Annotated in this window: 92 protein-coding genes and 3 pseudogenes; 48 read left to right on the forward strand and 47 right to left on the reverse strand. The window is 68.8% G+C overall.

Going from position 1 to position 103,583, the window contains the following annotated elements:
* Positions 1-122: 122 nt before the first annotated feature.
* The 3 genes from FHP25_RS25950 to FHP25_RS25960 all read right to left on the reverse strand — a co-directional run bounded on the left by FHP25_RS25950 (position 123) and on the right by FHP25_RS25960 (position 3,740).
* Positions 123-1,358: an ABC transporter permease gene (locus FHP25_RS25950; protein WP_147849888.1), complete on the reverse strand. Its 1,236-nt coding sequence runs from the start codon at positions 1,356-1,358 to the stop codon at positions 123-125.
* Between the two features lie 82 nt (positions 1,359-1,440).
* Positions 1,441-2,490, reverse strand: coding sequence for an ABC transporter substrate-binding protein (locus tag FHP25_RS25955; RefSeq protein ID WP_147849889.1), 1,050 nt, complete (start codon positions 2,488-2,490; stop codon positions 1,441-1,443).
* 107 nt (positions 2,491-2,597) lie between these two features.
* Positions 2,598-3,740, reverse strand: a complete 1,143-nt coding sequence (locus FHP25_RS25960) for an ABC transporter ATP-binding protein (RefSeq protein WP_218578601.1) — start codon at positions 3,738-3,740, stop codon at positions 2,598-2,600.
* Positions 3,741-4,404: 664 nt separating this feature from the next.
* Between FHP25_RS25960 and FHP25_RS25965 the strand changes: the two genes are divergently transcribed.
* Positions 4,405-5,217, forward strand: a complete 813-nt coding sequence (locus tag FHP25_RS25965; protein WP_147849891.1) for an alpha/beta fold hydrolase — start codon at positions 4,405-4,407, stop codon at positions 5,215-5,217.
* A 41-nt stretch (positions 5,218-5,258) separates the two neighbouring features.
* Here FHP25_RS25965 and FHP25_RS25970 read toward each other — a convergent pair whose 3' ends face one another.
* Positions 5,259-6,029 carry a class I SAM-dependent methyltransferase gene (locus FHP25_RS25970; protein ID WP_147849892.1) on the reverse strand — a complete coding sequence of 257 codons (771 nt, stop codon included), beginning with the start codon at positions 6,027-6,029 and terminating at the stop codon, positions 5,259-5,261.
* A 198-nt stretch (positions 6,030-6,227) separates the two neighbouring features.
* On the opposite strand from FHP25_RS25970, the gene FHP25_RS25975 reads away from it, so the two are divergent.
* A complete protein-coding gene (locus tag FHP25_RS25975; protein WP_218578602.1) occupies positions 6,228-6,548 on the forward strand; it encodes an antitoxin VbhA family protein in 321 nt (106 codons plus the stop codon).
* Between the two features lie 596 nt (positions 6,549-7,144).
* Here FHP25_RS25975 and FHP25_RS40925 read toward each other — a convergent pair.
* The 4 genes and pseudogenes from FHP25_RS40925 to FHP25_RS25995 form a co-directional block, all read right to left on the reverse strand.
* Entirely contained in the window at positions 7,145-7,318 is a 174-nt protein-coding gene (locus FHP25_RS40925) for a hypothetical protein (RefSeq protein ID WP_178133788.1), read from the reverse strand.
* 2 nt (positions 7,319-7,320) lie between these two features.
* Entirely contained in the window at positions 7,321-8,097 is a 777-nt protein-coding gene (locus FHP25_RS25985) for a DUF1828 domain-containing protein (RefSeq protein WP_147849894.1), read from the reverse strand.
* Positions 8,094-8,411, reverse strand: coding sequence for a hypothetical protein (locus FHP25_RS25990; RefSeq protein ID WP_147849895.1), 318 nt, complete (start codon positions 8,409-8,411; stop codon positions 8,094-8,096). The genes FHP25_RS25985 and FHP25_RS25990 overlap by 4 nt, the downstream gene beginning before the upstream one ends.
* A 114-nt stretch (positions 8,412-8,525) precedes the next feature.
* Positions 8,526-8,762 (reverse strand): annotated as a pseudogene (locus tag FHP25_RS25995) (transposase); the annotation flags it as partial.
* A 927-nt stretch (positions 8,763-9,689) separates the two neighbouring features.
* On the opposite strand from FHP25_RS25995, the pseudogene FHP25_RS41995 reads away from it, so the two are divergent.
* Positions 9,690-10,991 (forward strand): annotated as a pseudogene (locus FHP25_RS41995) (DUF3987 domain-containing protein); the annotation flags it as partial.
* Between the two features lie 441 nt (positions 10,992-11,432).
* On the opposite strand, the gene pip reads toward FHP25_RS41995, so the two are convergent.
* Positions 11,433-12,584 (reverse strand): prolyl aminopeptidase, encoded by a 1,152-nt coding sequence (gene pip / locus FHP25_RS40930; protein WP_331461705.1) that lies wholly within the window; start codon positions 12,582-12,584, stop codon positions 11,433-11,435.
* A gap of 122 nt (positions 12,585-12,706) precedes the next feature.
* On the opposite strand from pip, the gene FHP25_RS26005 reads away from it, so the two are divergent.
* From FHP25_RS26005 to FHP25_RS26050, 10 genes are all read left to right on the forward strand, one after another.
* Positions 12,707-13,519, forward strand: a complete 813-nt coding sequence (locus FHP25_RS26005) for a thermonuclease family protein (protein ID WP_147849897.1) — start codon at positions 12,707-12,709, stop codon at positions 13,517-13,519.
* Positions 13,516-15,000 carry a M48 family metalloprotease gene (locus FHP25_RS26010; RefSeq protein WP_147849898.1) on the forward strand — a complete coding sequence of 495 codons (1,485 nt, stop codon included), beginning with the start codon at positions 13,516-13,518 and terminating at the stop codon, positions 14,998-15,000. Before FHP25_RS26005 ends, FHP25_RS26010 begins: the two co-directional genes overlap by 4 nt.
* Positions 14,997-15,575: a L,D-transpeptidase family protein gene (locus FHP25_RS26015; protein ID WP_147849899.1), complete on the forward strand. Its 579-nt coding sequence runs from the start codon at positions 14,997-14,999 to the stop codon at positions 15,573-15,575. The genes FHP25_RS26010 and FHP25_RS26015 overlap by 4 nt, the downstream gene beginning before the upstream one ends.
* Before the next feature lie 106 nt (positions 15,576-15,681).
* Entirely contained in the window at positions 15,682-16,656 is a 975-nt protein-coding gene (locus FHP25_RS26020) for an adenosine kinase (protein ID WP_147849900.1), read from the forward strand.
* Between the two features lie 134 nt (positions 16,657-16,790).
* Entirely contained in the window at positions 16,791-18,266 is a 1,476-nt protein-coding gene (locus FHP25_RS26025) for an AmpG family muropeptide MFS transporter (RefSeq protein WP_218578605.1), read from the forward strand.
* The gene (locus FHP25_RS26030) at positions 18,263-20,695 is read left to right on the forward strand and encodes a bifunctional acetate--CoA ligase family protein/GNAT family N-acetyltransferase (protein WP_147849901.1); all 2,433 of its coding nucleotides are present in this window, start codon (positions 18,263-18,265) and stop codon (positions 20,693-20,695) included. Before FHP25_RS26025 ends, FHP25_RS26030 begins: the two co-directional genes overlap by 4 nt.
* Positions 20,695-22,335, forward strand: coding sequence for an apolipoprotein N-acyltransferase (gene lnt, locus FHP25_RS26035; protein WP_147849902.1), 1,641 nt, complete (start codon positions 20,695-20,697; stop codon positions 22,333-22,335). Before FHP25_RS26030 ends, lnt begins: the two co-directional genes overlap by 1 nt.
* A gap of 302 nt (positions 22,336-22,637) precedes the next feature.
* Positions 22,638-23,093 (forward strand): helix-turn-helix domain-containing protein, encoded by a 456-nt coding sequence (locus FHP25_RS26040; protein ID WP_147849903.1) that lies wholly within the window; start codon positions 22,638-22,640, stop codon positions 23,091-23,093.
* A 286-nt stretch (positions 23,094-23,379) separates the two neighbouring features.
* A complete protein-coding gene (locus FHP25_RS26045) occupies positions 23,380-24,378 on the forward strand; it encodes a TauD/TfdA family dioxygenase (protein ID WP_231712481.1) in 999 nt (332 codons plus the stop codon).
* Complete coding sequence (locus tag FHP25_RS26050; RefSeq protein WP_147849905.1) at positions 24,375-24,965, forward strand: nucleotidyltransferase family protein; 591 nt, start codon at positions 24,375-24,377, stop codon at positions 24,963-24,965. The genes FHP25_RS26045 and FHP25_RS26050 overlap by 4 nt, the downstream gene beginning before the upstream one ends.
* On the opposite strand, the gene FHP25_RS26055 is transcribed toward FHP25_RS26050, so the two are convergent.
* Both FHP25_RS26055 and FHP25_RS26060 read right to left on the reverse strand, forming a co-directional pair.
* Positions 24,938-25,699: an SDR family NAD(P)-dependent oxidoreductase gene (locus tag FHP25_RS26055; protein WP_147849906.1), complete on the reverse strand. Its 762-nt coding sequence runs from the start codon at positions 25,697-25,699 to the stop codon at positions 24,938-24,940. The genes FHP25_RS26050 and FHP25_RS26055 overlap by 28 nt on opposite strands.
* Before the next feature lie 30 nt (positions 25,700-25,729).
* On the reverse strand, positions 25,730-26,926 hold the full coding sequence (locus FHP25_RS26060) for an FAD-dependent monooxygenase (protein ID WP_147849907.1): 1,197 nt from the start codon (positions 26,924-26,926) through the stop codon (positions 25,730-25,732).
* Positions 26,927-26,999: 73 nt separating this feature from the next.
* On the opposite strand from FHP25_RS26060, the gene FHP25_RS26065 reads away from it, so the two are divergent.
* The gene (locus FHP25_RS26065; RefSeq protein ID WP_147849908.1) at positions 27,000-28,664 is read left to right on the forward strand and encodes a thiamine pyrophosphate-binding protein; all 1,665 of its coding nucleotides are present in this window, start codon (positions 27,000-27,002) and stop codon (positions 28,662-28,664) included.
* Between the two features lie 60 nt (positions 28,665-28,724).
* Here FHP25_RS26065 and FHP25_RS26070 read toward each other — a convergent pair whose 3' ends face one another.
* On the reverse strand, positions 28,725-29,972 hold the full coding sequence (locus FHP25_RS26070; RefSeq protein WP_147849909.1) for an LLM class flavin-dependent oxidoreductase: 1,248 nt from the start codon (positions 29,970-29,972) through the stop codon (positions 28,725-28,727).
* A 165-nt stretch (positions 29,973-30,137) separates the two neighbouring features.
* Between FHP25_RS26070 and FHP25_RS26075 the strand changes: the two genes are divergently transcribed.
* From FHP25_RS26075 to FHP25_RS26100, 6 genes are all read left to right on the forward strand, one after another.
* Positions 30,138-31,115 (forward strand): glycosyltransferase, encoded by a 978-nt coding sequence (locus tag FHP25_RS26075; protein WP_147849910.1) that lies wholly within the window; start codon positions 30,138-30,140, stop codon positions 31,113-31,115.
* A gap of 19 nt (positions 31,116-31,134) precedes the next feature.
* A complete protein-coding gene (locus tag FHP25_RS26080) occupies positions 31,135-32,103 on the forward strand; it encodes a glycosyltransferase (protein WP_178133789.1) in 969 nt (322 codons plus the stop codon).
* Between the two features lie 111 nt (positions 32,104-32,214).
* Positions 32,215-32,916: a fumarylacetoacetate hydrolase family protein gene (locus tag FHP25_RS26085; RefSeq protein ID WP_147849912.1), complete on the forward strand. Its 702-nt coding sequence runs from the start codon at positions 32,215-32,217 to the stop codon at positions 32,914-32,916.
* A 254-nt stretch (positions 32,917-33,170) separates the two neighbouring features.
* A complete protein-coding gene (locus FHP25_RS26090) occupies positions 33,171-34,409 on the forward strand; it encodes an LLM class flavin-dependent oxidoreductase (protein ID WP_147849913.1) in 1,239 nt (412 codons plus the stop codon).
* Between the two features lie 236 nt (positions 34,410-34,645).
* Complete coding sequence (locus tag FHP25_RS26095; RefSeq protein ID WP_147849914.1) at positions 34,646-35,455, forward strand: aldo/keto reductase; 810 nt, start codon at positions 34,646-34,648, stop codon at positions 35,453-35,455.
* Positions 35,456-35,488: 33 nt separating this feature from the next.
* On the forward strand, positions 35,489-37,057 hold the full coding sequence (locus FHP25_RS26100) for a GMC oxidoreductase (RefSeq protein WP_147849915.1): 1,569 nt from the start codon (positions 35,489-35,491) through the stop codon (positions 37,055-37,057).
* 9 nt (positions 37,058-37,066) lie between these two features.
* Here FHP25_RS26100 and FHP25_RS26105 read toward each other — a convergent pair whose 3' ends face one another.
* Together FHP25_RS26105 and ypfJ are read right to left on the reverse strand one after the other, a co-directional pair.
* On the reverse strand, positions 37,067-37,558 hold the full coding sequence (locus tag FHP25_RS26105; RefSeq protein WP_147849916.1) for a nucleoside deaminase: 492 nt from the start codon (positions 37,556-37,558) through the stop codon (positions 37,067-37,069).
* A complete protein-coding gene (gene ypfJ / locus FHP25_RS26110) occupies positions 37,558-38,520 on the reverse strand; it encodes a KPN_02809 family neutral zinc metallopeptidase (protein WP_147849917.1) in 963 nt (320 codons plus the stop codon). Before ypfJ ends, FHP25_RS26105 begins: the two co-directional genes overlap by 1 nt.
* A gap of 156 nt (positions 38,521-38,676) precedes the next feature.
* On the opposite strand from ypfJ, the gene FHP25_RS26115 reads away from it, so the two are divergent.
* The gene (locus FHP25_RS26115) at positions 38,677-39,480 is read left to right on the forward strand and encodes an LOG family protein (protein ID WP_331461704.1); all 804 of its coding nucleotides are present in this window, start codon (positions 38,677-38,679) and stop codon (positions 39,478-39,480) included.
* A gap of 24 nt (positions 39,481-39,504) precedes the next feature.
* Here the strand turns inward: FHP25_RS26115 and FHP25_RS26120 are convergent, their stop codons facing one another.
* The 6 genes from FHP25_RS26120 to irrA form a co-directional block, all read right to left on the reverse strand.
* Entirely contained in the window at positions 39,505-40,062 is a 558-nt protein-coding gene (locus tag FHP25_RS26120) for an ActR/PrrA/RegA family redox response regulator transcription factor (protein WP_147849919.1), read from the reverse strand.
* 73 nt (positions 40,063-40,135) lie between these two features.
* Positions 40,136-41,524, reverse strand: coding sequence for an ActS/PrrB/RegB family redox-sensitive histidine kinase (locus tag FHP25_RS26125; RefSeq protein ID WP_178133790.1), 1,389 nt, complete (start codon positions 41,522-41,524; stop codon positions 40,136-40,138).
* Positions 41,525-41,753: 229 nt separating this feature from the next.
* The gene (locus FHP25_RS26130) at positions 41,754-42,338 is read right to left on the reverse strand and encodes a DUF3501 family protein (protein WP_147849921.1); all 585 of its coding nucleotides are present in this window, start codon (positions 42,336-42,338) and stop codon (positions 41,754-41,756) included.
* 8 nt (positions 42,339-42,346) lie between these two features.
* Positions 42,347-43,699, reverse strand: coding sequence for a heterodisulfide reductase-related iron-sulfur binding cluster (locus tag FHP25_RS26135; protein WP_147849922.1), 1,353 nt, complete (start codon positions 43,697-43,699; stop codon positions 42,347-42,349).
* Positions 43,700-43,830: 131 nt separating this feature from the next.
* A complete protein-coding gene (locus tag FHP25_RS26140; RefSeq protein ID WP_147849923.1) occupies positions 43,831-44,247 on the reverse strand; it encodes a rubrerythrin family protein in 417 nt (138 codons plus the stop codon).
* 191 nt (positions 44,248-44,438) lie between these two features.
* Positions 44,439-44,846, reverse strand: coding sequence for an iron response transcriptional regulator IrrA (irrA, locus tag FHP25_RS26145; RefSeq protein ID WP_147849924.1), 408 nt, complete (start codon positions 44,844-44,846; stop codon positions 44,439-44,441).
* Positions 44,847-45,045: 199 nt separating this feature from the next.
* On the opposite strand from irrA, the gene fabA reads away from it, so the two are divergent.
* The 4 genes from fabA (at position 45,046) to pcaB (ending at position 49,139) form a co-directional block, all read left to right on the forward strand.
* Positions 45,046-45,558 (forward strand): 3-hydroxyacyl-[acyl-carrier-protein] dehydratase FabA, encoded by a 513-nt coding sequence (fabA, locus tag FHP25_RS26150; RefSeq protein ID WP_147849925.1) that lies wholly within the window; start codon positions 45,046-45,048, stop codon positions 45,556-45,558.
* Position 45,559: 1 nt separating this feature from the next.
* Positions 45,560-46,792 carry a beta-ketoacyl-ACP synthase I gene (gene fabB / locus FHP25_RS26155; RefSeq protein WP_147849926.1) on the forward strand — a complete coding sequence of 411 codons (1,233 nt, stop codon included), beginning with the start codon at positions 45,560-45,562 and terminating at the stop codon, positions 46,790-46,792.
* Positions 46,793-46,899: 107 nt separating this feature from the next.
* A complete protein-coding gene (locus FHP25_RS26160; RefSeq protein ID WP_147849975.1) occupies positions 46,900-47,691 on the forward strand; it encodes an enoyl-ACP reductase FabI in 792 nt (263 codons plus the stop codon).
* Positions 47,692-47,795: 104 nt separating this feature from the next.
* The gene (gene pcaB / locus FHP25_RS26165) at positions 47,796-49,139 is read left to right on the forward strand and encodes a 3-carboxy-cis,cis-muconate cycloisomerase (protein ID WP_147849927.1); all 1,344 of its coding nucleotides are present in this window, start codon (positions 47,796-47,798) and stop codon (positions 49,137-49,139) included.
* 13 nt (positions 49,140-49,152) lie between these two features.
* Here the strand turns inward: pcaB and FHP25_RS26170 are convergent, their stop codons facing one another.
* Genes FHP25_RS26170 through FHP25_RS26180 form a run of 3 tightly spaced genes read right to left on the reverse strand, consistent with a single transcriptional unit; the run spans position 49,153 to position 53,264 of the window.
* A complete protein-coding gene (locus tag FHP25_RS26170) occupies positions 49,153-50,220 on the reverse strand; it encodes an amidohydrolase family protein (RefSeq protein ID WP_147849928.1) in 1,068 nt (355 codons plus the stop codon).
* A 45-nt stretch (positions 50,221-50,265) separates the two neighbouring features.
* The gene (locus tag FHP25_RS26175; RefSeq protein ID WP_218578607.1) at positions 50,266-51,549 is read right to left on the reverse strand and encodes a CaiB/BaiF CoA transferase family protein; all 1,284 of its coding nucleotides are present in this window, start codon (positions 51,547-51,549) and stop codon (positions 50,266-50,268) included.
* Positions 51,549-53,264 carry an N-acyl-D-amino-acid deacylase family protein gene (locus FHP25_RS26180; protein WP_147849976.1) on the reverse strand — a complete coding sequence of 572 codons (1,716 nt, stop codon included), beginning with the start codon at positions 53,262-53,264 and terminating at the stop codon, positions 51,549-51,551. The genes FHP25_RS26175 and FHP25_RS26180 overlap by 1 nt, the downstream gene beginning before the upstream one ends.
* A gap of 412 nt (positions 53,265-53,676) precedes the next feature.
* Here FHP25_RS26180 and FHP25_RS26185 point away from each other — a divergent pair, with 412 nt between their 5' ends.
* Genes FHP25_RS26185 through FHP25_RS26195 form a run of 3 tightly spaced genes read left to right on the forward strand, consistent with a single transcriptional unit; the run spans position 53,677 to position 56,420 of the window.
* Positions 53,677-54,600: a TRAP transporter substrate-binding protein gene (locus FHP25_RS26185; RefSeq protein ID WP_178133792.1), complete on the forward strand. Its 924-nt coding sequence runs from the start codon at positions 53,677-53,679 to the stop codon at positions 54,598-54,600.
* Positions 54,597-55,139 carry a TRAP transporter small permease subunit gene (locus FHP25_RS26190; protein WP_147849931.1) on the forward strand — a complete coding sequence of 181 codons (543 nt, stop codon included), beginning with the start codon at positions 54,597-54,599 and terminating at the stop codon, positions 55,137-55,139. Before FHP25_RS26185 ends, FHP25_RS26190 begins: the two co-directional genes overlap by 4 nt.
* A gap of 6 nt (positions 55,140-55,145) precedes the next feature.
* Positions 55,146-56,420 carry a TRAP transporter large permease gene (locus FHP25_RS26195; RefSeq protein WP_147849932.1) on the forward strand — a complete coding sequence of 425 codons (1,275 nt, stop codon included), beginning with the start codon at positions 55,146-55,148 and terminating at the stop codon, positions 56,418-56,420.
* 25 nt (positions 56,421-56,445) lie between these two features.
* Here FHP25_RS26195 and FHP25_RS26200 read toward each other — a convergent pair whose 3' ends face one another.
* From FHP25_RS26200 to FHP25_RS26210, 3 genes are all read right to left on the reverse strand, one after another.
* Positions 56,446-57,222: an IclR family transcriptional regulator gene (locus FHP25_RS26200; protein WP_147849933.1), complete on the reverse strand. Its 777-nt coding sequence runs from the start codon at positions 57,220-57,222 to the stop codon at positions 56,446-56,448.
* A gap of 111 nt (positions 57,223-57,333) precedes the next feature.
* A complete protein-coding gene (locus FHP25_RS26205; protein WP_147849934.1) occupies positions 57,334-58,422 on the reverse strand; it encodes a mandelate racemase/muconate lactonizing enzyme family protein in 1,089 nt (362 codons plus the stop codon).
* A 59-nt stretch (positions 58,423-58,481) separates the two neighbouring features.
* Positions 58,482-60,374 carry an O-antigen ligase family protein gene (locus FHP25_RS26210; protein WP_178133793.1) on the reverse strand — a complete coding sequence of 631 codons (1,893 nt, stop codon included), beginning with the start codon at positions 60,372-60,374 and terminating at the stop codon, positions 58,482-58,484.
* Positions 60,375-60,512: 138 nt separating this feature from the next.
* On the opposite strand from FHP25_RS26210, the gene FHP25_RS26215 reads away from it, so the two are divergent.
* Positions 60,513-61,637: a nucleotidyltransferase family protein gene (locus tag FHP25_RS26215; protein WP_147849936.1), complete on the forward strand. Its 1,125-nt coding sequence runs from the start codon at positions 60,513-60,515 to the stop codon at positions 61,635-61,637.
* 144 nt (positions 61,638-61,781) lie between these two features.
* Here FHP25_RS26215 and FHP25_RS26220 read toward each other — a convergent pair whose 3' ends face one another.
* On the reverse strand, positions 61,782-62,573 hold the full coding sequence (locus FHP25_RS26220) for an APH(3')-II family aminoglycoside O-phosphotransferase (RefSeq protein WP_147849977.1): 792 nt from the start codon (positions 62,571-62,573) through the stop codon (positions 61,782-61,784).
* A 409-nt stretch (positions 62,574-62,982) separates the two neighbouring features.
* On the opposite strand from FHP25_RS26220, the gene FHP25_RS26225 reads away from it, so the two are divergent.
* Genes FHP25_RS26225 through FHP25_RS26250 form a run of 6 tightly spaced genes read left to right on the forward strand, consistent with a single transcriptional unit; the run spans position 62,983 to position 68,964 of the window.
* Positions 62,983-63,924: a sulfonate ABC transporter substrate-binding protein gene (locus FHP25_RS26225; RefSeq protein WP_147849937.1), complete on the forward strand. Its 942-nt coding sequence runs from the start codon at positions 62,983-62,985 to the stop codon at positions 63,922-63,924.
* 35 nt (positions 63,925-63,959) lie between these two features.
* The gene (ssuD, locus tag FHP25_RS26230) at positions 63,960-65,120 is read left to right on the forward strand and encodes an FMNH2-dependent alkanesulfonate monooxygenase (protein ID WP_147849938.1); all 1,161 of its coding nucleotides are present in this window, start codon (positions 63,960-63,962) and stop codon (positions 65,118-65,120) included.
* On the forward strand, positions 65,117-65,896 hold the full coding sequence (locus tag FHP25_RS26235; protein WP_147849939.1) for an ABC transporter permease subunit: 780 nt from the start codon (positions 65,117-65,119) through the stop codon (positions 65,894-65,896). Before ssuD ends, FHP25_RS26235 begins: the two co-directional genes overlap by 4 nt.
* Before the next feature lie 8 nt (positions 65,897-65,904).
* A complete protein-coding gene (locus FHP25_RS26240) occupies positions 65,905-66,684 on the forward strand; it encodes an ATP-binding cassette domain-containing protein (protein ID WP_218578611.1) in 780 nt (259 codons plus the stop codon).
* 24 nt (positions 66,685-66,708) lie between these two features.
* Positions 66,709-67,857 (forward strand): acyl-CoA dehydrogenase family protein, encoded by a 1,149-nt coding sequence (locus tag FHP25_RS26245; protein WP_147849941.1) that lies wholly within the window; start codon positions 66,709-66,711, stop codon positions 67,855-67,857.
* Between the two features lie 15 nt (positions 67,858-67,872).
* Complete coding sequence (locus tag FHP25_RS26250; protein ID WP_147849942.1) at positions 67,873-68,964, forward strand: LLM class flavin-dependent oxidoreductase; 1,092 nt, start codon at positions 67,873-67,875, stop codon at positions 68,962-68,964.
* 213 nt (positions 68,965-69,177) lie between these two features.
* Here the strand turns inward: FHP25_RS26250 and FHP25_RS26255 are convergent, their stop codons facing one another.
* The 4 genes from FHP25_RS26255 to FHP25_RS26270 form a co-directional block, all read right to left on the reverse strand.
* Positions 69,178-69,474, reverse strand: coding sequence for a PqqD family protein (locus tag FHP25_RS26255; protein ID WP_147849943.1), 297 nt, complete (start codon positions 69,472-69,474; stop codon positions 69,178-69,180).
* Positions 69,475-69,486: 12 nt separating this feature from the next.
* Complete coding sequence (locus FHP25_RS26260) at positions 69,487-70,386, reverse strand: hypothetical protein (protein ID WP_147849944.1); 900 nt, start codon at positions 70,384-70,386, stop codon at positions 69,487-69,489.
* Between the two features lie 109 nt (positions 70,387-70,495).
* Positions 70,496-71,533 carry a hypothetical protein gene (locus tag FHP25_RS26265; RefSeq protein ID WP_147849945.1) on the reverse strand — a complete coding sequence of 346 codons (1,038 nt, stop codon included), beginning with the start codon at positions 71,531-71,533 and terminating at the stop codon, positions 70,496-70,498.
* 195 nt (positions 71,534-71,728) lie between these two features.
* On the reverse strand, positions 71,729-73,687 hold the full coding sequence (locus FHP25_RS26270) for a PhoX family protein (protein ID WP_147849946.1): 1,959 nt from the start codon (positions 73,685-73,687) through the stop codon (positions 71,729-71,731).
* Positions 73,688-73,906: 219 nt separating this feature from the next.
* Between FHP25_RS26270 and FHP25_RS26275 the strand changes: the two genes are divergently transcribed.
* Positions 73,907-74,734, forward strand: a complete 828-nt coding sequence (locus tag FHP25_RS26275; protein WP_147849947.1) for a nitroreductase family protein — start codon at positions 73,907-73,909, stop codon at positions 74,732-74,734.
* 312 nt (positions 74,735-75,046) lie between these two features.
* Here FHP25_RS26275 and phoB read toward each other — a convergent pair whose 3' ends face one another.
* The 13 genes from phoB to FHP25_RS26340 form a co-directional block, all read right to left on the reverse strand.
* The gene (gene phoB / locus FHP25_RS26280; protein WP_147849948.1) at positions 75,047-75,748 is read right to left on the reverse strand and encodes a phosphate regulon transcriptional regulator PhoB; all 702 of its coding nucleotides are present in this window, start codon (positions 75,746-75,748) and stop codon (positions 75,047-75,049) included.
* A gap of 37 nt (positions 75,749-75,785) precedes the next feature.
* On the reverse strand, positions 75,786-76,472 hold the full coding sequence (gene phoU, locus FHP25_RS26285; RefSeq protein WP_147849949.1) for a phosphate signaling complex protein PhoU: 687 nt from the start codon (positions 76,470-76,472) through the stop codon (positions 75,786-75,788).
* A 22-nt stretch (positions 76,473-76,494) separates the two neighbouring features.
* Positions 76,495-77,310, reverse strand: coding sequence for a phosphate ABC transporter ATP-binding protein PstB (pstB, locus tag FHP25_RS26290; protein ID WP_147849950.1), 816 nt, complete (start codon positions 77,308-77,310; stop codon positions 76,495-76,497).
* A gap of 43 nt (positions 77,311-77,353) precedes the next feature.
* Positions 77,354-78,676 carry a phosphate ABC transporter permease PstA gene (gene pstA, locus FHP25_RS26295; protein ID WP_147849951.1) on the reverse strand — a complete coding sequence of 441 codons (1,323 nt, stop codon included), beginning with the start codon at positions 78,674-78,676 and terminating at the stop codon, positions 77,354-77,356.
* A 28-nt stretch (positions 78,677-78,704) separates the two neighbouring features.
* Positions 78,705-80,084, reverse strand: a complete 1,380-nt coding sequence (gene pstC, locus FHP25_RS26300; RefSeq protein ID WP_147849952.1) for a phosphate ABC transporter permease subunit PstC — start codon at positions 80,082-80,084, stop codon at positions 78,705-78,707.
* A 152-nt stretch (positions 80,085-80,236) separates the two neighbouring features.
* On the reverse strand, positions 80,237-81,271 hold the full coding sequence (locus FHP25_RS26305) for a substrate-binding domain-containing protein (RefSeq protein WP_147849953.1): 1,035 nt from the start codon (positions 81,269-81,271) through the stop codon (positions 80,237-80,239).
* A 184-nt stretch (positions 81,272-81,455) separates the two neighbouring features.
* A complete protein-coding gene (gene phoR / locus FHP25_RS26310) occupies positions 81,456-82,865 on the reverse strand; it encodes a phosphate regulon sensor histidine kinase PhoR (protein ID WP_147849954.1) in 1,410 nt (469 codons plus the stop codon).
* 103 nt (positions 82,866-82,968) lie between these two features.
* Positions 82,969-83,739: an enoyl-CoA hydratase/isomerase family protein gene (locus FHP25_RS26315; protein ID WP_147849955.1), complete on the reverse strand. Its 771-nt coding sequence runs from the start codon at positions 83,737-83,739 to the stop codon at positions 82,969-82,971.
* Positions 83,739-85,007: an acetyl-CoA hydrolase/transferase family protein gene (locus FHP25_RS26320; protein WP_147849956.1), complete on the reverse strand. Its 1,269-nt coding sequence runs from the start codon at positions 85,005-85,007 to the stop codon at positions 83,739-83,741. The genes FHP25_RS26315 and FHP25_RS26320 overlap by 1 nt, the downstream gene beginning before the upstream one ends.
* A gap of 70 nt (positions 85,008-85,077) precedes the next feature.
* Positions 85,078-85,869 carry a CoA-transferase gene (locus tag FHP25_RS26325; RefSeq protein WP_147849957.1) on the reverse strand — a complete coding sequence of 264 codons (792 nt, stop codon included), beginning with the start codon at positions 85,867-85,869 and terminating at the stop codon, positions 85,078-85,080.
* Complete coding sequence (locus FHP25_RS26330; RefSeq protein ID WP_147849958.1) at positions 85,856-86,770, reverse strand: CoA transferase subunit A; 915 nt, start codon at positions 86,768-86,770, stop codon at positions 85,856-85,858. The genes FHP25_RS26325 and FHP25_RS26330 overlap by 14 nt, the downstream gene beginning before the upstream one ends.
* Positions 86,767-87,729, reverse strand: a complete 963-nt coding sequence (locus tag FHP25_RS26335; protein WP_178133794.1) for a Bug family tripartite tricarboxylate transporter substrate binding protein — start codon at positions 87,727-87,729, stop codon at positions 86,767-86,769. The genes FHP25_RS26330 and FHP25_RS26335 overlap by 4 nt, the downstream gene beginning before the upstream one ends.
* 62 nt (positions 87,730-87,791) lie before the next feature.
* Positions 87,792-88,748, reverse strand: coding sequence for a Bug family tripartite tricarboxylate transporter substrate binding protein (locus FHP25_RS26340; protein ID WP_147849960.1), 957 nt, complete (start codon positions 88,746-88,748; stop codon positions 87,792-87,794).
* 93 nt (positions 88,749-88,841) lie between these two features.
* On the opposite strand from FHP25_RS26340, the gene FHP25_RS26345 reads away from it, so the two are divergent.
* Positions 88,842-89,630 (forward strand): IclR family transcriptional regulator, encoded by a 789-nt coding sequence (locus FHP25_RS26345; RefSeq protein ID WP_147849961.1) that lies wholly within the window; start codon positions 88,842-88,844, stop codon positions 89,628-89,630.
* A 30-nt stretch (positions 89,631-89,660) separates the two neighbouring features.
* Here FHP25_RS26345 and FHP25_RS26350 read toward each other — a convergent pair whose 3' ends face one another.
* A complete protein-coding gene (locus FHP25_RS26350; RefSeq protein ID WP_147849962.1) occupies positions 89,661-91,598 on the reverse strand; it encodes a primary-amine oxidase in 1,938 nt (645 codons plus the stop codon).
* Positions 91,599-91,731: 133 nt separating this feature from the next.
* Here FHP25_RS26350 and FHP25_RS26355 point away from each other — a divergent pair, with 133 nt between their 5' ends.
* The gene (locus FHP25_RS26355; RefSeq protein ID WP_147849963.1) at positions 91,732-92,451 is read left to right on the forward strand and encodes a class I SAM-dependent methyltransferase; all 720 of its coding nucleotides are present in this window, start codon (positions 91,732-91,734) and stop codon (positions 92,449-92,451) included.
* 13 nt (positions 92,452-92,464) lie between these two features.
* Here the strand turns inward: FHP25_RS26355 and FHP25_RS42680 are convergent.
* Positions 92,465-92,626, reverse strand: a pseudogene (locus FHP25_RS42680) (DUF2147 domain-containing protein); the annotation flags it as partial.
* 51 nt (positions 92,627-92,677) lie between these two features.
* Here FHP25_RS42680 and FHP25_RS26365 point away from each other — a divergent pair.
* The gene (locus FHP25_RS26365) at positions 92,678-93,112 is read left to right on the forward strand and encodes a GFA family protein (protein ID WP_147849964.1); all 435 of its coding nucleotides are present in this window, start codon (positions 92,678-92,680) and stop codon (positions 93,110-93,112) included.
* 103 nt (positions 93,113-93,215) lie between these two features.
* Here FHP25_RS26365 and FHP25_RS26370 read toward each other — a convergent pair whose 3' ends face one another.
* Positions 93,216-95,513, reverse strand: a complete 2,298-nt coding sequence (locus FHP25_RS26370) for an NADP-dependent malic enzyme (RefSeq protein WP_408068550.1) — start codon at positions 95,511-95,513, stop codon at positions 93,216-93,218.
* A 244-nt stretch (positions 95,514-95,757) separates the two neighbouring features.
* Between FHP25_RS26370 and mutS the strand changes: the two genes are divergently transcribed.
* The 9 genes from mutS to FHP25_RS26415 form a co-directional block, all read left to right on the forward strand.
* Complete coding sequence (gene mutS, locus FHP25_RS26375; protein ID WP_218578614.1) at positions 95,758-98,409, forward strand: DNA mismatch repair protein MutS; 2,652 nt, start codon at positions 95,758-95,760, stop codon at positions 98,407-98,409.
* Positions 98,410-98,449: 40 nt separating this feature from the next.
* Positions 98,450-98,833 carry a hypothetical protein gene (locus tag FHP25_RS26380; protein ID WP_147849966.1) on the forward strand — a complete coding sequence of 128 codons (384 nt, stop codon included), beginning with the start codon at positions 98,450-98,452 and terminating at the stop codon, positions 98,831-98,833.
* A gap of 12 nt (positions 98,834-98,845) precedes the next feature.
* Entirely contained in the window at positions 98,846-99,574 is a 729-nt protein-coding gene (gene trmB, locus FHP25_RS26385; RefSeq protein WP_147849967.1) for a tRNA (guanine(46)-N(7))-methyltransferase TrmB, read from the forward strand.
* 40 nt (positions 99,575-99,614) lie between these two features.
* Positions 99,615-99,857: a type II toxin-antitoxin system Phd/YefM family antitoxin gene (locus FHP25_RS26390; RefSeq protein WP_147849968.1), complete on the forward strand. Its 243-nt coding sequence runs from the start codon at positions 99,615-99,617 to the stop codon at positions 99,855-99,857.
* Positions 99,858-99,870: 13 nt separating this feature from the next.
* The gene (locus FHP25_RS26395) at positions 99,871-100,254 is read left to right on the forward strand and encodes a type II toxin-antitoxin system VapC family toxin (RefSeq protein ID WP_147849969.1); all 384 of its coding nucleotides are present in this window, start codon (positions 99,871-99,873) and stop codon (positions 100,252-100,254) included.
* A 186-nt stretch (positions 100,255-100,440) separates the two neighbouring features.
* Positions 100,441-100,965, forward strand: a complete 525-nt coding sequence (gene rimP, locus FHP25_RS26400) for a ribosome maturation factor RimP (RefSeq protein ID WP_147849970.1) — start codon at positions 100,441-100,443, stop codon at positions 100,963-100,965.
* A gap of 45 nt (positions 100,966-101,010) precedes the next feature.
* On the forward strand, positions 101,011-102,555 hold the full coding sequence (gene nusA, locus FHP25_RS26405; RefSeq protein WP_147849971.1) for a transcription termination factor NusA: 1,545 nt from the start codon (positions 101,011-101,013) through the stop codon (positions 102,553-102,555).
* Between the two features lie 24 nt (positions 102,556-102,579).
* Positions 102,580-103,224 carry an RNA-binding protein gene (locus tag FHP25_RS26410; protein WP_147849972.1) on the forward strand — a complete coding sequence of 215 codons (645 nt, stop codon included), beginning with the start codon at positions 102,580-102,582 and terminating at the stop codon, positions 103,222-103,224.
* A gap of 32 nt (positions 103,225-103,256) precedes the next feature.
* Positions 103,257-103,583: translation initiation factor IF-2 associated domain-containing protein (locus FHP25_RS26415; protein WP_178133795.1), on the forward strand; the 327-nt coding region annotated here is incomplete at its 3' end.

The following is a 103,583-nucleotide window of genomic DNA, read 5'->3' on the forward strand; positions in this document are numbered from 1 at the left end:
TCACTGCCGCCGGTGCCCTCGACCGCCAGCCCGAGCCCGCCATGTAGTGAAGACCTTTCACGAGCCGCCGTTGATTCGATTACACTTTCTGCCTTCGCTACTCGCCAGTAGGGAAAGTTGGGCTAGCCGAACGCCACGCCGCGCGCGCCCGACAGGCGCTGGTAGGCGGTGTAGAGCACGCCCGTCGCCACCAGCAGCACCAGGCCCAGGGCGGCGGCCAGCCCCCAGTTGGCCGTGTCCGTGGTGTAGAAGGCGATGAACCAGCTGATCATCTGGTCGTTGGCGCCGCCGACCAGCGCCGGCGTGATGTAGTAGCCGACCGACATGATGAACACGAGCAGGACACCGGCGAAGATCCCCGGCTTGGTCTGCGGGAGATAGACGCGCAGGAACGAGGTGGTGGGCGGCGCGCCCAGCGACAGGCTGGCCCGGTAGAGCTGCGGCGGCACCGTCTTCATCACGCCGTAGAGCGGCATGATCATGAACGGCAGCAGCACATGCACCATCGCGATGATGACGCCGGTGCGGTTGTAGATGAGGCGCAGGGGCTTCTCGACCACGCCCAGCGTCACCAGGGCCTCGTTGACGAGGCCCTGGTCCTGCAGCAGCACGAACCAGGCCGCGATGCGCACCAGCAGCGACGTCCAGAACGGCACCAGGACCAGGATCATGAGCAGGTTGCCGACGCGCGCCGGCGCGTTGGCCAGGAGATAGGCCACCGGGAAGCCGAGCACGGCGCAGATGACGGTGACCAGCCCCGCGATCGACAGGGTGCGCAGCAGGATGTCGACGAATATCGCCTCGCCGGCCGGTGCCGCGACGATGCTGCCATCGGCATCGCGGCGCAGATCCAGGGCATAGAGCGTGTAGAAGCTGGTCAGGGGGCCGCTCGCCTGCTGCAGCATGGCCCAGGTGCGCCGCTCGCCCCAGGCCGGGTCGATGGCGATGAAGGCCTCGCGCCAGCTGGGTGGCGGCGCGTCCAGGCCGGCCACCTTGCGGCCGGTCGTCATGATCAGCGTGCGCGCGCCAGTGTCGGCATAGTTGAGGCGGCGCGCCACCATCGCCGCCGTGCGGGCGGCGACGCTTTGCTTCATGTCCTGGCCCAGCGCCGCGAAGGCCGCTTCCGGCGGCAGGTCCTTGCCGTCCCAATCGGCCAGCGCCGCGGCGGTGCGCGGCCAGGCGCTGCGCAGGTCCGTATCGACCACCGACCGGCGCAGCATCTCCATGATCGGCGCGATGAAGGTCAGCAGCAGGAACACCGCCAGCGGCGCGACCAGCAGGACCGCCAGCCGACGGCGCCGCCGCTCCGCGCGCCGCACCTGGCGGCGGACGTCGGCGGGTTCGGCTACCGTGACCATCCCTGCTCTCTGGTCGCCTTCATGGTGAGCACAGGTAAATGCGCAGCATTTACCTGTGCTCACCATGAAGCACTTTTTCGCATCAGTTCGATGCCGCCCACTTGTTGAAGCGCTCGGTCAGCTTGTCGATGTTCTCGATCCAGAACTTGTCCGAGATCTGCACGGCGTTCTTCATGTTGGCGGGGTCGGTCGGCAGGTCCGCCAGCCGCTTCGGGTCGATGAGCCTGGTGGCGCCGACATTGGTGACGCCGTAGGCGATCAGCGGCGGCAGCTTGGCCTGGTTCTCGGCCTTGCCCACGAAGTCGAGGAATTTATAAGCGGCATCGACATGCGGCGAGCCCTTCACGATCACCAGCGAATCGATCGTGTAGAGCGAGCCGTCCCACACGATCCCGAAATTGCGCTTGTCGCTGCGGTTGGCGGCGTCGATGCGCCCGTTGTAGACCGAGGTCATCGCCACCTCGCCCGAGGCCAGGAGCTGCGGCGGCTGCGCGCCAGCTTTCCACCACACCAGGTCTTTCTTGATCGTGTCGAGCTTCTTGAAGGCGCGGTCGACGCCGCCGGGCGCCGCCAGCACCTTGTAGACCTCGGCCGGCGCCACGCCGTCGGCGATCAGCGCGATCTCGAGCGAGGTCTTGGGCCCCTGGCGCAGCCCGCGCTTGCCGGGGAACTTCGCCGTGTCGAAGAAGTCGGCCCAGCTCGTGGGCGCCGTCTTCAGCTTGTCCTTGTCGTAGCCGAGCACGAAATTGTAGACGATGGCGCCGACGCCGCAGGCATGCACGGCCGCCTTCAGGTAGGCGTCCTTGCCGCCGATCTTGCCGTAGTCGAGCTCGTGATAGAGGCCCTCGTCGCAGCCCAGCTCCAGCTCCTCGGACTCGACCTGCACCACGTCCCACGGCACGTTGCCGCCCTGCACCTTGGCGCGCAGCACGCCGATGCCGCCGTCCCAGGATTCATCGATCATCTTGATGCCGGTGGCCTTCTTGAAAGGCTCGAAATAGACCTCGCGCTGGGCCGCCTGATAGGCGCCGCCCCAGGACACCACGGTGAGCGGCCGCGACTGGGCGTAGGCGGTGCCAGCCGTGACGCCAAGCGCAAGGGCGGCCCAGAGGCCAAGCAGTTTCCCTGACATCTTGATCTCCTTCAAAGAACCCCTTTGTCTCCCCGGCGCCGGGGACGGCGCCTGGCTCTGCGCTGCGCCCAGGAAGAAGACAGGCCAGCCGTGTGCGGTGCGACGGGTCAGTTTGCCGCCGCCCTCAGGGCCACGCAATCCCGCACGTCGAAGCCGATGGTGACCTGCGCATCGGCGCCGTGCGGCAGCGGGGCGCCGGTGTTGGCGGCCTTGACGACGAACGCGTCGTTGCCGGCCACCGACAGCACGATGCGGGTGTGGTCCCCCAGATAGATGAGCTCGCGCACCCGTCCGCTCAGCTTGTTGTCCGCAGGCTCGTCCGGCTGCAGGATCCGCACGCGCTCGGGGCGCAGGGATATGAGAGCGCGGGTCCCGGCCGTGTCGGCATCGGCAGCGCGCCCGATCACCTCGCCGCCGCCGTCCAGGGTGATCCGCGCCTCGCCGTCGCGGACGCTGCCGACCGTCCCCGCCAGGCGATTGCTCTCGCCGATGAAGCCGGCCACGAACGCATTGCACGGCCGCTCGTACAGTCCCTCGGCCGTGTCGAGCTGCTGCACGACGCCGTCATGGAACACGGCGATCCGGTCCGACATGGCCAGGGCCTCGGCCTGATCGTGCGTGACATAGACGAAGGTGATCCCGAGCGCCTCATGCAGCGTGCGGATCTCGAACTGCATGCGCTCGCGCAGCTGCTTGTCCAGCGCCCCCAGCGGCTCGTCCATCAGCACCAGCGACGGCTCGAACACCAGCGCGCGCGCCAGCGCCACGCGCTGCTGCTGGCCGCCCGAGAGCTGGGCCGGCCGGCGGTCGTCGAAACCGGCCAAGCGTACCATGTCGAGCGCCCGGCGCACTTTCTCGGCGATATCGGCCCGGGCCACCTTCCGCACCGTCAGCGGATAGGCGAGGTTCTGCGCCACGGTCATATGCGGGAAGAGGGCGTAGTTCTGGAACACCACGCCGATGCCGCGCTTGTGCGGCGGCAGCCGGGTGACGGGACGGTCCTCGAGCAGGATCTCGCCGGTCGTGGCCGTCTCGAAGCCGGCCAGCATCATGAGGGTGGTGGTCTTGCCCGAGCCTGACGGGCCCAGCAGCGTCAGGAACTCGCCGCGCATGACGTCGAGGTCGAGGCGGCGGACGACGAGGCTCCTGCCGTCATAGCTCTTGGTAACGCCGCGCATGCTGACAATGGCGCGCGTGTCGCGTCCGATCTCCACCGTTTCGAGCTCCCCAGGCGGGTAGGGCAATCGCATATGGCGCCATGAAAGCTGACCACAGAGACACAGCGCAGCCTTTGGCCGCAACCAAATGGCGGAAGGACCGCTTCATGGTGAGCTTGTCGAACCATGAGGCGCCGCACCACTGCTCGTGCGACGCCTTCATGGTTCGACAGGCTCACCATGAAGGCTACCCAAATCACCGCAGCTCGCGGAGATTTTTGAGGTTAGTAGTACAGAGGCACAGAGGCAACACAGAGAACGAAGGGTTGCGCGCCTTCGGCGCGCGGTGGCGTCTTCCTCTGTGTGACCTCTGTGTCTCTGCGCCTGAAAGGGAATTGGCCCAGGCGCCTGGATCAGACGCTGGGGGCGCGCCACTCCGTGGCGCGTCATGCGCCGTCCCGGACGAAGACGCGCCACGGAGTGGCGCGCTCCCAGCGTATGGCCCCACCACCGTGCGCCGTTCCAACCCTTGTGGTCGGCGTAGCCGGTGTGGAACTCTGTGGTTCGTCTTCTGACGATTCGGCCGATAGTGCCATATGCGATAGCCCTCCCCAAGCGGGCCGGGCCTCATTGCTTGTACCGCGCGGCGCGCGCGTGCGCGGGGGGCTACGGCGTGGCTGCCGCCCTTGCCGATGGTGTACGGTGCCTGTGACCCGCACGGCCGCAGCCTTGCCGTGGCGCATGCTGGAGGGATGCAATGGAGCCTATGACCTTCGAGGGCCCGCGCGGCGCCGTCGCCTACCGGGAGTCGCAAGGCACGGGACGCGCGGTCGTCCTGGTCCATGGCAACTCCTCGTCGATGCGCGCGTTCGAGCGCCAGATATCGGCGCCGCTGGCACGCGAGCTGCGGCTGGTCGCGATCGACCTGCCGGGTCATGGCCACTCGGCCGACATGCAGGACGCCGGGTATGGCCTGCCGGCCTATGCCGACGCCCTGGTGGCGCTTGCGTCGGACCGTGGCCTGCAGGACGCGGTCTTCGTGGGCTGGAGCCTCGGCGGCCACATCATCCTGGAAGCGGCCCCGGCGCTGCCGCGTGCGCGCGGCTTCATGATCTTCGGCACGCCGCCGCTGGGTTTCCCGCCGGCCATGGACCAGGCTTTCCTGCCCAACCCGGCGATGGGCGTCGGGTTCACCGCGGAGATCACGCGCGCCCAGGCCGAGCAGTATGTCGAGTCCTTCTTCAGGCCGGGTTGGTCCGACATTCCTGCGTCGTTCGTCGACGATGTGATGCGCACCGACGGACGCGCCCGTGCGCAGCTTGCGGCCAGCATCGCGCCGGGTGGGTATCGCGATGAGATCGAGATTGTTGCCCATCTGGACCGCCCGCTGGCCGTCCTGCATGGCGCGCGCGAGCAGCTCGTGAACGGCGCCTATTTCGAGACGCTCCAGCTGCCGACGTTGTGGCGACAAACCGTGCAGGTGCTGCCCGACGCCGGCCACGCGCCGCAATGGGAGGATGCTGCCGCCTTCAACGCGCTGCTGGCGGCTTTCGTTGCTGACGTGGGGTGAGGCGGGCGCTGGATGGATCGGCCACGCGGCAGGGCTGCTTCCTAGCTGACCTTGCGGTACGCAAACATGGCGGTGTCGTAGGGAAAGGTCACTTCCCCGGCGGACGCCAGCGACGGCGTCGCGGCGATCACCGATCGCAGCTGCCGGGCGACGGCCGCGTGCTGCTCGGGCGGCAGCGATGCGATGAAGCTGGTCGACAGCATCCGGTCGACGATGACGTGCTCGGACTTTCCGACATGGCCGTTGCGCGCGTGCCGCTCGCCGAGCGCTGAGAAGCCTTCAGCGGGAAAGACGCGGCGCCAGTCGCCGCTGCGATAGCGTGGCGCACCGCCCTGGAAGGGATCGACGATCGCCGTCAGCGCCGCCACCCACGGCACGCTTTCGTCGCGCACGTTCCAGATCAGCCCGAGAACCCCGTTGGGGATGAGCACACGGCGGATTTCCGCGATTGCCGCCGGCGTGGCGAACCAATGGAACGACTGCGCGCAGACGACAGCGTCGACCGAGGCGTCGGCGAGAGGAATGGCGGTCGCCGTGCCGTTCATGACGCGCACGGAGTCATGATCGCGCTCGATCTGGGCGCGCATCTCGGCGACGGGCTCGACGGCCAGAAGGCGGGCGCCCGTCCGCCGCAGATACGGCAGGAATTTCCCCGTCCCGGCGCCCAGGTCGACGACGGTCGTGCCCGGGCCCAGGCCGACCACCTCGCGCAGCCACGTGTCGCTTTCGGGCGGATAGCCGGGCCGGCCGCTCACATACGCCCGGGCGGCCGTTGCGTACCCTTTCGCGGCAGCATCATGAATCGCGCACATGGATTGAATTCCTGCTGATCATTGAGGGCGATCGCATATGCAGCCGTTCACCCCTCGCCCCGCGGCAGCGGAGCGAGGAGACAGCACCGATGCTCCCATAGGCGATCGCCCTGCCTGCGGAGGGGACCGTCGCCTCTGACGTTGCCATATTCCCTTGCGCCCCAGCACCTGGGAGCAGCAAGGAATGTACGGCACCACGTGGCGTTGAACCAGGGCGGCAATGCGGGCAAGAGTGCGTGCGCCCGCCGCATCTGCTGCACTGCCGGCTCATCCGGCAGCATGGCATTGTCCAGGTCAACCGTGCGGAACAAGACGCCGGACGCGGCGACGATCAGCGATGCCGAACGCGGGCGGCGGGAAGCCGCGGCGCGCAGCGCACGCCATAGCTTGCGGCTGGAAGGACTCACGTTGTCGGCCGAGGCCCAGGCGCTGACGGAACGATGGGTGGCGGGCGAGATCACTGACGCCGAAGCACACGCAATCCTTCTTGAAAGAGCCCACGCGCGCGGCCGTGACTGATCCTTACGTTTGGCGATTATGTCTTTCCCATACCCAGCCGCAATAGGCTGATATTGCCCTCGTCAGCCCTGCTGGAAAGGGCTGCACTCTGATGGGTTCCGAGTGGTTGACGTCGGAAAGTCCCCAAGCAATTGTTGTGTAGTGCGCATCCCGCTGCTCTATGGGGAGAACTCAACTGAGGACGGCATTCTTTGCGGCCGTCGTGGCGACGTTCGCCATGGCGACCACTGCACCTGCGCAGCCCCCTGACCTCGCCTCGATGGTTGGTGTTTGGAAGGGCACTATGGCCAGCGGCAATCTGATCACGCTCACTGTGAACTCAGTTGGCCCGAAAGCCAGCGGTTCCCTGAACCAGGGCACCTATGGGGGGCAGCGATATTGTCGAGGCGGTCACCCTGAAGGGTGACAAGGTCTTCGTGAAGTTCGCCAGCGGCGACATGACACTGACGGTAGGTGGTGGCAAGGCCAGTGGTCATGCGTCCTTCTTCGGCAGGAGTGGGCAGTACGGGGGTAGCGGCACAGTCTCGCTTACCAAGCAATGACAGCGCTACTCCCTTTGGCCTGACCGCCCAGAATAGGTGTCTTGGGCATGGCGCCTAGGCGCGCTTCCGTTTCGCCTTGGGCTTCGCTGGTGCCGCCTTGACAGTCGGCGCCTTCACAATCGCCTTCAGCCGCCGGTCCCATGCGGCCGGATCTTCGTCGCACTCGGCCGCGCGAGCGGCGTCGAGGAACTTCTGGCTTTGGCTGGTTTGGGGATTTGTCTTGGTCATGGTTAGTTCAGTAGGTTGAATTCCATCTTCCGACGGATGGCGATCTCTTCGCCATCCATTGAAGCAAGGAGTATGTCGCTGTTCATCACGCGTGACAGTGTGCGATCCTTGATGTCCCGAGGCTTGGCTTCTTCCAGCACTAGCATTGACCGAACGTGCTGGACCTTCTGCTCGCGGCTTTCGCGCCAGAACAGAAGCGCCTCTAGGGCCTTCATTTCGGAAGTGCCCGCGTAGATCGCTAACACACGATTGCCGGGAGAGCGCACAAGGATATCGATCACGTAGTCTTTCATCGACTCCTGCAACGGGACATTCAGATCGATCCGACAGCTTGCGCCAAATTGGCTTTCTACCATCGCTATGAGATCGTCGCGGAACGTGCTGCGCACCCTATTTCGAGCCAACAGCAGCAAGTCGTAGACGCGCAGGAGGAAGGCGCTGAACTTGACTGCCAGGGCTGGCAGGTTGGCTTCGTGAACATAGCCAGTGTGAAGCAAGACGCCGCGTTCGTCGTAATGCACCGCATACTCGCGCATCAGGTCGGTGAGCGCCTCAAAGCGTGAGTCTGCGTCCAGATCAACACCGGCGGCTTCCAGATAGCCAATCGTCTGCCCATCGTCTTCCAAGCGAAAAGCGTCCAATTCGTGGTGTCGACGAATGTAGATGGCGATCGCGTCCCCATCGTCCCGACGGAATGGCGTCTTGAGCACGTACCCAAGAGGAACTTCTCGTAAAGCGACTTCGTCGCAGAACGCCTTGCAGAATTGTCGATCGTTCATAGGCTAAGATGGCAATGCCAGCCGGGCTCTGATGCATGGTATTCATGCTGGCAGACGACGCGCAGGTCGCCACCCACTTCCACCGCCAGTGTAGTTCGGAAAATTTCGCGTGGCGCGCATAGCAGAAGCAACACGCGCCACTCGTGGCCGAGACATCGGAAGCGGACAACCCTCCAGCGATAGTCTGGACCGAACTTGTAGTTTTTGTTTTTCGCCTGCGAGAGCGGAAATTGGGAGCGAGTGATGTGCCCCGTCTCCCACTTCCCGATCTCCACATCGACCTTGGTGGCCCTTATGACCTCGACCAGTTTCATGGTCGCCTCCCCCAGCGGGGATTTAACTAGGGTCTACGCTTTTGCACAAGACCACCGATAGGTCAGGCGCTTGCTGACGACACCGCGCAGCGCTTCGGCCGTGCGTTCAGTGTCCTCTACGCCAAGGGCAGAGCGGTTGCCGCTCGCCATCGCTTCGCCGATGCGATGGAACAGAAACCACGCGGCCTTGTAGGTAATCTCTAGCGTGCGCTCCAGTTACTTCGCGCTGAAGCCCTTCTTGGAAGAGGACAGCAGGTAGACTGCCTGCAGCATCTTGTGCAGCGGGATATGGGCGGACTCGAACACCGTGCCGACCTAGACCGTGAATGGCTTGCGGCACGCATAGCACTGGTCTGGGCCTTGAAAGACCGGACATCAGGGATGACAGCGGGGGGGGGCGGGCAACGGCGTGCGTCCATTTCGGCGGAACGCGCTCTAGATTCGGGTGGGGTCAGATTTCACTTGTTCTTTGATCAAGAATTCGATATATAGCTCGCATGCCCGCCGCCGGGGCGTGTCTTGAGGGGTTCCGAAGGACCAACGGGCGCCCCGTCGCAAGGGGCGAGGCCGCCGCCGGGCCGAGCGCGGGCGTTCCGCCGGTTGCCGGCCGACAGGCAACGCCGTCTCCACCAACACCAGGTCCATTTCCATGGCCATCCCAACCCTTGCGTGCCGGCGCGTTGCGCCTGCCGAGCCGGCTGCGCCACCCCGTTCCGAGCAGCGGTGGCGGCCATGAGCGCGCGCGATCTTGCGGACCTCACCCACACCGAGCACGGCAAGCCGCTGCGCTGGTGGCGCTACAGCGACACCTTCGCCGTCGCCCGCTTCGTGACCCGGGCGGGGCGCACGATCGCCGTGCCGGCGGTCGGCAACGGCACTGCCTGGTACTGGCACGTGCCGCCGGGATCGCTGCCGATCTACGGCGCCGCGGCGCTGCCGTTGCGGCCCGACGCGCCCGTGCTGGTGGTGCAGGGCGAGGAGGCCGCCGACGCGGCGCGCGATCTCCTTCCGGATCATGTCTGCGTCACCTGGGCAGGCGGTCCCAACGCGGTCAACAAAGCCGATGTCGTGGCGCTCAGCGGCCGCGACATCATCCTGTGGCCTGACAAGGACATGCCCAGCCTCACGGCGATGGCCCGCTTCAGCAATCGGTTGCGCGGCGTGGCCCGCAGCGTTGTGCAGGCCCAGGTGCCGTCATCATGGCCGGCGGGATGGCACTTCGCTCGTCCGCTGCCCGCTGGCGTCACGCCGGACGGGCTGCGGCAGATGGTGCGCGGCATGACGGCGGAGGCGGCGGCGCCGAACGGGGCAGGCCCGCCTTGCCATGATGCGCTCGCGGATGGTCGCTTGCATGAGCCGGCTTGTCCTGGGGCCCGGCCGGAGCCGGCGCCGGCCAGTGGCGCCGCCGCCGCGTCCGCGCCGCTGCCGGACGACGACTGGCCCGCGCCTGATCTCTCCTTCCTGGATGCCCGGCATGGCGATCTCCCGGCCTTCCCCGTCGACGTCCTGCCGCCGTTCTGGCGTGCCTGGACCGGGCATGCCGCCGGCGCTGTCGCCGCGCCGGTCGACTACGTGGCGCTGTCGCTGCTGGCCGTGGCCGCCGGCCTGATCGGCGATGCCCGCGGCATCTGCCCGGTGCCCGGATGGCGCGAGCCGTGCGTGCTGTGGGCGGCGCTGGCGGGGGCGCCGTCGTCGGGCCGCACGCGCGGCATGGACGCGATGCTGCGGCTGGCGCGTGCGCTGGAGCATGGCCTGGGCACGACGGGCGAGGCCGCGTGCCGCCGCCATGCGGCGGCCCGGGAGGCGGCGCGGGCCATCGCCCGTTTGTGGCGCGCCGATGTACGCAACATGGTGATGAACGGGGCGGAACCCGATGATCTGCCGCAGGATGCGATGGAGCCGCCGCTGCCGCGCCGGCTCGTCCTCGATGACCCGTGCATCGGCACCGTGGCCGACGCCTTGCGCGGCAACGCGCGCAGCATCCTGCTGGCGCCCGACGCCCTGGGCGGCTGGCTCGGCCACGTGGCGCGCCAGCGGGCCGGCGCGGATCGGCGCCACTGGCTGAAGGCGTGGTCGGCCCGGCCGTGGACCTTCGCCCGCGCGCGTCCGCTGCCGCTCGACATCCCGCATGCCGCTGTTTCGATCCTGGGCACCCTGAACCCCGGAGCGTCGGCGCCCGACGACGATCTGGCCGCGCGGTTCCTGTTCGTGTCGCCGCGCCGCGCCGAGCTCCGGCCCTGGTCGCCGGCATCGGACGAGGGCGACGCCGCCGCGCTCGATGCGCTGGCGCGCCTGCGCGACATGCCGGCGGCGGCACGTGACGTCACGCTGACGCCCGACGCGCGTCTGTCGCTCGATGCCTTCAGGCGCGCCCACGACGAGGCGCTGGACGGGCTGGAGGGACGCCAGGCCGCGTGGTGGGACAAGGGACCGGGCACCGTGCTGCGCCTGGCGGGGGTGCTGGCGTTCCTCGACTGGGCGGCGCGGCCGGCCGGCACGGCGGAGCCGGCGCAGATACCGGGCTGGGCCATGCGGGCCGCGGCCGGACTCTGGTGGGACTATCTGTGGCCGCACGCCTGCGCGGTGCTGGATACTTCAGGCGACGACGGCCGGCGTCATGTCGGCAAGGTGCTCACGTGGCTGGCGGTGCAGCGCCTGCGCGAGGTCTCGCGCGAGCAGATCCGACGCGATGCCTTGTCCCAGGCGGTGGACGCAGCCGGCGCCGACGCCATCATCGCCGCGCTGGTGGCGGCCGGCTGCCTGCGCGCCGTCGCGCCTCAGTCCAAAGGTCCCGGCCGCCGCCGCCGCCGCTGGCAGGTGAACCCAAGGCTGTGGGATGCTCGCTGTCGTCCTGAGCGCAGCGAAGGACCTTGTGGTGGTTGTCCAGGGAACGGCCGCGTTGGTGATTCGCCCGAAGTATTGGCGCTGTCGTCACCATCGCAGGGTCCTTCGCTGCGCTCAGGACCCGGGGGAAGGGATCCGCGCAATTTGCGCAACCCCATTGCGGGCGACGGTGATGCGTCACTCCTGCCAGGGGAAGCGCGGCGCGAAGAGGTCGACGCTGTAGTGCGACAGCCGGAACGACTCGGTGGCGCTCACCAGCGCGGCGCGGATGCCGGGCTCGAGCGCCGAATGCCCGGCATCGGGCACGATCACGCAATTGGCCTCGGGCCAGGCGCGGCACAGCTCGTCGGCCGTGACGGGTGGGCAGACGATATCGTAGCGCCCCTGCACGATGGTGCACGGCAGATGGCGGATGCGATCGAGCGCCTTCCACGGCCAGCCTTCGGGCAGGAACACCCGGTTGACGAAGTAGTGGGCCTCGATGCGCGACAGTGCCAGCGCGAAGCCGCCGGCCTCGGCCTCCAGCGGGCCCTTGGCGGCCGGATACAACGTCGAGCAGGCGGCCTCGTAGCGGCTCCAGGCGCGGGCGGCCGGCTGGTGCCGGGCGGGGTCGGGGTCGACCAGCCGCCGGTAGTAGTGGCCCAGAACGTCGCCACGCTCGGCGGCCGGCAGGTGCCCGACGAAATCGCGCCACGGCTCGGGGAACACGGTGCGCATGCCCTGGAGGAACCACTGCACCTCCTCGTCGCGCCCCAGGAAGATGCCGCGCAGGATGAAGCCGAGGCAGCGGTCGGGATAGTGCTGGCCATAGGCAAGCGCCAGCGTCGAGCCCCAGGAGCCGCCGAACACCAGCCATTGCCGCACGCCCAGGTGCTGGCGCAGCTTCTCGAGGTCGTCGATCAGGTGCGGCGTCGTGTTGTCGGTGACGTCGCCCAGCGGCAAGGAGCGCCCGGCGCCGCGCTGGTCGAAGATGATGATGCGATAGAAGGATGGATCGAAGAAGCGGCGATGCACCGGCGCCGAGCCGGCGCCGGGGCCGCCGTGCAGGAACACGACGGGCACGCCGTCGGGATTGCCGCTCTGTTCCCAGTAGAGCGTATGGCGGCTGTCGACCGCCAGCATGCCGCTGGCGTAGGGGACGATGTCCGCGAACAGTTCCGACCGTAGCGGGTTCTCCGACCTCGGCATGCGCCTCGTGCTCTCCCGGCAGACGCGCGGCGCCCAGCCGAGGCTGGCATCCGTCGCATTCATGATCGATGCTGATCTTATGCGAATGCCCGGTCGGGTCAAATGCTCCGCACTTCCGTTTGTGCCTGCACCTTCTGTCATCCCGAGCGCAGCGAGGGATCTCCCGCGAATTGCCCACTGTGCGTCTTGCCGCAGGAGATCCCTCGCTGACAGAAGGTGCGATAGATGTGTGAGCACGACGGCCACCTTCGCGAGGAGAAGCAATGTGGCGCATTGTCAGGATCGTCGCGTGCCTGTTTTTCCTGGCGCTCGGACTGGACACCGCCGCGGCTGCGGGCTGCGACGATGCCGCCATCGCCGTGACCGGTGCGCGCGCGCTGGACGGCGACACGTTTCGGACCGACGACGGCCAGGAGTGGCGGCTGGCCGGCGTGCTGGCGCCCAAGCGTGGCGACGGCGCCCGTGCGCCGCTCGATGCCGGCGACGGCAGGCGTTCTCGCGCCTCTCCCGCCGACGACGCGCAGGCGGCGCTGGATGCGCTGGTCCTGCGCCGGGCCCTGCGGCTGATCCCGGTCGGGGCTGCCGCCGATCGCCATGCGCGCCGCCTCGCGATCGCGCGCGACGCGTCCTGCCGGTCGCTGGCCGAGCGCCTCCTCGCCGACGGCCATGCCCGCGTCTATCCCACTTTTGTTACAAGAAGCCTGGTGCCGCCGCTGTATGCTGCGGAGGCCATGGCGCGCGCAGCAACGCGCGGCCTGTGGGCCGACAGCCGATATCGCCTGCTGCATCCGTCCGAGATCGGCGCCCGGTTCGACTCGTACGTCGTCGTCGAGGAGCGACCGCAGTCGGTGATCACCGGCCGTGCCGGCACGACATTGTCGTTCGGCGACGATCGGCGGCGCGATTTCGGCGTGACGATCGAGCCCAAGGTCCGCAAACTGCTGGCTGCGGCAGGCCTTGAGCCTGCCGTTCTTGTCGGGCGGCGCATCCGGGTGCGCGGCTGGTTGCGCAATCGTGGCGGCGTGCCGGTGATCGAGCTAGCGGTGCCGGAGCAGTTGGAGGTGGTCGAGCGATGATTGTGCCAAACCTGGAGCAGCGCCTGCGTCGGGTGCTCTCCTTGCTGCTGGCGGTGCTCGGACTGGCTCTCGTGACCGCCTGCGCGCCCTCGAACGATACGACGGCAACGACGACGGCGCCGGCTGCGGCCCGCGAGGGGCAGCCGGTGCTCGCCGATGCGCAGCGCGCGGCGGCGTTGCGGCGCTATGGCGGTCCCTACACCGAAGGGTCGGTCGCGGGCTACGTCGAGCGCGTCGGCCAGCAGCTCGTGGCGGCCAACGGCCTGGGCACCGGCATCTGGCGGTTCACGGTGCTGAGCTCGCCGCAGGTGAATGCGTTCGCGACCGAGCAGGGCGATGTGTTCGTCACGCGCGGCCTGCTCGCGGTGCTGCAGGACGAAGCCGAGCTGGCAGCGGTGATGGGCCATGAGATGGGGCATGTGCTGGCCCGGCACGCCGCCCAGCGCCGGGCCCAGGAAGCACGGATCTACCAGACGGTGATCGAGGTGGCGCGCAGCACGCGCGATCCGCAATTGGCACTGGCCTTCGCCGAGATGGAACTGGTGCAGGCGCGCGCCTATTCGCGCGACCAGGAATTCGAGGCCGACCGCATCGCCGTCCAGCTCCTGACCAAGGCCGGCTATGATTCGACCGCCGCGGCGCGGTCGTTGCAGCGGCTGCTGGACTACAACGTGCTGCAGGCCCGCGTGCTGGGCCTGCCGCCGGATGTCTTCGATCGGCAGAGCCGCTTCGCCACGCATCCGCGCACGGTCGATCGCGTCGAGGCGGCGCGCATCGCGGCCGGCGGCGGCAATGTCAGCGGCCGCCGCGACAGCGACGCCTACCTCGATGCGCTGAACGGCATGCTGTACGGCGATCCGCCGCAGGAGGGCTTCGCACGCGGCCGGCGCTTCCTGCATCCGCAGCTCGGCTTCGCGTTCGAGGCGCCGATGGGCTACACGCTGCTGAACAGCCCGCAATCGGTGCAGGCGCGAGGACCGGACAACGCCTACATGGTGTTCGGCTGCACCGCGCGCCGTCCTGACGGCAACATGATCGATTCGATGCGTCGCCTGTTTCCGTCGGTGCCGTTGAGCGACGCGCGCACGCTGGTGATCAACGGCTTCGAGGCCGCCACCGGCGTCACGCCCCGCTCCTCGACCAGCGGCGATGTCGATGGCCGGGTCGTGGCCATCAATTTCCCGCCCGGCCTGTGCACGTTCCTGCTGGTGTCGCGCGCCGTCGGGCCGGCGGTGCGCGCCGAGGAGCTGTTCCATGCCGCCCGGACGTTTCGCCGCCTGAGCGCGAGCGAGGTGGCGCAGGCGCGGCCGCGGCGGCTGGTGGTGGTGACGGTGAAGCCGGGCGACACGCCCGAGCGCCTGGCGGCGCGCAGCCCGGCCGATGACGGCTATCGCCTGGCGCGTTTCCTGATGATGAACGGGCTGCAGCCGGGTGATCAGCTGTCGCCGGGACAGCGCGTCAGGATCGTGGTGAGCGAGTGACGGTCTTCGCGGTCGCAGCCGATGCTGCCGATGCCACGCGTGGCCGGGTCGTCATCCCCGGCGCCGGCGACCGGCCCTGCGCCCTGGGCCGCGGCGGTGCGCGCATCGACAAGCGCGAGGGCGACGGCGCGACACCGATCGGCACCTGGGCGCTGCGCCGCGTCTGGTACCGGGCCGACCGGCTGAGCGCGCCGCCGGCGAGCGTGCTGCCGCTGCGGGCGATCGTCGCCAGCGACGGCTGGTGCGACGATGCGTCCTCGCCCGACTACAACCGGCCGGTGACGCTGCCGCACCCGGCGCGCCACGAGCGGCTGTGGCGGGACGACGCGGTCTACGATGTCGTCGTCGAGCTGGGCTACAACGACGATCCACCGGTGGCGGGGCGCGGCAGCGCCATCTTCCTGCATGTGGCGCGTCCGCACTTCACGCCGACCGAGGGCTGCGTCGCCCTGGCGCGCGACGACCTGCTGGCCCTGCTGCGGGCGTGCGACGGCAACGACGCCTTGCGCGTGACGGCTTCGTCGGTCGGGCCGCGCCGCTCCAGCGGCGCCTCTTCGTCTTCCCCACCAGGATAAAGAGCGCCGCTGGAGCGGCGCGACCTGACCGAATGAGCGTCTCGCCGCCACCCGCGGCGGCCGATATACTGCGCCCGTAACCAATGAGAACAGCGAGTCCCCCCTCATGAAGGCTTCCTACGACGTGCTCGGCATCGGCAATGCCATCGTCGACGTCCTGGCGCGCACCGACGACGAGTTCCTGCGGTTCAACCGGCTGGCCAAGGGGGCGATGTCGCTGATCGACGCCGAGCGTGCCGAGGCGCTGTACCAGGCGATGCGCGGCGCCGTGGAATGCTCGGGTGGATCGTGCGCCAACACCATGGCCGGCATCGCCTCGCTGGGCGGCCGGGCGGCCTATATCGGCAAGGTGCGCGCCGACGGCCTGGGCTGGACGTTCCGCCACGACATCCGCAGCGTGGGCGTGGCGTTCGACACGCCGGCCGCGACGTCCGGGCCGTCGACCGCACGCTGCCTCATCTTTGTCACACCCGACGCCCAGCGCACGATGAACACTTATCTCGGCGCGTGCGTCACCCTGACGGCGGCCGACATCGACCCCGTGCTCGTCGGCTCGGCCGCGGTCACATATATCGAGGGCTACCTGTGGGATCCACCGGATGCCAAGGCCGCGGTGGTGAAGGCGATGGACGCCGCGCATGCCGCCGGGCGCCAGGTCGCGCTGACCTTGAGCGATTCCTTCTGCGTCGACCGCTGGCGCGCCGAGTTCCTCGACCTGGTGCGCACCCGGGTCGACATCCTGTTCGCCAACGAAAGCGAGCTGCTGTCGCTCTACCAGGTGAGCACGTTCGACGAGGCCCTGCAGGCGGTGCGCAGCGAGGGCAAGGTCGCGGCGCTGACACGCAGCGCCAAGGGCTCGGTGGTGGTGCGCGGCGAGGAGGTCCATGTCGTGGACGCGGCGCGCGTCGGCCAGGTCGTCGATACGACCGGCGCCGGCGATCTCTATGCCGCGGGCTTCCTGTATGGCTTCACGCGCGGCCTGCCGCTGGCCGAGTGCGCGCGGATCGGCGGCGTGGCGGCGGCCGAGATCATCTCGCATTTCGGCGCCCGACCCGAGACGCCGCTGAAGACGCTGATCTAGGCATGTCGATTTCGGACCGCGCGCGTCCACGCGCGCATCCGCTTGTAGCAAGGCGTAGAGCGGAGACTGTCGCGGCGATCGCGTCGGTGCGCGCGTGGACGCGCGCGGTCCGAAAGAAGAGCTGAGGATTTGCAGTGCGCGATCCTGCGACTCCGGACAAGAAGCAGGGCTGGGTCGACGCGGCCCTGGCCTATCGCCACGGCAGCGTGCGCGCGGCGCTGTTCCTGGGCTTCTCCAGCGGGCTGCCGCTGCTGCTGGTGTTCGGCACGCTGTCGGCGCGGCTGCGCGAGACGGGCGTCGACCGCACGACGATCGGATTCATCAGCTGGGTGGCGCTGACCTACGCCTGGAAGTTCGCGTGGGCGCCCCTCGTGGATCGCCTGCCGCTGCCGCCGCTCACCACCTGGCTCGGCCGGCGGCGCGGCTGGATGCTGGTGGCCCAGTCGGCGATCGTGGGCGGCCTGCTGCTGATGGCCGGCTTCGATCCGCGCAGCGACCTGCAGCCGCTGGTGATCGCCGCCGTCGTGGTCGCGTTCGCCTCGGCGACACAGGACATCGCCGTCGACGCGTGGCGCATCGAGGCGACCGGGCCGGAGCTGCAAGGCCCGACCGCGGGCGCCTATCAGCTCGGCTACCGTATCGCCGTGCTCGCCGCCGGCGCCGGCGCGCTCTACCTGGCCGAGCTCTACAGCTGGCGCACGGCCTATCTCGTCATGGCGGCCCTGGGCCTGGTCGGCGTCATGGCGACACTGCTGATCCGCGAGCCGGCGCCGGCGGCGCCGGCCGGCGATGCGCCGCTGCTTGCCGGGAAAAGCGACTCCATGACGGCGCGGATCGCGGCGTGGTTCACCGCCGCGGTGGTCGGGCCGTTCGCCGATTATTTCCAGCGCATGGGCTGGTTGGGCGTGGCGATCCTGGCCTTCATCGGCCTGTTCCGCATCAGCGATATAACGCTGGGCGTGATGGCCAACCCGTTCTACATCGACATGGGCTTCTCGAAGGCCGACATCGCCACCGTGACCAAGGTCTACGGCTTCTGGATGTCGATCGGCGGCGCGCTGGCCGGCGGCGCCATCGTGGTGCGCTACGGCATCCGCGGGCCGCTGATCTGGATGGCGATGCTGCTGCCGCTCACGAACCTGCTGTTCGCCCTGCTCGCTGCGCGCGGCCGCCCCGACCTGTGGCTGCTGGCCATGACCATCTCGGCCGACAATTTCGTCACCGGCATCTCGGGCTCGGTGTTCATCGCCTACCTGTCGAGCCTGACCAACACGGCTTACACGGCCACGCAATATGCGTTGTTCAGCTCGCTGATGCTGCTGCCGGGCAAGTTCCTCGGGGGCTGGTCGGGCGCCATCGTCGACTGGGCGCAGCTCCATGGCTGGAGCCTGCCGGTGCTGGGCGACCTGCTGGCCTTCGTGGCGCGGGCGCCGGAGCAGCAGGGCTACGTGCTGTTCTTCCTCTACACCACCGCCATCGGCCTGCCGACGGTGCTGCTCGCCATCTGGCTCACCCGGCGCGATCTCTCGCCGGGGAACCCGGACGCCGTGCCCGCTTCATCCGATCAGCAGGCGCCGGGCGCGCGCTCCCAGGGGAGCGCCGCGTCATGAGCCTGCGCCATCTCGACGCGTTGCTGAAGCCGCGCTCCATCGCCCTGATCGGCGCCAGCGCCCGGCCGGGCTCCGTCGGCGCGTTGCTCATGGACAAGCTCGGCGATGGCCGCTTCACGGGCGAGGTGTGGCCCGTCAACCCGAAAGGCCACCTCGAGGCCGGCCGCGCGGCCTTCCGCGATCTGTGCGACCTGCCGGCGACGCCCGACCTGGCGGTGATCGCCACGCCCGGCCGGGTGGTGCCGGGGATCCTCCATCGCCTCGCGCGCCGCGGCGGCAAGGCGGCGATCGTGCTCGCCGACGACCTCGGCGGCGGCGATGAGGCACGTCGCGCCAAGGCCGAGCGCGTGCTGGCCCGCATCGCGCGCCGGCGCGGGCTGCGGGTGCTGGGGCCGGCGTCGGTCGGCTTGCAATCACCCGGCATCGGCCTCGACGCGAGCCTGTCGCCCACGCGGGCGCCGACCGGCGATCTGGCCTTCGTCACCCAGTCGGCCGCGGTGGCCAGCGCCGCGGTCGATTGGGCGGCCGCACGCCGCATCGGCTTCAGCCATGCCGTCACCCTGGGGGACATGGTCGACCTCGATTTCGGCGTGCTGCTCGACTGGCTGGCGCTGGATGAAGGCACCCGTGCCATCCTGCTGCACATCGAGTCGGTCAAGGATGCGCGCTACTTCATGTCGGCGGCGCGTGCGGCGGCACGCGCCAAGCCGGTGATCGTGCTGAAGACCGGCCGCAGCCTCGCCGCCGCCCGGGTCGTGCATGCGCGGGCCGGCGCGATCGGCGGCGATGACGTTTATGATGCGGCCTTCCGGCGCGCCGGCATGCTGCGGGTCGCCGATCTCGATGAGCTGTTCGAGGCGACGGCGACGCTGGCGGCCAATCGGCAGCCGCTCGGCAGCCGGCTGGCCATCCTCGCCAATGGCGGCGGGCTGGGGGTCGTGGCCGTCGACACGCTGCTGGATCTCGGCGGGCGGCTGGCGGTGATCGAGGCCGGTGCGCTGGGGCGGCCGACCTGGGCGCATGGCAATCCGCTCGACGTGACCAGCGATGCCCCGGCCGAGCGTTATGCGGAAGCGGCGCGGGCGCTGCTGGCGGCGCCGTCGGTCGATGCCGTTCTGGCGATCCACGCGCCGTCGCCGTTCGTGCCGGCCGCGGCGCCGGCGCAGGCCCTGATCGACGCGGCGGCCTCCAACCGCAAGCCGGTGTTCGCGAGCTGGGTCGGGGGCGCCAGCCAGGAGGCGGCGCGCCGCCTGTTCGTCGACGCCGGCATCCCCAGCCACGAGACGCCGCGCCAGGCGGTGCGCGGGTTCATGCAGCTGGTGAACTTCCGCCGCAACCGCGAGACCTTGATGGAGACGCCGGCGTCGCAGCCGGAAACCTTTGTCGTCGATACCGTCCGGGCGCGCCAGGTCATCGCGGCCGCGCGCGCCGAGGACCGCCTGGAGCTGACGCCGGAAGAGTCGCTGCGGATGCTGCAGGCGGCGGCGATCGCGACGGCGCCGACCTTCCGCCCGATCGAAGGGTCGGCCTACGACCTTGCCGCCGCGTTGCGCAGCGATCCGATGTTCGGGCCGGTGCTGGTGTTCGGACGTGGCGGCCGCGTCGGCCGGCGCCTCGATGACCGGGCGCTGGCGCTGCCGCCGCTGAACATGGCGCTGGCGCACGACGTGATGATGCGCACGCGCGTCTGGCGGCTGCTGCAGGGCGGCGAGGGCCAGCGTGCGGCGGCGCTCGATGCGCTGGCGCTGACGCTGATCAAGGTGGCGCAGATCGCCGTCGACCTGCCGGAGGTCGAATCCCTGCGCATCGAGCCGCTGCGGGTCGATGCCCGCGCCGCGGTGGCGATGTCGGCGCACATCGTGCTGATGCCGCCGGAACGGACCGGGTCGCGGCTGGTGATCCGCCCCTACCCCAAGGAGCTGGAAAGCACCGAGCGGCTGCGTGACGGCCGCGCCTTCCTGCTGCGCCCGGTGCGGCCGGAGGACGAGCCGCTGCTGATCGACATGTCCGCCCGCATGACACGCGAGGACGTGCGCCTGCGCTTCTTCGCGCCGCTGCCGCGGCTGTCGCACGAGATGGCGGCACGGCTCACGCAGCTCGACTACGACCGCCAGATGGCGCTGGTCGCGCTCGGCGCCGACGCCGACAGTGCACGCCATGCCTGGGGTGTGGTACGCATCGCCGCCGATCCGGACAACGAAACGGCCGAGTTCGCTATCACCGTGCGCAGCGACATGAAAGGGCAAGGCCTGGGATCCCTGCTGATGGAACGCATCACCACCTATGCCCGCGACCGTGGCCTCAAGACGCTCATGGGGTTTGTGCTGTCCGAGAACGAGCCGATGCTGTCGCTGAGCCGGCGGTTGGGCTTCAAGCCCACGCGCGTGCCCGACGAGCCGACCGTTCAGAAAATCGTGCTGCGTCTCTGATGGCCATGCGGCTGCTGCGCTCGCAGGATGCGGTCGCGCCGCGCGATTCACGCCTCTTGCGCCTCGCATCCACCGTTGCTGCCCTGCGTGGCTGGCGACGCTGGCTCCTGGTGGCGCTGCTGGGCACCGGCGCGGGCTTCGCGATGCCGCCCTGGCACGTCTTTCCGCTGATGGTGGTCGGACTGGTCGGCCTGGTCTGGCTCATCGACGGCACGGCATCGGCAGCCGAATCCGGACCACGGCGCCCGCATCGGCAGAGCTTCCTCGACGGGCTGCTCTGGGGACTCGGCTATTTCACCGTCGGCAGCCTCTGGATCATCGAGGCCTTCAGCGTGCCGCCGGCGGATTTCGTGGCCCTGGGCCCGCCGATCGTCGGCGGGCTCGCGGTCGTGCTGGCCATCTTCGTCGGCCTGGCGTGCCTCGCCTGGACCGGGATCGTGCGCCGTGTTCCCGCGCTGGGCCGGGGATGGGCGCGGGTGCTGCTGTTCGCGGCGCTGGCCGCCGTCTTCGAGTGGCTGCGCGGCCATGTGTTCACCGGCTATCCGTGGAACCCGTTCGGGCATGTCTGGGCCTTTGCCGTGGTCCTGCTGCAGCCGGCGTCATGGATCGGTGTCTACGGGCTGAGTGCGATCACGGTGGCGCTGCTGGCGTTGCCGGCCGCCTTGTCCGACGGACGCCATCGGGCGACGGCGATTCTTGCAGTGCTGCTGCTGCTGCCGTTCGCCGCCGCCGCGCCGCGGCTGCTGCTCGCGACGCCGGAACCGGGCGGACCGATGCTGCGCCTGGTGCAGCCCAACATCCCGCAGGGCGAGAAATGGTTGGCGGCCAGGCGCGGCGAGCACATGGCCAGGCTCCTGCAGCTGAGCCTGGCCCAGCGGCCGGAGGCGGTGCGCCATGTGATCTGGCCCGAAACGGCCGTGCCGTTCCTGCTCAACGAGTCACCGGACTACCTGCGTGCCATCGCGGCCGTGGTGCCGGATGGCGGCTACCTGCTGGTGGGCGCGCCGCGCGGGGCGATGACGCCGGCGGAAGCGGCGATCGTCTCGCCCGGCAACCAGGAGCCGGCATGGAACAGCCTGCATGCCGTCGACGCCACCGGCGCGATCCGCGCCACCTACGACAAGGTGCATCTGGTGCCGCTGGGCGAGTACCTGCCGCTGCGCCGCTACTTCCCGATCCTGGCCGACACGATCGGCCGCGGCTCCTTCGAGGCCGGCACGCAGCGCCGCACTATCCGCCTGCCGGGGCTGCCGCCGGTCGGCGTCATCATCTGCTACGAGGCGATCTTCCCGGCCGCCGTGGTCGATCCCGTCGACCGGCCGGCCTGGATCCTCAATGTCACCAACGATTCGTGGTTCGGGGCCTCGAGCGGCCCATACCAGCATTTTGTCAGCGCCCGCCTGCGGGCCATCGAGGAAGGACTACCATTGGTGCGCGTCGCCAACACCGGCATTTCGGCCGTCGTCGACCGGTTCGGCCGGGTGGAGGCACAACTGGGCATGGAAAAAACCGGGGTGATCGATCACAACCTGCCGCCGGCGGGGCCGGCGACGCCGTTTGCACGCTTCGGCGATTGGGCCTTCGCCGCCACCCTGCTGCTGATGGCCTTGCCGCTGGCATGGTCCGCCAGCCGGAACTGAAACCTGCATCGGTCTCATCCGGCCCAATTTGGGGTTTCACGCCTCGCAAGGCGCGAGGGTGATCACAAGAAAGCAACCAAACATATTAAAAAAGGTATTAACAATAGGACAATTTCACGTCACAATAACGATCGTGCGCCTGTTGGCTTAACGCTGAAAAGGCGCACCTGCGATGTACAGTGGGTCGATGCGAAACAAGCTGCACTGACCCCGCACACAGAAGGCGAGCTCGGGACTTTGATCCCGGCGGCGTCACGCCATCTGCCGGGTGGCCGACGACCGGAAGTAAGGGAGTTAAAAAAATGGCAGGTCATCCGGTCGACGTTCACGTGGGGACACGGGTGCGGCAACGCCGAACGCTTCTCGGCATGAGTCAGGAAAAGCTGGGCGAAGCCGTCGGGTTGACGTTCCAGCAGATCCAGAAATACGAACGAGGCGCCAACCGTATCGGTTCCAGCCGCCTCTATGAGTTCAGCAAGGTGCTGGACGTTCCGGTGTCCTATTTCTTCGAGGAGATGCCGGTCAACGTCCTGGTCGGCCCGCGGCGTGGGCGCGGCCGCAAGGGCGGCTTCGCCGAGGAGGGCACGCCGTTCGAGGACGAGAAGGATCCGCTTGCCAAGCGCGAGACGCTGGAGCTGGTGCGAGCCTACTACAAGATCGACGAAGCCAAGGTGCGCAAGCGCATCTTCGAGATGGTGAAAGCGGTCGGCTCCGCCTCGCGTGCCCACAAGCTGGCAGGCTCGGGCAAGCGCAAGTGATGGCAAGCCGCCGCTGCGCACCCTGCGATGGTGGCTGACGATGGTCCCTGACCTGCCGGAGCATGACCGTCGCATGCATGAGCCCCGCTGTCTCTCGCCCCGGTAGAGCGCCATCGGCGCCGCCGTCAGGGCGCTTGCACGTTTCAGGGTGAGGCGGCGTCTTCCATTCGGGCTGCGGCGCGGCTAGACCTGCCGGTCTGCCACGTCGGGGAACGCCATGTCCGCAAGCCCGCTCGCCGCGTTACCGCCGCAACAAGTTGGACCGGCCGTCTGGTATGGACCTGACATGGCACGCCGGACCGACTGGGTTGTGCCGCTGTCGGATGCTGATATCGCAGAGGTCGAGGCGGCGATGGCGCCGCTGGTGGCGCGCGCGGCGGACATTGCGCGCATCACGCGCGCCGACTTCCCCCTGCCGAGCCTGGGGCCGCGGCTGGCGGCGGCGCTCGCGGCGCTGCTGCACGGCCGCGGCTTCGTCGTGCTGCGCGGCCTGCCGGTCGGACGCTACAGTCCGCGCGAGGCGGCGACGGCCTTCTTCGGCATCGGCGCCCATCTCGGCAACGCCCGATCGCAGAATGCCAAGGGCCACGTGCTGGGCCATGTCCGGGACCTGGGCCTGTCCAGCCGCGACCCCAACGTCCGCATCTACCAGACCAACGAGCGCCAGACCTATCACACCGACTCCTGCGACGTGGTCGGCCTGCTGTGCCTGAAGACGGCCAAATCCGGCGGACTCTCGACCCTGGTCAGCTCAAGCGCGATCTTCAACGAGATGCGCCTGAAGCGGCCCGATCTGCTCGAGCTGCTGTTCCAGCCGGTCGCCACCGACCGGCGTGGCGAGGTGCCGGCGGGGATGAAGCCCTATTTCGAGATCCCGGTCTTCAGCTGGCACGAAGGCCACCTGAGCGCGATCTATCAGCGCCAGTACATCGACAGCGCCCAGCGGCTGGATGGCGCGCCGCGGCTGACGCCGCAGCTCATCGCCGCCCTCGACCTGTTCGATACGCTGGCCAACGATCCGGCGCTGAACCTGCACATGGAGTTCAGGCCCGGCGACATGCAGTTCGTGCACAACCACACCCTGCTGCACGACCGCACCGGCTTCGAGGATTGGGAGGAGCCGGAGCGTCGCCGCCATCTGCTGCGCCTGTGGCTGGCCTGCCCGGGCGCGCGGCCATTGCCGGCGGTCTTCGCCCAGCGCTACGGCTCGGTCATGGTCGGCGACCGCGGCGGCATCATCATACCCGGCACCACGGCGCTGAACGCGCCGCTGGAGGCGGTGTGAGCGATGCGCGCCTGCAGGCGATCGTGCGCGCGCACCCGCTGCTGTCCGCCGTCCTCGACCGCTTTGCCGCCGTCGGCTTGCCGGATGCCTGGCTGGTCGCCGGCGCGGTCGCCCAGGGCGTGTGGAATGCGGCGACCGGCCGCGCGCCGACCTACGGCCTGAAGGACATCGACATCGTCTATTTCGACGGCGCCGATCTGTCGGCCGAGACCGAGGCGATGCACGAGGCCCGCCTGCGGGCCCTGTTCGCCGACCTGGCGGTGAAGCTCGACGTCAAGAACGAGGCGCGCGTTCATCTGTGGTATGCCGACGCCTTCGGCAACGGGCTCGAGCCCTACCGGTCGAGCGAGGATGCCATCGGCACGTTCCCGACCACGGCGACCAGCATCGGCATCCGGCCGCAGGGCGATGCGCTGGGCCTGTGCGCGCCGTTCGGTGTCGACGATCTCCTGGCCGGCGTGGTGCGGCCCAACAAGCGGCAGGTCACGCAGGCGGTCTACGAGAAGAAGGTCGCGCGCTGGCGGGCGCTGTGGCCGGAGCTGACCTACATTCCCTGGGATCAGACCCAGCCGCCATCGACGACGTAGTGCTGGCTGGTGCAGGCGGCGGCTTCGTCGGAGGCGAGGAACACGACGAAGCGGGCGACGTCGTCGGGGACCAGCCAGCGCTTGAGGCACTGCGCCTGCAGCATGCGCTGCTCGCCCTCAGGCGTGATCCACAGGCGCTGCTGGCGCTCGGTGCGGATCCAGCCCGGCGCGACGGCGTTCACACGGATGTTGAACGGGCCGTAGTCCCGCGCCAGCGATCGCGTCAGGCCCAGCACGGCCGATTTGGCAGCGGTGTAGACCGCCATGCCGCCCATGCCGGCCATCCATGAGATCGAGGCGAAGTTGACGATGGCGCCGCGCTGCGCCGCCTTCATCGCGGGCAGCACGGCCTGGGCCGCGAAGAACTGATGCCGCAGGTTGACGGCGATCAGCGCGTCCCATTGCTCGGGCGTCACATCCTCGGTGGTGTGGCGCTGGTCGAGCGCAGCGTTGTTGACCAGCACCTCGATCGGGCCGATGCGCGCGCGCAGCGCGTCGATGGCCGCCCGCAACGCCGCGATGTCGGTGAGGTCGGCGTGCTCGAAATGCACCTCGCCGCCCTGCTCGCGCAGCGCCTGCACCAGCGCCGTCGCCGGCTCCTGCTGGATGTCGATGAAGCCGACACGGCTCTTCTGGCGCGCGAAGGCGCGCACGATCGCCTCGCCGATGCCGGTGGCGCCGCCGGTCACCAGCACGGCGCGGCCAGCGAGGTCGGGATAGATGGCTCCAGCCATGAGCACTGCTCCGTTTCCTGTTGCGCGGGGTCAGGCCGCCGCGCCGGGAAGCACATCGGCGTCATGCCCGTAGAGCCAGCCGACTGCGGCGATGGACCGGTCGCCCGCGACGGCTGCCTGGGCGTCGCGTTTCTGCTGATCGACACCGTCGGGCAGGTGGAAGCGCGTCTTGTTGTGGCGCGACATTTCCTGCAGGCGCGTCGTGCGTGGCTTGCGCAACGTCTCATAGCGCGCGAGGGCAGCCGATAGATCGCCAGCGGCCTGGACAAGGCAGGCCGTCAGTGTGGCCCCGTCCTCGATCGACTGCACGGCGCCCTGGCCCATGAAAGGCAGCATGGCATGACAGGAATCGCCCAGCAGCGTCATACGGCCGACTGACCATCGCGGCAGAGGCTCGCGGTCGAACAGCGCCCATTTGAAGGTCTCGTCGACGGCACCGATGATCGCGCGCACGCAAGGATGCCAGCCCTCGAACAGGCGCAGCGCATCGGCGACGTCGCCGCGATCGATCCATGATTCGTGGGTCCAGGAATCTTCTTCGCGTACCGCCACGAAATTCATCAGCCGGCCGCCGGCAACATAGTAGTGCACGAAGTGACCGCCGGGACCCATCCAGCTGTTGGACGTGACTTCCAGGTTCAGCGTCGCCAGCCGCTCGGCGGGCACCAGGCCGCGATAGGCCACACAGCCCGTGAAACGGGGCCTGTCCTCGCCAAACAGGATCTGCCGCACTCTGGAGTGAATGCCATCGGCACCGATGAGGATGTCGCGGCTGATCCGCGTGCCGTTCTCGAAGCGAGCCTCGACGCGATCACCATGGTCGACGGCATCGACAAGCCGGTGGCCGACATGCACCCGTCGGGCCGGAAGCGCGCCGGCGATGGCGGCCAGAAGGTCGGCCCGATGGAAATGGTAGTAGGGCGCGCCAAACGTCCGCTCGACCGTCTCGCCCAGGGGCGCGCGTTGCAACGTGCGGCCGTCATCCCAGCGGCGCTGATGAACGGCGACGGGCCGTACGCCGCGTTGCGCCAGCGCTTCTGCCAGGCCAAGGCGCTGCAGGATGCGCGTGCCGTTCGGGCTGATCTGGATGCCGGCACCAACTTCGCTCAGCGCGCTGGCCTGTTCGTAGACCTCCACGTCGAAGCCGGCATGCAGCAGCGACACCGCCGCCGCCAGGCCGCCGATGCCGCCGCCGATCACTGCAACGGAGAGTCCCGCCCGTGTCATGGATGCTTCTTAGCAACATTCATCGCCGGCGCCTATGATCGCGTCGAAGGATCGAACGAGCGGAGAGATGTGGATGCGCGGACGACATGTATTCATGCAGAGCCTGGAGAAGCACGCCGTGCGCCATATCTTCGGCAATCCCGGCACCACCGAAAGTCCGCTGATCGACAGCCTGCCCGAGTACCCCGGCATCGACTACATCGTGGCCCTGCACGAGGGCGTGGCGCTGGGCGCCGCCAGCTTCTACGCCCAGGCCACCGGCCGCACCGGTGTGGTGAACCTGCATGTCGCGCCCGGCCTGGGCAATGCGCTGGGCATGCTCTACAGCGCGCTCAAGGCCGGCTCGCCGATGGTGGTGACCGCCGGCCAGCAGGATACGCGCATGCGCCTGCGCGACCCGCTGCTGGGGCACGACCTCGTGGCGATGGCCGCACCGGTCACCAAGTGGAGCGTGCAGGCCGAGCGCGCCGACGAGCTGGGGCCGCTGCTGCGCCGCGCCTTCAAGATCGCGAACGACCCCCCGGCCGGCCCCGTGTTCGTGGCCCTGCCCATCGACGTGATGGAGCAGGAGACCAGCGTCGCCGCGATCGGACCCGGCACCTTGTACCGCGCGACACGGCCCGATCCCGAAGGTGTCGCCGATGTGGCGCGCCTGCTGCTGGCCAGCCGCAACCCGGTCATCGTCGCCGGCGATGACGTGGCGCGGGCCGCCGCCACCGACCGGCTGGTGGCGCTGGCCGAGCGTGTCGGCGCGCCGGTATGGGTCGAGGGTCTGCGTGCGCACCTGGCGTTCCCGGCCGCACATGCGCATGCACGCGGCGCCGTGCCGTTCGACGCGGCCACCATCCGCAAGGCGCTCGACGGCGCCGACCTCGTGCTACTGGCCGGCGGTCCGTTCTTCGAGGAGGTCTGGTACGCCGCTGGCGATCCGTTCCCCGACGGCGCCGCCGTGATCCAGCTGGAAGAGTCGCACACGCGCCTGGCGTTCAACTTCGCGCCGCAGGCGGGCCTGGTGGGGCGGATGGACCATCTGCTGCAGGCGGTGGACGATGCCGTCGCCGCCGGCGCGGATGATGGCTATCGCGCCGCGGCCATGCGCCGCGGCGCGGCGCTCAAGACGGCAAAAGAGGCCGATGCCGCGGCCTATCGCGCACGGGTGGAGAAGGCCTGGAGCCGCATGCCGATCTCGATGCCGCGGGCGCTGGCCGAGATCCGTGCCGGGCTGCCGGCCGACGCCGTCGTCGTCGACGAATCGATCACGGCCAATATCGACCTTGCCCGCGCGTTCGACTTCACCCGGCCGGGCGACTACTACAGCGGCCGTGGCGGCGGCATCGGCCAGGGGCTGGCGGGCGTGCTGGGCGTGAAGCTGGCGCATCCCGACCGGCCGGTCGTGGCGATCTCCGGCGACGGCTCGGCGATGTACAGCATCCAGGCCCTATGGACTGCCGCGCATCATGCGCTGCCGATCGTGTTTGTGATCCTGGCCAACCGCGAATACCGCGTGCTGAAGCACAACCTCGACGTCTATCGCCAGCGCTTCGGCGAGCTTGCCAACCATCCCTATCCGCACATGGACCTCACCGGGCCGGCGCTGGGCTTCGTCGACATGGCGCGCGGCATGGGCGTTGCCGGCACGCTGGTGACCAAGCCCGACGACGTGCGCGGCGCCATCGCGCAGGCCGTGGCGTCGGGCAAGCCGCACCTGGTCGAGATCGCGATCGAGGGCAAGCGCTGACCGGGCAGGGAGCGCGTCCCGTCCGCCGCATGGGCGGACGAGGACGCCGACCGGCCGGTTTCAGTCGTCGCCGGCGCTCGCCTTGCGCGCCGCGGCTTCCTTTTCCGCCATGCGGGCCTTGAGCTGCTCCGGCGTGAGACGCACGATGTGCTCGTTCTGATGGGCGAAAATGTCGTAGCCCGTAGTGTCGAGCTCCTCCAGGACGATCTCGCGCGCCAGCACCTTCTGCTTCCAGGCCGCGTGCTCGGCCTCGGCGGCATGGAACTCGGGCATCACGTCCTTGGCGAACAGCTCCAGCGAATCGCAGATGTCCTGGTGGCTGGTCTTGCCGGCCTGGTTGAGCAGGATCACCTGGTCGACGCGGCTGGCCTGGAACTGGCGCAGCTTGCGCCGGATGGTCTCGGGCGAGCCGACCAGGCCCGCCTCCAGCGCCTTCTTCTCCTCGGGGCCGCCGCGCCAGCTCTGGTACTCGCGCCACAGGTCGCTGGTGCCGGGCGCATCGACGCCTTTGCGGCCGTAATAGGAGAGCGCGAACACGAAGAACGTCCAGCCCGCCGCCTTGGCCGCCGCCTCCTGGTCGGTCGGCGCGCACATGAAGCCGGCCACCATCGCGACATTGGGATTGGTGGGGTAGTCGGTGAGCTTGGCCGGATTGTTCAGCAGGTTGTTGTAGTACTTGTGCACCCAGGCGCGCGCCGCTTCCGGTGTCACGAAGGTGAAGCCCAGCGCGCCCATGCCCCATTCGCCGGCCTTGGCGATGGTCTTGATGTTGGAGCAGGCCACCCAAAGCGGCGGATGCGGCTTCTGGTAGGGCTTGGGGATCACGTTGCGGGCCGGGAAGTCGTGATACTGGCCGTGGAATTCCCAGCTCTCCCTGCTGAACATCGGGATGATGGCCTTGACGGCCTCCTCCCAGCGCTCGCGCTTGTCGCGCACCCGCACGTTGAAGGGGTGCAGCTCGGCCGGGCCGGCAGCCTCGCCCATGCCGAGGTCAACCCGCCCACCGGATAGCAGGTCCAGCGTCGCCACCTTCTCGGCTACCCGATGCGGCTGGTTGGTGGTGAGCTGCACCACGCCATGACCCAGCCGGATGCGCCTTGTGCGCTGGCTGGCGGCGCCCAGGAACACTTCCGGCGCCGACGAATGCGAGTATTCCTCGAGGAAATGGTGCTCCACCTCCCAGGCGTAGTCGTAGCCCAGCCGGTCGGCCAGCTCGATCTGGGTCAGCGAGTCCTGCAGCAGCTGGTACTCGCTGCTCGCCGTCCACGGGCGGGGAAGCTGGTGCTCGTAGAAAATGCCGAACTTCATAAGGTGCGATCCTCTCGCCCGGCCATGCAGATCTTGCCGGATTGGATGCTGCCATCCGATACCGCGCAAGACTGGTGATGCCGGCTCTTTCTTGTTCCGAAGCAGACGTTTACATTGCCATGACCGATGTCAAGTTTTTGACGGATTGGTGCGTTTTCTTAGCCCATGAGCTTCAGCCACACCTTCGTGGTGCCTTCCTACAATCAAGCCGACTTCATCGGCAAAACAATCGAGTCTTTGCTCCGGCAGGATTTGCCAGGGTCCGAGATCGTCGTTTCGGAGGATTTCAGTAACGACCATACGATGCAGGTGCTGACGACATTCGGCGACCGCATCCGCATCGTGCGTCCGCCCGAGCACAGGGGGATGGCGTTCAACTGGAACTGGGGTGTCTCGCAGGCGCGCACCGACTGGGTGTCGATCATGGGGGCCGACGACCTGGCCCTGCCGCACTTCGTACGCACCCTGCAGGCCGGCGTGCGCAGAAATCCCGGCACTGTCCTGGCCAGCGGCGACGTGGAGCAGATCGATGGCGCCGGCACCGTGGTGCGGTCGGATGGCACGGTCACTGCACGCCCCGTGACGCATCCGCCGGATACGTTCTACCGGTTGCTGGCTGCGAACAGGGTGCAGGTCGCCGCTCACTGCTTTCGCCGCGATGCGTGGGAGAAGGTCGGCGGGTTCGAAACCCGCCTGCGACTCTACGGCGACTGGGGGCTGTGGCTCAAGCTGGCGCCTCTGGGCGATTTCGTACATGTGCGCAAGGTCATTGCGCAGTACCGCATCGCCTACCGGCCGGGCATCGCCAAGCAACGTCTGCCGGAGTCGCTGCGCGATGACGCCGATGTGCAGTGCCTGCTGATCCCGGAGGTGGCGAAGGCGATGCATGGCGTCAATCCCCAGCGCTTGCGCAAGAGCAGCCGGCAGCGCTTCCACGCCGTGCTGGCCGAGGCCGCGGCCATGCTGTCGGTGTCGGAGCGTGGCTTCGCCGTCGATCTGCTGCGTGACTGGGCGCGTGGCATTGGCGCCGACAAGCAGCTCGAGGCATTCGCGGCCGGCCGGCCTTTATCGTCGGGCTGGCAGGGCAGCGCCATGCGCCGGGGGCTGCGCCAGCTCTATCGCACATTGCGTCCGGCTCGATGATGGTATTCAGTCCGCCGCCATGGGCTTCAGTCACTCTTTCGTCGTGCCGTCGTACAATCATGTCCGTTACGTCGGTGAAACCATCGAATCGCTTCTGCAGCAGGACGCGGCGGGCTCGGAGATCGTCGTCAGCGACGACGGCAGCAATGACGGCTCGCGTGAGCTGATCGAGCGCTATCGCGACCGTGTGCGGATCGTCTATCCGCCGCGCCGCATGGGGATGATGGGCAACTATAACCACGCCGTCTCCCAGGCGACCGGCACGTGGGTGTCGCTGATGGGCTCGGACGACAAGGCGCTGCCGGGCTTCGTGACGGCGGTCCGTGCCGCCGTGGATGCGCATCCCGACGCCGCCCTGGTCAGCGGCAATTTCCAGCACATCGATGGCGACGGCCGTCTGCTGAAATCGGAGAAGGTGCTGTCGGTGAAGGCGTTTGCGCCACCGCCGGAGAACTTCCATACCCAGCTCGTGGCGGTGAAGGTGCATCCGGCGGCCCACGCCTTCCGGAAGACAGCATGGGAGGCGGTCGGGGGCTTCGACGAGACCATGCATCTGTACGGCGACTGGGCCTTTTGGCTGAAGCTGTCCGCTTGCGGCGGCTTCGTGCATCGGCCCGAGTACCTGGCGCAGTACCGCATCGACTACCGGCCGGGCCTGAGCCGCAAGCGGATGCCTGAGGTGCTGGAGGACTCGGCACGCATCGCGCTGGAGGTGGTCCCCGATGTGGCACGCCGGGTGCCGGGCGCGGACCCGGCACGCATCGCGCGCGCCACCCGGCAACATTTCCGCATCCGCCTCGCCGAATGTGCACGCGAGGTGCCGCCCGGCGAACGGGGCTTCGCCGTCGATCTGATGCGGGAATGGGCCGCGGCTGCCGGCGAGGAGGCATTGCTGGATCGCTTCGCCGCCGGCGGCGCGATCGCCGGCGGCTTGCGCGATACCTGGATGTGGCGCACGGCGCGCGCGATGTACAAGGCCGTGCGCTGAAGGACAGGCAGTCGTGCGACCTGCCGGCACCGGGCCGGCAACGCCTTGCCGCCGGCCCGGTGCCTGGGCTAAGGCTGCGTGACCTTGCGTCGTCCGATCGGGAGAGACCCCATGGCTTATGTCGTTCCGCCGCCGCCGACTGTCGGCGTGCCGATCGTCGGAACTTCCGATTTGTTCCCGGTGCGGCGGATCTACTGCGTCGGCCGCAACTACGCCGCTCATGCCCGCGAGATGGGCGGCGATCCCGACCGCGAGCCGCCATTCTTCTTTGCCAAGCCCAGCGACGCCATCGTCGTGGCCGGCGATGCCAACAATCCGGTCCGCATTCCCTATCCGCCGGCCACCAAGAACCTGCATCACGAGATGGAGCTGGTGGTGGCGATCGGTACCGGCGGCGCCGGCATCAGCGTCGAGAAGGCGCTGGAGCATGTCTATGGCTACGCCGCCGGGCTCGACATGACCCGCCGCGACCTGCAGAACGCGGCCCGTGACAAGGGCCGGCCGTGGGACATGGGCAAGGGCTTCGACCAGTCGGCGCCGATCGGTCATATCTATCGTGCGGCGCAGATCGGCCATCCGGCCGCAGGCGAGATCAAGCTCGACGTCTCGGGCAAGACCAAGCAGCACGCCGATCTGAAGGAGCTGATCTGGAGCGTGCCGGAGACGATCGCCTACCTGTCGGGCCTGGTGACGCTGGGGCCCGGCGACCTGATCTACACCGGCACGCCCGAGGGTGTCGGTCCGGTCGTGGCCGGCGACACGCTGATCGGCACGGTCCAGGCGTGCGGCGTCGTGGCGGTGGCCTACGTCTAGGCCGGTGGGCCGCGAGGGATCCTTCCGCATGGTGCATCATTCGGAAAGAACCCTTGCGGCGCTCACGAGGTCGCCGGCTGTGATCGATAACGATTCTGGATCAATCCCGGAAGAATAAACGATTGGAGCAGCAGGAGCGAAGCGCGCCAAGCTGTCCGCCGCGATGGGCGGCGAGCAAGGTTGCGGCGTGTGAGAACGGGACGCCGGCGCAGCCGGTGTCTCGATCGCCCGGTTCTACAATTCAGGAGGAAGTCATGGCACGTCTGCGCTTTGGTGCGTTTCTCGCGCCGCATCATCCCATCGGCGAGAATCCCGTCCTGCAGTTCCGCCGTGACCTGAAGTTCGTCGAGCATATCGACGATCTGGGCTTCGACGAATTCTGGTGCGGCGAGCATCACTCCTCGGGCTGGGAGATGATCGCCTCGCCGGAGATGTTCCTGGCGGTGGCGGGCGAGCGCACCAAGCGCATCAAGCTCGGCACCGGCGTGATCTCGCTGCCCTACCATCACCCCTACAACGTCGCGCAGCGCATGGTGCAGCTCGACCACATGACCGCCGGCCGCGCCATCTTCGGCTCCGGTCCCGGCGCCCTGCCGTCGGACGCGCACACGCTGGGCATCGATCCCATGGTCCAGCGCGATCGCCAGGACGAGGCGATCGGCATCATCCGCCGCCTGTTCAAGGGCGAGCGTGTCACCCACAAGACCGACTGGTACACCCTGCAGGACGCCGCGCTTCAGCTGCTGCCGGTGCAGGAGGACATGGAATTCGTCGTCGCCTCGCAGATCAGCCCTTCGGGCATGACCCTGGCCGGCAAGTACGGCATCGGCATCATCTCGCTGGGCTCGATGTCGGAGCAGGGGCTGCTGTCGCTTCCCACGCAGTGGGGCTTCGCGGAAGCCGCGGCCCAGAAGAATGGGACGACGGTCGATCGCAAGCAGTGGCGCGTGCTGCTCAGCTGGCACATCGCCGAGACGCGCGAGAAGGCGCGCGAGGAAGCCAGGCACGGCCTGATGCGCTGGCACAACGAGTACATCGTCGGGACCCTGCAGCGGCCGGGCGCGGAGCCGTTCAGCTCGCCCGACGACGCGGTCGACAAGACGGCCTTTGTCGACGGCGCCGCCTCGGTGATCGGCACGCCCGACGACCTCGTGGCCATGATCAAGTCGGTGTACGAGAAGAGCGGCGGCTTCGGCTGCGTGGTCGGCTTCGTGCATGACTGGGCCAATCCCGAGAACACCATGCGCAGCTGGGATCTGGTGGCGCGGTACGTCGTTCCGCAGGTCAACGGCTACGTCACGAAGCTGCGCGAGTCGCAGAAATTCCTGATCGAGAACCGTGCCGTGTTCGAGCGCGCGAACCAGGCGGTCATGGCCAAGATCATGGCGAACAGCGCGGCGGCGGAAGCGCTCAAGGTCACCGCCTCGCCACGCTTCGCGGCGGCATCCGCCGCCGTGCCGAAATTCGGCGACACGAAGACGCGCGCCAAGTAGCTGATGGAGCATGGCCGGAACGGGTCACACGGCGACGCGCTCCGGCCTTGCCCGCTCTGCCTGATCGGTCGGCTTCGAAGCAGCCGCCGGCGGGCACGGGAACTGTGATGTGGCGGCGGAATCTTATGCCCAGCTGACGGGCACCGCTGTATGGTCTGCTGACTGACAATTCCCGCGGGCGTTGCCCTGCGGGTTCCGGGACCGGCGGGAAGTTTCCCGAAGAGACGAGCCATGTCATGAAGCAGATCACCCTTCCTGGCACGGACCTTCGTGTTTCCCGCTTCTCCTTCGGCACCGCCAGCCTGCTGCGGGTCGGATCTCAGCGCGAACGGCATCGATTGCTGGCTGCAGCGTACGACAACGGCTTCACGCACTTCGATACGGCTCCCTACTACGGCTTCGGTGTGGCCGAGCATGATCTGCGCGCCGTGCTGGCGGCAAGGCCGGAAGCGACAGTTGCGACGAAGGTTGGACTTTATTCCCCGGCCGGTGAGCAGCAGCCGGCCCCGCTGGTCGTCTTGCGCAAGGCGGTGGGGAAGATCATCCCGGCAGTCTCGCGACCGATCGTCGACTGGAGCGTGGAGCGGGCGCGCGTGGCCCTGTCCGCGAGCCTTCGGAGGCTCGGGCGTGAACGCGTCGATCTGTACCTGCTGCACGAACCTGAGCTGCATCTGCTCGACACCGACGAGTGGCTGCGCTGGCTCGAGGGCGAACGCGACCGGGTCAGGTGGTTTGGCATCGCGCTCAACACCGCACGGCTGGGGCCCTTCGTTCAAGAGGCGAGTCCGCTTGCGCCAGTCATCCAGACGTTCGACAGCACGTCCGCTCGCGAGGCCGATATCGTGGTCAACGCCGGCCGGCCCCTGCAGATGACCTACGGCTACGTGTCGGCGGCGCGGCAGGAAGAGAGATTTGATATCAACGCGCTTCTGGGTGGAGCATTGCAACGCAACCGGACCGGCAGCATTATTGTCAGCACGCGCAAGATCGACCGGTTGGCGCAATACGGCGACATCGCCGCAAGGTCTGACACGGGGGATAGCTAGACCTCAATAAAGAACGAAAAGTTGGGGGAGCAAATGATCCATGACCTGGGGGCCATGGCCGGCGAAGCGCGTGAGCGTGTCTGCGATGTGCTGGTTGTCGGCGGTGGGATCGCAGGACTTCTGCTGGCCACGCGGCTCTCGAGGCTGGGACGGCATGTGATCATTGCCGAGTCCGGCGCCAGGTCGCAGCCAGCCGAGACCCACCCGCTCAACGAGGTCGTGCAGCTGGGCACCGTCTACAGCGGCGCGACGGCAGGACGGTTCCGCTGCCTGGGTGGGACATCGAGCCGCTGGGGTGGCGCCATGCTGCCGTTCATGGCTGAGGACATCGCGCAGCCCGTGCCGGGCTGGGACGTCCGATGGCCCATTTCTCTGACGGATTTCACAGCCTACCAGCACGAGGTCGAGGCGCTGTTCGATCTGCCGGGCAGCCCGTACGAGGCGCCGCAGATCATGGCGGCGCGCGATGGTTCCGAGAGCACCTTCGTGCCGCGGCTGGGCAAGTGGCCGGCGTTCAAGCAGCGCAACGTCGCCTCGCTCCTCAATCGCGAGATCGCGGCCAGGAACGGGCCTGAGATCTACCTCAACGCAACGGTCACGCGTTTCGAGCTCGACCCGGCCGGCCGCCTCGTCGCCGTGGAAGCGCAAGGCGGCCGTGCCCGGCTGCGCGTGCGTGCCCGCAACACGGTGCTGGCGGCGGGCGCGATCGAGAGCACCCGCCTGCTGTTGCTGGCTGACCGGCAGCACGACGACCGGATCTTCGCACCCGATGGCGTCCTGGGGCGCTATTTCCACGACCATCTGTCGGCGCCTACGGCGAGGCTCACCGTCACGGACCGCAAGGCGCTGAACCGCGTCACGGGATTTCGCTTCGAGGGCAGGGCGATGCGGAATCTGCGGTTCGAGCCTACCGGCAAGCTCCGGGCGGCCCACGGCCTGCCGGCGGCATTCGGGCATATCGGGTTGTCGACGCAAGCGCCGACCGGGTTTGATGCGCTGCGGACGTTCTACCGCAAGCTCCAGCGCGGGGAGCGTCCGGCGACCGGTGATGCGGCAGCCCTTGCCGTTGCGCTGCCATGGATCACCCGGGCCGCGTGGTGGCGCTATGTCGAAAAGCGTCTGCTCTTTCCTGACGGAGCGAAGTTTGACCTGCACATGGTCGTCGAGCAGGAGCCGCACGCCGGCAACCGTATCGGCCTGTCGCATGATCAGCGCGACGTCTTCGGATGTCCCCTGGCGACAATAGAATGGCGGGTTGGCGAGGGAGATGTCGCCAATGCCGTTGCTGTTACCCGCCATTTCAGGGCGGCATGGAATGCGAGCTCGCTGGCGCGGCTCGCCAGCATCGAGGCGCTGCCTGCTGACATGGTCGGCGAGATGATGTCAGCGGGTGGCGGCATCTATCACCCCGGTGGCACGGTACGGATGGGCATCGACGCCCGATCCGGAGTCGTCGACAGCAACCTGCGGACGTTCCGAATCCCCAACCTGAGCGTGGTCTCGACCGCTACCTTTCCCAGCGGCGGCGGCGCCAATCCCACGATGATGTTGATGATGGCAGCGCTGCGCGCGGCCGACCAGCTCGGGCGGCATGCAGCGTGACGGCGCCGCTCAGTAGCGCAGCTTGTCCGGCTTCGCCTCCCAGGCCGAGAACACGGCGCGGGCTTCGTCCGACGGCAGATGCACGAAGGTCAGCGAGCGGGCGCCGGGCGGCAGCGGCACCTCGCGATAGATGAAGTCGTCGTCGAAGCCGATCGCGGCCGCATCCTGGCGCGTGTTGGCATAGACCACGCGATCGGGGCGCGCCCAATAGATCGCGCCCAGGCACATCGGGCAGGGCTCGCAGCTGGTGTAGATCGTGCAGCCGCGCAGCTCGAAATGGCCCAGCGCCTGGCAGGCGGCACGGATGGCGGTGATCTCGGCATGGGCGGTGGGATCGTGCGCCGTGGTCACCTGGTTCCAGCCGCGCGCGATGATGGCGCCGTCACGCACCACCACGGCGCCGAACGGGCCGCCCAGGCCGGCCTCCATCTTCTCGCGCGACAGCCGGACCGCCTCGCGCAGGAAGGCGTCATCGCCCGCGGTGGCGTCGGCAGCCGCCATCACAGCTCCTGCGTGTTGAACGTGTCGCAGCCGCGCAACTCGCCGGACTGCAGGCCGCGCTGGAACCAGCGCTGGCGCTGCGCCGACGTGCCATGGGTGAAGCTCTCGGGCTGCACGTAGCCGCGCGCCTGGCGCTGCAGGCGGTCATCGCCGATCGCCGCCGCCGCCGTCAGCGCCTCCTCGACATCGCCGGGCTCCAGGATCCGGCGCCGCTGGTTGGCATGGAAGGCCCAGACGCCGGCCAGGCAGTCGGCCTGCAGCTCGACGCGCACCTGCACGGCGTTTGCCTGGGCCTTGCTCATGCGGCCCTGGGCCTCCTGGACCTTGCGCAGGATGCCCAGCAGGTTCTGGATGTGGTGCCCGATCTCATGGCCGATCACATAGGCCTGGGCGAAGTCGCCAGGGGCGCCGAAGCGCCGCGCGAGCTGATCGTAGAACGACAGGTCGATGTAGAGCCGCTGGTCGCCGGGGCAGTAGAACGGCCCGACCGCCGCATCGGCCATGCCGCAGGCCGACCGGACGGCGCCTGAGAACAGCACCAGCGTCGGTTTGCTGTATTGCCGGTTGGCCTGGCGCGGCAGCTGGTCGTCCCAGATCTCCTCGGTGCTGCCCAGCACCCGGGCGACGAAGCGGCGCATCTCGTCGTCACGGCCAGCCGGCGCACGCGAACCCTGCTGCTGGCCCTGCGGCACCGGCCGCATCTGCGGCGGCGCCGGCGCCGGCTGGTACTGGCCGCCGCCACCGCCGCCGCCCAGCAGCGACATGGGATCGATCCCGAAGAACAGGGCGGCCACGACGATGATCACCAGGCCGAGGCTGCCCCCGCCCAGTGGAATTGGGATGCCGCCTCCGCCGCCGAAGCCGCCGCCGCCGAAGCCACCGCCCATCGGTCCGCCGCCCGTGGCGTCGGTGTCCCGAAGATCCTCCACGTTCTGGCTTTCAGGCGTGTCGTCGAGCCGCATGGCAACCTCCGTCGGCTCCAGTATAGCCGGACTCGTCGTATCCCTGTCAGCGCCACAATGTTCGCGGCACGTCAGTGTTTCGCGCTAGAATGCGCACTATCGCCTTCGAGTATTTTTATGTCGAGCAAAAGCCCTTCGAAGCCCTCACGCAGCTACATGCTGGCGGTCGATGACAACGTCTTCCTGCGGCGCGACGAGATGCGCGGCATGCGTTTCGCGCTGGAATACGACAAGGCCGAGCTGATCCTGCGCGACTGGAAGATCCGCTCGACCATCATCGTCTTCGGCAGCGCCCGCGTGCCATCCCCCGAGCAGCTCGACGCCCTGCGCAAGTCGGCCAACGGCAAGTCGGACGTGGCGCGGCTCGACCGGCTGATGGCGCTGGCACCGTACTACGAAAGCGCCCGTGCATTCGCACGCCTGGCCTCCGAGCAAGGCGGCGCGCTGGCGCTGAAGGACGGCGAGCGCTTCAATGTCATCGCCACCGGCGGCGGCCCGGGCATCATGGAGGCGGCCAACCGGGGCGCCGCCGATGCCGGCGCCCCGTCGATCGGGTTCAATATCGTGCTGGCGCACGAGGAGAAGCCCAACGGCTACTCGACCTCGGATCTGACCTTCCAGTTCCACTATTTCGCTATGCGCAAGATGCACTTCGCCATGCGGGCGCGGGCACTGGCGATCTTCCCGGGCGGCTTCGGCACCTTCGACGAGCTGTTCGAGATCCTGACCCTGCAGCAGACCGGCAAGGGAAGGCGCGCACCGGTGGTCCTGGTCGGGACGGATTTCTGGCGCAAGGCGGTCGATTTCGACTTCCTGGTCGACACCGGCGTGATCGCGGCCGCCGACGTCAAGCTGTTCGATGTCGTCGATACGCCGGAACAGGCGTGGCAGTCGCTGGTGGCGCGCGGCGTGCTCGATCCCAACGGCTTCGTCTGGCCACGCCGCGCCAGCAAGGTGTGATTCGGGCCGCGCGCGGCCGCAGCGTCACTGCTCCTTGGGGGCGTGCTTGCCGAGGATCCGTTGCAAGGTGCGGCGGTGCATGTTGAGGCGGCGGGCCGTCTCGGAGACATTGCGGTCGCACTGCTCGAACACACGCTGGATGTGCTCCCAGCGCACGCGGTCGGCCGGCATGGGATTCGACGGTGGCGGCGGCAGGCGCGTGCCGGTCGCCATCAGCGCCGCCTCGATCTGGTCGGCGTCGGCCGGCTTGGCGAGGTAGTCGATGGCGCCTTCCTTCACCGCTGCGACGGCGGTCGCGATGTTGCCGTAGCCGGTCAGCATCACGATGCGGATATCGGGCCGCGCCTTGCGCAGCGCGCTCACCAGCTCCAGCCCGCTGCCATCGCCCAGCCTCATGTCGAGCACGGCGAAGCCCGGCGGCTTCTCGACGTGGGCCATCGCCTCGGCCACGCTGCCGGCGGCGATCACGGTGTAGCCGCGCTGCTCCAGCGCCCGCGCCAGGCGCGTGCGCAACGGCGCATCGTCGTCGGCGATCAGGATGGTGCGCTCGGCAGCCTTGTCTGTCGTGGCATCCTGCGTCAATCATCCCTCCCTGGCGCGATACCCAGGCCGATACAGCCCGCGCGGCCGGGCGCCCAGCCTATGCGTGGTTACATTATGTATCCCGGAACACCGGGTTGCGCCAGCGTACGGTCACCCGGGCGCCGCCGCCTTCCGGCGTGGGCTGGTTGCCGAACTGCACGGCGGCGCCGGTGCGCTCCAGCAGCGTCTTGGCGATGAACGTGCCCAGTCCCATGTGTCCGTGGCTGCCGGCACGGGTCGAGACGAACGGCGAGCCGAGCTCGTCGAGCAGCATTTCGGGAAAGCCAGGTCCGTCGTCCGCAACCTCGACCTCGACCCAGTCGCGTGTCCAGCGGGTCGTCACCGTCACGCGCTGGCGCGCGAAACCAGTCGCGTTGTGCACCAAGTTGCCGATGCCCTGCAGGAACTCCGGGCCGCGCACCATCACCGGCGGCGCGTCGGGCGCGTCGGCCGCGGCCTGCATCTGCAGGTAGGCGATCTCGACCGTGCCATCGTCCCACGGGTCGGCGGCAGCCTCGACCAGGGTCGGCACCGACACCACGCTGTAGGCTTCCGAAACGTCGATCGTGGGATCGACGGTCAGCCGGGCGAGGATGGTGCGGCAACGCTCCGACTGCTCGACCAGCAGCTCGACGTCGGGCTTGAGCGGATCGTCATGCTCGACCTCGCGCTGCATCTCGCGCGCCACCAGCGAGATGGTCGACAGCGGGCTGCCCAGCTCGTGCGCCGCAGCGGCGGCCAGCGCGCCCAGGGACGCCATGCGCTGCTCATGCGCCAGCGCCGCCGACGCCGCCGCCAGGGCGTCGCCCATCTGGCGGGCTTCCTCGGCGACCCGCCATGTGTAGACCGCGATCAGGATGATCGAGAGAGTCAAGCTGGCCCAGATCGCAACCATGTAGATCGGCGGCAGCTCGGGCGGCGGCCCGTCCCACGGCAGCGGGAAATGGAACACCGCGACGAAGCCGGCGCACAGGGTCGACAGCGCCGACAACACCACCACGCTGCGCACGCCCAAGGTCGAGCCGGCGATCGCGACTGGCGCCAGCATCAGCAGCGAGAACGGATTGGAGATGCCGCCGGTGAAGAACAGCAGGAAAGTGAGCTGAAGCGTGTCGAAGCCCAGGAATACCGCGGTCTCACGGTCATTGAGCCGCGTGGCGCCCGGCTGGCTGAGCTCGAAGCCGAGATTGAGCGCCGCCGACAGCGCGATCGCCGCCGCCACGGGGATCACGGGGTAGCTGAAGGCAAGGCCCCAGGTGACGACGCCGGCGGTGAACGCCTGGCCGGCCACAGCGATCCAGCGGATCAGGACCAGCGAGCGCAGCCGCACGCCGCCGCGGGACTGCAGGCGCCCCGCGATCTCCTCGAGCGTTGGCGGCGCCGGCCGGCGCGGGCTGGGCACCGGCGATACGGACTCGCGTCTTGGCTCGGCTTCCGGAGGGAGGTCCTCGGTCACTGCCATCGGGCGATTATGGCATAGCTTTTCACCGCTCCCGCAAGCGCTACGCGCTTCACACATCCAGTCTCAGAGAGCTTGCGTCCCGAAAAAATCGGACTGTCATCCCGAGCGCCAGCGAGGGATCTCCCGCGAAAGACGCACGGTGCGCCATTCGCAGGAGATCCCTCGCTGGCGCTCGGGATGACACTGAAGATGTGTGGATACCGTAGCCCGCAAGCGGGAGAGCAAGCAGCTAACCCTCGAAATCGCCTGCCAGCGCGGTGCGCACGGCGTCCGGCATGACCGCCATGTGGCCGTAGTTGGGATGCGAGAAGCCCACGACCACCTCCTTGCCGGGCTGGCGGAAGGCCGCGATCTGCGACGGCGAGAAGGGGAAGTGCACGAAATGCACCGACGACGCCTTGCCCTCGGCGTTGGTGCGGTCCTGGTCTTCCTCGGCGAGGCCCTTGATGGTCTCGCCGCCGACCCGCAGGTACATCGTGTGCTCGATGCCGCCCAGGGTGGCCAGCACCCGCGTCCGGCGCACCGGCTCGTCGATCTCGATCATCACCGTGGCCGTCAGCTCACGCCCGTCGGGGATCAGCGGGTTGTAGGCCGCAAGCTCGTCCGGGATCTGCTCGGCGCCGCCCTTCTCGATGAAGAGCATCTCCTGCACCTGGTGCAGCATCGTGTCGAAGCTCTCGAAATAGAAGGTGGCGAACGGGCCGACCTCCAGGCGGCGGTTGCGCTTGATCTGGGTGAGGGCACGGCGCCGCTCGGCACGCACCTTGGCGTACTCGGTCAGCGGCAGGATGTCGGCTGCGGTGATCTTGCGCATGGCGGTCCTCAGACGGTGAGGCCGTACGCCTTGGCGAACAGCTCGATGGGGTGGTGGGCGCGGGTGGGCTTGGGCGGCTCGCCGTCGGCAGCGCTCATCTGCATGACCTGCAGCAGGTGATCGGCGGCCAGCGGGCATTCGGAGGCGATATGGGCGTGGCCGTCGCGCAGGGCCTGGCGTGCTGCCGGCCGCCCGACCTTCACGGCGATGTTGAAGTTCTCGCGGCGCGCGCCCCACACGCCGCCATGGCCCGAGCAGCGCTCGATCACCGATACCGATGCGTCCGGGATCAGCCGCATCAGCTCGGCCGCCTTGGCGCCCATGTTCTGCGCGCGCGCGTGGCAGGCCAGATGCACCGACACGCCGCCGTCGAGCTTGCCCAGGCCCGGCGCCAGGCCTTCGGTCTTGGCGATGTCCACGATGTACTCGGTGATGTCGTACGTCGCCTTGGCCAGGCGCTTCAGGGTCTCGTCGCCGGGCAGGATCAGCTGCCATTCGAACTTCAGCATCAGGGCGCAGGACGACGTCAGCGCGATCACGTCGTAGCCCTTGTCGATCCAGGGCACGAGGGCGGCGGAGACGTCACGCGCCGCGTCCGCCACGGATGCGATATCGCCCAGCTCCAGCTTGGGCATGCCGCAGCAGGCGGGATGCACCACCTCGGTCTCGATGCCGTTGTGCGCCAGCACGGCGCGCGTGGCGGCGCCGATATCGGTGTTGTTGAAGTTGCCGTAGCAGGTCGCGTAGAGGACCGCCTTGCGCTTGCCGTAGGCCGGCGCGGCGGTGTTGAGCGTCAGCGTCTCGCGGCGCGCGCGGTTGAGCAGCGTCTCGTCCGCATAGCGCGGCAGGTGGGCGCCGTGATGGATTCCGGCAACGCTTTCCATCAGGCCGCGCGTCGTCCTGTTCTTCTCGTCCGTCGCCCAGTTGGCCAGGCCGGAGGCGAGGTTCGCGAGGCGGCCGTTGCGGTCGGTCTCGGCCATCTGCCGCTGCATGAACGGGGTGCCGCGCTTCTTCGCCTCGACCGCGCGATAGCGCAGCATCAGGTGCGGGAAATCCAGGTTCCACGCATGCGGCGGCACATAGGGGCACTTGGTCATGAAGCACATGTCGCACAGCGTGCAGGCTTCGACGACCGGGCCGAAATCGTCGCTCTTCACGCCTTCGACCTCGCCGACATCGGTGGCGTCGACCAGGTCGAACAGGCGCGGGAACGAATCGCAGAGATTGAAGCAGCGCCGGCAGCCGTGGCAGATGTCGAACACCCGCCGCATCTCGGCATCGAGCTTGGCCTCGTCGTAGAAATCGTCGCTGGTCCAGGCCAGCGGATGACGGGTAGGGGCTTCGAGGCTGCCTTCGCGCATGGCGGGTCCGCACAATCAGAACGGCCGCCACACCCCGTGCGCGCCGGGCACGGAAGTTCGCGGCAGCAGAATGAACGGTTTGGCGGCGCAAGCCCGCGGCGGCGCAGCACGCCGCCGCGGGGCAAAGCGCATCAGAGCGTGTCGAGCGCCTTCTGGAAGCGGCCGGCGTGGCTCTTCTCGGCCTTCGCCAGGGTCTCGAACCACTCGGCGATCTCGTCGAAGCCTTCCTCGCGGGCGGTGCGTGCCATGCCCGGGTACATGTCGGTGTACTCGTGCGTCTCGCCGGCGATCGCGGCCTTCAGGTTGTCCGAGGTGCCGCCGATCTTGAGGCCGGTGGCCGGGTCGCCGACCGCCTCGAGGAACTCGAGATGGCCGTGGGCGTGGCCGGTCTCGCCTTCCGCCGTCGAGCGGAACACGGTCGCGACGTCATTGTAGCCCTCGACGTCCGCCTTCTGGGCGAAGTACAGGTAGCGGCGATTGGCCTGGCTTTCGCCGGCAAAAGCCGCCTTCAGGTTGCCTTCGGTCTTGGAACCACCAAGCTTGCTCATCGAATGTCTCCCTCTCAACGGCGGCGGTCAGCCGCCCGCCTTGCCGCGCGCAGTGCCCCCTGGGGCAGGGAGCATGCAATCAACAGGCGGCGGCCCTGATGTCCGCAGGCGGCCGCCCCGCCGTTTATAGGAAGGCGGCCGATACCGGTCAACAGTTTAGAGCTATTCTAAAAAAGACGAGCGGCCGGTTCTTAGCGGCGCACGCGCACCACGACGTCCACCCGCTCGACATTCATGCCGGCCGGGGCGTCCGGCAGCTGTGTGATCGTCACCCGGTCAGCGGGAATGTCGAGCAGCGTGCCGTCATCCTCAATGTAAAAATGATGATGGTCGCCGACATTGGTATCGAAATAGAGCCGGCCGGGCCCGACCAGCACCTCCCGCAGCAGTCCGGCGGCGGTGAACTGGTTAAGGGCGTTGTAGACGGTCGCCAGCGACACCCGCGCACCACGCGCCGCGGCCTCGGCATGGAGCTCCTCGGCCGTCACATGGCGGTCGATCCCGCTGCCGAACAGCAACGTCCCCAGGGTCAACCGCTGGCGGGTCGGTCGCAGGCCGGCCGCCCGCAGGCGGTCGACGATGGCAGGGTGGCCGGACATGATTCGTCCTTCTTACGCCAAGGCGGCGGCATTGCCTAGGCCGGATCGTCACGGTGCCGGGCCCGGGCCCCGGACCGCCGGCTAGGGGCTTGACGGGGCGGGGGAATTGTCTGTTTCCGGGCAGCACCCTATCTGTTAGAACGCCCGCGAAACGTTCGACTGCCGGCTCGGGTGACCGGCGTTGGCCCATGGACCGCACGTGACCAACAAAAGCAGCTACAATTACGAGGACTTGATCCAGTGCGCCAAGGGGCTGCTGTTCGGCCCCGGCAATGCGCAGCTTCCCCTGCCGCCGATGCTGATGTTCGACCGCATCGTGCATATCGGCAACACAGGCGGGAAGTACGGCAAAGGCGAGGTTGTCGCCGAGCTGGATGTGAAGCCCGACCTCTGGTTCTTCCCGGTGCATTTCCAGGGTGATCCGGTGATGCCGGGCTGCCTCGGCCTCGACGCGATGTGGCAGCTCGTCGGCTTCTTCCTGGGCTGGCTGAAGGCGCCCGGCCGCGGCCGGGCGCTGGGCGTCGGCGAGGTGAAATTCAGCGGCATGGTGACGCCGGCGATCCGCAAGGTCACCTATCGCATCCACTTCAAGCGCGTGATCCTGCGCAAGCTGGTGCTGGGTATCGCCGACGGCATCGCGGAGGCAGACGGCACGCCGATCTTTGAAGCGACCGACATGAAGGTCGGTCTCTTCCAGCCGCAGGCGGCCTGACATGCGGCGGGTTGTTGTCACCGGCCTCGGGATCGTCTCCAGCATCGGCAACAATGCCGGCGAGGTGACGGCGGCGTTGAAGGAAGGCCGGTCGGGTATTGAATTCGCGCCGCAGTACCGCGACCTGGGCTTCCGCTGCCAAGTGCACGGCACGCTCAAGGTCGATCTCGACGCCACCGTCGATCGCCGGCTGCGCCGGTTCATGGGCGACGGCGCCGCCTATGCCTGGCTGGCGATGAAGGAAGCGATCGCCGACGCCGGCCTCGGCGACAAGGACATTTCCAACGAGCGTACCGGCCTGATCGCCGGCTCCGGCGGCCCGACCACGGGCGCCATCGTGCAGGCCGCGATCACCACCAGGGAAAAGGGTCCCAAGCGGATCGGCCCGTTCCAGGTGCCACGCGCGATGTCGAGCACCGTGTCGGCCAATCTCGGCACCGCCTACAGGATCAAGGGGCCGACCTACTCGATCACGTCGGCGTGCTCGACCTCGGCGCACTGCATCGGCAACGCGGCCGAGACGATCATGCTGGGCAAGGCCGACCGCATGTTCGCCGGCGGCGGCGAGGAGCTGGACTGGACTCTCTCGGTGCTGTTCGACGCCATGGGCGCGATGTCGTCGAAGTACAACGACACGCCGGCACGGGCCAGCCGGGCCTATGACCGCGACCGCGACGGCTTCGTGATCTCGGGCGGCGGCGGCATCGTCGTGCTCGAGGACTACGAGCTCGCCAAGGCACGCGGCGCCAAGATCTATGGCGAGCTGGTCGGCTATGGCGCCACCGGCGACGGCGCCGACATGGTGGCGCCATCGGGCGAGGGCGCGGTGCGGGCCATGCGGCTGGCGCTCGACGGCTTCGGCGGCGCCCGCGGCAACCGCCGGGTCGACTATATCAACTCGCACGGCACCTCGACACCCGTGGGCGATATCACCGAGCTGGGCGCGATCCGCGAGGTGTTCGGCGAGGATCTGCCCAGGATCAGCTCGACCAAGTCGCTGACCGGCCATAGCCAGGGCGCCACCGGCGCGCACGAAGCGATCTACTCGCTGCTGATGCTGCGTGACGATTTCGTGGCCGCGTCGGCCAATATCGAGAACCTCGACCCCGGTGCCGAGGGTTTCCCCATCGCCCGCCAGCGCATCGACGAGGCAGGGCTGGAGACGGTGATGTCCAATAGCTTCGGCTTCGGCGGCACCAACGCGGTCCTCGTCTTCCAGCGGGTGGGGGCATGACCCGGCCTTCCGACCGCCCGATCCCGCGGGCACCCGATTCAGGCAACGGCGGCGGCAATGGCCGTGTCTCGACCGCCGGTCCAGCGGCGGCACGTGCGGCCGGCCTGATGATCGGCCGCAAGGGCCTGATCATGGGGGTCGCCAACGACCGCTCGATCGCCTGGGGCATCGCCAAGGCGTGTCATGCCGCCGGCGCCGAGCTCGCCTTCACCTACCAGGGCGACACCTTCGGTCAGCGGGTCAAGCCGCTGGTGGAGTCGATCGGCGCCAAGATCGTGGTGCCCGCCGATGTCGAGGACGAGGCCAGCCTCGATGCGTTGTTCGGCACGCTGACGCGGAGCTGGGGCACCCTCGACTTCGTCGTGCACGCCATCGCCTACTCCGACAAGGACGAGCTGAAGGGCCGCTACGTCGACAGCACGCGCGCCAACTTCCAGCGCAGCCTCACCATCTCCTGCTACTCCTTCACCGACATCGCGCGGCGCGCCGAGCCCCTGATGCAGGGCGGCGGCAGCCTGCTGACCCTGACCTACAGCGGCGCACGCCACGTGATGCCCAGCTACAACGTGATGGGCGTGGCCAAGGCGGCCCTGGAGGCCAGCGTGCGCTATCTGGCCGCCGATCTCGGGCCCAAGAACATCCGCGTCAACGCCATATCGGCCGGGCCGATGCGCACCCTGGCCGCAGCCGTCATCGGCGATGGCCGCTACGTCTATCGCGTCACGCGCGAGGTGGCGCCCCTGCGCCGCAACGTCGAGCAGGCCGATGTCGGCGGCGCCGCGCTCTACCTGCTGTCCGACCTCTCCGCCGGCGTCACCGGCGAGCTGCATCACGTCGACTCCGGCTATCATATCATGGGCATGGCGCCGCCACCCGCCGGCAACGGCGAGCGGGAGTAGCCCGGCGCGCCTTCCGCGCTTCAGCACAGCCTGCCGTCAGCCCGGGCGCCGCGGTGGACATCGACCGGCGGCAACGCCATCGTGCGGCCTCTGGAGGAGTGCCCATGGGCAGCACAGTTTTCGAGTCGGCCCTGTTTCGCGACATGTTCGGCACGGCGGCGATGCGCGCCGTCTTCGACGACCGCGCATTGGTGGCGCGCTATGTCGATGTCGAGGTGGCGCTGGCCCGCGCCGAGGCGCGCGCCGGGGTCATTCCGGCCGATGCCGGCGAGGCGATCGCGCGCGCCGCGGCGACGGTGACGTTGGATTTCGACCGCCTGAAGCGCGAGACCGACAATGTCGGCTATCCCATCCTGCCGGTGGTGGCGCAGCTCTCGGCCTTGTGCGGCGAGGCCGGGCGCTATGTGCATTGGGGCGCCACGACGCAGGACGTCATGGACACCACGACGGTGCTGCAGATGCGCGCCGCGCTCGACCTCGTGGCGGCCGACATCGAGGCGCTGCGCGCCATCCTGGCGGCGCTGGCGCGAAAGCATCGCGACACGCCGATGGCCGGCCGCACGCATCTGCAGCAGGCCCTGCCGGTGACGTTCGGCTACAAGGCCGCGATCTGGCTGGCGGCGCTGGACCGCCATGCCGAGCGGCTGGCGCAGCTGCGTCCGCGGGTGCTGGTCGTGCAGTTCGCCGGCGCCGCCGGCACGCTGGCCTCGATCGGCGGCAAGGGCTTCGATGTCCAGCGCGAGCTGGCGCGCGAGCTTGGGCTGGGTGAGCCGGCCTCGACATGGCATGTCGCGCGCGACGGCTTCGCCGAGGCGGTGAGCGTATTGGCCCTGATCACCGGCACGCTGGGCAAGATCGCCTTCGACGTCATGATCATGATGTCGACCGAATACGGCGAGGTCTTCGAGCCTTTCGTCCACGGCCGCGGCGCGTCCAGCACCATGCCGCAGAAGCGCAACCCGATCTCGTCCGAGCTGATCCTGGCTGCCGCCAAGATCGTGCGTCAGCAGGCCGGCCTGATGCTCGATGCGCTGGTCACCGACTTCGAGCGCGCCACCGGTCCGTGGCATGTCGAATGGGCCGCGATCCCCGAGTCGTTCCTGGCGGCGTCCAGCGCGCTGCACCAGGCGAAGTTCATGCTGGGCGGCCTGATCGTCGATGCGGTGCGCATGCGGCGCAACCTCGACATCACATCCGGCCTGATCGTGGCCGAGGCGGTGATGATGGGCCTGGCGCCGTCCATGGGCCGGCAGGCGGCGCACGATGTCGTCTACGAGTCGTGCCGGCTGGCTGCCGACCGCGGCCTGTCGCTGCTCGACGCGCTGATGCAGTCGCCCGCCGTCACGCAGCACCTGGACCGGGCCGCGCTGGCGAAGCTGTGCGATCCGGCCAACTACCTCGGCCTGGCGCCGCTGATGGTCGATCGCGTCGTGGCGGGCCGCGCCTGACGTCGCGACGGCGTCAGACGGCAATGCCCTGCGCCGCAAGGTTCAGGCCGTATACCCGGCACGCCGTGCCCATGAACAAGGCGCGCTTCTCGTCTGCGGACATGCCCGACGCCAGGCGCTTGAAAGCATTCCACAGCACCACCCAGCTGCACGAGCCCTTGTCCACCGGGAAGTTGCTTTCGAACATGGCCCGATCGGGCCCGAAGGCATCGAGGCAGACATCGACATAAGGCCGCCAGCCATCGGCGAGCACCTCCGACGTCACCGGCCGCTCGCCCATGTGGAAGTCGAAGCCCATGACGTGCATGCCCATGCCGCCCAGCTTCACGTTCACGTTGGGGCAACGCGACAGCGTGCGCATCGCCGTTTCCCATTCGGTGAAGACATCGCTGCGCCGGCCGGCATAGGGACCGATCCCTGCCGGGCCGCCGATATGGTCGCAGATGATCGTCGTGTCCGGAAAGGCACGCGCCAGGTCGATCAGGTCGCCGAGCTGCGTATGGAGCAGCCAGGCGTCGAAGGTGAGGCCAAGCCTGGCGAGCCACGCGAAGCCCTGGCGGAAATCGGGACGCAGCAGCAGGCCCTGCGGCGGGTTGGCGGTCGTGGCCTTGATGCCGTCCTTGTGCCATGCCGCGACGTTGCGGATGCCGCGGAAGCGGCCACCGGCGGCGGCGACATGCGCCTCCAGGGCAGGACCGGCGCGGTCGCCGAAGCGCAGGTCGACATTGCCGATGATGCCGGCGCAGGCCCGTGTCGGGCCGTAGGCGCCGCTGGCGCCCATCGCGGCGACGCCGTTCACGAACTCGGTCTCGCCCAGCGAGCGACGGTCATCGGCGCCATAGGGGCGGTAGAACACCCGACACTCGACGAACAGCGAGGCGACCAGCCTGTGTCCGCTGCCGGCGTCGTCGAGGAATTCCGGCAGCAGGTAGCGATGGCCAGGGCTGTCCATGAGATGATGATGCGGATCGACGATCGGCAGGTCGGGCTCGATCACCGGCTCCGCATGGCGCGCAAGCCAGTCCGGCCGCACCGGCAGGAAATCGTTCGAAATGCGCTGAACCGCCGATGCATCGCTCATTGCTTCCTCCTCCCGCGGGCCGGCGACAAGGCCGACCGCGCAATCCTATCCCTGGCGAGTCGTGTTGCCGAAGACGCCGCAGGCCGCAAGTGCATTCAGTCGCGCCTCGTCATAGCCGAGAAGCTCCGCCAGGACTGTCCGCGTGTGCTGGCCCAGCAAGGGGGCGGCAACGGGATCCGCCGTCGGCGTGCGCGAGAAGCGGAATGGCGGCGCGATGTTCGGAATGGCGCCCGCGGAGGGGTGCGGAATGTCGCTGGCGATCCCGCGCGCAATCATCTCGGGGCTGGCGAACGCCTCGGCGACGGTGCGCACCGGACCTGCAGGGACGTTGGCGTCCTGCAGCCGTGCCATCCATTCCGCGCGCGAGCGGGTGGCAAAGATGCCATCCAGCGCGATCTGCAGCTCGGCGCGATGCGTGGCGCGATCATGGTTGGTGGCAAAACGCGGATCGTCGGCAAGGTCCGGCCGTGCCAGCACATCGACGACAAGGCGCCGGTACAGCCGGTCGCTGACACAAGTCAGGTAGAACGGACCGTCGGCGGCCTGGAACAGGCCGACCGGCGCTGCGCCCTCGGGTGCCTGTCCGAAGCGCGTCGGTGTCTCGCCGTTCATCAAGTGGCTCATGCCGAACATGCTGCTGATCGCAGCAGCGTTGTCGAACAAGGCTACCTCGGCATGCTGGCCAAGGCCCGTATGCTCTCGTGCCAGCAGGGCCGCGAGCACCGCATTGCAGGCCATCATGCCGGTCGATATGTCGATCATCGGTGGTCCCATCCGCACCGGCGGGCCGTCGGCGAAGCCGTTCAGGGACATCAGCCCGCTTTCGGCCTGCACGACGGGATCGTAGCCGGATCGTCGGGCATATGTCCCGCTGCGGCCGTAGGCGGAGATCGAGCAATAGACGAGGCGCGGATTTGAGGCGGCGACCGCGTCGTAGCCCAGCCCGAGGCGCTCCATGACACCGGTCGAGAAGTTCTCGACCAGGACATCGGCCTGGCGAACCAGCGCCAGCGCGACATCGCGGCCCTCAGGCCGCGACAGATCGAGCGCGACGCTGCGCTTGCCGCGATTGAACGCCAGGAAAGCTGCGCTTTCCCCGCCAAGCGCTGCCATGCGGACGTGCCGCATGTCGTCGCCCCCCGCTGGGTTCTCGATCTTGATCACACGTGCGCCGAGGTCGGCGAGGAGCTGGGTGCATATCGGCCCCGCGACGACACGCGAGAAATCGATCACCAAAGGGCCGGGCAGCGCCGTGGGCGCAGCGTGCGGCCGAGGGTCATGGGCCGGCAGCTCGGGCCGGCGCGCGGCGTGGGCCGAAGCCATCGACATCACGCCACCACCGCCGCGCCGCCGCGCACGAGCCGTCCCGGCAAGGCGCCGGTCGGCTGATCGTCGCGTGTCGTGATGGTGCCTGACACGATCGTCGCACGATAACCTTCCGATCGCTGGATCAGCCGCCGGCCGCCGCTGGGCAGGTCATAGACGATCTCCGGCGCGTGCAGCCGCAGGCGATCGTGGTCTATGACGTTGATGTCGGCCTTGTAGCCTGGCGCGATCAGGCCGCGATCGGTCAGGCCGACGGCGAGCGCCGTGTCACGGCTCTGGGCTCGAACGACGTCCGGCAGCGACAAACGCGGACCTCGACGACGGTCGCGTGTCCAATGCGTCAACATGAACGTGGGCAGGCTGGCATCGCAGATGATCCCGCAATGCGCGCCGCCGTCGCCCAGGCCGATGATCGTGTCGCGGTGCTGCAGCATCTCGCGGCATTCATCGAGAGCACCGGTCGCGTAGTTGAGGAGGGGGCGATAGAGAATCGCCCGGCCGTCACGCTCCAGCAGGAGGTCATAGGCGAGGTCCGCGGGCCGGCGCCCGGCACGGGCCGCCAGTGCCGCGATGCTCGCGTCAGGCGCGGGCTCGTAGTCCGGCGGATCGCGAAGCGGGAAGAGCTTCTCGAAATTGAACAGGCGGTCTCGCAGCGCCGGATCGCCCGGCTCTTCGTCGAGCAGGCGGCGGCGCATCTGCGGATCACGCAAGGCGGCGACCTTGCCGGCCAACGGCAGGTCGGCAATGGCGGCCCACGACGGATGCGTGCAGAACGGGTTCATCGACAGCTCGATGCCGTAGAGCAGGCCGACAGCCCGGCCGCAGACCTGGGCCCGGATCTCGAGACCGTCGTCGACGGCACGACGGATCAGGTCGAGGGCCCGCCGCCATTTGCCGGGTGCTCGGTCGGCCTGCGCCAGCGAGATTGACATCGGTCGGCCCGAGCTCTCGGCCAGCCGGCGCAGCAACGCGAACTCGCCATCGTCGCCGGGATGATCGGTGATGACCTGCAGGACGCCGCGGCCGGTCTTGCCGATGGCAACGGCGATCTCCATCAGCTCCGCCTCGGCCGCGTTCAGGGTTGGCGTCGGTTGTCCGTCGCTGGTGCGGTGGGCCAGCGTGCGCGAGGTCGAGAAGCCGATGGCGCCGGCCTGCACGCCTTCAGCAGCCAGACGCGCCATCAGCCGCCGGTCTTCCGCAGTGGCGGGTTCGCGGTTCGCGCCGCGCTCCCCCATGACGTAGACCCTCAGCGCGGCGTGCGGTACCTGGGCGGCGACATCGATGTCGTAGCGTCGCGTCGACAATGCGTCGAGGAAATCGGGAAAGGACTCCCAGTTCCAAGGCAGGCCCTCGTTGAGGACCACGCCGGGAATATCCTCGACGCCTTCCATGAGCCGGATCAGCATGTCGCGCTCGGTCGGCCGGCAGGGCGCGAATCCGACGCCGCAATTGCCCATCAGCGCGGTCGTGACCCCATGCGCCGATGAGGGCGTCACCTGATGGCTCCAGGTGACCTGGCCGTCATAGTGCGTGTGGATGTCGACGAAGCCCGGCGTCACCAGCAGGCCGCGGGCGTCGACTTCCTCGTCGCCGCGTCCACTGGCCGCTCCGACCGAGGCGATCCGGCCGTCGACAATCTCGACATCCGCGATGCGCGGCTCGGCGCCCGTGCCGTCGACCACGGTGCCGCCTCGGATGATCAATCGATGGTTCGACATCATGCCTCCCGTCGTGCCTGCAATGACTGTGGCGCCGTCGTTGGCCGGTTGCCATGTCAAAACGGGAATATGTTCTATGCATTCATATATATGAATTTTAGATGGATCTCGAGAAGGAAATCTATACGCAGATGGCGACTGATGAGGGTCAATCGCCTGCAGGCAGCGTTCTGAGGTGGTCTGCGTGATTTCTATTTTTCGAAATTGCATAACAGGAGTGCGCAATACCACGTTGCGACGGCGCCTTTCAGGTCGCTAGCCTCGCGCAACGACTGACAAGAAATGGTCATCACATCCGTCAGGGAGGAAGAAAGTGGTTGGTTTCATCCAGTTGCGGCGGCGGCCGCTTTTGCTGTCGCTGGCGGCCGCATCCATCGCGGCGCCGTCGATCGCGCGGGCTCAGGGCAAGGTCGTGGTGCCGTTCGCGACATGGGGCAGCCCCACGCATGTCAACATCGTGAGCTTCCTCGGTGCCCTCGAGGCCGCATTGCAGCGCGACGCGGGGGGACGCATCACCGTGCGCCATTACCCTGCCGGACAACTGGCGCAGGACGTCGACATGCCCATCGCCATCCCGACCGGGAAGGTGAAGTTCGGGTGGATCACGGTCCTGAACTGGACGGGCCTCATCCGCGATGTCGGTGCCCTGTCGCTGCCGACCGCGATGACGATGGAGAGCGGCGCCCAGGCGTCCGACATGCCCGGGGGGTTCAAGGAAGTCCTCGACAAGCAGTTTCGCGAACGCGGCGCGACGTTGCTGGCGATGACCGATATCGGCTCGCCTGCGATTGCGTCATCGAAGAAGATCGTCGGGCCTGACGACATGAAGGGGCTGCGCGTGCGCGCGCCTTCCGAGGGATTGGCCGAGCTGGTGAAGCAGCTCGGCGGCGCGCCTGTCGCCATTCCGTTTGGCGAGGTGTACACCGCCTTGCAGCACGGCACCATCGACGCGGCTGTCATCGGCTTCCAGGGGATCCAATCGCAGCGCGTCTATGAGGTCAGCAAGTTCGCGATCGTGCCGGGGTCCTTCACCGGCATGGGCATGCAGGGCTTCGCGGCCAACCTGCAGTGGTGGATGGGCCTCAACCCGAAAGACCGCGAGATCATCGCCAAGGCCATCCGTGAAGCGGAGCTCGCGTCCCGCGCGGCGATAATCAAGGACCGTGCCGGCCTTGCCGATCAGTACCGTCAGGAGGGCATGGATGTCACGATGCTCGACTCCTCCATGCCCCAGTTCGCCGCCTGGAAGCAGGCAACCGATCCCTTGCTTGCGAAAGGCGCCACCTTCAGCAAGGAGATCATGGCGCCCATCCTGGCGGCCGGAAACGGCAAATGACGGCCGAACCGGAAGCCGCGCCGGAAACCAACGAGAACAACCGCTTCTTCAGGCTCCTGAACCGGGTCAGCGATGCCGGTGTCATTGCCGGCGGCTGTGCCCTGATCGCGATCACCCTGATCGTCACGTACGACGTCATCGCGCGCTTCATCGGCCATCCCACCATCTGGGCCACGGAGATTTCGGGGTATCTGCTGATCGCGGTCGCCGTCCTTGGCGCCGCCGACACGCTGCGCCGCAACGAGCATTTTGCCATGACGCTGCTCGTCGACACCTTGCGCGGCCAGGTCCGCCGCTGGGTGTCGCTGGCGGCGTGGTGCGTGGTCCTGCTGCTCGTCGCAGGGCTGGTGCTGGGCATAGCGGCGCTGATCGCCAACTCGGCGCGCTTCGGGCTGCGGTCCTACACCATCCTGCAGGTTCCGCTTATCCTGCCGCAGATCGTTCTGCTCGTCGGCTTTGCGATCCTGGCGCTGGCGCTGGCGGGACGCGTCATCGCGCTGGTCCGGCAGTTGCGGACGCACACCACACGCCAGGAGTAGCGGCACATGCTGGCGCTGGTCGTCCTGCTGTTCTTCTTCGTTCTGATTCTTGCCGGCATGCCCATTTTCGGTGCGATGGGCACCGCCTCGCTCGCCGGTGTGATGCTGCTGGGAGAGAGCGATACGCCACTGCTCAACCTCGCGCTCACGATCTACCAGACCCTTGGCAACTTCCTGCTGATCGCGGTGCCGCTCTACATCTACGCCGGCACGCTGATGGAAGTGGCAGGACTGAACGAGAAGCTGTTCAAGTTCGCTCGTGTATGGGTCGGCCGTGTCCCTGGCGGCCTCGGTGTCGCGACGGTCGTGGCCTGCGCCATCTTCGCGGCAATATGCGGCTCGTCGGTGGCGACGGCGGTAACCATCGGGCTCGTTGCCTTTCCCGCGCTGGTGAAGGGAGGATACAAACCGCCCTTCAGCGGGGCGCTGATCGCTGCCGGCGGGACGCTGGGCATCCTCATTCCGCCCAGCATCGCGATGATCATCTTCGGCGTGCTGACCGAGCAATCGATCGCGCAGCTTTTCGTCGCCGGTGCCTTGCCGGGAGTCCTGCTGGCGGCCCTGATGGCCCTCTACACCATGTTCTTCTCCAAGGTGGCGGCCGATCCCGAGCCGATCACATGGAAGGAGCGGATCGCCGTCACGCGTGAGGCGATATGGGTCCTGCTGCTGCCGGTGGGTGTGCTGGCCAGCATCTACAGCGGCTTGGCCACCGCGACGGAGGTCGCGGCGTTAGCCGTCGTCTATGTCATCGCCGTCGGGCTTTGGACTCGAACGCTGACACGCGCCCACTTCGTGGACGCCACGCTGCGGGCGACCCGCACCAGCGTCATGATCTTCATGATGATCGCCTTCGGGCAGGCGTTGACCGAGTTCTTCACCCTTACCGGATTGCCGCAGCTGGTGGTGGACCTCGTGGCGCAGGCCGGTCTGGGCTTCGTCGCGGTCGTGACGCTGATGGTGCTGATCTACATCCTGCTCGGCACCTTCCTGGAGGCGACCTCGATGCTTCTGGTCTCCGTGCCGATCATGTTTCCGCTGGCAAAGTCCATCGGCATGCACCCGCTGGCTTTTGCCGTGTTCGTCGTGCTCGCTGTCGAGGTGGCGCAGATCCATCCGCCATTCGGGATCAACCTCTATGCCCTGTCGGGCGTCGGCAAGGTCCATATCGGCCGCATGTCGATCAGCGTCATTCCTTACGTGATCATGATGATCGGGATGATGTTTGCGATTGCGTTCTTTCCCGGCATAGCGACCTGGCTGCCGGGCACGATGCGGTAGGCTGCCCAATCATCGTGTCGCGAGGTCAGGTCGGCGACAGGTGACGGGCGATGGCGCTGCGCATCAGGCGTACGATCTCGCGTTCACGGGCCTGTAGCCGGTCGACCGGCCCACCGGCACCGACCACCACCGGCCGATCGGCGGAGGCTGTCGGCAGCGCCATGGCGATGATGCCGCTGCCGGCGATATACGTTCCATAGGAGCGGGCGTAGCCGATGACGCGGACCTCCTCGACGATGCTGAGCAGATCGTCGACGTCGACAGGCTTGTCGGTGGCCGATCGGTTGACACGATCGACGATGGCGCGGATCTCAGTATTGTCGTAGCCGCTGAGCAGCGCCCAGCCCATGCCGGATCCGCACAGTGGCCGCAGCGTGCCGGGCGGAACGTTGAGCATGATCGGGTAGATGCCCGGAATGCTGTGCACGTACTGTACGTCGAGATCATTGCGGGTTCCCAGGATGATGGTCTCGCCGATCTGGCTATGCATGTCGCCCATCAGCGCCATCAGCTTGCCTTTGCCGAAGAACACTCCATGCAAGTACTCTGATATGATGGCGATGCGCACCGTTGGAAAATAGGTGCGGCCGGCGCGCTCGAAGCTGAGGTATCCGAGCTGGACCATGCTCTTGAGCAGCGCGGCGGTGCTTGACGGCGGATAGTCCAGGCGCTTGGCGATTTCGATGGCGGCCAGCGGCTTGCGCACGTCGTTGAACGCTTCGAGGACCTCGAAGACGCGGCCAACCGACTTGACGACAGAGCGCTCGTTTTCCGGGACGTGCGGCGGCACGGGCTTTTTCATGATGGGGTTGTCGCGGCCATCTTTCGTGATCGTTGATCATCGATACCGTGGATGTCCAATAGCACCGCTTTCCACGCCGCGTCACGCCCGTCCTCTGCGACAGCGATGTGCTCAACCGACGCGATACAGCCGGACGGCATACGGATCGGGCACGCAGCCCAGACCCGGGCCCTGCGGCACCGAGACCCGGCCGTTGGCGGGCGTCACGGCCGCGCCCATCGGCTCGGCGGCGAGCTCGACGTAGTAGCGTTCCAGCAGCGGCACCTCCAGCGCGGCGGCGAGGTGCAGCGTGTGCACGTAGCCGGGGCCGATCATGAAGCAGTGCGGCATGAACTGCACGTCGTGCGCTTCCGCCAGGGCGGCGATCTTCAGCGCCTCGCTCAGCCCGTGCGCCTTGGCGATGTCGGGCTGGACGAAATCGACGGCGCCGGCCTCGAGCATCACCCGATAGTCCGCCAGGCTGCCGGCGTTCTCGCCGGCCGCGATCGGGATCGTCGTCGATCGCCGCAGCGCGGCCAGCGCGTGCATGTTCTCGGGCGGCCAGGTCGGCTCCTCCAGCCACATCAGGTCGTAGGGCTCCAGGCGCCGGGCGTTGCACCTGGCTTCGGCCAACGACCACGGGCAGTTGGTGTCGAGCATCAGCGCGATCTCGCGCCCGGCCGCGGCGCGCGCGGCCGGCACTGTCTCCACCAGCACCTCGTGCAGCTTCACGGCACCGTAGCCTTCCCTCACTGCCCGTTCGACCGTGTCGGCGGCGGCGCGCGGCTCACCGTATCGGGTCAGGCTGGCGTAGAGCGGAATCTCGTTGCGGCCGGCGCCGCCCAGCAGGCGATACAGCGGCAGGCCGGCAGCCTGCCCGAGGATGTCCCACAATGCGAGGTCGACCGCCGAGACGCAGAAAGCCATCACGCCGACGCGGCCGAAATTGTGGTGCAGCCTTTCCAGCTCCCGCTTGATGGCGCTGATTTGCGTGGCGTCGCGGCCGAGCAGCACCGGCGCGACATGCGTGTCGAACAGCGCCTTGAGCGCCAGCTCGCCGTTCTTGGTGAAGACCTCGCCCCAGCCGCTCAGGCCCTGGTCGGTGTCGATGCGCACCATCAGCGTCTGGAAGGCCTTGCGATCGCCGCTGCCACGCCAGATGCCGCCATGGTCCTCGAACGGGATCGCCAGCAGGATCGACTCGACACGCGTGATCTTCATGACGTTCTCCCGGCTGGCTCCTCTTCCCACGGCGGGAAGGGCGGGGCATGAGCGCGCAATCAGGGCGGCGATGGCCGCGGCGGCAGCTTGACGATCTTGGCGCCGGACGGCTCGCCGCCGGCCTGAGGCACGGCGCCTCCCGCCGGCCCTGGCACGCGCGGGACAGGCTCGGGGCGCGTCGATGAAGCCTCGGCGTCGGGCGTCGGAGCGCCTGCGTGCCCGGACGGACGCAGCGCGCGCCACCGCGCCATTGCCGTCTCGTACTCGTCGGCAGGTGTCGGCGCGTTGCCCGCCTCCTCGACGGGCGGCGCCGTCGCGGCCACGTCACCGCGCGCCATCCGCGACAGGGATTGCAGCGTCGTCGGCCCGGTGATGCGCGCGGGTGCGGTCAGGTCGGGCCTGGTCGAGCGCACCGGCCACGGCACCTCGAGCTCGTGGGGCGGCGTGACCGGCTCGTCAGCGCTGAGCGGCCGGTCGCGACCTCGACGCGCCGGCCGTCGCTTGCCGAACCGCTGCGGCTCGACGACCTCGACAGCCAACGCCTGCGCGGCCGCCAGGCCCATCAGCAGCATGAACGTCACCGCGACGGCCGGCATCTGGATGCCGAAATCGACCGCCGAATGCGCGCCGACCTGGGCAGCGATCGCGACGGCCACGATCGAGGTGATGGCCGCGCGGGCCCGGAAGAGCATGCTGGCGAGGCACAGGCCGACGCTGGCGCCGATCAGCACCAGGCTGAGCGCCAAGGCGGGAAGGCCGCCTTCGACCGCAAGCTCGACATAGGTGTTGTGCGCCAGGTCGACATAGTTGTCGAAGACCGCGTTCCCGTCATTGGCGAGGTTGAAGGCGGTGCCGAAGCTGCCCAGGCCCTGCCCCACCCATGGATGTGCCGTCACCGCGGCGACGGCGGTGCTGAACACGGCCGCCCGGGCCTCGGGGCCCTGATCTGTTGTCATCAGGCGCTTGGCCAGGAAATCGCCGCTCAACATCAGGATGCCGGCGACGGCGGCGCCGGCGAGCAGCGCGCCGATCAGGAACGTGCGCGGCCTGATCTCACGCGCGACCAGCAGGCCCACGGCAAACACGGCCAGGGCCAGCACCAGGCTGGCCACGCCGGCACGTGAGCCCGTGAGAGTGACGGCGACCAGTCCCGTGAGGATGGCGGCGATCGCAATGTACAGCGATGCCGATGCCTGCTCGGAGAGCATGAGCAGGAAGCGCTGCGCCGTCTGTCGGCGGCGGGTGAAGCGCTGCAGCTCCGTCATCAGCGGCACGAGGCCGACAAGCACCGCAATGCCGGCATAGGTCGCGTAGGCATTGCGGTTGACGAAGGTGGCGGTGACGCTGTCGGGGTAGGCTTCCTTGTCGAACCACAGGATGCTGCGATCACCGGCGAAATGAATGAACAGGCCGTAGAAGGCGTAGGCGAAGCCGGCCAGGCAGATGGCCCAGAATCCCAGCCATGCCCGCCGCCGATCCCGTCCCAGCTCCAATGCCAGCAGGAAGACCCCGCCATAGGCGACGATCTTCATGATCATTGTCCGGCTGGCAGCGGGATCGAGGCTGATGGTTCCCGTCAGCTTCTCGCCCAGCGCCGCGGCCGCCTGGGCCCAGGCGACGTGAGCCCAGGCGCCACCCAGCTCGGGTGAGCTCTGCACCCAGTACCAGGCGATGAGGATCACGAAGCCTGTGGCCAGCAGCGCGGCATGCCGATCGATCAGCCGGGCATGCGAGGGGCGGCGCTTGCCGCGCGGCGTGCGCGTGCTGTCGTCGGCGACGGCGGGCGCCGTTCCCGGCAGCAGCGCCTCGTAGAGGCGGCTGACGCCCCAGAGCAGCAGCAGCAGCCCGACGGCAAGCGACAGCGCGCTCCAGGGCAGGGGACGGTTCGATGCCAACGGCAGCGGCGACAGGCAGACGACGGCCAGCAGGGCCCAGAAGATCAATGAGGACATGTCGGACAAGCGCATCCCGCGGCTTGGCCGCGGTGGTTGCTGATATTCCACCTTAGCATATGCCTATGATACGTTGCCATAATTGAGCATAAACCGTCACGAGACCCGGAAGCGTGCTCAGGTAGGGGTGGAAGGGGGATGCCGGCCCGCATCGATGTCGCCTCAGCGCGTGAGCCGCTGTCGCCGGACGCCGCGTCCCTGCTGCTGTGGCGCACGGTGCTGACCGGCGCCGTGGACGCGGAGGCCGTCGACCCGCCGACCGCGGACATGGTGCGGATGCTGGCCCGGCGGCTGACGGCGCGCTGCTCGGCCGGCTGGGCGGCGTCCCTGCTGGCGCCGCTGACGCCGTTGCTGGGCGGGCCGGTGATCGACCCGGCGGCAGCGGCAGCGTCGGTGCTGCTCTCCAGGCTGACGCTGGCGGCCCAGGTCACGGCCTTGCGGCGCATGACCGAGGCTGGGCTGCACCCGATCGTTCTCAAGGGCCTGGCCAACGCGCATCGGATCTATGATACGCCGACGCCGCGCGTGCTGGGCGATCTCGACGTGCTGCTGCCGCGCGCCGAGATCGGCGCCGCCATCGACGTGTTCACGCCGCTGGGCTACCGCTTCGGCAGCGCGCGGCGCACGCGCTGGGGCTTCGTGTCCGACGCCAGCTACGTGCCCTTCCATTCCCCTGACGGCGTCACCAATATCGACCTTCATGTCCAGCCCGATGCCTGGCCCCTGCCGCTGGGGCTGGCGGCCGACGATGTTCGCGCCGGCGCCAGGACGCTCACCATTGCGGATGGCGTGGTCCGCATGCCCTGCGACGAGCATGTGCTGCTGATCTGCCTCTCGAACATCGCCAAGGACCGCTTCGACTGGCGGTGCATGTCCAAGGCGATCGACGTGGCCCGCCTCCTCGTGCGCCATGGCCAGGCGTTGGACTGGCGCGAGATCGAAGATCGTGCCGCGCGCGCCCGCCTGCGCCGGCCGCTGGATGCGCTGCTCGCGCTGCTGACGGCGCTGGGCCTGCCGGCCGCGCTGGTGCCGCGCACCGTGATGGCGCCCCGTGGGCTCGCCGGCCGGACATGGCGGCGCATCGTGGCCGACTGGCGCAGCGTGTTCGCCGGCGAGCTCTCGGGCGGCGACCTGCTGTGGCGGGATCTGACCCTGGCCCAGACGCCCGCGACCTTCGCGCGTTTCAACTGGTGGCGCGTGAAGGGCCTGGTACGGCCGGCGGACGGGGTTCCGCCGGAGGCCCGTGCGCGCGGGCTTGCCTGATTCAGGCGGTCGGGGCGTAGCAGGCCGTGCTGGGCCAGCATGGTCGTCGCCTCGATATCGCCACCGTCATTGTGGAAGGCGGGCGCGCCGGCGCCGAACAGCGTTGCGTGGTACGACATATCGCGAAACGCGATACCACTATCGTCAGAAGAACTCGTCGAGCAGCCGGTAGAAGTCCAGCTTGCCGCGATCGATGGCGCCGCCGTAGTGGCGCAGGAACGGCTCGGTCCATTCTTCGCCGAGATTGTAGCGGATGCTCCAGCAAGCCAGCGCCAGGTCCTGATGGCGGTCCGCGACGCCCAGCCGTCCGCAATCGATGAATCCGGTGAACAGGCCGGCATCCACCAGCAGATTGGGCAGGCATGCGTCGCCATGCGTGACCGCGAGATCTTCCCCTTGCGGCCGCCGTGCTGTGAGCTCTTCGACAAGGTCCGACGCGGTGCGGCCCAGGCGCTCGTCGTCGAAATCGCTTTCGTCGACGACGCCGGCGGCGACGCGGGCCCGTGCCTGGGCGATCCGCTGCTGCAGGCGGTGGTCAAACGGGCAGGTCGCAATGTCGATCCGGTGCAGATCGCGCAGCGCGCCGGCAGCCAGCGCGACGATCCGGCTCGGCTCCAGCTGAGCCGAGGAGGCAAGGTCGCGACCCGGCACGGCCGTCGTCAGCAGCCAGCTGCGGCCCTCATCGAGGGCTTCTGCCAGCACTCGGGCGGCAGCGACATGCCGGCTCGCCAGCCAGCGCAGCCGGGCAGCCTCCCCGGGCAGCTCGCTGAACGGGCCGGCGGGCTCGGTCTTCGCGAACAGCGTCGGGCGTCCTTCCGCTTCGAGGCGAAACACCAGCGCGTCGGAATGGCCGATGGTCTGCCGGTGCCAGGCATAGCCTTGCAGATCCGACTGCCATGCACGCGGCGTCGTCAGGGGAGGGCGAGACGAGGTCATGCCGCCCGTCGTCCGCCGCGCCACGGGCGGTTCCGAAGCAGGCGCTCGATCACGGCAGGGATCAGCGCCGCGGTGTCGCGGACGGCTCGCGATGCCTTGCCCTTGGGCGTGAAGGCCAGGCTGCATCTCAGCTCCATCGATTGCGTCCCCAACGCGCCGTCTGTGTCGCGGGCTCATGAAATCTAACAGCGGGCTTCAGGAAAAGTTGCTTTTTCGCGGCCCCACGCGCCGCCATAGTCCCGGCTCCACGAGGGCGGTGACACGATGCGCGCAAGGCGATGTTGGATCATGTGAGCTGACGGAAACCCCGTCCCCTCCAGCATTCTCTTAGGCACAGCGCGCTTTCTGACGTGATCGCACGGGCCCTTCGGCCCCGCGTCGCGCGCCCCTCTGCAAGGAAATCCGCATCATGACCACTCGACGACTCCTGCTCGGCGCCGCCCTCGGCGCGCTCGCGCTCAGCGGCACGGCCGCGGCCCAGGACCTGAAGGAATTCCGCATCGGCTACCAGAAGGGTGGGCTGCTGGCGGTGGTGAAGCAGCAGAAGACGATCGAAGCCCGCTTCAAGACGCTGGGCGTCGCTTCCGTCAAGTGGATCGAGTTCCAATACGGACCGCCGCTGCTGGAAGCACTGGGCGTGGGATCGATCGATCTCGGCACCGTCGGCGACACGCCGCCGATCTTCGCCCAGGCCGCCGGCGCCAATGTCGTCTATGTCGCTGCCACGCCGGCGTCGGAGTCTGCCCTGATTGTGCCAGCGGCCTCGCCGATCAGGTCGCTGGCCGACCTGAAGGGCAGGAAGGTCGCCTTCGCCCGCGGCTCGAGCTCGCACAACCTGACTGTCCAGGTTCTGGCCAAGGCCGGTCTCACCTATGCCGATATCACGCCGGTGTACTTGACGCCGGCCGATGCGGCGGCAGCGTTCGCACGCGGCAGCATCGATGCCTGGACGATCTGGGATCCATACTACGCGATTGCCGAGAAGCGACAGAAGGCACGCACCCTGGCGACGACCAAGGATGTGGACGGCAGCAACTCGTTCTATCTCGCCAATCGCGATTTCGCGAAGCGCCACCCCGAGGCTCTGCGCGCCGTGCTCGACGAGCTGGCCAAGGCCACCCAGTGGGCGGACAAGAATCGCGACAAGCTGGCGGCCGCGATATCGGAGGTCACCGGCGTCGAGCTGGAGGCGCAGCAGGCCGCGGTCAACCGCGCCAGGATCAATTTCGGCCCCGTCAGCGATGCGGTGATCGCGCAGCAGCAGGCGATCGCGGACACGTTCGTGAAGCTTGGCCTGATCCCCAGGGCGATCACCGTGCGCGACGCCGTCTGGCGGCCGTCCGGAAGCTGAGCCGTCTGCCGCACATGCGTTCCAAGGTGATTCCCATGACCGTTCAGTCCCCGCTCGACTTCTTCTGGTTCATTCCCACGCATGGCGATGGCGCCTATCTCGGCGCCGAGCACCGCCAGCGGCCGGCCGACTTCGCCTATTTCCGGCAGGTCGCGACCGCCGTCGACCAGCTCGGCTATGGCGGCGTGCTGCTGCCGACTGGCCAGAGCTGCGAGGATTCGTGGATCACCGCGGCCGGCCTGGCGACGGCGACACAGCATCTGAAGTTCCTGGTCGCGCTGCGGCCGGGGGTCGTTTCGCCCACCTTCGCCGCGCGCCAGACGGCGGCGCTCGACCGGATGAGCGGCGGCCGGCTGCTGCTCAACGTGGTGGTGGGCGGCAACCCCGCCGAGCTCGCCGGCGATGGCGTCTTCCTGCCGCATGACGAGCGCTACGCGCAGGCCGGCGAGTTCCTTGCGATCTGGCGCAAGCTGCTGTCGGGCGAGACCGTCGACGTCGACGGCAGATACTATCGCGTGCGCGGCAGCCGGCTCGACTTTCCGCCCGTGCAGCGTCCCTATCCGCCGCTCTATTTCGGCGGCTCCTCCGATGCCGGCCAGGAGCTCGCGGCCGAGCAGGTCGACCTCTATCTCACCTGGGGCGAGCCGGTGGCCCAGGTGGCCGAGAAGATCGCGGCGGCGCGCGCCCGTGCCGCGGCGCGCGGCCGCACGTTGCGCTTCGGCATCCGGCTGCACTTCATCGTGCGCGAGACCGAGGCCGAGGCATGGGCGGCAGCCGATCGTCTGATCAGCCGCGTGACCGACGCCCAGATCGCGCACGCGCAGCGCCGCTTCCGCGAGGAGATGGATTCGGTCGGGCAGCATCGCATGGCGGCGCTGCACGGCGGACGGCGTGACCGGCTGGAGGTCGCGCCCAACCTATGGGCCGGCATCGGCCTGGTGCGCGGCGGCGCCGGCACGGCGCTGGTCGGCGATCCCGCGACCGTCGCGGCACGCCTGCGGGAATACCAGGCCGTCGGCGTGGATACGATCATCGGCTCGGGCTACCCGCATCTCGAGGAAGCCTATCGCGTGGCCGAGCTGCTGTTCCCGGCGCTGGGCCATCAAGGTCGGCGCCCGTCGGTCAGCGGCGTCGTCACCAACGAATTCGCGGTCGGCTCGCACGCCGCGCCACGTCTCCAGGCTGCGGCGTCATGAGCCGGATCGCCGGCCTGGTTCCGCGCAACGGCGCGGGCTGGATCCTGCCCTTGGCCCTGGTCGTGGTCTGGGAGGCGGCGTCGCGGCTGGGCGGCCTGCCGGCCACCGTGCTGCCGGCGCCGTCGGATGTGCTAGCGGCCGCGTGGCGGCTGCTGCGCTCGGGCGAGCTGACGGCCAATATCGGTGTCAGCGGTCTGCGCGCCATATCAGGCTTCGTGGTCGGCGGCGGCATCGGCCTGGCGCTGGGCCTTGCCAACGGCCTGTCGTCGCTGAGCGAGAAGCTCACCGACACCACGCTGCAGATGGTGCGCAATGTGCCGCACCTGGCGCTGATCCCGCTGGTGATCCTGTGGTTCGGCATCGAGGAGCAGGCCAAGCTCTTCCTGGTCGCGCTCGGCGTGTTCTTCCCGATGTACATCAACACGCTGCTGGGCATCCGCAGCGTCGATCCGCAGCTCGTCGAGATGGGCCGCGCCTATGGCATGGGGCGCTGGGCCTTGTTCCGGCATGTCATCCTGCCGGCGGCATTGCCGTCGGTGTTCGTCGGCCTGCGCTACGGGCTCGGCATCATGTGGCTGACCCTGATCGTGGCGGAGACGATCTCGGCCTCGTCGGGCATCGGCTACATGGCCATGCAGGCGCGTGAGTTCCTGCAAGTCGACGTGGTGGTGCTGTCGATCGTGATCTACGCCCTGCTGGGCAAGCTGGCCGACAGCGTGGCGCGCCAGCTCGAGCGCCTGTCGCTGCAGTGGCATCCCGCATTCCAGACCGCATGAGGTGGACGATGATCGCAACGGACAAGGACCGCGCGGGACGCGGCGTCACGGCTTACGGCGTCGGCCGCTCCTTCGGCAGCAAGACGGTGCTCGACCATCTCGACCTGCATGTGCCGGCCGGGCAGTTCGTCGCCATTGTCGGCCGCAGCGGCTGCGGCAAGAGCACCTTGCTGCGCCTGGTCGTGGGGCTGGACAAGCCCAGCGCCGGCCGGATCGTCCTCGATGATGCGGCCGATATCGGCACGACGACGCGCATCATGTTCCAGGAGCCGCGGCTGCTGCCCTGGGCGCGCGTGCTGGCCAATGTCGCGGTCGGCCTGGACCCGCGCGGCGACGCCGATCAGCGTCGCGCGCTGGCGCAGCAGGCGCTGCATGAGGTCGGCCTGGGCGATCGCGCCGGCGACTGGCCCGCGGTGCTGTCCGGCGGCCAGAAGCAGCGTGTGGCCCTGGCCCGTGCGCTGGTCAGCCGGCCGCGCCTGCTGGCATTCGACGAGCCGCTGGGCGCGCTCGACGCGCTCACCCGCATCGAGATGCAGCGTCTCATCGAGACGGTGTGGCGCGATCAGGGCTTCACCGCCATCCTCGTCACGCACGACGTTGCCGAGGCCGTCGCGTTGGCCGACCGGGTCCTGGTCATCGAGGACGGCCGCATCGCGCTTGACCTCGATGTCGATGCGCCGCGGCCGCGCCGTCATGGCGATCCGCATCTGGCGGCGCTCGAGGGCCGTATCCTCGACCACCTGCTCGGCGATGACGATGCGGCGGCGCCGTCGAGCCGCGCCGCTTGATCACGCGCCGCCGGAGCTGTCGCGATGACCGTGATGACCTCGCCCGTCGATACGTCGCTGCTCGCCGAGATCGCACGCGAATTCGCCGGCCATGCCGACGCGCATGACCGTGCCGGCAGCTTCGCGCACGAGAACATCGACCGGCTGCGGGCGGCGGGGCTCCTGACGCTGATCGCGCCGCGTGAATTCGGCGGCGGCGGGCGTGGCCTGTCGGCGGCCGCGAAGGTCGTCGGCGCGATCGCCGAGGGCGATCCGTCGACGGCGTTGGTGCTGTCGATGCAGTATATCTCGCATGCTGCGATCGGCCGCTTGTCCCTGTGGCCGCCCAGCGCGCGATCGCGCGTCTTCAGCGACGGTGGACTGATCAACGCATTGCGGGTCGAGCCGGTGCTGGGCTCCCCGGCCCGCGGTGGGTTGCCCGAAACTGTCGCCCGCCGCGATGGCGATGCCTGGCGCATCTCGGGCCACAAGATCTACGCGACAGGCATCCCCGCCTTGCGCTGGCTGCTGGTATGGGCGCGCGCCGACATCGACGGGCAGGTGAAGGTCGGATCATGGCTGGTGCCGGCCGACGCGCCTGGTGTCGGCGTGGTCGAGACCTGGGACCATGTCGGCATGCGCGCCACGTGCAGCCATGACGTCGTGCTGCAGGATGTCGCCGTGCCTGCTGATCACGCGGTCGACGTCAGGTCGCCGCACGAATGGACCATCGATCCGCAGCAGGCAGCCTGGAACACGGTGCTGATCGCGGCCGTCTACGACGGCATCGCCCGGGCCGCGCGCGATTGGCTGGTCGGCTGGCTCAACGACCGCGTGCCGAGCAACCTGGGCGCGTCGCTGGCGACGCTGCCGCGATTCCAGGAAGCGGTGGGCGACATCGAGGCGCGGCTGCTGGTGAACCGCCGGCTGATCGCCGACAGCGCCCGACGCGTCGACCAGGATCCGGTGCCGCTGCCGGCCGCAGAGGCGGGCCTGGTGAAGCATGTGGCGAGCGGCAACGCCATCGCCGTCGTGGAGAAGGCGCTGTCGCTGACCGGCAATCATGGGCTCAGCCGGCGTCATCCGCTGGAGCGCCATCACCGCAATGTCCTGTGCAGCCGGGTGCACACGCCGCAGGACGATTCGATCCTGATCGCCGCCGGCCGCGACGCCCTGGGCGTGCAGGCCGCCTGAGCCGAGGAGCTATCCATGAGCGTTGAGTTCATCGGCATGATCGCCACCCGCAAGGTCTCCGAGACCCACGCGCCGCAAGGGCCCGTGATCGATCGGGACTACATCCGCGCCTTCGCCCAGGCGCATGAGCGCTCGGGCTTCGACCGCATCCTCGTCGCGCACGCCTCGACCGGGCCCGACGCTTTCCTGGTGACCTCCTATGCCGCGTCGGTCACCGAGCGGATCGGCTTCATGCTCGCGCATCGCCCGGGTTTCGTCGAACCGACCCTGGCGGCGCGCAAGCTGGCGACGCTGGATCATTTCACCGGCGGCAGGCTGGCGGTGCATATCATCTCCGGCGGCGACGATGCCGAGCAGCGCCGGGATGGTGATTTCCTGGACCACGACGCGCGCTATGCTCGCACCGACGAGTATGTCGCCATCCTGCGGCGCATCTGGACCGCCGATGCGCCGATCGACCACGAGGGCCCGCACTATCGCTTCGTCGGCGGCTTCTCCGAGGTCAAGCCGCTGCAGAAGCCGCACCTGCCGATCTATTTTGGCGGATCGTCCGAGGCGGCCATCAAGGTGGCGGGCCGGCACGCCGATGTCTATGCCCTATGGGGTGAGACCCACGCCCAGGTGCGCGACACGATCGCCCGTGTGCGCGCCGAAGCGGCAAGGCATGGGCGGCGGCTGCGCTTCAGCGTGTCGTTCCGGCCCATCCTGGCCGACACCGAGGAAGCTGCCTGGGCGCGTGCCGACCATATTCTTCAAGAGACGCGGCGTTTGCGCGCCGCGCAGGGCCTGGGCGCCGGCGATCCCAGGCAGAGCGAAGGCGCGCGCCGCCTGCTGGCGGCAGCGGCGCAGGGCGACCGTGTCGATCAGCGCCTGTGGACCGCGATCGCACGCGAGACCGGCGCGCGCTCCAACAGCACGGCCCTGGTCGGCACGCCCGAGCAGGTCGCGGCGGCGCTGCTCGACTACTACGACCTGGGCGTGACCACGTTCCTGATCCGTGGCTTCGATCCACTGGAGGACGCGGCCGACTACGGCCGGGTGCTGGTGCCGCTGACGCGCGAGCTCGTCGCACGGCGCGATGGCGAACGGCCCGCCAGGGTGGGCTGAAAATCTGCTCCAGCGAAGCTGCTGGACACATCTCGCAGAACGACCCCGCTGTCGTCCTGAGCGTAGTACTCGGAATCACTGGTTGGCGACACACCTGTCATCCTGAGCGCAGCGAGGGATCTCCTGCGGCAGAGCGCACAGTGCGCCATTCGCAGGAGATCCCTCGCTGCGCTCGGGATGACAATCGCGACTCGCGTGTGGGGGAGGGAAGGATCAAACCCGCTCCAGCAGGTCGCGCGCGTCGAGCTCGGCGAGCAGCGCATCGAGGTCGTGCGCGATCGTGTCGCGCGGTGTGTCGGGGAAGGCCTCGGCCAGCACCGCGGCCAGCTCGTCGCGCGTGGCCGGCTCGGCCAGCGCCGTCCAGACGCCGCCACCCAGCGCATCGAGATGGAAGATCGCCTGCGTGCGCCCGTCGATCAGGAAGGTGCCGCCGTCGAGGGCGGTGATGGCGATGTCGGGGCGGCGGCGCAGGCGATTCATGCGCGTCTTGTCGGCGACGGCATGCGGCACGTCAAGCCGGCATCACGAGATGCCGAAGCGTTCGGCGAGCAGATCGGCGGCAGCGGCGCTCGAGCCATAGACCAGGCGCAGGCATGGCACGCTGCCGGCGATCAGCGCCGCCGCGGCGACATGGCCCCTGGCGTCCATCCCCGGCGCGGTCGACTGGCGCACCACGGCCAGCGCCGCATCGCCCTTCGAGCCCAGCTCGAGCTCCAGCGCGTCGGGATCATCGTCACGGCGATGCGGCAGGACCAGGGCGGCCACTGGCAGCGTGGTGCCGAACGGCGCCGCGTCGAAAGTGTCGAGCTCGAGGTCGATATAGGCAATGATGGGATTGCCCTGCCAGTCCATGTGCTCGACCACGGAATTGGCAGCGACGAAGGCCGCCAACGCGCCACCGGCGCCTTCGTGGATGGGCAGGCGCATGCGCGGCGTCAGGCCCAGGCCAATGCCGGTCGGCACGTCGCTGTTGTCGGTGCCGGCGGGCGCCACCAGCAGGCGGTCGTCGCCGAAGAAGCGCGCGCCGCGGCGCGCGAGCTGCAGCGCCAGCGTGCTCTTGCCGCACAGCGAGTCGCCCACGAACAGGATCAGGCCGCCGGGACCGGCGGCGGCGCCGGCATGCAGGCCGATCAGGTCGCTGCGCCGTGCCAGCTGCTCGGCCGCCAGCAGGCCGACAAGCTGGTTGGCCGCCTCGGCGGCGTCGGGCACCTCCTGCGCGCCGCCTTCCAGCGCCCCGTGGCGCAGGCGGAAGCCGCCGTCGACGGCCTCGATGGTAATGTCGGCGAGGTCGGCGATCGCCGTGCCTTCCTCGTCGAACGGCCACAGGCCGAAGAAGCGGGCCGTGAAATCGATCAACGGCGCGTCGCTGGCCACCCGGATCGGCCGGTCGTCGAGGCCGGCAAAGCGGTACATCGTGCTCATGTGGTATCCCCCGGGTGGCTGGCGGACATCCCTGCGCCGCCGGCCACCCCGTACGACCTTAAACGATAGACGGGCCGCTTGCACCGGCGCCCTTGCAGGGTTCGCCTTCCTACAACCCCGTGACCTCCTTGAGCAGCCCGAAGAACGCGCGCTTGCGCGCCGAGCCGGTCGACCAGTCGACCGGCAGCGACTGGAAGCCGTCCTCGAAGCGTTCGCGGATGCGGCGGTAATCGAAGAAGCCCCAGCCGGCGCCGCTGTCGATGGCGGCCAGCATGTTGTTGTCGGCAGCGTCGAAGGCGTAGTGGTCGTCCTCGTTGAACGTGATCGGCTGGCCCCGGTAGCCGGCGCCGGTGCGCGTGCGCAGCACGTGCAGGCGGATGCCGTCGGGCGTGTCGATGCGATTGCCATGCGGCAGCAGGATATCGGCGCAGGCCAGGATGCTGTCGGGTGGCGCTGCCGGTCCCACCAGGCTGGTCCCCACCAGCAGGCGCCCGGAAGGTGTCGCCAGGTGGCCGGCGCTGCGCGCCTGCGCCAGCCCGATCAGCTCGTGGCAGCGCTCCGCGCCGATGACGGGATGCGCGAACACCGGCAGGTCGACCTCGTTGCCGATCTCCAGCAGCACGTTGCGCGCGCCGCGGCCGACCAGCCAGTCGACCGTGCCGGCGACGGCGGCGCGCACCGCATCCTCGTCGCGCAGGCGCTGGCTCTGCCGGCCGTAGAAGAGGCCGAGGATCAGGGCCATGCCCTGCGCATCGGCGGCGGCCACCAGCGCACCCAGGCGCGCGGCGTAGTCGGGCTTGAGCTGGCCGTCGGCCGTGAAGCCGCAGATATGCCAGGGCTGGTGCCAGGAGTAGCCTTGCGGGCTGCCGCCGCTGAGGTTGAGCGCGATCGCCAGCAGCCCGTGGCGGCGATAGTCGGGCAGCGCCGCGATCAGCTCGCGCGTGTTGCGCTCGGCGCTCCAGTCGCCATCGGCATACGACCACGCGCCGCGCGTCGCCGGGTTCTCGTCATCGACGACGGCATTGGCCATGCGGCTGTTGAACAGCAATCCCTCGATGCGGCTGCCGCGCCAGCGCCGCCCGGAATAGGTGGGGGCGCCATTGATATGGAAGCGGTCGCCGTCGATGGACAGGATCGTCGTCGTCATCCCATGGCCTCCCGGCTGGAAGGGCGATCATGCCGGCTCCACCGGGCGGACGCCACTCAAGGGTCGGGCCGCGCCGCTCCAGCGGCGCTCTTGCATTGCGGCAGGCCAAGCGGCGTTGACCGGCTTGCGCTCAAGCCGTGCTTCACATCGAAGCAAAAGCGCCGCTGGAGCGGCGCGGCCCGACCGCCGGGAACATCACGACCCGATCATGCCGCCGTCCTCCTTGGTGATCACGACCACGCTGGGGCGCGGCGGCATGTCGTCCTTGAAGTCGGGCCAGCGCGTGGCCGGTGTGTCGAAGCTGGAGCCCGGCAGGCCATCGACGCCCGGATGCTGCACGGCTACGAACAGCGTCTTGTTGTCGGGCGTGAATTCCGGACCGCACATCTCCGCGCCCAGCGGGCAGGCGAAGAAGCGCCGGGTGAGGTAGGCGGCCGGGCCGTCGACATCGCAGGCGAACAGGCCGTCGGGGATACCGTATTTCGACCAGTTGCTGCCGGTGTCGGTGGCGATCCACAACCGTCCCTGGCTATCGAACGCGACGTTGTCGGGCGCGCTGAACCAGCCGCCCGGCGAGGTGCCGGGATGATATTTCGCGCCTTGCTCCGGCTTGGACGGATCGCCGGCCAGGATCGGAATGGTCCAGGTGAAGACGTCGGCGGCGTGGTCGGCATCCTTGCCGCGGCCGCCCGGCGGCATCATGGCCAGGATATGGCCGTGGACGTTGGCGGCGCGCGGGTTGGCCGGGTTGATCTCGCTGTCCTTGCGCTCGGCATTGTTGGTCAGCGCGGCGTAGACAACCCCGGTCACGGGGTCGGGCTCGACATCCTCCGGCCGGTCCATCCGCGTGGCGCCCAGCAGGTCGGCGGCGCGGCGCGCCTCGATCAGCACGTCGGCCTGCGAGTCGAAGCCGTTGGCCGCGGTCAGCGGCCCCTCGCCATGCACCAGGCGCAGCCAGCGCAAGGTGCCGTCGGCATCGAAGCGCGCGACCGAGAGCACGCCGTCGTCAAGCAAGCTCATGTTGGCGGCGCGGTTGGCGGGATCGAAGCGCCTGGCAGTGATGAAGCGGTAGATGTATTCGCCCCGCTCGTCGTCGCCGGAATAGAGCACGACGCGGCCGTCCTTGTTGACAATCGCGGTCGCGCCCTCGTGCTTGAAGCGGCCCAGCGCCGTGCGCTTCACCGGCGTCGAGGTGGGGTCATAGGGATCGAGCTCGACCACCCAGCCGAAGCGGTTGGGCTCGTTGGGCTCCTTGGCGAGGTTGAAGCGATCGATCTGCCGGCCCCACCAGGCATAGCCGCGGCCCGAGGTGCCGACACCGTAGCGCTTGCGCGCGCCGGCCTCGCTGTCGGCCGGGGCGTCGCCGGAGAAATAATTGTGGAAGTTCTCCTCGCCGTGCAGCGTCGTGCCCCATGGCGTCTTGCCCCCGGCACAGTTGTTGAGCGTGCCCAGCACGCGCGTGCCGGCCGGATCGGCATTGGTCTGCAGCCGCTTGTGGCCGGCGGCCGGTCCGGCGATGCGGAACGGGGTCGTCATCGGCACGCGGCGGCTGAGCGGGCTGTCGGCGACCACCGCCCAGGTGCCGCCCGTGCGGCGCACTTCCACCACCGAGAGGCCGTGCGCGGCCAGCTCGACCTCGACCCGCTCGCGCGTCATCTTCTCCAGCACCGTGTCGCGCGTGATGCCCGGCCACATGAAGCCGGTGTTGGTGTATTCGTGATTGACGACCAGCAGGCCATGCTCGCTGCTGGCGGAGCCGGGCGGCAGCGGCATGTAGGCCAGGAAATCGTTGTTGTAGCCGAACTGCCTGTCCTGGGCCGCGGCCGTCAGGTTGTGCACGTCGAAGGCGGAGGCGCCGGCGACGACGGGATCGCCCCAGCGGATCAGGATGTCGGCGCGGTAGCCGGCCGCCACGGCGTGCCGGGGCGAGGGCTTGCCCGAGAGCTCGGCAAACGTCAGGCTCGATGCCGCCTGCGCCGCGGCCGGCCGCGGCGCCAGTGGCGCCAGTGCGCCGGCCAGCGCCGTCGAGGCCAGCGTGCCCAGCATCGCGCGCCGCGACAGGCGGGCGGCCACGATGTCGCTGAAGGTCGGGTTCCCACTGTCGTTGCGGCCGGTATCCTCGACCGGATCGTCGTGGCACAGCGGCGAGTCCATGATGTTCTCTCCTCATCCCAGGGATGGCACACTGGTACTGGCTATCGGCAAAAGGTGAGTCATGACTGTCATCCCGAGCGCAGCGAGGGATCTCCCGCGAATGGCGCACCGTGCGCCTTGCCGCAGGAGATCCCTCGCTGCGCTCGGGATGACAGGTGTATCAGCGACCAGCGATTCCAGGTACTGGGCGGTCCGGCCGGGGCGGCCAATGGAGGGGTTATGAGCGAGTTGAGCGAGTTGATCGAGCGCCGCTTCGGCGAGCGGGTGGATGCCGATGTGCCGCCGGACGGCGTGCCGACCTTGCAACGCATGCTGGCGCGCGGCGTGCGGCGCGCGTTCCTCGACAAGCCGGTCGAGCCGGCGCTGCTGCGCACGCTCTGCGCCGCGGCGCTGGCGTCGCCGACCAAGAGCGACCTGCAGCAAGGCGACATCGTCATCGTGAACGACCCGGCGCGCCGGGCCGCGATCTTCGCCACCATTCCCGACCATCCCTGGCTGGCGTCGGCGCCGGTCTTCATGGTCTTCCTCGGCAACAACCGTCGCCAGCGTCAGATCCATGCCTGGCGCGGCAAGCCGTTCGCCAACGACCATCTCGATCCGTTCTTCAACGCTGCCGTCGACAGCGCCATCGTGATGGCGACCTTCATCGCAGCGGCCGAGGCGGTCGGGCTCGGCTGCTGTCCGATCAGCCAGATCCGCAACCATGCGCGCACCGTCTCCGATGCGCTCGCGCTTCCGGCGCATGTGTTCCCCGTCGCCGGCCTTGCCGTCGGCTGGCCGGCGCGCGACGGCGAGCTGAGCCTGCGGCTGCCGCTCGACGTGCGTGTGCATGTCGACCGCTTCGACGAGGCCGACCTGCCGGCGCGGATCGACGCCTATGATCGCCGCCGCGCGGCCGTGCAGCCCTATCGCCGCCAGCGCGACGAGGCGCGCTTCGGCCGCGTCGACGCCTATGGCTGGTCCGAGGACAAGGCCCGGCAGTACGCCAATGCCGAGCGTGCCGATTTCGGCGCCTATGTCCGCAGCCAGGGCTTCAAGCTGGACTGACGCGACGCCGCCAAAAAGGAACCCCTCTCCGTGGGAAAGAGGGGTTCGAGTTTGGCGTCGCGGGCCCGTCAGGGGATGGACCGGGCGACGCGCGGGGAAAGCGTTCAGCATGGTCGGGCGTACGGCAGGCGGGTTGCCTGCCCGTGACCGCCCCATGTCAGGGCGGTGACAAGCTGTGGACACCGGGGATGTGAACTCTTTCGGACCGCGGGCGTCCTCGCCCGCACTCGCCCGCAGCGAAAGCGGAGGGCGACCTCACGATGGTCGCCGCTGGCGCGCCGATGCGGGCGTGGACGCCCGCGGTCCGAAAAATCAACCGCCCTGGGCGTCGAGCGCGTAGCCGGCGGCCCGCACGGTGCGGATCAGGTCGGGCTGGCCTTCGACATTGAGCGCCACGCGCAGCCGGCGGATATGCACGTCGACGGTGCGCGCCTCGATGTAGACGTCGCGGCCCCACACCGAGTCCAGAAGCTGCTCGCGCGTGAACACGCGGCCGGGATGCTCCATGAAATGGCGCAGCAGGCGGAACTCGGTGGGACCCAGGTGCACCGGCTTGCCCTGGCGGGTGACGCGGTGCTGGACCAGGTCCATGGTCAGGTCGGCGTAGCTCAGCACCTCGTCGGCCAGCGCCGGGCGGATGCGGCGCAGCACGGCGCGGATGCGCGCGATCAGCTCGGCCGGCGAGAACGGCTTGCTGACATAGTCGTCAGCGCCGGCGTCCAGCCCGCGGACGCGATCATGCTCCTCGCCGCGGGCGGTCAGCAGGATGATCGGGATGTTGGCCGTGCCGGGCGCGCGGCGCAGCTGCCGGCAGACCTCGATGCCGGACATCAGCGGCAGCATCCAGTCGAGCAGCACCAGGTCGGGGCGATCCTCGTCGATGGCGCGCATCGCGGCCTCGCCGTCGCCGGCGGCCGAGACGCGGTAGCCGGCACGCTCGAGGTTGTAGCGCAGCAGCTCGACCAAAGGCGCCTCATCCTCGACGATCAGGATGTGCGTCTTGTTGGTGCTCATGCCGAGGGATGATCGCTCGGCTGTCGGCGGATTGAGTTCATGAAGTCCCACGGGGTCGCTCCTCGACGACCTCCTCACCGGTCCAGCGGAAGAGGAGTAGTTCGGCGATATTGGTGGCGTGGTCACCGATGCGTTCGATGTTCTTGGCCATGAACATCAGCTGGGTGCAGGCGGAGATGGTCCGGGCGTCCTCCATCATGTAGGTGAGCAGCTCGCGCACCAGGCCGTGATAGACATCGTCGATGTCGGCATCGCGCGTCCAGACGGCACGGGCGCGTTCGATGTCCTTCGAGGCCAGCGCGTCCAGGACATCCTTCAGCAGCGCCTGCACCAGCCGACCGAGGCGGTCGACGCCGCTCAGCGCCGGCGACGGCGTCGTCAGCGGCTGGATCTGCAGCGAGCGCTTGGCGACGTTCTTGGCGTAGTCGGCGATGCGCTCCAGCGCGCTGGCGATCTTGATCGAGGTCACGATCAGCCGCAGGTCGTTGGCCATCGGCTGGCGCAGCGCCAGCATGCGGATGACCTGGTTCTGCACGGCGCGATCCAGCTCGTCGACCCGGTTGTCGGCCTTCATGACCTTCTCGGCGGTCTCCGAGTTGTGCTCGCGCAGGGCGGCGAGCGCCATCGCGAGCTGCGATTCGGCGAGGCCGCCCATCTCCGAAATGGTGGCGTCGAGCTTCTCCAGCTCGTCGTCGAAGCGTCTGACCATATGCTCAGCGGGCATCATGCGTCTCCCAGCGTGCGGCTCAGCCGAAGCGGCCGGTGATGTAGGCCTGCGTGCGCTCTTCCTTCGGGTTGGTGAAGATCTGCGACGTGTCGCCGTACTCCACGAGGTCGCCGAGATGGAAGAACGCCGTGCGCTGCGAGACGCGCGCGGCCTGCTGCATGGAATGGGTCACGATCACGATCGTGTAGTTCTCGCGCAGCTCGTCGATCAGCTCCTCGATCCTGGCCGTGGCGATCGGATCGAGCGCCGAGCACGGCTCGTCCATCAGGATCACCTCGGGGCTGACCGCGATGGCACGTGCGATGCACAGGCGCTGCTGCTGGCCGCCGGAGAGGCCGGTGCCGGGCTTGTCGAGGCGGTCCTTCACCTCTTTCCACAGCCCGGCGCGGGTGAGACTCGACTCCACGATCTCGTCGAGCTCGTTCTTGCCCTGGGCGATGCCGTGGATCCTCGGCCCGTAGGCGACGTTCTCGTAGATCGACTTGGGAAACGGATTGGGCTTCTGGAAGACCATGCCCACCCGGGCCCGCAGCTGCACGACATCGATGCGGCGATCGTAGATGTCGTCGCCGTCGATCTTGATCGAGCCTTCCACCCGGCAGCCCTCGACCACGTCGTTCATGCGGTTGAGGCAGCGCAGGTAGGTCGACTTGCCGCAGCCCGACGGGCCGATCAGCGCCGTCACCTCGCGTTCGTTGATGTCGAGGTCGACGCCGTGCAGGGCTTCCTTCTCGCCGTAGAAGACCTTGACCCCTTGGGACACGACCTTGGGCGCGTGGTTGCCCGACGCGGCGCCCGCAGTCGCGGCAACGGGTTTGATAGCAACGGTGTTCATCACGATTCCCCTTGGCCCCTCAGGCCTATCGCGTGACGGGAGATTACCAGCGGCGCTCGAAGCGGCGACGCAGCAGCACGGCGGCAGCGTTCATCACGATCAGGAACGCCAGCAGGATCAGGATGGCGGCCGAGGTGCGCTCGACGAACGACCGCTCCGGCGCGCCGGCCCACATGTAGATCTGCACCGGCAGGGCGGTGGCCGGATCGAACGGCGTCGCCGGATAGGCGACGACGAAAGCCACCATGCCGATCAGCAGCAGCGGCGCGGTCTCGCCCAGGGCGCGGGCCATGCCGATGATCGTGCCGGTCAGGATGCCGGGCAGCGCCAGCGGCAGCACGTGATGGGTGATCACCTGCATCTTGGAGGCGCCGACGCCCAGCGCCGCCTCGCGGATCGACGGCGGCACCGCCTTGATCGAGGCACGCGTGGCGATGATCACGACCGGCAGCGTCATCAGCGACAGCACGAGGCCGCCCACCACCGGCGCCGAGCGCGGCATGCCGAAGAAGTTCAGGAAGATCGCCAGCCCCAGCAGGCCGAAGACGATCGACGGCACGGCAGCCAGGTTGTTGATGTTGACCTCGATCAGGTCGGTCCAGCGGTTGCGGGCCGCGAACTCCTCGAGATAGACCGCGGCGGCGACGCCCACGGGCAGGGCGGTCAGCAGCACCACCAGCATCATGTACATCGATCCGATGATGGCCACGCCCATGCCGGCCTGCTCGGGGTCGCTGGACGCGCCGTTGACGAACAGCGCGCCGTTGAACCGCTTCTTCAACCGGTTGTCGGCGACCAGCTTGTCGACCCAGGCGATCTGGCGGTCCTTGAGCCGGCGCTGGTTCTCCGGCAGGTCACGCGCGATCTGGCCCTTGATCAGGGTGTCGACGTCGGCGCTGGCCGATACCCATACCGGCACGGTCTTGCCGATCAGGGTCGGGTCGGCCATCACGATGCGCCGCAGCTCGTTGTCGGCGCCGTTCGACAGCAGCGCATAGGCCTCGCGCCGCTGGGCGCGGTCGCTGCCGACGCCCAGCGTATCGCGCAGGGCGGTGCGCAGCAGCGCCGTGTAGTCGGCGGCCCGCAGCGTGGTGTCGTCCACCTTGCCGCCGGGCGCCAGTGTCGCGGCGTCGAGGTTGACGTCGAGCCGCATCTTGCTCTGCTGCAGCGCGCCGTAGCCCTGCACCACCAGGGTGACGAAGAGCCACGCGAGGAAGAACAGGCCGAAGGCGATCGCCGCGATGCCGTAGGCGCGGAAGCGCCGTTCCGCGGCATAGCGGGAGCGCACGCGCTTCTCGTTCAGCACCAGCTTGCGGGGCGCTCGGTTGGCCATTGCGGCGGTCATGGGAAGGGCTGAATCGGTCATGGGAATGGGTGCCTCGGATGGGGCGCGCTCAGTCGTACTGCTCGCGGTACTTCCGCACGATGTGCAGGGCGTAGATGTTGAGCAGCAGCGTGACGGCGAACAGGGTCAGGCCCAGCGCGAAGGCGACCAGGGTCTGCGGGCTGTTGAACTCCAGGTCGCCGGTGAGCTGGCTCACGATCTTGACCGTGACCGTGGTCACCGAGTCGAACGGGTTCAGCGTCAGCTTGGCGGCGATGCCGGCGGCCATGACCACGATCATGGTCTCGCCGATGGCGCGCGACACGGCCAGCAGCACGCTGCCCACGATGCCGGGCAGGGCCGCCGGCATCACCACCCGCTTGATGGTTTCCGACTGCGTGGCGCCCAGCGCATAGGAGCCGTCGCGCAGCGACTGCGGCACCGCATTGATGATGTCGTCCGACAGCGACGAGACGAACGGGATGATCATCACGCCCATCACGACACCCGCCGTGAGCGCGCTGGTGGCCGAGACGTCGAGGCCGACCGAGGCGCCGATGTCGCGGAACAGCGGCCCCAGGGTGGAGAGCGCGAAAAAGCCGTACACGACCGTGGGAATGCCGGCCAGGATCTCGAGCAGCGGCTTGACCCAGGCGCGCACCGTCTTGTGGGCGTACTCGGACAGGTAGATGGCCGACAGCAGGCCGATCGGCACCGCCACCAGCATCGCGATCAGCGAGATGAACACCGTGCCCCACAGCAGCGGGATCAGGCCGAACTGGCCGGCCGAGCCGTCGCGGCCGGCGGCGCTGAAGCGCGGATCCCAGACCAGCCCGAAGAAGAAGTCCTGCGGCGGCACCATCGAGAAGAAGTGCAGCGTCTCGAACAGCATCGAGCAGACGATGCCGACCGTGGTCAGGATGGCGATGGCCGAGCATGCCACCAGGCCCCAGGTCGCGGCGCGCTCGACATGGTTGCGCGCCCGCAGCGTCGGCGCGATGCGGCGGGCACCGAAGAAGAAGCCGATCGCCGCCAGGCCGATCACCAGCACCGCCATCGCCCAGCTTGCGGTCGCATGCAGCGATTGCTGGCGCGCCGCGGCTTCCTTGGCGTAGGCCGGCACGTCGCCCACCGTGGCCCGGCCGCGCACGAGGTTGTCGATGATGGTCAGCACGAGGCTCAGCTTGTCCGGCGGCAGCGCGCGCACGTCGTCGGGCAGGCTGTTGCGCACCACCATGTCGACGACCATCGGCTCGACCACGACCCACAGCAGCAGCAGGACCAGCGCCGGCACCGCCGCCCACAGCGCCACATACGATCCGTAGTAGGGCGGCCGCGAGTGGAGGGCGCGGGTGTGGCCGCCGGCCGTTGCCAGCGCGCGCTGCCTGCCGACCACGAAGCTGGCCAGCATCATCAGCAGGACGACGGCGAGCACGAGGGTGCTGGACATGGGAACCCCAAGGGTGGCGGCGGCAGCCGCGATGACTTTGTCACTCCCTCGGCGGTGAAAGCGGTGCGCCGCGTGCCCGCCGGGGGAAGGAGAAAGTCATGACAGGCCAGAGAGAAAGGCCGGCGCGGTGGCACCGCGCCGGCCTGCTGGCGTCAGTTGACGAGCGCGCCCTTGCTGAAGGCGGCGCGCACGCTGGTGCGCTCGGTGGCCGGCATCGGGATCAGGCCCTTGTCGGTGGCCATGCCCTCGTCGCCCACCACCTTGTCGCTGAGGAAGAACTCGACGTATTCCTTCAGCCCGGGGATCACCGAGAGGTGCGCCTTCTTGACGTAGAAGTACAGCGGCCGCGAGACCGGGTACTTGCCGTCGGCGATGCTCTCAACAGTCGGCACGATGCCGGACACGGTCGCGACCTGGATCTTGTCCTTGTTCTGCTCGTAGAAGCTCAGGCCGAACACGCCGACCGCGGTGGGCGTGCGCTGGATGCGGGCCAGCGTCTCGGTGTAGTCGCCGTCGATGTCGACCGACAGGCCGTCCTTGCGCACCGCCTTGCAGGCGTTGGCCCTGGCCTTGGCGTCGGCGATGGCCTTGATCTCGGGGAAGTCGTGGCAGCCGGCTTCCAGGACCTTCTCCTCGAACACCTCGCGGGTGCCGTGCTTCTCGCCGGGGATGAAGATCTGGATCGGCTGGTCGGGCAGCTTCGGGTCGATCTCCTTCCAGTTCTTGTACGGGTTCGCCGCGAGCGCGCCCTTCACCGGCACCTGGGCGGCGACGGCGAGGTAGACGTGCTTGGGCTCGAGCGCGAAATGGCCGGTCTTGACGCTGCTGGCGAAGACGATGCCGTCGTAGCCGATCTTGATCTCCTGGATCTCCGCGACGCCGTTCTTCTTGCACTCCTCGATCTCGCTCGGCTTGATCTTGCGCGAGGAGTTGGCGATGTCGATCGTCTTCTCGCCGACGCCGCCGCAGAAATTCTTCAGGCCGGCCGATGAGCCGCCCGACTCGACGATCGGCGTCTTGAACTTGCCGGCGAAGGCCTTGCCGAACTGCTCGGCCGCGATGTTGGCGAAGGGCAGCACGGTGGACGACCCGGCGATCTGGATCTGGTCGCGCGCCTGCGCCGGGCCGAAGGACAGCACGGCCAGCGCGGCCGTGAACGTGCCGGCGGTGAGGGTTCTGACGAGCATGGGAGCTCCCATGGAATTGGTTGCGGTCCGGAAACCAAACCGGCGGGGGACCGCATCCCGCCGTCGCGGGCCAGTCCTATGAACCTAACAACATGGTTTTATTTCTGATTTGTTGCAGATCAATGACGCTCGCCGGCCCGGACCTGGATCAGAATGATAGACAACTGTCTTAGTTGTTGATGAATCAACCTTTTTGGACGCCTGCAGGCTCCTTTGACGCAGTGGAAAACTCGTTGTCCGGTAACAGCACCGTAAAGGTGGAGCCCTCGCCAACAGCGCTTTCGACGGTCAGCCGGCCACGGTGGCGGTTCAGCACATGCTTGACGATCGCCAGACCCAGGCCGGTGCCGCCCATCTGCCGCGACCGAGCCGTGTCGACGCGATAGAAGCGCTCGGTGAGGCGCGGCAGGTGCTCGGCGGCGATGCCTTCACCTTGGTCGCTCACGATCAGGCGCACCCCGTCGTCCTGGCGGCTGGCGCCGACCCGCACGCTCGTGCCTGGGCGGGTGTACTTGACGGCGTTGTCGATCAGGTTCTGGAACGCCATCGCCAGCTCGTCGCGATCGCCGATCACGGTCGGCAGATCGGGTGGCACGTCGAGCGTCAGCGTCACCTGGCGCGGGCGTGCTTTCATCTCCAGCATCTCGACCAGGCCGCGCAGCAGCGGGCCGACCTCGACCCGCCCGGTCGGCGACTCGTGCTCGCGCTGCTCGATGCGCGAAAGTGAAAGAAGATCCTCGACGAGGCGCCGCATGCGGCCGGTCTGCTCGGCCATGATCGCCAGGAACCGGTCCTGCGCCTCGGCGTCGTCGCGCGCCGGGCCGCGCAAGGTCTCGACGAAGCCCACCAGGCTGGCCAGCGGCGTGCGCAGCTCATGGCTGGCGTTGGCCACGAAGTCGGCCCGCATGCGCTCCGCCCGGCGCAGCGCCGTCATGTCGTGGAGCACGACCAGCACCAGCGATCCGTCGTCGGTCGGCCGCGGCAGCGCCTTGATATGGGCCGCCAGGATGCGCTCGGGCGGGCCGGGCACGGCGATCTCGGCCGGGTCGTCGATCGGCGCACCGGCCAGCGCCGCATCGACGGAATCGAGCAGCGTGGGCTGGCGCAGCGTCGCGGCCAGGTCACGGCCGGTTTCGATCGGCCCCAGCAGGGTGCGAGCCGCGCGGTTGAAGCGCACGACGCGGCGACTGCCGTCGATGCCCAGCAGCGGGTCCGGCAGGCCGTCGACGATGGCCTGGGCCGACGCCGACAGCGAATCGATGGAGGCGCGCTGCCGGTGCCACAGGCGGGCCAGCGCCGCCACGCCGCCCGCCAGCTCTTCGGCCGCCGGCGACAGCACGAAGCGCGGCACATCCGGCTCGTCGCCGCGCGACAGCGCCTCCACGAAGCGCGCGAAGCGGCCGATCGACAGCACGTAGCGGCGCACCACGATCACGGTGGCCAGCGCGATACCGGCGAAGGCGACCAGCGCCGGCAGCGGCGCCAGCGCCCGCATCCAGACCAGCACCGCCAGCGCCAGCGCCGAGGGCAGCAGCGCGATGACGTTGGCAATGACGTGCCGGCGAAACGGCAATGACGACGAGGTCTCGGCCATGCCGCCCAGTATACGAACCGGCGCCGCGGTTCCAGGCATTAACGTCGGCGGAACCTGTCAGGACTCATCCGGCGAGGGAGCGTGCGCGGTGTGCTGCTCGCGATCACCGCCCGCGCCACTGCGGGGGACGCTTCTCGGCGAAGGCCTGCGGACCTTCGAGCGCATCCTCGCTGAGGTACACCGACTCGAACAGGTGATGGGCGGCCCGCAGCCCGGCCGAGCGGCCCATCTCGGCCGAGAGATACACCAGCTCCCGTGCAGCCTTCACCGTGAGCGGCGCGTTGCCTGCGATGGTGCGGGCCATGCCCAGCGCATGCGCGCGCAGCTCAGCTGCCGGCACCACGGCGTTGACATAGCCCAGCTCGTATCCGCGCTGCGCCGTGAGCGGCTGTCCGGTCAGCAGCAGCTCCATCACGATGCGCTGCGGCAGCATCCGGGTCAGCGGCGCGGCCCAGGGCATGCCGCGGCCCACCTTGGCTTCGGTGATCCCGAACACCGCATGGTCGGCGGCGATGCACAGATCGCACATCTGCGCCAGCAGCCAGCCGCCGGCATAGGCGAGCCCATTGACCGCGGCGATCACAGGCTTGCTGACATGCACCGTGTCGCCGAGCACGGGCACGAAATCGCGCGGTGGCACGCGCAGCCGCTGGCCGGCGGCTTCCTTCAGGTCCATGCCGGCGCAGAAGGCGCGCTCGCCGCTGCCAGTCAGGATGGCCACCTTCAGTTCCGGCGACGCCTCGAAACGATCCCACGCCTGGCGCAGGCCCTTGATCAGGCCGGCGTTGATGGCGTTGAGCTGCCGCGGCCGGTTCAGGGTGATGACGGCGACACCATCCTCGGTATCGAACAGCACTTCCTCGGTCAGGTTCATCAGCTACCTCCCAATTGCGCGTGCGCCGCGCGCTCCAGGTGCTCTCTATGCTCCGGCGCCGCGATGGCCACCAGGGCGCGCGCCCGCTCGCGCAAGCTGCGCCCGCGCAGCCGGGCCACGCCGAATTCGGTCGCCACGACGTCAACGTCGCTGCGCGGCGTTGTCACCGGGCCGCCGAGCCGGGCCACGATCCGGGAGGCGCCAGCACGGCCGGTCGCGGGCAATGCCACGATCGATGCGCCGCCTTCCGACAGGCTGGCGGCCCGCACGAAATCCACCTGCCCGCCGACCGCGCCGACATAATCCGCGCCCACCGCCTCGGCATTCACCTGGCCCGTCAGGTCGACCTCGAGGGCGGAATTGATCGACACCAGCCGCTTGAGCCGGCCCAGCGCCGATCCCGCATGGGTGTAGTCGGCGGTGCAGAGCCGCAGGGCGGTGTTGCCGTCGGCGAAGCGGTACAGGCGGGACGTGCCGATCAGGCTGCCGGTGACCGTGATGCCTGGGTCGACCTCCTTGAAGGCATTGGTGACCACGCCGCGTGCCATGAGGTCTGCCGCCGAATCGCCGATCATACCGGAATGGATGCCCAGGTCGCGCCGGTCGTGCAGCATCGCGACGATGGCCTCCGGCACGGCGCCGATGCCGACCTGCAGCGTCGCGCGGTCGGGGATCAGATCGCGCAGATGATCCGCGATACGCCGCTCGAGGTCGCCGAAGGGCGCCGCTGGCAGCTCGACCAGCGGCCGGTCGGTGTGGACGCCGACGGTGATCTCGTCGCTGCGCAGCGGCTGGTCGCAGGGTGTCCACGGCACCTGCGCGTTGATCTCGGCGATGACGACCGAGGCTGACGCGATCGCGGCGCGCACGTAGTCGTTGATGAGGCCGAAGCTGTGCTCGCCGCGGGCGTTGGCCGGGCTCACGAGCACGAGCGCGACATCGCAGCGGATCAGGCCGGCGCGGATCAGCCGGGGTATCGACGATATGTGGCAGGGGATCGGGTCCAGGCTGCCGGCTTTCACGAGCTTGCGCAGGCTGCCAATGCCGCCCAGGCCCGTGAGGCGCAGGCAGTCGGCATGCTCAGGCTGGAACGTGCTGGAGAAGTTGGCCCCGAGGAAGACGCTGCTGCCGCGGAAGGCGGCGCGCTGGCGCACCAGCTGCTCCGTCAGGCTCAGCGGCTCGCCAGTCGCCTGCCCGAAAACGATTCCGGCGCCGGGTCGGATATGCCGCGCCAGATCAAGGTCCTCGATCGACTCGAGCCGGATCATCGCGAGATCCTCGGCAGCATCTGACAGGCGCCTTCCGGCAGCGATGCGTCCATGATCTTGTCCCTCGTGCTCAACGGCGCAGCACGCCGCCGCGGTCCACCTGGCGGCGCAGGACATCCAGCTCCTGCTCGGACGGCGCCGGCGTCGAGGGCACGACGCTCGGCACGATCAGCTCGCACCCGGTATTGGCCACCAGCGCCTCCACGCTCTGTCCCGGATGCACCGAGCGCAGGCGCAGACGCAGCGTGCGCTCGTCAAAATCCATCACGCCGCGCGGGCTGATCACCAGCGCCGGTCCGCCGCCGCGCAGGCCGAGCGCCTCGCGGCTGCCCGGCCCGTCGCCGAAGCCGATCGCGGTGCGGTAGTCGAGCCGCTGCACGAACGAGCGCCGCGAATGCTCGTGCATATAGATGAAGTAGCGTTGCGCCATGGTCGCCGAGTACGCCAGGCCGGCCGCGCCGGGGCCGCGCATCTCGCCGCCATCCTTCAGCCGCACGCGGGTGAGGTTGATGTTGCCGTGGCCATCGACCTGCAGCGCGCCGGCGAAGAACCAGTCGCGCCGCGTGTGGAAGACGCCGCTGGACGGCAGGACCGCCTCGGTGCCGGCATAGACGTTGCGCCAATCCATGGTGGAGGACACCAGCGGGCTCCACGGCTTGTCGACCATGTTGGCCACGAAGCCCGCGGCGCTGGTGATGATGGCGAGGTTGGGCGCGCGCGTGAGCTGCGCCAGGCGCGCGGCTGCCAGCGGGATCTCGCTGCGCGAGCCGCCGGGCGAGCCGACCTCGCCGTCCGCGAGCTCGCGGCTGAGCACGATGGCCGCAAGCTCGGGCCACGACCATGGCATGTCATTGGCGGGCATAGATGTCTCGTCTCAGGGCGGCGAGGCGGGAGGGCGTCAGGAAGCGGTCGAGATAGGCCTCGTGGCTCTCGGGCGCATGCACGTGCTCGGCCAGCCAGCGGCGCATCGCGTCCTCGCCGTCGCGCGCGCTTTGCTGGTAGTGCGCCAGATACGCATCGTCGTACTGGTAGTTGCCATGCGACGAGCAGGGATGCGCGCCCCATGGCGCCTCCACCACCGCGTCCACCAGGATATGCGCGATGTCGGCCAGGAACGGATCGGCCGTGAAGGTGCTGGCAGGCACCACCTCGTCGACGCTGGCGATCACCTTGCCGCCGCCGCGGCGCGTGGCTTCCGCGATCAGCACGTCCGAGAACGGATAGCCGGCATAGGCGAGGTTGCCCCATTGGTCGCCGCGCGTGGCATGCAGCAGCGCCATGTCCGGCCGGATGGCGGGCACCGCGATCATCGGCTCGCCGGTGATGGGGTCAGCGACCGGCTTGAGGTCGGGGTTGCTGTTGGGCAGGTCGGTGCCGACGCCTGTCTTGGTCCAGCCCGAGGGCAGGTTCTTGGCCGCGGCTTCCATGCCCGCGATCACCTGCGTCTCGTCGCAGTCCCACACCTTGACCCGGCCATCTGCCGCCCGGCGCCGGAAGTTCAGCGCCAGCCCGTGGTGCTCGAGGCCCAGATAGGGCACGCGGACCTCGGCGACGCAGCCGGCCGCGACCAGCAGGTCGACATCGATCGACGCCTGGGTCACGGCCACCACGATCAGGTCACGCGCGCCGCGCCGCGCGACCTCCCGCACCAGGCGCATCGGCTTGTTGTGGAACAGCGAGCCGCCGATGGCCACGACGGCGCCGTCGCGCAGGTCGGCCAACGCCGCATGCGCGTCCGCTTTCTTGGAGGTGCGGCCCGTCATTCCGGCTGGATCCCTGCGGCCTTGATGCGCTTGCCCCAGGCGGCCAGCTGCGCGCGCACATAGGCGGCGTGATCGGCGAGCGTATTGGGCGTCAGATCCAGGCCGACCTGCGCAAAGCGTTGCCGCACCGCGTCGCGCCCGCCCATCTTCAGGATCTCGGCGTTGAGGGTCTCGGCGATATCGGTGGGGGTGCCGGCCGGCGCGCCGATCCCCAGCCACACCTCGGGATCGAACTCGCCCATGCCCGACTCGGCCAGGGTCGGCACGTCGGGCATCTGCGGCGAGCGCGTGCGCGCGGTGGTGGCGATGGCCCGCAGCTTGCCGGCCTTGACCTGCTCGGCGGCGATCGACGGGTCGGCCATCATGAACTGGATCCGTCCCTCCATCAGATCGACCACCGCCGGCGGCTGGCTCTTGTACGGCACGCCCAGCGTGTCGACCTTGGCCAGGCTCGCGAATGTCGCCGCCGCGACCTGCGACGTGGCGGAGCCGTAGCCGTAGGCCAGGCCGGGGTTCTTGCGCGCGTGCTCGATGAGCTCCTGGACGTTGCGCACCGGCAGGTCGGGGTTGACCACCAGGAGGAACGGCACGCTGATGACCCGGGCGATATGGACGAAGTCCTTCACGGGGTCGAAAGGATATGTCTTCACCAGCCATGGGCGCGCCGAATGCGTGGCTGACGTGGTCAGCAGCAGCGTGTGGCCGTCGGCTGGCGATCTGGCCACCTGCTCGCTGCCGATCTGGCCCGAGGCGCCCGGCTTATTGTCGACCACGTAGGTGCCGCCCATGGTCTTGCGCAGCTCGTCGGCGACCACGCGCGCCACCGTGTCGCTGGCGCTGCCGGCGGTGAACGGCACGACGATGCGCACCGGCTTGTCGCCGGGGAACGCCAGCGCCGGGCCGGCGAGGGGAAGCGCCAGCGCAAGTCCGGCCAGCCAGCATGTCAGCTTCATGTTCATACCTGTCGCCTCATATCCGCCACGTCCCGCTGCGTCCTGGCTGTTCGTGTGCCCTGGCCGGCTCATTCCGGCTGCAGGCCCGCGTCCTTGATGCGCTTGCCCCAGGCGGCCAGCTGCTCGCGCACGAACGCGGCATGGTCGGCCAGGGTATTGGGCACGAGATCGAAGCCGACCGCGTCGAAGCGCTGCCGCACGTCGTCACGCTTGCCCATCTTGAGGATTTCGCTGCTGAGCTTGTTGACGATCTCAGCCGGCGTGCCCGCGGGCGCGCCCATGCCGACCCACACCTCGAGGTCGAAGTCGCTCATGCCTTGCTCGGCCAAGGTCGGCACGTCGGGGAACTGCGGCGAGCGGGCGCGCGAGGTGATCGCCAGCGCGCGCAGCTTGCCGGCTTTCACCTGCGGGCCGACCACCGACAGGTCGGCCATCATGAAGCGCACCTGGCCGCCCACCAGGTCGGTCACGGCGGGCGGCTGGCTCTTGTAGGGCACGGCCATCGCCTGGATCCCGGCCAGGGACACGAACGTGGCCGACGCCACCTGCGCCGTGGCCGAGCCGTAGCCATAGGGCAGCCCGGCATTCTGCCGGGCATAGGCGATGAAGTCCTTGACCGTGGCCGCCGGCACGTCGGGGTGCACCACCAGCAGAAAGGGCACCGTGATCACCCGCGCGATGTGGGTGAAGTCCTTGATCGGGTCGTAGCCCAGCGTCTTGGTCAGCCAGGGGCCGGCGGAATTCTGCGCCGACGAGGTCTGCAGCAGGGTGTAGCCGTCGGCCGGTGCTTTCGCCGCCAGATCGGTGCCGATCTGGCCCGATGCGCCGGGCTTGTTGTCGATCACGAACGTGCCGCCCAGGCTTTTGCGCAGCTCATCGGCCACGACGCGCGCCACGGTGTCGCCGCCGCTGCCGGCGGTAAAAGGCACGATGATCTTCACCGGTCGCTCGGGCCAGCCTTGCGCCGCCACGCCCGTCGGCATCGCCAGCAACGCCGCTGCCAGCCACCTCCCGAACCGGTTCATTCTTGCCTCCCGATATTTCTGTATATAGAATAGCTTTCTATATACAGTTGACCGTATCAAGCCGCCCCGAAGATCGCAAGAGGCCGCCGCGCCATGCCGCCCGCAAAGTCCACGCCCACGCCGACCGCCTATATGGTGCCGGCGGTCGATCGCTCCGTGCGCATCCTGCGCCTGCTGCAGCGGCGCCAGCAGCTCACGGTGAGCGACGTGGCGCAGGCGTCGGGGATCGGCGTCAGCAGCTGCTACGCCATCCTCAAGACGCTGCAGCACCATCACCTCGTCGCCTTCGACGAGCGCGCCAAGACCTATCGCCTCGGCCTCGGCCTGCTGGAGCTGGGTGGTGCCGTGAGCCGCGATTTCGTCTTCGTCGAGACGGCACGGGCGCATCTCATGGATTTCATGCGCACGACGCGGCTGACGACTTTCGTCGTGGCGCGTGTCGGCCACGAGCGCCTGATGGTGGTGGACAAGGAGGAGCCCGGCGGCGATGTCCGCATCAGCATCGCGGTGGGAACCCGCTTCCGCGTCACCGAAGGCCTGAGCGGGCGCTGCTTCATGGCCTTCCTGCCCGAAGCCGAATGCGACTCCCTTCTGAAGAGCGTCGGCCTGACGCCGTTCGCGGGGCTGCCGGCGCCCACGGTGAGGGCATATCGCGCCCAGCTGAGCGCCGCGCGTGAAGCGGGCTATGTCGCGCTCACGGAGTCGCCGATCAGCGGCGCCAATGGTGTGGCCGCGCCTGTCTTCGACAGCGAGGGCCGCATCCTGTTCGCGCTCACGGCCATGGGGCTCAGTCCGGCGCTGGCATCGAAGGCCATCGCCGAGACCGGCGCGAGCCTGCGTCAGGCCGCCGACGCGATCACGAAGGTCCTCGGCCGCGGCTGACGTTCCGGCGGATGCGTCATGGCCGGCGGGTCAGTCGACGCAGCAGCTCATCGTGCTGGCTGCCGGCGGCACGTCGAGCGCCGGGTTCTCGTCGAAGAAGCCTGATGGATGCAGGGCGAAGCCGGCTGTGGTCACCGGCTGCACCGGGAAATCCTCGGGCCGCGGCAGGTGATGCAGGCCGAAGCTGTGCCACACGACCACGTCGGTATCGACCAGCGGCCGGTCCGCCGCCGTCCATGCCGGCAGGCCGTCGCCGCCGGTGCTCTGGTTGGGATAGCGCCCGGCCGCGTGCATCTCGTCGGGGTGATAGGCGCTCACCCAGAGCTGGCGCGTCATGAAGGCGGCACGGCGCGCCACCATCGACTGCGGGCTGGAGAAGGTCGGCACCGGGTTCAGCGGCAGCAGCCGGTAGGCGGTCGGCTGCCCCAGCGCGTTGCGGCGGTCGGCGCTGGTGATCTTCCAGAACCGCGCCGCGTTGAAGTCGACGTTGCGCTGCGCCCGCAGCTCCGACTCCAGCACAGTCTCGCGGATGGTGAAGGCGTTGCCGTGCGGGTTGTCCGGCCCGACCGGCAGCGCCACGGTGTCAACCTCCACGACGCGGTTGCGCTCGCCGTCCACCGCCATGTCCAGGCGCATGTTGAAGACGTGCTGGTGATAATGGGCATAGACGCCCGGTGACACGATCGTGCCGTAGTCGGGCTTCTCGCCGGGACGGAGGCCGGCCGTGTTGAGGATGCCGGTCGCCTTGATCTCGAAATGGATCGAGCCGTCCTGGTGGAAGTACCAGAACTGGCCGTACTCGTAGTTGCCGACCGTGGAGATCGACGACACCACTAGCCGGCGCGCGCGGCGCACATCGACCGCGCCGGTGAACAGGTCGGTATGCTTCCACAGGATCCCGACATCCTCCTCGTGCAGGCAGACGGCGCTTTCGATGCAGTACGGATCGCCCTTGCTGTCGTTGAGCCAGGCATCGAAGTAGCGGATCGCGCCCAGGCAGTCGCAGCCCAGCGCCAGCGAGTTCGCCAGCACGCCGATGCCGTATTCACCGACATCGAAGGCGTTCTTGCGGAAATGGCCGCCGCCGGGATGGGCATAGGGCACGACCATCTCCGACAGCGCGGCGCGATGGAGGACCGGCCGCAGGCGGCCGCCGTCCTCGTAGCCGATCGTGTGCAGCACCAGGCCTTCGCGCCCGTTGAAGCCGACGCGCAGGCGCCATTTCTGCCAGCGCACCTCGTTGCCCTGCACGGTGAAGCTCGGCCCGTCGGGCTGCATGATCTCCAGCGGCTTGACGTCGGTGCGGAATGTCGTGCGATAGCGCGCGGCGTAGTTGCGGTTGCCCATGGGCACCGGCGCCTCGCCGTAATCGTCGATGCGCAGCACCTCGGCGCGGTCGAGATCGACCACGGCGCACAGCCCTTCGATGGGATGGGCATAGCCGTTGTCGTTGGGCTCGCTGCGGTACCAGCAGAAGGTGTGCGACAGGCGCCTGCCGGCCTCGTCCAGCAGGCCGTAGTTGCCGGCCGACCACGGATCGACCTGGACCTTCTCGATATCGGTGATGCCGCGCCTGGCCAGCGCGGCCCGGAAGCGCGGATCGGCGCGCGCCACCTCGCCCACCAGCGTGATGTCGTCGACCAGGATGCGCGGCCGCACGCCGGGAACATGCCGCCAGTCGACGACGCGGTCGCGCGCGAGGTCGACGCGCGCCTCGTAGACCTTGCCGTTGGCGCGGTCGAAGGCGCAGACGAAAGCCTCGCGCGGCATCGGCGCGCCGGGGCGGAACGCCTGCACGGCGTCCTTGTCCGGCTCGCGCAGGCTGATGGTCTCGAACATCATGCCGGCGCCGAGGTCGTGTGCCGCGCGCACCGCCACCGCCGCGCGCCGGATCTCGGCCGGGCTCAGCGGGTCGAGCGGGTGGGCTGTCGCTTCGGCTGCGCGGATTTCCTCGCCGGCATCGTTCATGGTGGCGCTCCCGACCGTCGTCGCATCTTGCCGGGATTCGCCGGTGTCTGCCAGACTGCGCCCGGCAGCGTGGCGACCGGGTGCGCCGGGCGGGTCTGCGCGCTGGAGGCGCTGCGCTGCGAGGGTGGCTCACATGGATCTCGCCGACAGCTGGGAGGCCCAGGCCCGGCAATGGACCGAATGGGCGCGCCGCCCCGGCCACGACAGCTACGGGCGCTACCACCGCGACCAGTTCCTCAGGCTTCTGCCGCTACCCGGTTGGCGCACGGTGGACGTCGGCTGCGGCGAAGGGCGCCTGACGCGGCATCTGAAGGGGCTCGGGCATCACATCGTCGGCATCGACTCGTCGCCGTCCATGATCGCCGCTGCCCGCGAGGCGGACCCGTCGATGGATGTCCGGATCGCCGATGCGGCGGCGCTGCCGCTGGATGACGCCAGCGCCGATCTTGCCGTCGCCTTCATGTCGCTGCACGACATCGATGCGATGCCGGCCGTGCTGCGCGACGTCGCGCGCGTGCTGGAGCCCGGCGGCAGGCTGTGCTTCGCGATCGTGCATCCGATCAACTCGGCCGGGCGCTTCGAGCGCCCGGCCGCCGACGCGCCCTTCGTCATCGCCGGCGACTATCTGCGGCCGTTCCGCTATGCCGATACCGTCGAGCGCGACGGGCTGGCGATGACGTTCCACAGCCAGCACCGTCCGATCGAAGCCTATTTCCGGGCGCTGGAGGCGGCCGGCTTCCTGGTCGAGGCGCTGCGCGAGCCGGGCGTTCCGGACCACGGCCTGTCGTCGGACGCGAGCCGCCGGTGGCAGCGCCTGCCGCTCTTCCTTCACGTGCGCGCGCTGCGTCCGTGAGCGCCGAGGCGGATCATGGTTGGCGATGCCAGGTTCGGGCGTCGCAGAAGATCAGGACGCAGCCCTTCAATTCAAGCGTATCGGCGCCCGTGAGACGCAGGCGGGCATCGTAGATCCGGCCGCTTTTGGGGTCGTAGATCGTCCCGCCGCTCCATCGGCCTGAGCCGGCAGGACGGAACCCTCGAAGGCTGGGCTATTATCGTGGCGACTGCAGAGGAGCGCCTCCATGAACCAGCATGCACACCTCGAAGGCGGCTGCCAGTGCGGCGCCGTGCGCTATCGTCTGACGACGCAACCACGCTGGGTCGGGCACTGCCATTGTCGCATGTGCCAGAAGGCGCATGGAGCGCCCCTGGTGTCCTGGGTTGCCGTGCCATCGAACAGCGTCGTGTTCACGAAAGGCCTGCTGAAATACTACCGCTCCAGCGAAAAGGCCGAACGCGGCTTCTGCCCGGAATGCGGCACGCCCATTGCTTGCGTGCCGGCGTCCCGGCCGGGCGAGGCGCCATCCATCGATCTGGCGCTCGCGACCTTTGACGATCCCAGGACGTTCGCGCCGATGATGCATGTGTGGTGTGACAGCGCGATGCCATGGCTGCCGATCAATGACCATCTGCCCCGATTCGGGCAAGGCATCACGGCCGACGACGCCGCGGAATGAGGCCACAGGAAAGGGCCGGATCGCGGCGCAGTCCAGGCGCCTGTCGGCGCGCCTGGCGATGACGGCAGGCGCGCCGACATGAATGCGCAGCCTGGTGAGGCCGCTACCGCTCCAGCGAGTGGTAGGCCGCCAGCGCCGCGTGGCTCACCAGGTCGCTGACCGTGGCGCCCATCTGCACGACCTGCACCGGCTTCTGCAGGCCGTCGATCACCGGCCCGATCACGGTGACGCCACCCAGGCGCTGCATCAGGCGCGAGGCGATGTGGGCCGAGTGCAGGCCGGGCATGATCAGGATGTTGGCCGGGCCCGTCAGGCGGCAGAACGGATAGGTCGACTTCAGGAGCTCGTAATCGAGCGCCATGTCGGCCTGCATCTCGCCGTCGAACTCGAAATCGACGCCCTCGTCGGCCAGCAGGCGGATGGCGTCGCGGATGCGCGTGGTGCGATCCATCTCGCGCGAGCCGAAGTTGGAGAACGACAAGAACGCCACGCGCGGGTCGTGTCCCATCTGGCGCGCATTGTGCACCATCTGCTTGGCGATGAGGGCGAGCTCGGTCGAGGTCGGGGTCTCGTTCACCGAGGTGTCGGCCAGGAACACCGTGCCGTGGCGCGAGACCACGATCGAGTAGCCGATCGCCACCTTGTCGTGCTCGACGTCGATCACACGCGTGACGTCGCCGAAGCACTCGGGGAAGCGCCGCGTGATGCCGGTCACCATGCCGTCGGCGTCGCCGGCCGCGACCATGCAGGCGCCGAACACGTTGCGGCCCTGGTTGACCATGCGCTGCACGTCGCGGCGCAGGAAGCCGTTGCGCTGCAGGCGGCGGTAGATCATGTCGGTGTAGGCTTGGTTCTTGGTCGACAGCCGCGCGTTGTGGATCTCCAGCCCGTCCTCGTCGGTGATGCCCAGCGACCGCATCGTCTCGCGCACCTGGTCGTCGCGGCCGATCAGGATCGGGGTGCCGTAGCCGTTGTCGCGGAAGGCGACGGCGGCGCGGATGGTGCGCTCCTCCTCGCCCTCGGCGAAGACGATGCGGCGCGGATTGGCCTTGACCTGCTCGAACAGGCTCTGCAGCCAGGCCGTGGTCGGGTCGAGCCGGCTCGACAGCTGGCGCTTGTACTCGGCCATGTCGATGATCGGCTTGCGGGCCACGCCCGAGTCCATCGCCGCCTGCGCCACCGCGGCCGAGACCTCGACGATCAGGCGCGGGTCGAACGGCACCGGCATGATGTACTCGGGCCCGTAGCGCAGCCGGCGGCCGGCGTAGGCGCGGTCGACCTCGTCGGGCACGTCCTCGCGCGCCAGCTCGGCCAGCGCCTCGGCGGCGGCGATCTTCATCTGCTCGTTGATGGTGCGGGCGCGCACGTCGAGCGCGCCGCGGAAGATATAGGGGAAGCCCAGGACATTGTTGACCTGGTTGGGATAGTCGCTGCGGCCGGTGGCGATGATGGCATCGCCGCGCACCGCCTTGACGTCTTCCGGCGTGATCTCGGGATCGGGGTTGGCCATGGCGAAGATGATCGGCTTGGCCGCCATGCTGCGCACCATGTCGGGCGTCACCGCGCCCTTCACCGACAGGCCGAAGAAGACGTCGGCGCCCTTCATCGCCTCTTCCAGGGTGCGCGCCTTGGTGCGCACGGCGTGCGCCGACTTCCACTGGTTCATGCCCTCGGTGCGACCCTGCCAGATCACGCCCTTGGTGTCGCACAGGATGGCGTTCTCATGCGGCAGGCCCATGGCCTTGACCAGCTCGATGCAGGCGATCGACGCGGCGCCGGCGCCGTTCACCACCATCTTCACGTCCTTGATGTCGCGGCCGGTCAGATGCAGCGCGTTGATCAGGCCGGCGGCCGAGACGATGGCGGTGCCGTGCTGGTCGTCGTGGAAGACCGGGATGTCCATCAGCTCGCGCAGGCGCTGCTCGATGATGAAGCACTCCGGCGCCTTGATGTCCTCGAGGTTGATGCCGCCGAAGCTGGGCCCCAGCAGCTTGACGCAGTTGATGAACGCCTCGGCATCCTTGGTGTCGACCTCCAGGTCGATGCCGTCGACATCGGCGAAGCGCTTGAACAGCACCGCCTTGCCTTCCATCACCGGCTTGCCGGCCAGGGCCCCGAGGTCGCCCAGGCCCAGCACCGCCGTGCCGTTGGAGATGATGGCGACGATGTTGCCCTTGGAGGTATAGTCGTACGCCGTCGACGGATCGCGCTGGATCTCCAGGCAGGGCGCCGCCACGCCTGGCGAGTAGGCCAGCGACAAATCGCGCTGGGTGGTCAGCGGCTTGGTCGGGACGATCTCGATCTTGCCCGGCCGTCCGGCTGCATGCATGCGCAACGAGTCAGCCGCCAGATCGCCGGATTCGACCTGCTTGGGCTCGACATCGAACGTGGTCTCGGACACGGGTGTTCCCTCTCGACGCTTGACGACACTTCATGTGCCGGATCCGGGCCAGGCCGATCCGGCATTGCTTGTCCCCAGCGTTCTAGCCGACATGCATCGACCTGGAAACTCCCAGCATGTAGACTGGCGTCACAAATCCTTTGCCATCAAGACGTTGGTTCCCGTGCCCGATACGCGCACGCCAGATGACCTGTCCCGGCCGCCGCCCCGGGCCGAGACCGAGCCGGCGGCAGCGGTTACCCCGATGATGGCGCAGTACCTCGCCATCAAGCGGCGCCATCCCGATCATCTGCTGTTCTACCGGATGGGTGATTTCTACGAGCTGTTCTTCGACGATGCCGTCAAGGCATCGGCGGCGCTCGACATTGCCCTCACCAAGCGCGGCCAGCACCAGGGCGCCGACATTCCGATGTGCGGTGTGCCGGTGCACAGCCACGAGGCCTATCTGTCGCGGCTGATCCGACTGGGCTTCAAGGTCGCGGTCTGCGAGCAGACCGAGGATCCGGCCGAAGCCAGGAAGCGCGGTGCGAAATCGGTGGTGAATCGCGACGTGGTGCGCGTCATCACGCCCGGCACGCTGACCGAGGACGCGCTGCTCGACGCGCGCGCGCACAACTACCTCGCGGCGCTGTCGGAGGCGCAGGGCGGGCTCGGCCTGGCCTGGCTCGACCTCTCGACCGGCGCCTTCGCCGTGCAGCCGCTCGAGGCGGCGGGCCTCGTGGCCGCCCTGGCGCGGCTGGAGCCGGGCGAGATCCTGCTGCCCGACCGCCTGCTGGCGCGGCCCGAGATCGCCGCGGCGCTGGCCGACTGGAAGGCGGCGCTGACGCCGCTGCCCTCGGCCCGCTTCGACAGCGACAATGCGCGCCAGCGCCTGCAGCGCCTGTTCGGCGTCGGCGCGCTCGACGGCTTCGGCAGCTTCGGCCGTGCCGAGGTGGCGGCCTGCGGCAGCCTGGTCGATTATGTCGAGCTGACCCAGGCCGGCAAGGTGCCGGCGCTGTCGCCGCCGCGGCGCGAAAGCGCGTCAGGCAGCATGGAGATCGACCCGGCGACCCGCCGCAACCTGGAGCTGGTGCGGGCGCTGGACGGCCGCCGCGACGGCAGCCTGCTGGCCTGCATCGACCGGACGTTGACCGGCCCGGGCGCGCGCCTGCTGGCCGAGCGGCTGGCGGCGCCGCTGACCGACATCGCCGCGATCGAGGCGCGGCTGGACCTGGTGCGCTTCGCGGCCGAGACGCCGGCGCTGCGCGAGACCTTGCGCGAGCGCCTGCGCCAGGTGCCCGACATGGAACGCGCGCTGCAGCGCCTCTCGGTGGGACGCGGCGGTCCGCGCGATCTCGCCGGCCTGCGCGACGGCCTGCGCCAGGGCAGCGGCATCGCCGAGCTGCTCGACGCGGCGCCGGCGCTGCACCGCCCGCCGCAGCTGGCCGATCTTGCGGCGGCGCTGTCGGGGCATGCGGCGCTGGTCGACGTGCTGGCCGCCGCTCTGGCCGACGAGCTGCCGCTTCTGGTGCGCGACGGCGGCTTCATCCGCCCCGGCCATGCCGCCGAGCTCGACGAGCTGCGCACCTTGCGTGACGACAGCCGCAAGACCATCGCCGGGCTGGAAGCGAAGTATCGCGCCGCCACCGGCGTCGCCTCGCTCAAGATCCGGCACAACAACGTCATCGGCTATCATATCGAGATCACGCAGACCAATCTCGGCAAGCTCGATCCGACGGCGCACGGCTTCATCCACCGCCAGACCATGGCCAGCGCCACGCGCTACGCCACGGTCGAGCTCAGCGAGCTCGAGGCCAGGATCGGCCGCGCCGCCGATGCCGCGCTGCAGCTCGAGCTGAAGCTGTTCGACGGCCTGGTGCGCGCCGTCCTGGAGCGGGCCACGGCGGTCGCCGCGGCGGCCCAGGCGCTGGCGGCGCTGGATGTCGCATCGGCGCTGGCCGAGCTGGCGGTGGCCGAGCGCTGGACGCGCCCGGTCATGGTCGAGGGGGCCGACTTCACCATCTCGGGCGGGCGCCACCCGGTCGTCGAGGCGGCCTTGCGGCGCCAGCGCACGGCCGCCTTCGTGGCCAACGACTGCGATCTGGGGGCCGACCGCCGGCTGTGGCTGCTGACCGGCCCCAACATGGCCGGCAAGTCGACCTTCCTGCGCCAGAACGCGCTGATGGCGATCCTGGCGCAGATGGGCGCCTACGTGCCGGCCGACCACGCCAGGATCGGGACCGTCGACAGGCTGTTCAGCCGCGTCGGGGCTGCCGACGACCTGGCGCGCGGCCGCTCGACCTTCATGGTCGAGATGGTCGAGACGGCTGCCATCCTCAACCAGGCGACGCCGCGCAGCCTAGTGATCCTCGACGAGATCGGCCGCGGCACGGCGACGTTCGACGGCCTCTCGATCGCCTGGGCGGCGCTGGAGCAGCTGCACGAGGTCAACCGCTGCCGGGCGCTGTTCGCCACGCACTATCATGAGCTCGGGGCGCTGGCGACGCGGCTGGCGGCGCTCAAGCCCTACACCATGCGCGTCAAGGAATGGCAGGGCGAGGTCGTGTTCCTGCACGAGGTGGCGCCGGGTGCCGCCGACCGGTCCTACGGCATCCATGTCGCCAAGCTGGCCGGCCTGCCGTCGGCGGTCGTGGCCCGCGCCGAGGAGGTGCTCTCGGCGCTGGAGCAGGGCGAGCAGTCCGGCGCCGTGACGCGGCTGGCCGACGACCTGCCGCTGTTTGCCGCCGCTCCCAAGCGGCCCGCCGGTGGCACTGGCGGCAGCGGCGGCGGTGCGGCGAAAGAGTCCGAGATCGAGAAGGCGCTGGCCGGTATCAATCCCGACGAGCTGACGCCACGCGAGGCGTTGGAGCTGATCTATAACCTGCGGGGGCGCCTGGACCCCGGGAGCGCGTCATGAGTCCGACCGCCACCCTGGGCTGGCACAGATGATGCGCGCGTTGATGCATACGCTTTGCTGGTTCGGCCTGGCCGCCGCCGTCGGCCTGGCGCCGGCCGCGGCGCGGGCGCGGGCGCAGGCGCCCTGCCTGGCGTCCGGCGACGTGATCAGCGGCAAGGTGGCGCCGGTCACGGCCAGCCACCCCAATGGCTCGACCTTCACCGCCTACATCCTGACCCTGTCGCCGCCGCGCTGCGTCACGACGGCGGACCAGCGCATCGAGGCCGCCGCGCGCTTGCAGCTGGGCGGCAATGCCGGGCAGCAGGCCACCTTGCGCCGCCGCGCCGACGCGGTTGTCAGGGTGCGCATCCGCGATCCGTTCACCCCCGAGACCGCCTGGCATATCGGCGACGTGATCGTGGTCGACTATGACATCGTCAACTGAGGGCATATGCCGATGACCGGGTCGCTGCCCCAGCCCGAAGAGGCCGAACGTCGGCGCACGCTCTATGGCCGCCGCCGCGGCAAGAAGCTGCGATCGGGCCAGCAGGGCCTGCTCGAAAGCCTGCTGCCGCGCCTGCGCGTGCCGGTGCGCCATAGCCTCGAGCCGGCCGACCATGCGCCGCTGGACCTGCCGGCGCTGTTCGGCCGGGCCATGCCGGGCGGCTACTGGCTGGAGGTCGGGTTCGGCTCGGGCGAGCACCTGGTGTGGCAGGCCGAGCACCATCCCGATGTCGGGCTGATCGGATGCGAGCCCTATGTCAACGGCATCGCCAAGTGCCTGGCCCATGTCGAGCGGACCGGGGTCGGCAATGTCCGCGTGTTCGACGACGATGCCCGCTTCGTGATGGCCGCCCTGCCGCCGGGCTCGCTCGGCCGCGCCTTTGTGCTGTTCCCCGATCCGTGGCCCAAGGCACGCCACCAGAAGCGCCGCTTCGTCTGCCGCGAGACGCTCGACCGGCTGGCTGAGCTGATGGTGCCGGAAGGCGAGTTGCGATTGGCAACTGATGACCCTGTCCACCTGCCGTGGATGCTGGAGCAGGCCTGCCTGCATCCGGCGTTCACCTGGCTGGCCGAGCGCCCGGGCGACTGGCGGCAGCGGTCGGCCGACTGGCCGCCCACCCGCTATGAGCAGAAGATGCTGGCCGGTCGCCGCCCGGCCTTCCTGCGGTTCAGAAGGACTTAGTCCACTGGACTAAGTCCGCTTCCCTGCCTATATGTGAGACATGGGCGAGCCGATCACCATCCACGCGGCCAAGACGCGCTTCTCCGAGCTCGTGCGCCGCGCCGAGGCGGGCGAGGAGATCATCATCGCGCGCGGCAACAAGCCGGTCGCGAAGCTGGTGGCAGTTCAACCGAAAGCAAAGCCCAAGCGGCAGTTTGGCAGCCTCAAGGGAATCGTCGCATTGGATGAAGCCTTTTGGGAGCCCATGAGCGATGAGGAACTGGAGGCTTGGGGCTTGAAATAGGCCCACGACCGTCATGCCTCTGCTTCTCGACACCCATGCTCTGATCTGGTGGGCCGCAGGCAACACCATCCTGCCTGTCAATGTCAGGCGGCGGATCGAGGACGAGGAGGATGTTTTCGTCAGCGCCGTGACCGTCTTCGAGATTACGACCAAGTTCATGAAGGGGAAGCTTCAGCAGGCCGCCGCCATCGCTCATGATGTTGAAGCCTACGCTGCAGGGCAGGAATTCAAGCCTCTGCCGATTTCGCTCAGGCATGCCCAAGTCGCGGGCTCGCTGCCCGGGCCTTCACGTGATCCCTTCGACAGGTTGCTGATCGCCCAGGCCATGGTGGAGAACCTGCAGCTTGTGTCGATCGAGCAGCCCTTCGACACCTATCCGATCCGGCGGTTGTGGTAAGGGGGGCAGGCGTCACAATCCGCTGGACTCCCGGCCGTGATTTACCTATATGCGGCCTCACATAGCGGTCCCGTCGGCGGACCTAACAAGAAAGAGCGGGCCAAAAAGCCCGCTCTTCTCGTTTCCACCCGCCAAGAGCCAGGCAACGGCCAACAAGACGCGATCGCAACGGAGCGATGAGGCGGCGTGACGGAGCTGGAACGGCGGATCGAGGGCATTGTCGGCCCGGCAGCGGAAGGGCTGGGCTACGAGCTTGTGCGCGTGATGCTGGCGGGCGGCCACGACGGGCGCCTGCAGATCATGGCCGAGCGCCGCGATGGCGCGCCGATGACGGTGGACGATTGCGAGCGGCTGAGTCGGACCATATCGGCCCTGCTCGATGTCGAGGATCCCATCGACGGCGCCTACACACTGGAAGTGAGCTCGCCGGGGATCGACCGGCCGTTGGTGCGGCGCAAGGACTGGGAGCGCTGGAGCGGCCATGTGGCGCGGGTCGAGATGGCCGAGCCGGTCGAAGGGCGTAAGCGTTTCAGGGGCGTGCTGCTGGGTCTCGACGGCGAGGATGCGCGGTTGCGCCTGGAGGACGGTGCCGAGGTTCGCCTGCCCCTGTCGGGCGTGGCACGCGCCAAGCTGGTGCTGACCGATGCGCTGATTGCCGAAGCCGGCAAGATGGCGACTGCCAACGACGGCGCGCCGCCGAGTGCCCATTGACGGCACGACGGCGCTGCCCGCGGATTGACGACGGAGCGACGAACGATGGCCACGACAGCCGACATCCCTCGCCTGGAGATGATTCAGGTCGCCGACACGGTGGCGCGCGAGAAGGGGCTCGACCGCGAAGAGGTGCTGGAGGCCATGGAGCTGGCGATCCAGAAGGCCGGCCGCTCCAAGTACGGCCTCGAGCACGACATCCGCGCCGAGATCGATCGCAAGAGCGGCGAGATCAAGCTGCTGCGCTTCATGCAGGTGGTCGAGGCGGTCGAGAACGAGAACACGCAGATCGCATTGCCGGAGGCGCAGCGGCGCAACCCCGACGCGCAGGTGGGTGACTTCCTCACCGACGAGCTGCCGCCGATCGACTTCGGCCGCATCGCCGCCCAGACCGCCAAGCAGGTGATCACGCAGCGCATGCGCGAGGCCGAGCGCAAGCGGCAGTACGAGGAGTTCAAGGACCGGGTCGGCGAGATCGTGTCCGGCACCGTCAAGCGCGTCGATTTCGGCAACACCATCGTCGATCTCGGCGGCCGCGCCGAGGCCATCATCCGCCGCGACGAGTCGATTCCGCGCGAGGCGCTGCGGCCCAGCGACCGGGTGCGCGCCTATATCTACGACGTGCGCGAGGAGCCGCGCGGGCCGCAGATCTTCCTGTCGCGCACGCACCCGCAGTTCATGGCCAAGCTGTTCACCCAGGAAGTGCCGGAGATCTATGACAGCATCATCGAGATCAAGGCGGTGGCGCGCGACCCCGGCAGCCGCGCCAAGATCGCGGTGCTGAGCCATGATCCCAGCATCGATCCGATCGGCGCCTGCGTCGGCATGCGCGGCAGCCGCGTGCAGACCGTGGTCCAGGAGCTGCAGGGCGAGAAGATCGACATCATCCCCTGGTCGCCGGACACGGCCAACTTCGTGGTCAACGCGCTGGCGCCGGCCGAGGTGGCCAAGGTGCTGCTCGATGAGGACAAGGGCACGATCGAGGTCGTGGTGCCCGACGACCAGCTGTCGCTGGCGATCGGCCGCCGCGGCCAGAATGTGCGCCTGGCGGCGATCCTCACGGGCTGGGACATCGACATCGTGCCCGAGAGCGAGGAGTCGGAGCGGCGCCAGAAGGAAACCCGCGAGCGCGCCGAGGCCTTCCGCACGACACTGGACGTCGACGAGGTCATCGCCCATCTTCTGGTGGCGGAAGGCTTCTCGCGCGTCGAGGAAGTGGCCTATGTCGGCCTCGAGGAGCTGACCTCGATCGAAGGCTTCGACGAGGAGCTGGCTTCCGAGCTGCAGCGCCGTGCGCTCGCCTTCATCGAGACGCGCGACGCCGAGTTCGAGAAGCGCCGTGTCGAGCTGGGTGTTGCCGACGATCTGAAGGCGATCGAGGGCCTGACGCCGGGCATGCTTGTGCGGCTGGGCGAGAAGGGCGTGAAGACGCTGGACGACCTGGCCGACCTTGCCGGCGACGAGCTGCGCGAGATCGTCGGCGAGGACGAGATGGACGGCGATGCCGCCAACGCCGTCATCATGGCGGCGCGGGCGCACTGGTTCGAGGGCGAGGAGCCGCCGGCGACCGAGCAGGGGGCCACGGCGTAGGCGGGCGGCGAGGAGGCAGTCGGAGTGCAGGTGGTGCAGCAGAGCGAGGCGATGATGCCGGTGGGACCGGCCGGGCACGACCCGGCGGGCGGACCGCTGCGCACATGCCTGGCCAGCGGCCAGACGCGCCCCCCGCACGAGATGATCCGCTTCGTCGTCGGGCCGGACGGCCGCGTTGTGCCCGACCTGGCGCGCAAGCTGCCGGGACGCGGCCTGTGGGTGACCGCGACGCGTGAGGCCGTCGAGCGCAGCATCGCGCGCAAGGCGTTCGCCCGTGGCGCGCGTCGCGCCGTCGGTGTCGATGCCGACCTGCCGCAGCGCATCGAGGGCCTGCTGCGCGCGCGGGCGCTGGAGGCCCTGGCATTGGCGCGGCGCGCAGGCGCCGCCGTCAACGGCTTCGCCAAGGTCGAGGAGCGGCTGCGCAGCGGGCGGCTGGGGCTGGTCGTGTGCGCCGAGGAGGCGCATGCCAGCGACAGCCGCGGCAAGGTCGCCGGGCGCGGCGCGCCGGTGATGGATTTCGTTGACGCGGCGTCGCTAGGCCGCGTCTTCGGTCGCGACGATGCGACCTATATCGGCATCGTGTCCGGCCCGCTGGCCGGGCGCGTGGCCGCCGAGATTGGCCGGTGGGCGGCGTATCGTGCCCCCGCCGGCCAGGCGATGGGCATGTAGCAGGGCGTATGCGGATCGGAGAACGGCAGAACATGAGCGAGAGCACCGAGACCAAGCAGACCAAGCCGCTGACGCTGGGTGGCGCCGGCCGGCTGGATCTGAAGCCGAAGGTCGAGACGGGGCAGGTGCGTCAGAAATTCTCGCACGGCCGCACCAAGGCCGTGACGGTCGAGGTCAAGAAGAAGCGGATCGTGCCGCCGCCGGGTGGCCCCGCTGCGCCTGCGCCCACGGTTGCCAAGGCCGAGCCGCCGCCGGCGGCGAAGCCTGCCGAGGCATCGCCGGCCGTTGCACGGCCGTCTGCGCCGCCGCCGGCTGCGGTGCGGCCGCCGGCGCCGCCGGTCACTACCCCCACGCCCGCG

Origin of the sequence: Vineibacter terrae (assembly GCF_008039615.1) — a bacterium.
Lineage (GTDB): Bacteria > Pseudomonadota > Alphaproteobacteria > Reyranellales > Reyranellaceae > Vineibacter > Vineibacter terrae.

What these genes read in the sequence shown, in the direction of transcription:
- FHP25_RS26350 (WP_147849962.1), bottom strand. Translation starts at nt 91,598, where the DNA reads ATGAACGATGCCGGCGAGGAAATCCGCGCAGCCGAAGCGACAGCCCAC.
- FHP25_RS26105 (WP_147849916.1), bottom strand. Translation starts at nt 37,558, where the DNA reads ATGGCGGCTGCCGACGCCACCGCGGGCGATGACGCCTTCCTGCGCGAG.
- pstC (WP_147849952.1), bottom strand. Translation starts at nt 80,084, where the DNA reads ATGTCCAGCACCCTCGTGCTCGCCGTCGTCCTGCTGATGATGCTGGCC.
- FHP25_RS26260 (WP_147849944.1), bottom strand. Translation starts at nt 70,386, where the DNA reads ATGAGCACGATGTACCGCTTTGCCGGCCTCGACGACCGGCCGATCCGG.
- phoR (WP_147849954.1), bottom strand. Translation starts at nt 82,865, where the DNA reads ATGGCCGAGACCTCGTCGTCATTGCCGTTTCGCCGGCACGTCATTGCC.
- pip (WP_331461705.1), bottom strand. Translation starts at nt 12,584, where the DNA reads ATGACAGAAGGTGCAGGCACAAACGGAAGTGCGGAGCATTTGACCCGA.
- FHP25_RS26250 (WP_147849942.1), top strand. Translation starts at nt 67,873, where the DNA reads ATGAGCGTTGAGTTCATCGGCATGATCGCCACCCGCAAGGTCTCCGAG.
- FHP25_RS26130 (WP_147849921.1), bottom strand. Translation starts at nt 42,338, where the DNA reads ATGCGCAAGATCACCGCAGCCGACATCCTGCCGCTGACCGAGTACGCC.
- FHP25_RS25990 (WP_147849895.1), bottom strand. Translation starts at nt 8,411, where the DNA reads ATGAAACTGGTCGAGGTCATAAGGGCCACCAAGGTCGATGTGGAGATC.
- FHP25_RS26200 (WP_147849933.1), bottom strand. Translation starts at nt 57,222, where the DNA reads ATGAAAAAGCCCGTGCCGCCGCACGTCCCGGAAAACGAGCGCTCTGTC.
- FHP25_RS26055 (WP_147849906.1), bottom strand. Translation starts at nt 25,699, where the DNA reads ATGGCTGGAGCCATCTATCCCGACCTCGCTGGCCGCGCCGTGCTGGTG.
- FHP25_RS26305 (WP_147849953.1), bottom strand. Translation starts at nt 81,271, where the DNA reads ATGCTCGTCAGAACCCTCACCGCCGGCACGTTCACGGCCGCGCTGGCC.
- FHP25_RS26225 (WP_147849937.1), top strand. Translation starts at nt 62,983, where the DNA reads ATGACCACTCGACGACTCCTGCTCGGCGCCGCCCTCGGCGCGCTCGCG.
- FHP25_RS26140 (WP_147849923.1), bottom strand. Translation starts at nt 44,247, where the DNA reads ATGAGCAAGCTTGGTGGTTCCAAGACCGAAGGCAACCTGAAGGCGGCT.
- nusA (WP_147849971.1), top strand. Translation starts at nt 101,011, where the DNA reads ATGGCCACGACAGCCGACATCCCTCGCCTGGAGATGATTCAGGTCGCC.
- FHP25_RS26245 (WP_147849941.1), top strand. Translation starts at nt 66,709, where the DNA reads ATGACCGTGATGACCTCGCCCGTCGATACGTCGCTGCTCGCCGAGATC.
- FHP25_RS26040 (WP_147849903.1), top strand. Translation starts at nt 22,638, where the DNA reads ATGGCAGGTCATCCGGTCGACGTTCACGTGGGGACACGGGTGCGGCAA.
- FHP25_RS26235 (WP_147849939.1), top strand. Translation starts at nt 65,117, where the DNA reads ATGAGCCGGATCGCCGGCCTGGTTCCGCGCAACGGCGCGGGCTGGATC.
- FHP25_RS26345 (WP_147849961.1), top strand. Translation starts at nt 88,842, where the DNA reads ATGCCGCCCGCAAAGTCCACGCCCACGCCGACCGCCTATATGGTGCCG.
- FHP25_RS25965 (WP_147849891.1), top strand. Translation starts at nt 4,405, where the DNA reads ATGGAGCCTATGACCTTCGAGGGCCCGCGCGGCGCCGTCGCCTACCGG.
- pstB (WP_147849950.1), bottom strand. Translation starts at nt 77,310, where the DNA reads ATGAACACCGTTGCTATCAAACCCGTTGCCGCGACTGCGGGCGCCGCG.
- FHP25_RS26365 (WP_147849964.1), top strand. Translation starts at nt 92,678, where the DNA reads ATGAACCAGCATGCACACCTCGAAGGCGGCTGCCAGTGCGGCGCCGTG.
- FHP25_RS26355 (WP_147849963.1), top strand. Translation starts at nt 91,732, where the DNA reads ATGGATCTCGCCGACAGCTGGGAGGCCCAGGCCCGGCAATGGACCGAA.
- FHP25_RS26090 (WP_147849913.1), top strand. Translation starts at nt 33,171, where the DNA reads ATGGCACGTCTGCGCTTTGGTGCGTTTCTCGCGCCGCATCATCCCATC.
- FHP25_RS26060 (WP_147849907.1), bottom strand. Translation starts at nt 26,926, where the DNA reads ATGACACGGGCGGGACTCTCCGTTGCAGTGATCGGCGGCGGCATCGGC.
- FHP25_RS26275 (WP_147849947.1), top strand. Translation starts at nt 73,907, where the DNA reads ATGAGCGAGTTGAGCGAGTTGATCGAGCGCCGCTTCGGCGAGCGGGTG.
- FHP25_RS26210 (WP_178133793.1), bottom strand. Translation starts at nt 60,374, where the DNA reads ATGTCCTCATTGATCTTCTGGGCCCTGCTGGCCGTCGTCTGCCTGTCG.
- fabB (WP_147849926.1), top strand. Translation starts at nt 45,560, where the DNA reads ATGCGGCGGGTTGTTGTCACCGGCCTCGGGATCGTCTCCAGCATCGGC.
- FHP25_RS26340 (WP_147849960.1), bottom strand. Translation starts at nt 88,748, where the DNA reads ATGAACCGGTTCGGGAGGTGGCTGGCAGCGGCGTTGCTGGCGATGCCG.
- lnt (WP_147849902.1), top strand. Translation starts at nt 20,695, where the DNA reads ATGGCCATGCGGCTGCTGCGCTCGCAGGATGCGGTCGCGCCGCGCGAT.
- FHP25_RS26075 (WP_147849910.1), top strand. Translation starts at nt 30,138, where the DNA reads ATGAGCTTCAGCCACACCTTCGTGGTGCCTTCCTACAATCAAGCCGAC.
- FHP25_RS26240 (WP_218578611.1), top strand. Translation starts at nt 65,905, where the DNA reads ATGATCGCAACGGACAAGGACCGCGCGGGACGCGGCGTCACGGCTTAC.
- ssuD (WP_147849938.1), top strand. Translation starts at nt 63,960, where the DNA reads ATGACCGTTCAGTCCCCGCTCGACTTCTTCTGGTTCATTCCCACGCAT.
- FHP25_RS26270 (WP_147849946.1), bottom strand. Translation starts at nt 73,687, where the DNA reads ATGGACTCGCCGCTGTGCCACGACGATCCGGTCGAGGATACCGGCCGC.
- FHP25_RS26320 (WP_147849956.1), bottom strand. Translation starts at nt 85,007, where the DNA reads ATGATCCGGCTCGAGTCGATCGAGGACCTTGATCTGGCGCGGCATATC.
- FHP25_RS26080 (WP_178133789.1), top strand. Translation starts at nt 31,135, where the DNA reads ATGGGCTTCAGTCACTCTTTCGTCGTGCCGTCGTACAATCATGTCCGT.
- FHP25_RS26315 (WP_147849955.1), bottom strand. Translation starts at nt 83,739, where the DNA reads ATGAACCTGACCGAGGAAGTGCTGTTCGATACCGAGGATGGTGTCGCC.
- FHP25_RS26330 (WP_147849958.1), bottom strand. Translation starts at nt 86,770, where the DNA reads ATGACGGGCCGCACCTCCAAGAAAGCGGACGCGCATGCGGCGTTGGCC.
- FHP25_RS26215 (WP_147849936.1), top strand. Translation starts at nt 60,513, where the DNA reads ATGCCGGCCCGCATCGATGTCGCCTCAGCGCGTGAGCCGCTGTCGCCG.
- FHP25_RS26160 (WP_147849975.1), top strand. Translation starts at nt 46,900, where the DNA reads ATGATCGGCCGCAAGGGCCTGATCATGGGGGTCGCCAACGACCGCTCG.
- trmB (WP_147849967.1), top strand. Translation starts at nt 98,846, where the DNA reads ATGACCGGGTCGCTGCCCCAGCCCGAAGAGGCCGAACGTCGGCGCACG.
- FHP25_RS26175 (WP_218578607.1), bottom strand. Translation starts at nt 51,549, where the DNA reads ATGTCGATGGCTTCGGCCCACGCCGCGCGCCGGCCCGAGCTGCCGGCC.
- FHP25_RS26325 (WP_147849957.1), bottom strand. Translation starts at nt 85,869, where the DNA reads ATGCCCGCCAATGACATGCCATGGTCGTGGCCCGAGCTTGCGGCCATC.
- FHP25_RS25960 (WP_218578601.1), bottom strand. Translation starts at nt 3,740, where the DNA reads ATGCGATTGCCCTACCCGCCTGGGGAGCTCGAAACGGTGGAGATCGGA.
- phoU (WP_147849949.1), bottom strand. Translation starts at nt 76,472, where the DNA reads ATGCCCGCTGAGCATATGGTCAGACGCTTCGACGACGAGCTGGAGAAG.
- FHP25_RS26100 (WP_147849915.1), top strand. Translation starts at nt 35,489, where the DNA reads ATGATCCATGACCTGGGGGCCATGGCCGGCGAAGCGCGTGAGCGTGTC.
- FHP25_RS26220 (WP_147849977.1), bottom strand. Translation starts at nt 62,573, where the DNA reads ATGACCTCGTCTCGCCCTCCCCTGACGACGCCGCGTGCATGGCAGTCG.
- pcaB (WP_147849927.1), top strand. Translation starts at nt 47,796, where the DNA reads ATGGGCAGCACAGTTTTCGAGTCGGCCCTGTTTCGCGACATGTTCGGC.
- FHP25_RS26170 (WP_147849928.1), bottom strand. Translation starts at nt 50,220, where the DNA reads ATGAGCGATGCATCGGCGGTTCAGCGCATTTCGAACGATTTCCTGCCG.
- FHP25_RS26030 (WP_147849901.1), top strand. Translation starts at nt 18,263, where the DNA reads ATGAGCCTGCGCCATCTCGACGCGTTGCTGAAGCCGCGCTCCATCGCC.
- FHP25_RS40925 (WP_178133788.1), bottom strand. Translation starts at nt 7,318, where the DNA reads ATGACCAAGACAAATCCCCAAACCAGCCAAAGCCAGAAGTTCCTCGAC.
- FHP25_RS26115 (WP_331461704.1), top strand. Translation starts at nt 38,677, where the DNA reads ATGCTGGCGGTCGATGACAACGTCTTCCTGCGGCGCGACGAGATGCGC.
- FHP25_RS26395 (WP_147849969.1), top strand. Translation starts at nt 99,871, where the DNA reads ATGCCTCTGCTTCTCGACACCCATGCTCTGATCTGGTGGGCCGCAGGC.
- FHP25_RS26010 (WP_147849898.1), top strand. Translation starts at nt 13,516, where the DNA reads ATGATTGTGCCAAACCTGGAGCAGCGCCTGCGTCGGGTGCTCTCCTTG.
- FHP25_RS26205 (WP_147849934.1), bottom strand. Translation starts at nt 58,422, where the DNA reads ATGAAGATCACGCGTGTCGAGTCGATCCTGCTGGCGATCCCGTTCGAG.
- FHP25_RS26195 (WP_147849932.1), top strand. Translation starts at nt 55,146, where the DNA reads ATGCTGGCGCTGGTCGTCCTGCTGTTCTTCTTCGTTCTGATTCTTGCC.
- pstA (WP_147849951.1), bottom strand. Translation starts at nt 78,676, where the DNA reads ATGACCGATTCAGCCCTTCCCATGACCGCCGCAATGGCCAACCGAGCG.
- phoB (WP_147849948.1), bottom strand. Translation starts at nt 75,748, where the DNA reads ATGAGCACCAACAAGACGCACATCCTGATCGTCGAGGATGAGGCGCCT.
- FHP25_RS25950 (WP_147849888.1), bottom strand. Translation starts at nt 1,358, where the DNA reads ATGGTCACGGTAGCCGAACCCGCCGACGTCCGCCGCCAGGTGCGGCGC.
- irrA (WP_147849924.1), bottom strand. Translation starts at nt 44,846, where the DNA reads ATGTCCGGCCACCCTGCCATCGTCGACCGCCTGCGGGCGGCCGGCCTG.
- FHP25_RS26125 (WP_178133790.1), bottom strand. Translation starts at nt 41,524, where the DNA reads ATGGCAGTGACCGAGGACCTCCCTCCGGAAGCCGAGCCAAGACGCGAG.
- FHP25_RS26265 (WP_147849945.1), bottom strand. Translation starts at nt 71,533, where the DNA reads ATGACGACGACGATCCTGTCCATCGACGGCGACCGCTTCCATATCAAT.
- FHP25_RS26180 (WP_147849976.1), bottom strand. Translation starts at nt 53,264, where the DNA reads ATGTCGAACCATCGATTGATCATCCGAGGCGGCACCGTGGTCGACGGC.
- FHP25_RS25985 (WP_147849894.1), bottom strand. Translation starts at nt 8,097, where the DNA reads ATGAACGATCGACAATTCTGCAAGGCGTTCTGCGACGAAGTCGCTTTA.
- FHP25_RS26135 (WP_147849922.1), bottom strand. Translation starts at nt 43,699, where the DNA reads ATGCGCGAAGGCAGCCTCGAAGCCCCTACCCGTCATCCGCTGGCCTGG.
- FHP25_RS26005 (WP_147849897.1), top strand. Translation starts at nt 12,707, where the DNA reads ATGTGGCGCATTGTCAGGATCGTCGCGTGCCTGTTTTTCCTGGCGCTC.
- FHP25_RS26335 (WP_178133794.1), bottom strand. Translation starts at nt 87,729, where the DNA reads ATGAACATGAAGCTGACATGCTGGCTGGCCGGACTTGCGCTGGCGCTT.
- FHP25_RS26190 (WP_147849931.1), top strand. Translation starts at nt 54,597, where the DNA reads ATGACGGCCGAACCGGAAGCCGCGCCGGAAACCAACGAGAACAACCGC.
- FHP25_RS26390 (WP_147849968.1), top strand. Translation starts at nt 99,615, where the DNA reads ATGGGCGAGCCGATCACCATCCACGCGGCCAAGACGCGCTTCTCCGAG.
- FHP25_RS26095 (WP_147849914.1), top strand. Translation starts at nt 34,646, where the DNA reads ATGAAGCAGATCACCCTTCCTGGCACGGACCTTCGTGTTTCCCGCTTC.
- mutS (WP_218578614.1), top strand. Translation starts at nt 95,758, where the DNA reads ATGATGGCGCAGTACCTCGCCATCAAGCGGCGCCATCCCGATCATCTG.
- ypfJ (WP_147849917.1), bottom strand. Translation starts at nt 38,520, where the DNA reads ATGCGGCTCGACGACACGCCTGAAAGCCAGAACGTGGAGGATCTTCGG.
- FHP25_RS26085 (WP_147849912.1), top strand. Translation starts at nt 32,215, where the DNA reads ATGGCTTATGTCGTTCCGCCGCCGCCGACTGTCGGCGTGCCGATCGTC.
- FHP25_RS26020 (WP_147849900.1), top strand. Translation starts at nt 15,682, where the DNA reads ATGAAGGCTTCCTACGACGTGCTCGGCATCGGCAATGCCATCGTCGAC.
- FHP25_RS25955 (WP_147849889.1), bottom strand. Translation starts at nt 2,490, where the DNA reads ATGTCAGGGAAACTGCTTGGCCTCTGGGCCGCCCTTGCGCTTGGCGTC.
- FHP25_RS26045 (WP_231712481.1), top strand. Translation starts at nt 23,380, where the DNA reads ATGGCACGCCGGACCGACTGGGTTGTGCCGCTGTCGGATGCTGATATC.
- FHP25_RS26070 (WP_147849909.1), bottom strand. Translation starts at nt 29,972, where the DNA reads ATGAAGTTCGGCATTTTCTACGAGCACCAGCTTCCCCGCCCGTGGACG.
- FHP25_RS25970 (WP_147849892.1), bottom strand. Translation starts at nt 6,029, where the DNA reads ATGTGCGCGATTCATGATGCTGCCGCGAAAGGGTACGCAACGGCCGCC.
- FHP25_RS26065 (WP_147849908.1), top strand. Translation starts at nt 27,000, where the DNA reads ATGCGCGGACGACATGTATTCATGCAGAGCCTGGAGAAGCACGCCGTG.